At 60.5% G+C, this 115,343-nt stretch carries 83 protein-coding genes and 1 riboswitch (2 of these 84 cut by a window edge); of the genes, 61 read left to right on the top strand and 22 right to left on the bottom strand.

Annotated elements, in window-relative coordinates:
* Positions 1-1,582: the beginning of a matrixin family metalloprotease gene (locus HZB60_07875; GenBank protein ID MBI5059680.1), read on the bottom strand. The gene continues 1,664 nt to the left of window position 1, outside the view; 1,582 of the gene's 3,246 nt are visible here — the first part of the coding sequence; its start codon is at positions 1,580-1,582; its stop codon lies off the left edge, out of view.
* A 314-nt stretch (positions 1,583-1,896) separates the two neighbouring features.
* On the opposite strand from HZB60_07875, the gene HZB60_07870 reads away from it, so the two are divergent.
* The 13 genes from HZB60_07870 to HZB60_07810 all read left to right on the top strand — a co-directional run bounded on the left by HZB60_07870 (position 1,897) and on the right by HZB60_07810 (position 25,138).
* The gene (locus HZB60_07870; protein MBI5059679.1) at positions 1,897-4,035 is read left to right on the top strand and encodes a choice-of-anchor D domain-containing protein; all 2,139 of its coding nucleotides are present in this window, start codon (positions 1,897-1,899) and stop codon (positions 4,033-4,035) included.
* Between the two features lie 259 nt (positions 4,036-4,294).
* Positions 4,295-4,660, top strand: coding sequence for a hypothetical protein (locus HZB60_07865; GenBank protein ID MBI5059678.1), 366 nt, complete (start codon positions 4,295-4,297; stop codon positions 4,658-4,660).
* Between the two features lie 178 nt (positions 4,661-4,838).
* Positions 4,839-5,333 carry a DinB family protein gene (locus tag HZB60_07860; GenBank protein ID MBI5059677.1) on the top strand — a complete coding sequence of 165 codons (495 nt, stop codon included), beginning with the start codon at positions 4,839-4,841 and terminating at the stop codon, positions 5,331-5,333.
* Positions 5,334-5,388: 55 nt separating this feature from the next.
* Positions 5,389-7,578: a glutamine synthetase III gene (locus HZB60_07855; GenBank protein ID MBI5059676.1), complete on the top strand. Its 2,190-nt coding sequence runs from the start codon at positions 5,389-5,391 to the stop codon at positions 7,576-7,578.
* A 320-nt stretch (positions 7,579-7,898) separates the two neighbouring features.
* Entirely contained in the window at positions 7,899-8,801 is a 903-nt protein-coding gene (locus HZB60_07850; protein MBI5059675.1) for a class I SAM-dependent methyltransferase, read from the top strand.
* Positions 8,802-9,118: 317 nt separating this feature from the next.
* Positions 9,119-11,146, top strand: a complete 2,028-nt coding sequence (locus HZB60_07845; GenBank protein ID MBI5059674.1) for a T9SS type A sorting domain-containing protein — start codon at positions 9,119-9,121, stop codon at positions 11,144-11,146.
* A 244-nt stretch (positions 11,147-11,390) separates the two neighbouring features.
* A complete protein-coding gene (locus HZB60_07840; GenBank protein ID MBI5059673.1) occupies positions 11,391-14,402 on the top strand; it encodes a TonB-dependent receptor in 3,012 nt (1,003 codons plus the stop codon).
* A gap of 17 nt (positions 14,403-14,419) precedes the next feature.
* Positions 14,420-16,780 carry a hypothetical protein gene (locus HZB60_07835; protein ID MBI5059672.1) on the top strand — a complete coding sequence of 787 codons (2,361 nt, stop codon included), beginning with the start codon at positions 14,420-14,422 and terminating at the stop codon, positions 16,778-16,780.
* A 53-nt stretch (positions 16,781-16,833) separates the two neighbouring features.
* Positions 16,834-17,772 carry a hypothetical protein gene (locus HZB60_07830; protein MBI5059671.1) on the top strand — a complete coding sequence of 313 codons (939 nt, stop codon included), beginning with the start codon at positions 16,834-16,836 and terminating at the stop codon, positions 17,770-17,772.
* The gene (locus HZB60_07825) at positions 17,769-18,830 is read left to right on the top strand and encodes a PorV/PorQ family protein (GenBank protein ID MBI5059670.1); all 1,062 of its coding nucleotides are present in this window, start codon (positions 17,769-17,771) and stop codon (positions 18,828-18,830) included. The genes HZB60_07830 and HZB60_07825 overlap by 4 nt, the downstream gene beginning before the upstream one ends.
* A gap of 8 nt (positions 18,831-18,838) precedes the next feature.
* Positions 18,839-20,794 (top strand): hypothetical protein, encoded by a 1,956-nt coding sequence (locus HZB60_07820; GenBank protein ID MBI5059669.1) that lies wholly within the window; start codon positions 18,839-18,841, stop codon positions 20,792-20,794.
* Between the two features lie 402 nt (positions 20,795-21,196).
* Positions 21,197-22,519, top strand: coding sequence for an acetyl-CoA hydrolase/transferase family protein (locus HZB60_07815; protein MBI5059668.1), 1,323 nt, complete (start codon positions 21,197-21,199; stop codon positions 22,517-22,519).
* A gap of 213 nt (positions 22,520-22,732) precedes the next feature.
* The gene (locus HZB60_07810) at positions 22,733-25,138 is read left to right on the top strand and encodes a response regulator (GenBank protein MBI5059667.1); all 2,406 of its coding nucleotides are present in this window, start codon (positions 22,733-22,735) and stop codon (positions 25,136-25,138) included.
* A gap of 92 nt (positions 25,139-25,230) precedes the next feature.
* On the opposite strand, the gene HZB60_07805 is transcribed toward HZB60_07810, so the two are convergent.
* The 3 genes from HZB60_07805 to HZB60_07795 form a co-directional block, all read right to left on the bottom strand.
* Positions 25,231-25,638, bottom strand: coding sequence for a winged helix-turn-helix transcriptional regulator (locus HZB60_07805; GenBank protein MBI5059666.1), 408 nt, complete (start codon positions 25,636-25,638; stop codon positions 25,231-25,233).
* 819 nt (positions 25,639-26,457) lie between these two features.
* Positions 26,458-27,909, bottom strand: a complete 1,452-nt coding sequence (locus HZB60_07800; GenBank protein MBI5059665.1) for an NADP-dependent isocitrate dehydrogenase — start codon at positions 27,907-27,909, stop codon at positions 26,458-26,460.
* 13 nt (positions 27,910-27,922) lie between these two features.
* Complete coding sequence (locus HZB60_07795; protein ID MBI5059664.1) at positions 27,923-29,563, bottom strand: T9SS type A sorting domain-containing protein; 1,641 nt, start codon at positions 29,561-29,563, stop codon at positions 27,923-27,925.
* 211 nt (positions 29,564-29,774) lie between these two features.
* Between HZB60_07795 and HZB60_07790 the strand changes: the two genes are divergently transcribed.
* Positions 29,775-31,118, top strand: a complete 1,344-nt coding sequence (locus HZB60_07790) for a 6-phosphofructokinase (protein ID MBI5059663.1) — start codon at positions 29,775-29,777, stop codon at positions 31,116-31,118.
* 64 nt (positions 31,119-31,182) lie between these two features.
* Here the strand turns inward: HZB60_07790 and HZB60_07785 are convergent, their stop codons facing one another.
* The 4 genes from HZB60_07785 to HZB60_07770 all read right to left on the bottom strand — a co-directional run bounded on the left by HZB60_07785 (position 31,183) and on the right by HZB60_07770 (position 39,169).
* Entirely contained in the window at positions 31,183-34,695 is a 3,513-nt protein-coding gene (locus HZB60_07785; GenBank protein MBI5059662.1) for an alpha-amylase, read from the bottom strand.
* A gap of 54 nt (positions 34,696-34,749) precedes the next feature.
* A complete protein-coding gene (locus HZB60_07780; protein ID MBI5059661.1) occupies positions 34,750-35,010 on the bottom strand; it encodes a hypothetical protein in 261 nt (86 codons plus the stop codon).
* A 267-nt stretch (positions 35,011-35,277) separates the two neighbouring features.
* Positions 35,278-36,708: a sodium:solute symporter family protein gene (locus tag HZB60_07775; GenBank protein ID MBI5059660.1), complete on the bottom strand. Its 1,431-nt coding sequence runs from the start codon at positions 36,706-36,708 to the stop codon at positions 35,278-35,280.
* A gap of 7 nt (positions 36,709-36,715) precedes the next feature.
* On the bottom strand, positions 36,716-39,169 hold the full coding sequence (locus HZB60_07770; GenBank protein ID MBI5059659.1) for a TonB-dependent receptor: 2,454 nt from the start codon (positions 39,167-39,169) through the stop codon (positions 36,716-36,718).
* An 85-nt stretch (positions 39,170-39,254) separates the two neighbouring features.
* Positions 39,255-39,349: riboswitch (TPP riboswitch) on the bottom strand.
* Positions 39,350-39,727: 378 nt separating this feature from the next.
* Here HZB60_07770 and HZB60_07765 point away from each other — a divergent pair.
* The 10 genes from HZB60_07765 to sufD all read left to right on the top strand — a co-directional run bounded on the left by HZB60_07765 (position 39,728) and on the right by sufD (position 47,943).
* Positions 39,728-40,219 carry an Rrf2 family transcriptional regulator gene (locus HZB60_07765; GenBank protein ID MBI5059658.1) on the top strand — a complete coding sequence of 164 codons (492 nt, stop codon included), beginning with the start codon at positions 39,728-39,730 and terminating at the stop codon, positions 40,217-40,219.
* Between the two features lie 37 nt (positions 40,220-40,256).
* Complete coding sequence (gene sufC, locus HZB60_07760) at positions 40,257-41,003, top strand: Fe-S cluster assembly ATPase SufC (GenBank protein ID MBI5059657.1); 747 nt, start codon at positions 40,257-40,259, stop codon at positions 41,001-41,003.
* A 56-nt stretch (positions 41,004-41,059) separates the two neighbouring features.
* Positions 41,060-41,245 carry a sulfurtransferase TusA family protein gene (locus HZB60_07755; GenBank protein MBI5059656.1) on the top strand — a complete coding sequence of 62 codons (186 nt, stop codon included), beginning with the start codon at positions 41,060-41,062 and terminating at the stop codon, positions 41,243-41,245.
* A complete protein-coding gene (locus HZB60_07750) occupies positions 41,242-41,748 on the top strand; it encodes a DsrE/DsrF/DrsH-like family protein (protein ID MBI5059655.1) in 507 nt (168 codons plus the stop codon). The genes HZB60_07755 and HZB60_07750 overlap by 4 nt, the downstream gene beginning before the upstream one ends.
* A 228-nt stretch (positions 41,749-41,976) precedes the next feature.
* Complete coding sequence (locus HZB60_07745; protein ID MBI5059654.1) at positions 41,977-42,717, top strand: MBL fold metallo-hydrolase; 741 nt, start codon at positions 41,977-41,979, stop codon at positions 42,715-42,717.
* Positions 42,718-42,760: 43 nt separating this feature from the next.
* Complete coding sequence (locus HZB60_07740) at positions 42,761-43,219, top strand: group 1 truncated hemoglobin (GenBank protein MBI5059653.1); 459 nt, start codon at positions 42,761-42,763, stop codon at positions 43,217-43,219.
* A gap of 136 nt (positions 43,220-43,355) precedes the next feature.
* The gene (locus HZB60_07735) at positions 43,356-44,303 is read left to right on the top strand and encodes a glycosyltransferase family 2 protein (GenBank protein MBI5059652.1); all 948 of its coding nucleotides are present in this window, start codon (positions 43,356-43,358) and stop codon (positions 44,301-44,303) included.
* Complete coding sequence (locus HZB60_07730; protein ID MBI5059651.1) at positions 44,300-45,343, top strand: glycosyltransferase; 1,044 nt, start codon at positions 44,300-44,302, stop codon at positions 45,341-45,343. Before HZB60_07735 ends, HZB60_07730 begins: the two co-directional genes overlap by 4 nt.
* 1 nt (position 45,344) lies before the next feature.
* Entirely contained in the window at positions 45,345-46,754 is a 1,410-nt protein-coding gene (sufB, locus tag HZB60_07725) for a Fe-S cluster assembly protein SufB (protein ID MBI5059650.1), read from the top strand.
* Positions 46,747-47,943: a Fe-S cluster assembly protein SufD gene (gene sufD, locus HZB60_07720; GenBank protein MBI5059649.1), complete on the top strand. Its 1,197-nt coding sequence runs from the start codon at positions 46,747-46,749 to the stop codon at positions 47,941-47,943. The genes sufB and sufD overlap by 8 nt, the downstream gene beginning before the upstream one ends.
* A gap of 60 nt (positions 47,944-48,003) precedes the next feature.
* Here sufD and HZB60_07715 read toward each other — a convergent pair whose 3' ends face one another.
* A complete protein-coding gene (locus HZB60_07715) occupies positions 48,004-48,573 on the bottom strand; it encodes a hypothetical protein (GenBank protein MBI5059648.1) in 570 nt (189 codons plus the stop codon).
* Positions 48,574-48,766: 193 nt separating this feature from the next.
* Here HZB60_07715 and HZB60_07710 point away from each other — a divergent pair, with 193 nt between their 5' ends.
* From HZB60_07710 to HZB60_07685, 6 genes are all read left to right on the top strand, one after another.
* Positions 48,767-49,090: a non-heme iron oxygenase ferredoxin subunit gene (locus HZB60_07710; GenBank protein ID MBI5059647.1), complete on the top strand. Its 324-nt coding sequence runs from the start codon at positions 48,767-48,769 to the stop codon at positions 49,088-49,090.
* A gap of 46 nt (positions 49,091-49,136) precedes the next feature.
* Complete coding sequence (locus HZB60_07705) at positions 49,137-50,360, top strand: cysteine desulfurase (protein MBI5059646.1); 1,224 nt, start codon at positions 49,137-49,139, stop codon at positions 50,358-50,360.
* On the top strand, positions 50,353-50,778 hold the full coding sequence (locus HZB60_07700; GenBank protein ID MBI5059645.1) for an SUF system NifU family Fe-S cluster assembly protein: 426 nt from the start codon (positions 50,353-50,355) through the stop codon (positions 50,776-50,778). The genes HZB60_07705 and HZB60_07700 overlap by 8 nt, the downstream gene beginning before the upstream one ends.
* 234 nt (positions 50,779-51,012) lie before the next feature.
* Positions 51,013-52,515, top strand: coding sequence for a prephenate dehydrogenase/arogenate dehydrogenase family protein (locus tag HZB60_07695; protein MBI5059644.1), 1,503 nt, complete (start codon positions 51,013-51,015; stop codon positions 52,513-52,515).
* Positions 52,516-52,731: 216 nt separating this feature from the next.
* Positions 52,732-53,823: a prephenate dehydrogenase gene (locus tag HZB60_07690; GenBank protein ID MBI5059643.1), complete on the top strand. Its 1,092-nt coding sequence runs from the start codon at positions 52,732-52,734 to the stop codon at positions 53,821-53,823.
* A 45-nt stretch (positions 53,824-53,868) separates the two neighbouring features.
* The gene (locus tag HZB60_07685) at positions 53,869-55,044 is read left to right on the top strand and encodes a prephenate dehydrogenase/arogenate dehydrogenase family protein (GenBank protein MBI5059642.1); all 1,176 of its coding nucleotides are present in this window, start codon (positions 53,869-53,871) and stop codon (positions 55,042-55,044) included.
* Between the two features lie 72 nt (positions 55,045-55,116).
* Here HZB60_07685 and flgB read toward each other — a convergent pair whose 3' ends face one another.
* From flgB to HZB60_07670, 3 genes are all read right to left on the bottom strand, one after another.
* Positions 55,117-55,554 carry a flagellar basal body rod protein FlgB gene (flgB, locus tag HZB60_07680; protein MBI5059641.1) on the bottom strand — a complete coding sequence of 146 codons (438 nt, stop codon included), beginning with the start codon at positions 55,552-55,554 and terminating at the stop codon, positions 55,117-55,119.
* Positions 55,555-55,762: 208 nt separating this feature from the next.
* Complete coding sequence (locus tag HZB60_07675; protein MBI5059640.1) at positions 55,763-58,879, bottom strand: lamin tail domain-containing protein; 3,117 nt, start codon at positions 58,877-58,879, stop codon at positions 55,763-55,765.
* Between the two features lie 453 nt (positions 58,880-59,332).
* Positions 59,333-61,723 (bottom strand): PAS domain-containing protein, encoded by a 2,391-nt coding sequence (locus HZB60_07670; protein ID MBI5059639.1) that lies wholly within the window; start codon positions 61,721-61,723, stop codon positions 59,333-59,335.
* Between the two features lie 254 nt (positions 61,724-61,977).
* On the opposite strand from HZB60_07670, the gene HZB60_07665 reads away from it, so the two are divergent.
* The 6 genes from HZB60_07665 to HZB60_07640 all read left to right on the top strand — a co-directional run bounded on the left by HZB60_07665 (position 61,978) and on the right by HZB60_07640 (position 69,393).
* Positions 61,978-64,083 (top strand): T9SS type A sorting domain-containing protein, encoded by a 2,106-nt coding sequence (locus HZB60_07665; GenBank protein MBI5059638.1) that lies wholly within the window; start codon positions 61,978-61,980, stop codon positions 64,081-64,083.
* Between the two features lie 79 nt (positions 64,084-64,162).
* Positions 64,163-66,127: a VCBS repeat-containing protein gene (locus tag HZB60_07660; GenBank protein ID MBI5059637.1), complete on the top strand. Its 1,965-nt coding sequence runs from the start codon at positions 64,163-64,165 to the stop codon at positions 66,125-66,127.
* 72 nt (positions 66,128-66,199) lie between these two features.
* Positions 66,200-67,084 (top strand): pyridoxal 5'-phosphate synthase lyase subunit PdxS, encoded by an 885-nt coding sequence (pdxS, locus tag HZB60_07655; protein MBI5059636.1) that lies wholly within the window; start codon positions 66,200-66,202, stop codon positions 67,082-67,084.
* Positions 67,085-67,105: 21 nt separating this feature from the next.
* Positions 67,106-67,681 (top strand): pyridoxal 5'-phosphate synthase glutaminase subunit PdxT, encoded by a 576-nt coding sequence (gene pdxT / locus HZB60_07650; GenBank protein MBI5059635.1) that lies wholly within the window; start codon positions 67,106-67,108, stop codon positions 67,679-67,681.
* Positions 67,678-68,340 carry an MtnX-like HAD-IB family phosphatase gene (locus HZB60_07645; GenBank protein ID MBI5059634.1) on the top strand — a complete coding sequence of 221 codons (663 nt, stop codon included), beginning with the start codon at positions 67,678-67,680 and terminating at the stop codon, positions 68,338-68,340. The genes pdxT and HZB60_07645 overlap by 4 nt, the downstream gene beginning before the upstream one ends.
* Before the next feature lie 3 nt (positions 68,341-68,343).
* The gene (locus HZB60_07640; protein MBI5059633.1) at positions 68,344-69,393 is read left to right on the top strand and encodes a hypothetical protein; all 1,050 of its coding nucleotides are present in this window, start codon (positions 68,344-68,346) and stop codon (positions 69,391-69,393) included.
* A gap of 50 nt (positions 69,394-69,443) precedes the next feature.
* Here HZB60_07640 and HZB60_07635 read toward each other — a convergent pair whose 3' ends face one another.
* The 9 genes from HZB60_07635 to HZB60_07595 form a co-directional block, all read right to left on the bottom strand.
* Positions 69,444-70,058 carry a YihA family ribosome biogenesis GTP-binding protein gene (locus tag HZB60_07635; GenBank protein MBI5059632.1) on the bottom strand — a complete coding sequence of 205 codons (615 nt, stop codon included), beginning with the start codon at positions 70,056-70,058 and terminating at the stop codon, positions 69,444-69,446.
* Positions 70,059-70,135: 77 nt separating this feature from the next.
* Entirely contained in the window at positions 70,136-72,532 is a 2,397-nt protein-coding gene (lon, locus tag HZB60_07630; GenBank protein MBI5059631.1) for an endopeptidase La, read from the bottom strand.
* A 195-nt stretch (positions 72,533-72,727) separates the two neighbouring features.
* On the bottom strand, positions 72,728-74,218 hold the full coding sequence (rpoN, locus tag HZB60_07625; protein ID MBI5059630.1) for an RNA polymerase factor sigma-54: 1,491 nt from the start codon (positions 74,216-74,218) through the stop codon (positions 72,728-72,730).
* A gap of 325 nt (positions 74,219-74,543) precedes the next feature.
* A complete protein-coding gene (gene lptB, locus HZB60_07620) occupies positions 74,544-75,332 on the bottom strand; it encodes an LPS export ABC transporter ATP-binding protein (protein MBI5059629.1) in 789 nt (262 codons plus the stop codon).
* Complete coding sequence (locus tag HZB60_07615; protein MBI5059628.1) at positions 75,332-77,842, bottom strand: hypothetical protein; 2,511 nt, start codon at positions 77,840-77,842, stop codon at positions 75,332-75,334. The genes lptB and HZB60_07615 overlap by 1 nt, the downstream gene beginning before the upstream one ends.
* A 76-nt stretch (positions 77,843-77,918) precedes the next feature.
* Positions 77,919-79,073, bottom strand: a complete 1,155-nt coding sequence (locus HZB60_07610) for a hypothetical protein (protein MBI5059627.1) — start codon at positions 79,071-79,073, stop codon at positions 77,919-77,921.
* A 5-nt stretch (positions 79,074-79,078) separates the two neighbouring features.
* A complete protein-coding gene (gene lptC / locus HZB60_07605) occupies positions 79,079-79,669 on the bottom strand; it encodes an LPS export ABC transporter periplasmic protein LptC (GenBank protein ID MBI5059626.1) in 591 nt (196 codons plus the stop codon).
* Positions 79,666-80,670 carry a KpsF/GutQ family sugar-phosphate isomerase gene (locus HZB60_07600; GenBank protein ID MBI5059625.1) on the bottom strand — a complete coding sequence of 335 codons (1,005 nt, stop codon included), beginning with the start codon at positions 80,668-80,670 and terminating at the stop codon, positions 79,666-79,668. Before HZB60_07600 ends, lptC begins: the two co-directional genes overlap by 4 nt.
* Entirely contained in the window at positions 80,657-81,235 is a 579-nt protein-coding gene (locus tag HZB60_07595) for an HAD hydrolase family protein (protein ID MBI5059624.1), read from the bottom strand. The genes HZB60_07600 and HZB60_07595 overlap by 14 nt, the downstream gene beginning before the upstream one ends.
* A 298-nt stretch (positions 81,236-81,533) precedes the next feature.
* On the opposite strand from HZB60_07595, the gene HZB60_07590 reads away from it, so the two are divergent.
* The 4 genes from HZB60_07590 to nadB all read left to right on the top strand — a co-directional run bounded on the left by HZB60_07590 (position 81,534) and on the right by nadB (position 90,372).
* On the top strand, positions 81,534-82,661 hold the full coding sequence (locus HZB60_07590; GenBank protein MBI5059623.1) for an aminotransferase class I/II-fold pyridoxal phosphate-dependent enzyme: 1,128 nt from the start codon (positions 81,534-81,536) through the stop codon (positions 82,659-82,661).
* A gap of 6 nt (positions 82,662-82,667) precedes the next feature.
* Positions 82,668-85,472: a S8 family peptidase gene (locus HZB60_07585; GenBank protein MBI5059622.1), complete on the top strand. Its 2,805-nt coding sequence runs from the start codon at positions 82,668-82,670 to the stop codon at positions 85,470-85,472.
* A gap of 38 nt (positions 85,473-85,510) precedes the next feature.
* Complete coding sequence (locus tag HZB60_07580) at positions 85,511-88,633, top strand: T9SS type A sorting domain-containing protein (GenBank protein ID MBI5059621.1); 3,123 nt, start codon at positions 85,511-85,513, stop codon at positions 88,631-88,633.
* Positions 88,634-88,734: 101 nt separating this feature from the next.
* Positions 88,735-90,372, top strand: coding sequence for an L-aspartate oxidase (gene nadB, locus HZB60_07575; GenBank protein ID MBI5059620.1), 1,638 nt, complete (start codon positions 88,735-88,737; stop codon positions 90,370-90,372).
* Here the strand turns inward: nadB and HZB60_07570 are convergent.
* Complete coding sequence (locus tag HZB60_07570; GenBank protein ID MBI5059619.1) at positions 90,275-90,712, bottom strand: hypothetical protein; 438 nt, start codon at positions 90,710-90,712, stop codon at positions 90,275-90,277. The two genes, nadB and HZB60_07570, sit on opposite strands and share 98 nt — an antisense overlap.
* A 301-nt stretch (positions 90,713-91,013) precedes the next feature.
* Between HZB60_07570 and HZB60_07565 the strand changes: the two genes are divergently transcribed.
* The 21 genes from HZB60_07565 to dprA all read left to right on the top strand — a co-directional run.
* Complete coding sequence (locus HZB60_07565; protein MBI5059618.1) at positions 91,014-91,520, top strand: RNA polymerase sigma factor; 507 nt, start codon at positions 91,014-91,016, stop codon at positions 91,518-91,520.
* Entirely contained in the window at positions 91,517-92,011 is a 495-nt protein-coding gene (locus HZB60_07560) for a hypothetical protein (protein ID MBI5059617.1), read from the top strand. Before HZB60_07565 ends, HZB60_07560 begins: the two co-directional genes overlap by 4 nt.
* Before the next feature lie 163 nt (positions 92,012-92,174).
* The gene (locus HZB60_07555) at positions 92,175-92,453 is read left to right on the top strand and encodes a hypothetical protein (GenBank protein MBI5059616.1); all 279 of its coding nucleotides are present in this window, start codon (positions 92,175-92,177) and stop codon (positions 92,451-92,453) included.
* Between the two features lie 90 nt (positions 92,454-92,543).
* The gene (locus tag HZB60_07550) at positions 92,544-92,966 is read left to right on the top strand and encodes a prepilin-type N-terminal cleavage/methylation domain-containing protein (GenBank protein ID MBI5059615.1); all 423 of its coding nucleotides are present in this window, start codon (positions 92,544-92,546) and stop codon (positions 92,964-92,966) included.
* A gap of 221 nt (positions 92,967-93,187) precedes the next feature.
* Positions 93,188-94,270 carry a type IV pilus twitching motility protein PilT gene (locus HZB60_07545; GenBank protein ID MBI5059614.1) on the top strand — a complete coding sequence of 361 codons (1,083 nt, stop codon included), beginning with the start codon at positions 93,188-93,190 and terminating at the stop codon, positions 94,268-94,270.
* 109 nt (positions 94,271-94,379) lie between these two features.
* Entirely contained in the window at positions 94,380-94,865 is a 486-nt protein-coding gene (locus HZB60_07540) for a hypothetical protein (GenBank protein MBI5059613.1), read from the top strand.
* Between the two features lie 11 nt (positions 94,866-94,876).
* Complete coding sequence (locus HZB60_07535; GenBank protein MBI5059612.1) at positions 94,877-95,647, top strand: hypothetical protein; 771 nt, start codon at positions 94,877-94,879, stop codon at positions 95,645-95,647.
* Between the two features lie 305 nt (positions 95,648-95,952).
* Entirely contained in the window at positions 95,953-97,455 is a 1,503-nt protein-coding gene (locus HZB60_07530) for a hypothetical protein (GenBank protein ID MBI5059611.1), read from the top strand.
* 342 nt (positions 97,456-97,797) lie between these two features.
* Entirely contained in the window at positions 97,798-98,874 is a 1,077-nt protein-coding gene (gene pilM, locus HZB60_07525; protein ID MBI5059610.1) for a pilus assembly protein PilM, read from the top strand.
* A gap of 20 nt (positions 98,875-98,894) precedes the next feature.
* Entirely contained in the window at positions 98,895-99,521 is a 627-nt protein-coding gene (locus tag HZB60_07520; GenBank protein MBI5059609.1) for a PilN domain-containing protein, read from the top strand.
* Between the two features lie 11 nt (positions 99,522-99,532).
* Positions 99,533-100,087: a type 4a pilus biogenesis protein PilO gene (gene pilO / locus HZB60_07515; protein ID MBI5059608.1), complete on the top strand. Its 555-nt coding sequence runs from the start codon at positions 99,533-99,535 to the stop codon at positions 100,085-100,087.
* A gap of 18 nt (positions 100,088-100,105) precedes the next feature.
* Positions 100,106-100,654 carry a hypothetical protein gene (locus tag HZB60_07510; protein ID MBI5059607.1) on the top strand — a complete coding sequence of 183 codons (549 nt, stop codon included), beginning with the start codon at positions 100,106-100,108 and terminating at the stop codon, positions 100,652-100,654.
* Between the two features lie 220 nt (positions 100,655-100,874).
* Positions 100,875-102,242 (top strand): hypothetical protein, encoded by a 1,368-nt coding sequence (locus tag HZB60_07505; protein ID MBI5059606.1) that lies wholly within the window; start codon positions 100,875-100,877, stop codon positions 102,240-102,242.
* A gap of 16 nt (positions 102,243-102,258) precedes the next feature.
* Positions 102,259-103,926 (top strand): SLBB domain-containing protein, encoded by a 1,668-nt coding sequence (locus HZB60_07500; GenBank protein ID MBI5059605.1) that lies wholly within the window; start codon positions 102,259-102,261, stop codon positions 103,924-103,926.
* A gap of 109 nt (positions 103,927-104,035) precedes the next feature.
* Positions 104,036-106,747, top strand: coding sequence for a hypothetical protein (locus tag HZB60_07495; protein MBI5059604.1), 2,712 nt, complete (start codon positions 104,036-104,038; stop codon positions 106,745-106,747).
* Between the two features lie 310 nt (positions 106,748-107,057).
* Positions 107,058-108,761 carry a Flp pilus assembly complex ATPase component TadA gene (tadA, locus tag HZB60_07490; GenBank protein MBI5059603.1) on the top strand — a complete coding sequence of 568 codons (1,704 nt, stop codon included), beginning with the start codon at positions 107,058-107,060 and terminating at the stop codon, positions 108,759-108,761.
* 11 nt (positions 108,762-108,772) lie between these two features.
* The gene (locus HZB60_07485; GenBank protein ID MBI5059602.1) at positions 108,773-110,026 is read left to right on the top strand and encodes a type II secretion system F family protein; all 1,254 of its coding nucleotides are present in this window, start codon (positions 108,773-108,775) and stop codon (positions 110,024-110,026) included.
* Positions 110,027-110,033: 7 nt separating this feature from the next.
* Positions 110,034-110,834 carry a prepilin peptidase gene (locus HZB60_07480; GenBank protein ID MBI5059601.1) on the top strand — a complete coding sequence of 267 codons (801 nt, stop codon included), beginning with the start codon at positions 110,034-110,036 and terminating at the stop codon, positions 110,832-110,834.
* A 237-nt stretch (positions 110,835-111,071) separates the two neighbouring features.
* Entirely contained in the window at positions 111,072-113,123 is a 2,052-nt protein-coding gene (locus tag HZB60_07475; GenBank protein ID MBI5059600.1) for a T9SS type A sorting domain-containing protein, read from the top strand.
* Positions 113,124-113,199: 76 nt separating this feature from the next.
* Positions 113,200-114,513, top strand: coding sequence for a GTPase ObgE (obgE, locus tag HZB60_07470; protein ID MBI5059599.1), 1,314 nt, complete (start codon positions 113,200-113,202; stop codon positions 114,511-114,513).
* A gap of 4 nt (positions 114,514-114,517) precedes the next feature.
* On the top strand, positions 114,518-115,343 hold the 5' portion of the coding sequence (gene dprA, locus HZB60_07465; protein MBI5059598.1) for a DNA-protecting protein DprA. 284 nt of this gene lie beyond the right edge of the window; only the first 826 of its 1,110 coding nucleotides appear in the window; the start codon lies at positions 114,518-114,520; the stop codon falls past the right edge of the window.

Below are 115,343 nucleotides of genomic sequence, written 5' to 3'. Positions count from 1 at the left end.
CACTCACAATGCGAATTCGATTGGTGCTGCCGGTCGCTCCGCTCACGCTCCAGTTTTCGCTGCCGTCATTTGCGGTGCTGGCAATCAGCGTCTCCCACGTCACGGAAGGATAGGTTCGATTGATGTCGATCCGCACATTCCCGCTCACACCGTTGGAGGTCCAACTGATCGCCTGCGTGGTCCCCGTGTACCAGATTTCCCCGCCGTTCGGTGATCCGACCGTGATCGTATTGGCGGCGGCGCTGATCAGCAGACTAAGCTGATACATCTGCACGGTCGTGGCCCCGGCCTGCGGGAGGACGCGCACATAGTAGGTCCCCGCGGCCGTGAGGTTGTAGGTCGAGATCACTTCATCTACACCCGCCGGCTGCGAATTTGCCGTCGCTAACACGGTCGAGCCATTGGTCCCGACCAGCGTCATGCTCAGGTCCTGGTCGTCAGTGGTGGTAATCGACGTGTTTGTCCCGCAGTCCGCGTCTTGCGGACCTTCGAGATAGGTTAGGCCTACCGGATGCAGGGTCAGGGCCACGGCCTTCCCGGCGACGACCGTGAACTTGTACCAGTCATTGTCCGTGGCATTGTCGCAGGAAACGTCATTCACAGTTGTCGTGCCGTTGCCGAGCGTGCCCAGATTATTGGCGAGCGTCGAAGTGTCGTTGCCCTCGCGTGCATCACCGTAGTGTCGCTGGGCTCCGCGCACATCGTCGTGCTGTCCCCCGTCGAAATTGGTATTCAGATACGGTTCCATCAGCTTCGTGCTATTGGTCGGACAGACGTGCGAGAGCCCGAACCCATGCCCATGCTCGTGCGCGATGGTATTGCGCAGGAACACATAGTTCGAAGTGGATGAATTCCACGATTCCGCGCTGTCCAGAACCATGTCGCCGCCATTTGGGAAGTAGTTGTACGCGAGGATGCTGCTGGCGCCGTCGATATACTTGGACCCGATGCGAACATCGCCGCGCACTCCGAGCGAACCGCCGCTGCCGAACATCGACGCGCCGTCATCCACCGTTTCGACGTAATTGATCCCGGCCAGGTCCGACCAGCGCGCGAACACGGCCCGGAACTTCGGTTTCCAGATGCTCGTGTCCCCGAACAGCGCGTTAAATCGCCGGAAGAGAACGCTTGACGCGGAGGGTTCACCGACTCCGCTGGGAATGGTCGTTCCGTCGGGGACGAAGCTGAAGGTCAGCGTGATCGAGTCGCCCTGCGAACCGGTCCCGCCGTTGATGACCGTACTCGACCAGCGCGTATTCAGTTGAAAATCCAGCGGACTGAAGGGTCCGTAGAGTAACTGGCTGATCGTGTTGACAATCTCCGGGTCAGTACCCGGCGCGAAGCAGCAAATGAGCGGCGGCCGCTCGTGGGCAGGAATGGTGGACAACCGCATCGCCATCTGCTGATATTGCTCCGGCAGATGGGAGATATCCGGACCCGGTAATTCAAGGTAGGGTACGCCAAATTGTCGAAGTGAGGAGGGTGCGAGCGAAGCGGTACCACATTCCTCATGGGATTGCGCTTGTGCGGACAGTCCTCCCACCAGCAGAAAGACGCTCAGCCAAACTAACCTTTTAATCATAATCATCGTCGAAGCTCCGCGAATCGTGACAAATACGTGCGGGGATATCGGACCTGGAATTGCGGGAAATAGCGAGCCCATCGGTTCCGCCACGCACTGAAGGAAGCTAACATAATTGGAAATGCGAAACAAGCGGCCAACTCAAGAAGTGCAAATTTCGCGGCTCGCGGCCGAGGATAATTGAAGGGACTGACCCGGCGGACCGGGCGACGCTTGAAATCGTACGGATTTTGCAGTATAATATAGGATTGATACGTCCAGCGGGTGCCGTGGCGTAAGTCACTGAGTTACAATATTTAGGGGTTTCCCTGGCCATGAAAACTGTCGCACTGCTCACCGGCGGCTTCCTGCTTTGCCTCGCAATTCTGATCTGTGGTGGTTCGGTCGGTTCCGTCGCGGAACGTCCGATTGTCTCCATATATCAACCGGATCCGTGCCGTCCGCCGCTTGCCGTCTGTTTCGCTCCGGGCACGCCGGCCGACTATATGGCGGAATGGCAGCATCGGATATGGGAGCGGACCTCGGCGGACTTCAACATCGGCGAACGCTGGAGCCAGACGGCCACCGACGGCGGGACCGGCGCGCAGGGCGAGCCGGTACACTTGACCTACAGCTTCGTGCCTGACGGAGTGAGCGCGGATGGTCAGCCCAACGTCCTCTTCGAGCGCATGAACGAGCTCTTTGATTCCGAGGCGGAATGGCAAGGCATCTTCGCCGGCATCTTTGGCGGGTGGGCGAACGTCTCGGGCCTGACCTATAATCAGGACGTGGACGACGGCGCGGCGTTTCGCGGCCAGTCCGCGGGCATCGTCGGCGTTCGTGGAGATGTCCGGATCGTGGCGGTTCCGCAGGACGGCGCCAGTGGCGTGCTCGCCTACAATTACTTTCCCGATCGCGGCGACATGGTGCTCGATTCCTATGAGAACTGGGGGTCGCTCTCGCAGAATCACATCTTCCTCCGCAATATTGTGGCTCACGAGCATGGCCACGGCTGGGGTCTCTCGCACGTCTGCCCGGCGAACGGCACCAAGTTGCTCGAGCCTTACTATTCGTCGTCGTTCGACGGACCGCAGCATGATGATATCCGTGCTGCGCAGCGCAACTACGGGGATCGCTACGAGAATAACGACAGCCCGGCCACGGCGACTCCGCTGGGGACTTTGAATGAAGATCGCACGGTCACACCCGTCGGTCTGAACAATAACAGTGATGAGGACTACTACACGTTTTCCGTTCCGGCGGGGCGCGGGGTGACGATCACGCTGCAACCCGTCGGCTCCGAGTACCTCGACGGCACCCAGAACGGTGATGGCTCGTGCAACGCCGGTTCGCTGATTAACACGGTTGACGACCAGAATCTCAACTTGTTCCTGCGCAATGAGTCCGGCACGCAATTGCTGGTGTTCGCGGATACTCATGCGGCGGGCGAAGCCGAGGCGATCGTCCGCTATGCGGTCCCCCCGCAGGGCGGCAGCTATATGGTGCAGGTCGCGTCCGGCGGCGGCAGCACGGTTCAGCTCTATGATTTGATCTTTGACATCTATCATGCCGCGGATCCGTACCTGACCACCTGTCCGCTGGATTTCGACTCCACACTGCTCGGAGTTCCGGTCACACGCACGACCGTCCTCGCGAACCCGGCCAACACGGCACTTTCGGTCTCCGCGTTGACGACGACCGGGCCGTTCACGGTGTCGCCGAACACGCCGCAGACGATTCCCGCGCAAGGTCAACTCGAATTGACAATGACCTATCTTGCGCAGCAGTTGAACGAGCAGACCGGGACGCTGACGATCGCGCACGGCGGTCCCGGTGCTGAATTGACATGCAGCATGGTCGGCTTCTCGACGGAATCGACGTTGCACTTCCAGAACGGCACGAGCTTCAATTTTGGGGACGTCGGCGTGGGTGACATCGACAGTCTCGCGGTCGTGTTGCGCGCGCAGGGCAACGTTCAACTTCAGATCAATAGCATTCAGATTGACTCACCGTTCTCGATGGGCTTCGCGGGTCCGGTGGTGCTAAATCCGACGCAATCACTGATTCTGCGTCCCCGTCTGACTCCGGCGCAACTGGGGCCGGTCAGTGGCAACATGGTGATCTTCCATTCCGCGCCATCCTCGCCGGATACGGTCTATCTGTCGGGCAATGGCGTCGTGTCGGCCGCGGATGATCCGCGCGGACTGGCCGCGACCTATCGTCTTGAGCAGAATTACCCGAATCCGTTCAATCCGTCCACGACCATCGCCTATGACCTGGCTCGTTCCGGAGTGGTTGCGCTGCGAGTGTTCGATGTGAACGGTCGCGTCGTGGCCGATCTGGTGCATGAAACCCAGTCCGCCGGCCGTCACGCCGTGGAGTTCGACGGCACGCGCTTCGCGTCGGGCCTTTACCTCTACCGATTGGAATCGTCCGGATTCAGCGGCAGCGGCAAGATGCTGCTGCTCAAGTAGTCGTGACCCTTTGATATCATCAGGCAATCGCGGGGCGGGCTCATCACCCGCCCGTGTTGTTGCCATCGGGTCTCCCCCCACGATGTGGGGGGACCAAGGGGGGGGCGCGTCTTCGCGCACCTGCCTCGCCGAGCAGGGATTCCTTCCCTGCCGGAATGGTGCTCAGCCGCTCCTGCCGGTGGCACATCACTTGTAAACTTTCGCCGGGCCGGGTCTCCCGACCCTGCCGGAATCGGACCAGCCCGAAAGGCCGCGCAACGTGGACGGTAGAATCAAAGTGACCTCCAAGATCTGCAAGACCCTTGACGTAGGGCTGCGGCGTGCTCTATTTGGCGGCAACATGATGGCGTGGCTGGATGAGGCCGCGTCGATTTTCGCGCATCAGCACACCGGCGAGGAGCTGCTGGTGACGCTGAAATTCGGTGAACTCGAGTTTCACCAGCCGGTGTGGGAAGGGCAGATCGTGGACTTCTATGTGTCCGACGTGAAGGTCGGCAAGACCAGCATTCGCTTTGCGATCGAAGGCTTCACGGCCGGCGAGCGTCTCGTGGTCCACACCAGCGTCGTCTTCGTCGCCGTGGACAAAGACTACAAACCCAAAGTGATCGCGAGGTTCAATCCGTAGCTTTCTTCCGCCGAGCAGGGACTGTGTCCCTGCCGGAATCTCACTTGGCCAATCGTCCTGGCGGCACAGGTCTCCGGTGCCCCGCTTTCGCATTCACCCCGAGCAGGGTCTGCGCACACTGCCGGAGTCTTGGCGTAGCGCAGCAAGTCTTGGTCTTAGTTATTCAGTCAATGGTTCTATGGACTCATCGATCCGCACCATCCTCTGGCAGCAATTCGGCGCGGCCATCGACATGCTTGAAAATGCGATCCGCGCCTGTCCCGCGGAGCTTTGGGGCAGGCGGTCGCTGGTCCCTGAATATTGGTACACGGCGTACCATACGCTGTTCTGGCTCGATTATTATCTTTCGGAGTCGCCCGCGACCTTCGCACCGCCGCCGCCGTTCAATCTCGACGAGATGGACCCCGCCGGGCTGCTTCCCGATCGCGTCTATACTCAGGCCGAGCTATTGAACTACCTCGCTTACGGCCGTGGGAAATGCCGTGCCCGGATCGCATCGCTCACGGAGGAGACCGTCCAGCATCGGTTTCGCGCGGGCCGGAAGGATTTCAATGTCGTCGAAATCCTGCTCTACAACATGCGCCACGTCCAGCACCACGCGGGGCAATTGAACCTGCTGCTGCGGCAAAATATCGACGATGCTCCGCGCTGGGTCAGCCAAGCCGGCGCTTAATCACGTTCGGGATCACGTTTTTGCATTGCCAAATTCAAAGTTTCGGAAAGCCCCTATGACCACAGTCCCTAAACGTCGCGACGCACTGCCGAGCCTCGAGAGTTCCCCGGTTGCCAACGGAACGGCCTACGTGTCGTCTCCGCTCGAGATTTACGGGCAGAACGTATTCTCACTCACGACCATGCGTCAGATGCTGCCGAAGCAGGTATATCAGCACATGCTCGAGATTATCGAGAAGGGGGTGCCGCTGGATCCCGCGACGGCGGACGTTGTGGCCGCGGCGATGAAAGACTGGGCGCTCAGCCGCGGCGCCACGCATTACAGCCACTGGTTCCATCCGCTAACCGGACTCACGGCCGAGAAGCACTCGGCGTTTCTGCAGCCCACTCGGGACGGCAGTGTGATCACGGAGTTCACGGGCGAGAACTTGTTACAGGGCGAGCCTGATGCGTCGTCGTTTCCGTCCGGCGGTTTGCGCGCGACCTTTGAGGCGCGCGGCTATACCGGGTGGGACCCGACGAGCAATGCGTTTCTGATGGAAGGCACGCTGGGCAAGACGCTGTGCATTCCGAGCGTCTTTCTCGGATTCGGCGGTCATGCGCTCGACAAGAAGGCTCCGTTGTTGCGATCGATCGACGCGATCAGTCGCGCCGCGCTGCGCGTGTTGCGGCTGTTCGGAAACCGCACGGCCTCCCGTGTCATCACGACTCTGGGCTGCGAGCAGGAGTACTTCCTGATCGATCGCCGTTACTTCTTGCAGCGCCCCGATCTGATCACGGCCGGTCGCACGCTGTTCGGGGCCCGGCCGGCCAAAGGTCAGGAGATGGAGGACCACTATTTTGGAGCGATCAAACAGCGCGTGCTGGCGTACATGGAAGATCTTGAGCGCGAGCTTTACAAGCTGGGGATTCCGGTCACGACCCGGCACAACGAAGTGGCGCCGTCGCAGTTTGAACTGGCGCCGGTCTTCGAGCGCGCCAACGTGGCTACGGATCACAACATGCTGGTGATGTCGGAGATGAAGCGCGTCGCGCACAAGCACGGATTTGAATGCTTGCTTCACGAAAAGCCGTTTGCCGGCATCAACGGCAGCGGCAAGCACAACAACTGGTCGATGGCCGACGATCTGGGCGTGAATTTGCTGGACCCGGGCCGTACGCCGCAGGAGAACGCGCAATTCCTTGTCTTCCTCACGGCGGTCATTCGCGCGGTGCATTCCCACGCCGATCTGTTGCGCGCTTCGGTGGCGACCCCGGCCAACGATCACCGGCTGGGCGCCAACGAAGCGCCGCCCGCGATCATGTCGATCTATCTCGGCGACGTGCTCACCGAGGTAGTCGAGTCGCTCATCCATGGGGAGCCGATGAGCCGGCGCGAGCAGCAGTTCCTCGATATCGGCGTTTCCACGCTGCCGCCGCTGCCGATGCATGACTCCGACCGCAATCGTACGTCGCCCTTTGCCTATACCGGTTCCAAATTCGAGTTCCGCGCGGTGGGTTCGGGTCAAAATGTCGCGCGGCCGAACATGGTGCTGAATACGATTGTGGCGGAATCGCTGGACGCGATTGCCGGGCAGTTGGAGCAGGCGCTCGGCCAGGGCAAGCCGTTGAATGAGGCCGTCCGCGCGGTGGTCCGCGCGGAGCTCACGGCACACGCCGCCGTCGTCTTCAACGGTGATAACTACTCGGCGGAGTGGCACGCGGAGGCGGAACGACGGGGTCTGCCGAATTTGAAATCTTGTATCGAAGCGATCCCCGTCTTTGTAGCGCCGCGGACCCTTGAGCTGTTCGGGAAGGTGAAAGTGCTTTCCGAGGACGAGCTGCGCAGTCGCTGCCGCATCATGTTGGAAAACTATGTCAAGACGATCAGTATCGAGGCAGCGCTGACGGCCGACCTGGGTCGGACTTCCATCTTGCCGGCCGCCCTGGAGTACCAGCAGCGCATGGCCGCTTCCGTGCAGGCCATGGAGCATGTCGTGGCGACCCCCGCCAAGCCCCAGCATCATGCCCTCAAGACTCTGACGGCGGCCATTGACCGGCTGCTCATCGCGCTGGAGAACCAAGAGGACGCTCGGAAGTCCGCCGAATCGAACCATGGCGACGAGCTTGCGCACGCCGCCGCATACCGCAACCAGGTATTGCCCGCCATGGCTGAAACCCGTGCCGCCGGGGACGCCCTCGAGTTGCTGGTCGATGATCGCCTCTGGCCGCTCCCGAAGTACCGTGAATTGTTGTTCTCTGCGTAATTAGCGACCCCAACGCTTGACTTTTGACCACCCGGTCCTTCGCGAGGACCGGGTGGTCTCGTTTTCGGGCCGATCGTGGCACAGCATCTGCATTAACTCCGGGTTCCTCTGCTTGAGCAACCGGCACGGCTGGCAAGTGGCCCATTCCGCAGCGCTTCCCGGCGAAAATTGCATTGTAGGATAACTTAGGACTTGACAAAGAGATAAACTTGCTATATCTTACGAATAGTGCGCATAAATAGCACAGTATTTGTCATATTCGACGACCCGTTCGACCATGGCGCGCAAGGGAGGACCCGGGGAATTCACTCTGAAACACGATGGCCAAGCTCGAGAACGCACGTTTCATCATCAAGAAACCATTTCGTTTGTTTCAGTTCCTTGGTTTTCATGTAACTCCCAATCATTTCTATGAGCCAATTCCCGACACGCGCGAGCTCTCCGAGGAGCTTTGGACCAGCCCATCAGAACTGCCGGGAATTAACCTGAATGAAATTGAGCAACTCCGGCTTCTCGACGCCTTCAAAGCGAGTTATAAAGGAGAGTACGACGCCCTTCCTCGCGACCGGACGTCGGACCCCGCTCAATACTATGTGAACAATGGCGCCTTTGCCAGCATCGACGGCGAGGCCCTGTATTGCTTCGTGCGGCGCTTCCAGCCGCGGCGGATCATTGAAATCGGCTCGGGCAATTCAACCCTGCTGGCTGCTCAGGCGGTTCGCCGGAACGGGGAGCTGACCGCCGGGTACCGCTGCGACTACACGGTCGTTGATCCGTTCCCCAACAAGGCGATTCACGCCGGATTGCCGGGACTGACGCGCATACTTGCCGATCCGGTTCAGCGCGTGCCGCTGGCGAAGTTTTCCGAACTCGCGCGCGACGACATATTGTTCATTGACTCCAGCCATGTGCTCAAGATCGGCAGCGACGTGCAGTTTGAGTTTCTCGAGCTGCTGCCGCGACTGCAACCGGGCGTGATCGTGCACGTGCATGACATCTTCCTCCCCGCGGAGTACCCGCGTTACTGGGTGATAGACGAATTTCGCTTCTGGACGGAACAGTACTTGTTGCAGGCGTTCCTGTCGTTTAATGATGCCTTTGAGATTCTGTTTGCGGCGAGCTACCTGCATATGAAACATCCGGCGGAGCTGGCCGCCGCATTTGCATCCTATTCCCGCGAACGGGTCTGGCCGGGCAGTTTCTGGATGCGCAAGGTCCGCTGATTTTCGCGGGACCGCGATACCGGGAGCGGATTCGTAATTCGCCGGGCCGTCACTCGGCTTCGGGTTTGTTGCCCAAACCAAAATCCGCCGAGCGGGGTGCCCTCACCCCGCCGGAATCGGAGTGAGTCACTCCCCGCTCATCATTGCATTCATAAACTTCTTCTCAGATTCCGGGCACCCGGGGACGGGTGCCTGGGCGATGTCTTTTGGGCAACAAGCCCGCTTCTGACGTACCGAAAAGCTTGATGATCGAGTAATACCGCAACTCCGAACGCAAATATCGCTCGCAGGAAAACAATCAAACCGGGAGGTGGATCATGTTGAACACTGCGAATCTTCGCTTGCTGGTTGCATTCACGTGTCTGGCGGCCTCAATCGCCATCGCCGCACCGTCTCGACTGAGTGATGACCAGATGGCTGCGCGGAACCGAATCGCGCGGCATGGAACTCTCGATGAGAACGAGAATCAGCTACGCTACTCCAAGACCACGGACTTTGGCGCGACGTGGACCTTGGCTCAGGCCGGCGACCTGAGCACCTTCGCCCCGACCGAGAGCTCGTTTCCGGACTTCGGCGCGGTGGTGATGGCCAATGGCGAGCTTTGTTATGTCATCACGTTGGCGACGGCGGCGACGCCGGGCGTCTACTCGCTCAGTGGTCCGGCCTTCACGCCGGTGCTGGTGATGGCGGAAGGCAGCAATAGTTTTGACCGTGGCTACAGCTCGACACCGGGTCATACCGATGTCAGTCGCGCCGCCAACGGAACCCTCGTTTGCGTGATCTGGGGGACGAATTCCAGCGGCGAGAGTTCGCTCTGGGCGTCGAAGTCCGCCGACAATGGCGCAACGTGGGCGACGCCGTGGGTCTTGGCCGCGGGAGCGGCCTTGGGAGTGGATGACGCGGCGGAAGACGGCCTGTTCAAGATGCCGGATCGCTGCGACAACACCTGGGCGTGGGCGCAGTATCAGAATACCGGCGCCGAGGGCTACGACCAATATGTCGTGCGGTTCAACCATTCGACGATGGCGGCCGGCACGGTGATTTCGCTCCCCGAGTACTCCGGTCACCCGTACAGCTACATGTTCGGCGGCTGCAAGCCGATTGCCTATGATGCCGCGGCGAACTACCTCTACCTCTGTTTCCGTAATCCGGACGCGAACGGCGTCTCGGTTTACCTATCGAACGATTACGGCGCCACGTTCACATCGACGGCGAACCTGATCCTGAGCACGACCCGCTATCCGTCGATGAGCGTGAATCCGGCCGCGCAGTACCCATGGGTGGTGCTGGGCGAAACGGTCGGTTCGTTGCAACCGGGCACCCCGCAATGTCTGTTCCGGGCGTACGATGAAGGTAACTACAATGGCGGCGCGTGGACGGGTCTGACTCAGTCGTTCTGCACGACGCTGCGCGACACGAACACGACGTACTACTATGCGCTGTACATTCCGCACCTGTGGTGGTGGGATGCGAATCGCGGTGTCATGACGTCAAATACCGCGACGAACTTCCTCTCGGGTGAGGTTATCGAGACGGTGCGCACCACCGACGGCGGCGCGACGTGGGTTGACTTCGGCACTCGGGTGCACTACGAGACGGATCAGATCAATGCCGGGACGATGCTGGTCTCGGAACTCTGCGGCGGTGAGAACGGCGTGGCCTACGTCGCCCTGAGCGGCGCTCCCGGCGTGACGGATATCACTCCTCCGACGGTGACCGATATGCAGCTCTTGACGCCGGCGACGACCCTCGGGCCGTACGTGGTGAAGGCCTTGTATCAGGACGGGAACGGCATCGATACGGTGACCGGACCGTGGGTGAACTGGCGTCCCACCGTGGGCGGCTCGGATTCCTATGTGACGGAGGACAGCGTTCAGTACACCGTCCCCGGTACCCTGAGCGGCTGGTATTTCTTCACCATCCCGGACACGGCGACGGGCGGCATTCAGCAGGGCGACAGCATCTTCTTCTACTGCGACGGGTACGACGTGGGCGGCAACTACTCCAATACCGAGACCCAGATCATCATCGCGGGTGTCGAATGGTTGGCCGTGGAAGAGCCGATGGCGACGCAGCCGACGGAGTTTGCGCTGCACGGGAACTTCCCGAATCCGTTCAATCCCGAGACCCGGATCATGTTTGATCTGCCGGCGAATGCGCGGATTGATCTTGTCGTTTACAACACCCTCGGTCAGGTCGTGCGCGTGCTCGCGAATGACAAGGCGTTAGGCGCGGGTACGCATCGCGTGACGTTCAACGCGAATGATTTGCCCAGCGGCATCTACCTCTACCGCTTGAGCGCGAACGGCGTCTCCGCCACGCGCAAGATGGTGCTCGTGAAATAACGGGCCGCGATCCTTCAGCCCCGGGACGCCGACTTGGCGTCCCGGGGCTTTCCCTTCTATACGGGACGATCGCGCCCGGGAGTGCGAAATCGTCCCCACCAAATCCCCCCTTGACATGTGACTATGGCCCGGGATCAACGTCGCTTCGACGCCCGGCGTGCTCACCGTGGAACCCCGAGATGATCATTTTGCAATACACTTTGGATGCGAACAGCGGATTCGACAAGGAATCCGGAGGTGAACCATGAAGCGGTTGACATGTTTGCTCCTGTTGATCGTGCTGGTGCCGGCGGCCGTTTGGGCAGCCGGTGTCGGCAAGATTTCCGGCACTGTAACGGATGCCGGATCGGGCGACCCGATCCCCGGTGCGGCCGTGATGGTGGTGGGATCGACGATGGGAGCGTCGTCCAGCGTTGACGGAGAGTTCTTCATCCTCAACGTTCCGGTCGGCACATTCGATTTAAAGATCACGTCCCTCGGGTATGAGACCCTCAACATCCAGGGCGTGGAAGTGGTCGCGGATGGGACTTACGAGCTCACGGCCACCTTGACGCAGTCGGTGATTCAGGGTAAGGAAGTGACGATCGTGGCGGCGCCCGACGTGCTCAAACGCGATCACGCGGCGACGATCAAGTCACTGGGCTCGACGGAGATCACCGAGCTGCCGGTCACGACCTATCGTGACGCGCTGGCCACCACTGCCGGTGCGGTCGGCAAGAATGAGAACATCCACGTCCGCGGCGGCCGTCGCGACGAGATTCTCTACTTGATCGATGGCTTGCCGGCCAAGGACCAGCAATTCCAGCAGCGGGCGATGGACGTTCCGACCGCGGCGATCGGCGAAGTGCAGGTCCTCACCGCCGGTTTCAACGCCGAGTACGGTGAAGCTCAGAGCGCGGTGGTCAATCTCATCGTGAAAGAGGGCGATCCGCAGTATCACGGTCGGATCGAGCACGTGAACGACTTCGCCGGCGGCGAGCATTATCAGGACTACGACTACTCCGAAGGGTCCGTCTCCGGTCCCGAACCGCTCACGCAGAAGCTGCTGCCGCGGCTCGGCGTCACGATTCCGGGCGAGGCTTTTCTGTTTGGTTCCGGCACGGTCTGGGGGCGAAACACCAACCTGCGCGGGACGTGGATCGACAGTGATCGCTACTACCGTCATCAGGTCACCGATCTGCTCGGCATGGACGTGCGCAAGAATCAATCGTACGTCAACTCGGTGCTCAAGCTCACCTATGTTCCGCAGCCCAAGTACAAGTTCACGTTCGGCTGGAATCAGGCGCAGCGTTGGGAGAATCCGTACTGGTACCGGCTCAGCCGTAGCTTCCCGGACGATTTCAGTCTGGACGAGCAGTCCCTGGGCATGCACGCGCTGTCCGGCATCCAGCCATACGCGAGTGACGCGGAGAGCTTTGCGAATCTCTTCGACATCGACGACGACGCCGACGGTCGTGTGGATGAAGAGGCGCTGAACTGGCAGGACGATGATGGCGACGGGCTGGTGGACGAAGACCTGCAGTACTACTCGTATAACGCGAACGATCACACGCGCGCGGATCAAACGCAGGATCAGCAGTACTACGCCACGTTCAACCACAATTTGAGTTCCAAGACGTACTACACGCTCCGGCTGGGCGGCTATCGCACGGATCGCACGCTGGCCGGCGGCAACAAGGGACCGAATGAGTACGGCGAACGGCCCGAAGCGTGGGTAGATCTGCCGGACGCCGAGGGCAACGGCAACGGTCGCTATGACATTGGCGAGCCGTTTACCGATCGCGACGGCGACGGCCTGTATGACTCCGGCAATCCGGGCAATCAGTATCCCGATGTCTATGGCTTCCACATCGCCGGTGACGGCTTGGGCGGCAACTATCAGCAGCTGGTTCCCGATTGGGCGAGCTTTGAATCCACGACACTGACGTGGAAGTCGGATCTGACAAGTCAGGTGAATAACCGGCATCTGATGAAAGCCGGTCTCGAATACAGCTATCGCAATGTGGCGTCCGAAGATCGTCCTTACCCGACGATTGCGAACGACGGGGCGGGGATCTACACGGACGTCTATCGCTACTACCCGAATTCCGCGGCCTTCTATGCGCAGGACAAGATGGAATATCGCGATGTCATCGCGACCGCCGGACTGCGGATGGACTACTTCAAGATCTCGGGCAAGACGCTGGACGATCGCCGCTTTGACGAAGGTGAGCAGAACTACTACTACTATGACAAGCCCATCGAGGGCGGCAGTGCCTACTGGTCACCGCGGCTCGGCATTGCCTACAGCGTCACGGATCGCGACGTCTTTCATTTCAACTACGGCTACTTCTATCAGCGGGGCCGCGACGACTACTACTTCACCGGTGTGAACCAGTTGCAGACCGGCGGCACGCCGATCCTCGGCAACCCCGGATTGAAGCCGCAGAAGACGATTGCCTATGAGTTGGGCGTACGTCACCAGTTTGCGACGGACTTCCTGCTGGACATCGGCTCCTATTACAAGGACATTGACAACCTGATCCAATCCGGTTCCGTCAACCGCCAGCGCCAGGAAGACGGCCAGCCGGTCTTTCAGGGCGTGAACTTCTCGCAGTACTACAACATCGACTATGGCTCGGTGCGCGGCTTCGAGTTCAACGTCTCGAAAAGCTATTCCGCGAACTTGTCGGGTCGCATGACCTACACGCTCGCCTGGGCGAACGCCAAGAATTCCTACGACATCGGCTCCGACGAAGCGCGCGATCCGAATTACGTGCGGCCGAAGAAGGAGAATCCGGTGGCCTGGGACCGTCGCCATCAGATGGTCGCGAATGTCGGACTCCATTACCCGCTCAAAGGCGCGCCGTTCTCCGCGGACTGGCTGCGTACGGGTTGGCAGATCAACGTCTTGAGTCAAGCGCTGTCCGGGCTGCCGTACACGCCGACCGGTCTGACCGGGGAGGAGATTCCCGATCAGCAGTTTACCGAGCACACGCCGTGGGTTTACACGACGGACCTGAATATCGCGCGCGCGTTTCGTTACGGCGGCCTGAATTGGAGCTTGCTGCTGGAAGTGCGAAATGTGTTCAACGCGCTGAACGTGGTCGGCTGGGACGCCAACACCTTCACAATTGACACGTACCTCGACGGCAAGCCGGGATATGTGAACGACTCCAATTCTCCGAACTACGGCTACTCGCCGCGGAGTGGCGCCAATCCCGATGCGTGGGACGAGCGTCGTCTCGTTCGCGCCGGCCTGGCGGTGGAGTTCTAATGCGGAGCGAACCTTCCATGAATAGAGTCTTAACCCGGTGGGTTGCGCTGCTGGTTGGAGCGGTGCTGCTGTTTGGCGCCGCTCTTGCCATCGCTCGTTCGGTCGTACCGCGCGACAATCGGCACCGGGCCCTCGACGATGCGGACCCGGAGTCCACGCGTGATCTTATCATGCACGACATCGGCAACGTCCGCATGACCCTCTCGAACTACGGCGAAGCGGGCAATCCGGACGTCACTCCGGGCTTTCGCGGCTTTGAATTTCCGCTGAACTCCGGCAGCGACTTCTTGTTTTCGGCCGGGGTTTGGGTCGGCGCGGTGGTGGACGGTCAGCAGCGTGTGACCACGGCGACCGACGGCGACAACGGGACCGGCGAATTCTGGCCGGTGCATTTGGGCACGGTGCCCTTCAATCGCACGGTCGGCGCGGTCACCGATTTCGATTGGCACATCCTGTCCAAGAATTTCTCGACGTTTGGCGATCAGTCCTACCAGTATGGTGCGAAGGATATCGACGACGACGGCGACTGGGCGGGCAATCCGGCCAACGATTACGACGGCGATGGCCGCCCGTCGAAGAACTACGACAAGGGCGCCGGTCTGATCGGCTATGACGATGACGGAGATGGTCTGATCGACGAAGACAGCGTCGCCCATGAGGGCAACACGTGGGAAGACGTGGATGTCGATAACGACGACAACACGAGTGATACCGGTCCTTCCGGCGACATCAATCACGACGGCAACTGCAAGTATGATCCCGAGCCGTTCATCGATGAAGATCCGGCGGGCAACATGGCGCTGGATTACATCGACAATGACTCGGATGGCTTGGTGGACTATGCCGACAGCGATTTCGACGGCGATGCCAACGTCGCGTCCGATGATGACGACGGCGACGGCGAGTTCGACGAAGACGGCGTAGCGCGCGGCGTGCAGGAATACTACTGCGTGTTCCAGGACAGCATCAGTCAGACTTATGTCTCCAGTCCCAGCGGCGAGCACATCCCGTTGCAGATTCAGATGCTGCAACGCACGTATGCGTTCCCCGAGGCCTACGCCGCCGGCTTCATCCTGCTTGACTACCGGATTCGCAATATCGGCCAACGGCCTTTGCGCAATTGCTACATCGCCATGTTTTCCGATCCGGACATTCTCGCGCCGGGCGAATCCGGTGACGCCGGTTCGACTGACGACGGCAATTTCTACGATCCCGAACGCTTGATGATGATTCAGTACGACGACACGGCGGATGCCGATGGCAACGGTCCCGGGATCTTCGCGATCCGGGTCGTCAAGACCCCGGTCGCGCTGGAGCAGCTCCGCGTGACGTTTGCCAATTTCGAACGCGTTGCCGGCGGCGATCCGGAGTTCGACGCGGACAAGTATGCGATGATGTCGTCGGGCGATCAATTTCCGCCGACCGAGCAGCTCGGCGACTGGCGCATGATGATTTCCTTCGGCGACGCGCTCAGCGACGGTTTCGAGATTCCGCCCGGCGAGGAGCTGCCGATCACGGTCGCCTTTATCGCGGGTGGCAGCATCGCCGAAGGCCAACGCAATGCCGAGTGGGCGCTGGCGATGTATCTGAACGACTTTCAGGGGCCGTCCGCGCCGGATGTTCCGGACTTCAACCTCGACGTGTACAACGATTTCGTGCGGATTCGCTGGGCGGCGAACTCGGAAGCATCCGTGGACGCCATCACCGGGCTTTCCGATTTCGAAGGCTATACCATCGAGCGTTCGACGGATCAGGAGCACTGGCAGACGATTGCGGGCTACGACCGGATCGACACGCTCGAATTCCCGTTCGAGTGGCAGAACTTCAATCTTGGCATGCCCGGGCTTTGCGGTGACCAGTTTCCCGGCGAGTACTGCTATGAAGATCGGGACTTGATCCCCGGCCAGACCTACTACTACGTGGTTCGCGCCTTCGATCAGGGCGTGCAAGGCGCCGGCATCCTTTATAGCGGTGTTTCCGGCAATGCCAAGACCGCCGCGCTGTTCTTGACCGACACGGCGCCGGCGAATCTGGACCATGTGTTTGTCTATCCGAATCCGTACAAGGGCAGTCACGCCGGCGAAGCGGGCGGTCGAATCAATCCGCAGACGGGCTTGATTTATTATCCTCGCCTGCTCTACTTCAAGGGACTTCCGGCGACGACGGCGGCGGGCGATTGCCGCATTCGCATCTTCTCTCTGGGCGGCGATCATCTGGCGACGATCGAACACACGAATGGGACTGACGGTGACGTGTGGGATCTGAACACCGGCAGCCGTCAGGAGATCGTCAGCGGTCTCTACTACTACACGGTTGAGTACAAGAAGCCCGGTGGCGGCACCGAGCAGAAAATCGACAAGTTTGTGGTGCTGAAATGAACGAGACGCGAACACTATTTCCCATCCGCGGCCCGGAGCGGCGTGCCACAAGCGTGGAGGTCGCATCCCGGCTGACGCTGTTGATACTGGGGTTGTTCCTAATCGTCGTTGGCTGTGCGGACCCGCGCAATCCTCCGACGGAGGCCCGCGACCCCGGCTACACGGAGACGATCGTGCTCTGGCAGGATGCCGTCTCGTCAGGCAACAGAATCTCGGCGACCTTCAATGTGGCGAGCACACTGGCGCCAATCAACCAACCGGGCGTCGATCACCCCGCTCGCTTGACAATTGCCGCCTACATTGCTCCCGACGCGGACATCATCCGCTTCGAGAGCCTCGTCAATGACTCATTTCCGGCGGCCTCCCGGGTCATCACATCGTATCAAACGGTGCTCGATGCGCTGCAGTCCGCGACGGACTCCCTGAATCGCATAGACACCGCGTTCACGGCGCATTGCGATCCGTGTGCGGCCTGTCCCTGCGTGACCAATTGCGATTACGATACCTGCGGGATGGCCGATCGCCGCGTCGAAATCGCGGAGCTTCGCGTAATCTACGGCGACTCCCTCGCTGACGCGGAAGCATACCGTGGCCGGCTCGGCGCGGAAGCCGACCAGATCTTCGTGGTGGTGGACGATCGTTATCGATTGGCGCTCTGGATGGATAGTTCGGACTGGGGGCCAACGTACCCCGAAGCGGTATTCAGCGGTGCGGACCTCTTATCCGGACAAGAAGTCTTCCTTGCCCGCACTGACACGACGACGAACATGAAGGGTCGCGGATTTGAGCTGAACATGGACAGTTTCGAGGCGGCCGATCCCAGTCCGGAGAACTACGGCTACAGCCTCGAGGTGAACTGGACAACCTGTTTCATTCCTCCGACCCGTCCTTGTTTGAAACCCGGCTCACACACTATGTATGCGCAGTTGACCGGGGTGAATACGCGCATCACGGGCACGATCGTGCTCGTCTATGAGGGAGAACGGCCATGACCAAAACCATGCTCAGCTTGGTGACGCGGCTGCTGTGGGTGCTGGCGCTGTCGGCCGCGCTGCCGGCGCAGGCGACGGACAAGGTCGGTACGACCTCGATGCAGGTGCTTAAGCTGCCGTACGGGGTCCGCGGCATCGGCATGGGCAACGCCGGCGTTGCCCTGGTCCGCGATGCGGAAGCCGTGTGGTGGAATCCCGGCGCGCTGACCCGGATCTGCGGCCCGCAAGTCCTGCTTTCGCAGATTAACATGCCGGCCGGAGTGCAGCTCAACTCGCTGGTCTTCGCCGGCTGCATCGACGACTACAGCAAGTTCTCGGTGCATGCCATTAACTTGTTCACCGACGACATACCCGTGCGCACGTACGAGCGGCCGGAAGGCACGGGGGAGAACTTCAATGCGTACGACTTCGCCCTTGGGGCGACCTACGCGCGCCTCTTGACGGACCGTTTCAGTCTGGGCGGCAACGTCCGCTATCTGGCGAGCGGCCTCGAGGAGGAAACGTACAGTGGATTCAGCATCGATTTGGGAACCCTCTACCGGACATCGTTGCGGTCGCTCGATTTGGCGATGTCGATTCAGAATCTGGGTCCGAACGTGAAGTACTCCGGGTCGTTCGACGACTACCGGAATCAGAATCGCAACGGCGGGAATCTGGTGGATACGAAGTATGACGACGCCAGTCTTCCCACGACCTTCCGGTTGGGCGTCGGGTTCGACGCGTTTCAGATGATGAAGATCACAGCTCCGAAGGACCAGAGCTTCGACGTCGCCGTCGAGATGAATCACCCCAATGACAACCGTGAACGCCTGAATCTGGGCGGCGAATACGGCTTCGTACAGAAGTTTTTCGTCCGCGTGGGCGGCAAGTTCGGTTACGACGAGGAGAGCTGGTCGGCGGGTTTCGGCCTGCACGTTCCGGTGATGTCCTATCGCCTCAAGTTCGATTATGCCTATTCGCACTGGGGTCAGCTGTCCGACGCGGCCGAGGGCTTCGCCGATCAGGCACATCGCATGTCGATCGGCTTTGACTGGTGCAATTCAGACGAGGAGAAGTGAGGTCAACCATGAAAACTTCAATTGCCTCAAGGCTCATACTCGTCTTCGTATCGATCACGACGTTGCTAATCCTGTTTGGCGCCGGTTGCACGGTGCAGGACAAAGGCGCTCCGTACGAAAACGAGACGCCGCGGGCCTGGATCACGGTGGCGCCCAACGACAGCGCAGTCGCCAATCACTACCTTTCGCTGCGCTGGGCCGGGAATGACGGCGACGGAACGGTCGCCGCCTTCCGCCTGTTCGTGGACAACGTTCAGATTTCTTATACGGCGGCGACCGACACGACCATGGCGTTTGCCTCGCCGACGGATAGCGGCAGCGCCCCGCACACGTTCGGGGTGATCGCGGTGGACGATGAGGGTCGCGAGTCAGCGCGGGCCGAACGTTTCTTCTACACGGTCAACTATGCCCCGTCCCTCGATTTCGATGCGGACGGAAGCGTAGCGGACGGCTCCACAGTCAGTCCCGGCTTCCGCATTACGCTGGCGGCGTCGGACCCGAATCCCTCGCTCTTCTTCTACAGTGTGAGTCTGGATGGCGAGAATTGGACTCCCTGGGTTTCGGACTCCCAGTTCCTCTTCGGTAATCCCCGTCTGCACTCCAGCGAGTCCGATTCGACCGTGGCCGAAATCGACGACGACGGCGACGGCAGCGTGGATGAAGAGAAAGAGAACGGTGTGGACGACGACAATGATGGCCGGGTTGATGAGGACACCCGCGGTCTGTATCCCGATGGTTCGTACGTGGTTTCCACGGTGGGGCGCGAAAGCGGACCGCTGACCATTTGGGCGCGGGTCAAGGATGCCGGCGATGCTTCGAGTCCCATTATTTCGCGATCGGTAACGCTTGACGCAACGCTGCGTCCGGCCATGGATTCTACAGTAACGGGTGTGTACGGGACCAGCAACCTCTACCCCGACGGTTCCCAGTATTTCCAGCGTCAAACCGATATCGAGACGAGCATTGCTTTCTCCGCGTCGTTTGCGGAAGACGGCACGGGAATGGTCAACTCCTACCGTTACCAATACCTGGGCGACAGCCTCTGTCTCGACAGCATCGGTCAGCCCGTGCCATGTTGGAGCGACTGGATTCAGACCGGAGTGCTTCACTTCGTCGGTCTGCCGGCGGGGGACCATGGCTTCAGGTTCATTGCTCGTGATCTCGCCGGTAATACGACTCCGGATACGATGACGTTTGCGATACATCTGGTCGAGCCGCATCTCCGGCGCAAGGTCGTGATCGTTGACGAATCCTTCAATACGAACATTACGCCGGAGGATTCCGTCAATGCGTTTTATCGATCGCTCTTCGCGGCGTATGAGACGGTCGAAATCGACTATCTCGGGCGCGGCAGTTTTCTGTCTCCGTTCGATCTGAGCGATGCCGGGCTGCTCGTTTATCACGCTGAAGACCGCAGCGACCTGCATCTCACGGAGAACACGCGGATCATGCGGGACTACCTCAGTCGCGGCGGCCGGATGGTCCTCTCCGGGTGGGACCTGCTGCGTCCGTTGGCGCCCGGTGCGCAGGACACAGTACTCGGCTTCGCCGGGGGATCGTTTGGTCACGACTTCTTGAAACTGAACTCGGCGGAATGTACGCCGTTCGGTCAGGGCAGCGTACCTACACCGCGTTTTGCGCGGGGTTGGGTCGGTGCGACAGGGTATCCGAACTGCCCGATTGATACGCTGTACATTCACAACCTGCCCCGGACTCGCGGTGTCGAGCAGACCTGGGTGTTTCGTCCTCAGGGCCAGTGTCGGATCATTGGAAATCTCGTCGTCCGCGACCCGTCCGACCCGATTCAAGCGTACTATGCGGATCGCCCTGTCGCCTACATCTACGATCAGAGCTTCCGCATTGCGGTGTTCGGATTCCCGCTCTATTTTGTCGACCGGTCATCCGCGCACGCCTTGATGGATGATCTGGCCGAAGAGCTATTGCAGGGGCTGTCGAATCCATAGGGAATTCGGTCGAAACGACGAACAATCAGGCCCGGCGGTGATTCGCCGGGCCTGTTTGTCAGTTCGAACAGCCATGCGGGCGGTGGTCTCGCCGCTGGCCGCAGTTTTGCGGCGCTAATGCCTCAGAACCAAGTTGGCCTGATTCCCGTATAAAGAGTAGAGCGATGGCGGAGAAAGCTCAGCGATCGCGAGTCATCGACAAGGGGAGTTACCCGGATGTTCAGTATTCGGAGGGGAAGAGGAATATTTGAAAACACTTGACATAGACAGGAGGCGGAGCTATCTTAGCGACGTCCGTGCGAAGTTAAGGGGTAAGCTGAACTCTGGAAGCGAGCCAGCAATCTCCCCACGGCCCCGGCGACAACTGCTGCCGGGGCGATTTTTCCCGCTTCCTTGTGAAAAATGGAGCTACAGGTGATGGTGGATTCGGGGATGAAGGCGCAATACCCGCCTGAGAAATTGGCGGAGGCGGTAGATGCACTGCGCATCGTCAAATCGGGAATGACGGTCCTGATCGGATCGGGCTGTGCGGCGCCGCAGCTGTTGATCGACGCGCTGGTCGCGCGTGCGCCGGAGTTGTATGACGTGGAGATCATCCATCTGATGACATTCTCTCAGGCGCCGTACGCGGCGCCGGATATGGAAGGGCACTTTCGGCACAATTCGTTTTTTACGGGAGCGAACGTGCGGAAGGCGGTCAACGAGGGCCGCGCGGATTTTACGCCGGTCTTTCTGCACGAAATACCGCGACTGTTTGAGACGGGACAGAAGAAGATCGATGTGGTACTGATGACGTTGACGCCGCCGGATCGTCATGGCTACAGCAGTCTGGGCGTGGATTGCGCCGTCACCCTGCCGGCGGCTCGCGCGGCGAAGTACGGCGTGGCGGTCACCAACACGTACATGCCGCGTGTGCATGGTGAGAACTTCATGCACATCGGCCGTTTCAATCATGTGATTGAGTGCAACATGCCGTTGCCCGAGCTGCCGCGCATGCGCAAGACGGAGACGACCGATCGCATCGGCGCCTACGCGGCGTCATTGATTCCGGACGCGGCCTGTTTGCAGCTCGGCATCGGCGGGATTCCGGACGCGGTCTTGCACTATCTGAATGACAAGCACGATCTCGGCATGCACACCGAGATGTTTTCCGACGGTGCGGTGGAACTCGTGCGCCGCGGCAATATCAACTGTCGCAAGAAGAACTTTCACCCCGACAAGATGATCGCGTCGTTCGTGCTGGGCACGGCGGAGTTGTTCGATTTCGTGAATTCGAATCCGATGGTGGAATTCCATCCGCTGGACTGGGTAAATGACCCGTTCTTGATCGCCCGCAATGACAACATGATCGCGGTGAATTCGGCGATTCAGGTCGATTTGACCGGCCAGATTTGCTCGGATTCCATCGGTCACGACATCTTCAGCGGCATCGGCGGTCAGGTGGACTTTATTCGCGGGGCCTCGCGCTCGAAGGGCGGCAAGCCGATCATCGCGCTGCCCTCGACGGCCAAGGACGACACGATTTCGCGGATTGTTTTCGAACTGGACCCGGGCGCCGGCGTGGTGACCAGTCGCGGGGATGCTCATTATGTCGTGACGGAATACGGCATCGCCTATCTCCACGGCAAGTCGATTCGCGAACGCGCCGAGGCGCTGATTCGTGTCGCGCATCCGAAGTTCCGCGACGAACTTCGCCATCAGGCCAAAGCGATCCACCTCTTGTAGTCATCCGCGACGTGGTTGCGGCTGCGCCTCGCGCTTCCTGCCTCGTTCCCTCCCTACGCGGACCTTCGGGTCCGCGTTTGCTTTTGTCAACACCGTGCCGGACTCCGCGATTCTTGCCGCCTGCGGGGAACGGAATTTGCGCAGTTCGCAGTATTCGGCCCTGCGGACCAACGCAGCCGATCCGGGTCCACTTTTCGCCCTGGTGCGCCAATCATGGATACGACCGCACTCCTCGAGCTTGTCACCCGTAATCACCTTGACTTCATCGCACTCGTGGCGGTGGTCGTCGCGGCGGGCGGGTATTTCCTGACCCGGATCCAGCGAGCATATGGATCGGCGGCCATCTCGGAGCTTTGCGCCCTCGTAATCGGCGTTTTGCTGGTCACGGCCTACTATGGCGCGCAATATTCCGAATACCGGCAGCGCGAGTCGATTCGGGCGATGGTCTCAGGAATGGCGCCGACTTACGCTCGGGAGTTGGCGCGCGGCGGTCTTACCACGCTCTCCACCCAGACGCCCGACACTGACGAAACCTATCTCCGCCTGATTAAAATGCAGCGGGAATGGCTCGCGTCCAACCCGGCGATCAGCGATATCTTTACGCTCTTCAGGACGGAACGTGATTCCGTCACACTGCTCGTTGACTCGGAAACCGATTATGACGGGAACGGCAGGTTTGAAGGCGGCCGCGAAGCGCGAACGGGCATCGGAGAGTATTACGCGGCCGATAAGTACATCACTTCTGCATTTCTCGGGAATGAGGTATTCAACGATCGGCCTTACGCGGACCGCTGGGGATGCTGGATCAGTGCCTTCGTTCCGGTGCCGAGTCGAGACGGTGTGATCCGCCACGTGGTCGGAGTTGACTTTCCCGCGGCAATCTGGGTGACGAGTGTGGCGCGGGAGCGGCTGATCGCCCTGCTGCTGCACCTGCTGATCATCGTGATCGTGATGATCGCCACGGGATTGGTTCAGTCGGCGAAAGCGGAGACGGTACATCGCGAGCTGATGGCTCGCGAGCTGCGAATCGCGAAGGAAGCGGCCGAAGCCGCCAGTCGCGTCAAGAGTTCATTTCTCGCGAACATGTCGCATGAGATTCGCACGCCGCTGAATGGCGTGGTCGGCTTGAGCGAACTGCTGCAGGACACCGCGCTCGACCGGCAGCAGCGGGAGATCGCGATCGGCATCCACCGCAGTGCCGAGGGACTCCTGACGATCATCAACGACGTGTTGGATATCTCCAAGATCGAGGCGGGAAAGCTGGAGTTCGAGTGTGTTCCGTTTCCGGTCGCCGAGACGGTGCATTCCGCGGCCGAAATTCTCGCGGTCCGGGCGTATCAGCAGGGGCTCGAATTGATTGTGGATGTGAGCCCTGAGGTCCCCGCAGTTGTACGCGGCGATCCTACGCGATTGCGCCAGGTGCTCGTGAACCTGGTCGGCAATGCGGTGAAGTTCACGAACGCGGGGGAAGTCCGGCTGGAGTGCCGCCTGCTGGCGCAGGACAAGGGCACGGCGCGGGTGGAGTTTGCGGTGGAAGACACCGGGATTGGTATCCCTTCCGCGCAGCTCGCCCTGCTGTTCCAGCCGTTTACCCAACTTGACGCTTCGACGACGCGCAAGTACGGCGGCACGGGGCTGGGGCTGTCCATTTGTCAGCACATCGTGTCCGCGTTGCACGGGGAGATTTCGGTGCGGAGTCAAGTCGGCATGGGCACGCGATTCGCGTTCACACTGCCGCTGGAGACCGAACGGTCCGGCACGGCTACGCAGAGCGAACGCGAATCGACCGCGACGCCGGTGGGAAAGCGGCTGCTCATCATGGTGGACAATGCCAGTCTGCGCACCGTGCTTGCCCGGCAGGTAACGCACATCGGGATCGAGGCGTTGACCGCAGTGTCGCTGGACTCCGCGCAGTCGATTTGCGCGAGTTCAGCTTGTGACGCGATCTTGATCGACCGTACATTTGGCGGGCAGGATGCGTTCACTCTCATCAAGCGCCTGTTCGGGACCATCAAGAGCCCGCGACCGCCGATTATCCTCCTGACCACGATCGACTGCGCGCCGGACCCCCGACGGAATGACGTTTCCGGCGTCAGTTGTACTCTGCCGAAGCCCGTCAGTGCGAGCGGGTTGCGCCGGGCGCTGGAGCGTGCGTTTGATTCGTCGCCCGGGCAATCGGACGCCGACGGCAGGCTGGCTGACGCCCTTCGCCGCGACGCTCCTGCCGTCAGCGAGTCGTTGCGCGTCTTGTTGGTTGAAGACAATCCGGTGAATCAGCTCGTAGGGACGAAGCTGCTGCATCGGCTGGGGTTCGAAGCGGAGGTAGCGGGTTCGGGACTTGAAGCGATCGACGCTCTGGCTGAACGTCACTTTGATCTGATATTGATGGACTGCCAGATGCCTGAGCTTGACGGTTATGAATCCTCGCGCCGGATTCGGTCGGATCCGCGGTGCGCGCGGGCATCGGCGGTGCCGATCATCGCGTTGACGGCAAATGCGCTGGCGGGTGACCGGGAGCGCTGCCTCGCCGCGGGGATGAACGACTACCTGACGAAGCCCTTGAATCCTCGCTTGCTATCCGAGGCGATCACGCGCTGGATTCCCCTGCCGCGGCCCTGATCACCGGACGGATCACGATTTGGACGAGGCCCGGAATTCCGGGCCTCGCTCACTTGTCCAGCTGTGATCTGCCGTCAACCGACCGCTGCGGCTCATGGGTCGCACCGTTCGTCGGAGGGGGGAATCAGCACTGCTTCGGGATCCTCCTCCGTCCGCAGGCCGGAGAATCCACGGGGTGCATCTTCGACGAGCCAGGCCAGGGCAACACGCTGAGCGTCCCAGACTCTGCACTGTTGCTCCATCCATTCGGTTGTTTCGCGGAGCACCTGCAGATCAAGGCTGATGTGGTGTATCCGGCCGTCTTTCCTCCGTTTGACTAACTTGGCTTCTTCGAGAACCTTAATGTGTTTTGAGATCGCCGGGAGTGAGCTATTGAAGGGTTTTGCCAGTTCGGTAACCGTTATGTCGCCGTGCGACAGGCGCATGAGGATGGCCCGGCGGGTGGGATCGGAAAGCGCGTGGAAGGTCGAGTCAATTTGCGGTGGCGAAAAGTTAACCATATGGTTTAATATAATTCAGAGAATTGCGAATGTCAATTCGAATCTTGAAGAGAGATGAAAGCAGGGGCCGATAGAGGTGAAAGGCGGGCAAATTATTTGACCAAACGAAATGTTGTTAATCACTAAAAAACTAATAGTTTACAGGCTTTGGAGTTGTGCCAAAAACGGGGGATATTCGTCGGTCATGGGAGCCGGAAGCAGAGTGGAGGACCGCCTTGAGAAATAGCTGCCGGCGGGTTGAGGCCGTTGGATCTCGCCGGATACTTACTGGCCATAGCGACACTAATATACGAAATTATCTTCATGAAGGCAAGAGAAATGTTTATTAAATACGTAAATGATTGCCTGTATGGGTAATTACGGGACAGAGGAGAACCCGGGCGCCGACGCACGAATGCCCGGGGTCGGCGCGGGAGTGATGCGGGAGTGCACTCTAAGTCTTCGATTCCGGCCGCGCGAGGGCGCACGGCTCGGCGGTGGGGAGATCCGACCCCATCTAACTTCCCCAGAAACTGGGGAAGGACCCGAGACGGATTCCGCCGCGGGGAAGGAATCCCCGCTCGGCGAATACAGCCCGCTCCATGTGACTCTCCGATTCCGGCCGTGCGAGGACGCACGGCTCGGCGGTGGGGAGATCCGACCCCATCTGACTTCCCCAGAAACTGGGGAAGGACCCGAGGCCGATTCCGGCGGGGAAGGAATCCCCGCTCGGCGGAGGGCTTGGTTGAGCGGGATTCCGGCGGGGAAGGAATCCCCGCTCGGCGAAAGGGTCTGGAGACCGTGCTCGGGGTGTCAGTCCGATTCCGGCAGCAGCGGCGGCTACTGCCCCTGGGCCATGGTGAAGCCGGGGGCACCGTCGAAATTGATCAGGTGCTCGGTTTTGGCGAAGTCGAGCTTGTGCTCGATGGCGCGATCCATGAGCGTCAGAATATCCCGATGCGAGAGCTTGAGGGAATCGCTCTTGCGCAAGAAGCGGAGGCGGTACAGGTCAGTGCAGAACGTCTCGGGCTGACCATCCGGCCAGACCTTCACGCCGCGATTGGTGATTAACTGCAAGGCGAGCTGATCGGTTTCAGCTTTTTTGCTCAGCGCAGCGAGTTCGTCCGGCGTGCCGGTCGGCCAGACGACGAACAGATCGACGCCGACCGTTTCCTTCACGGAGGAGTGAGCGAGCCGGACTTCTTTCACGTGTGGTGACATGCCGTGGGAACGGTAGCGTACAGTCTTGAGTTGCTGTGGCGTCTGTCCGAGCCTGCGCATCACGGCCTCCGTAAATTCTCTTGTGCCGACTTTCTGCTTGCTCACCCCCGGATGGAAAATGTCCGGTGTATGCACGCCGTCCTCGATCGTGACGAGCCAGGCGTTATGCACGAGTTCGGCGACATCGCCCTGTCCGATATGCACAAGCATCATCACCGCACCGAGCAGCAAGCCGGACGGATTGGCCAGATCCATGGCGGCGATATCCGGCGCGGAGCCGTGAATGGCTTCGAACATGGCGCCGTGCTCGCCGATATTCGACGAGCCGCAGAGGCCGACGGACCCGATCAGCTGCGCGGCGACGTCGGAGAGAATATCGCCGTAGAGGTTCGGCATGACGATGACATCGAAGCGGTCCGGCGTGTCGGCCAGTCGCGCGGCGCCGATATCGACGATCATGTGGCTATGCTCGATGTCGGGATACTCGGCGGCGACCTCATCGAAGACCTTGTGGAACAGGCCGTCGGTGAGCTTCATGATGTTATCCTTGGTGAAGCAGCTCACACGCTGGCGGTTATTGTGCCGCGCGAACTCGAAGGCGTAGCGCACGATCTTTTCGGTTCCGGGGCGGGAGATCAGCTTCAGCGCATAGGTCTCCTGATCGCTGTAGCGGTACTCGACGCCGGCGTACAAGTCTTCCTCGTTCTCGCGGACGATGACGACATCCATATGCGGATGCTTGGTCTCGACAAACGGGTGGAAAGACGCGCAGGGGCGGACGTTGGCGTAGAGACCGAGCGACTTACGCACGGTGACATTCAAGCTCTTGAAGCCGCCGCCCTGTGGCGTGGTGATCGGGGCCTTGAGGAAAACTTTAGTTCGGCGCAGCGAGTCCCACGCTGCGGGTTCGATCCCGGCGGACACGCCGCGCTGGTACACGGCTTCGCCGATTTCGATCGGCTCGATGTTCAATCGGGCATGCGCGGCCTCGAGGATGCGCAGCGTGGCATCCATGATTTCCGGGCCGATGCCGTCGCCGTGTGCGACCGTAATGGGAGTGGATTCAAGCAAGAACAGAAAGCTCCTATTTCAACAAGACCGCTTTTTGCGTGGCACGCCCGACCGTTTCGCCGGACAGTTCGATCAAGTACAGGCCGGAGGCCGCATTGGCGGCATTCCAGGAGATGGAGTGATAGCCGGCACTCAGCCGGGTCTCGGTCAGGCGCGCGGTTTCGCGGCCGGTGAGGTCCACGACGCGCAGGGTAATGCGATCGGCGACGGGGAGATCAAACGCGATGTTGGCGATCGCGTTGAACGGATTGGGATAGACCGGATGCAGGGCGAAATTGTGGGGCGTGGCCACCGCGCGCTGCTCCCCGGTGTCCATCCAGTCGGTGCAGGTCGAATTGCGTGCGCGCGCGGCGTTGGCAAGCAGGTCGGTCATGTCGTAGAGCGACGGATCCACGCTAAGATTAGACGCTTGCGGGCGTGCGGAATCGTGGAAATTCAAACCGCCCACGAGTGCACACCAGATCTCGGTCGCTTGACCGGGATAGAGGTAGGTGTGGTCACCCTGATGATCGCCCAGCGGACCAAAGGAGAAGACGCCACGCGTTCCGTATTGGTCAAGGTCATGTTGGAAGTCCTGATCGCAGGTGGCCCACTGATGCGTCCCTTGCGGCGGCGGTGCTGACTGATTGACGACGTGATACTGGTTGTAGTCCTGTTCGCCGTTCTTCATCAAGAAGTACTTGTGCTCGTCACCCATGGGCGTACCGAGCGTGCGGCACCAGAAGCCTTCGCCGAGGGGATCGTCGCAGTGTTCGGACCAAAATGGACCCCAGTCGAGCGAGAAATCGCCATTGGGCCGCCACCAATTGAAAGAGGTACGTTCGATCCCCTCGGGTTGACGCAAGTAAAGGAAGCCGATGGAGTTTGGCACGGTGAAGTCATTGCCGGAACTGTCGCTGCGTCGGCGGCCATCATTGTCGTGGAAATAGGCAACGCCATTGGTTTCATCGAAACCTGCCAGATCATCGCCCCAGCTTTCTCCCACGGGGTCATTGCGAAGTCCGGCATAGGTCATGAAATAGTGCCCGAGGTAGACGTCCTTCAGGACATTCGAGCCGATGTTCTCCAGTTGGTAACGAATCCAGTAGATGGACGCGCAGGGGTCCCAGACCATGGAATAAGTTGTGCGCGTGATCTTCAGACCGAGCGGACGATGGGGGCCATCAACAGGATCATCCGTCAACCAGAACGGATCGGTGAGCGTGTCTGACATCGTCACTTCGATTTCGTGATCGGCAATGGCATCCGGAGACCAGATGTTGTTCCCGCACCAGTCGTCCCGCCAGAGGTCAGACCGCTCCACAGTCGAGGTTCCCGCTACCGGCCAGAACTCGACTACCTCCGGGTTCAGCCAGCCGTCCCGCGCGACCGAGACCCGCGGCGTCTCTTCGTTCCCTTCGACAATCAGCGCGCCGATCCAGAGCGCGAATTCGTCAAGATACTCCTGTCCCGACCAGCGCGGGAATTCGCAGTTGACATCGGGTAGGTCGGGATTGCAGGAATCATGGCCGCCGCCGATCAATCCGGTGTTGTCTTGACCGAGCCACATGTAGGGCCAGCGGTCCACTCGGGACTCCAGTTGCATCGGTTCGGCGGTCGCAACGACACTGATAACGACAAGGAGACCGAGCGCAGAATAGAGGACGCGAATCATGGGAGCCTCCGGCTGTTGGACTGTGCAAGACGGCAGTATTACGATCCACCAATCGGCAATTTAGCGCGAATCCAGTCGAAAGTCAAGCCACGGGAACCCCCGTCCGGTGATCACGGTTCTTGCAATGAATGCAGAGAAGTGGTATCTTAGCGCTTGCGAATAGCAAGTTCGTGTAAAAACAGGTAACAAGCAGGCGGGAAGACGAAATATGATGAGGGAATCTGGCACTACTCGGCGCAAGACACTGGCGATCCTGGTAGGCGGTGGACCGGCGCCGGGGATCAACGGGGTGATTCGTGCGGTCACGATTGAGGCTTTGAATTCGGGGATCCGCGTCGTGGGCTGCTTCGATGGCTTTCATTGGCTGATGCAGGGGGATGCGACGCGGGTGACGGAATTGCCTATGGAAATGGTCAGCCGCATTCATTTTCTGGGGGGATCGATCCTGCGGACGAGCCGGGACAATCCGACCAAGGATCCGAAGCAGCTGGAGAACGTGCTGCATTCGCTGACCCAGCTCGACGTGGATTACCTGGTGACGATCGGCGGCGATGACACCGCGTACACGGCGCACAAGATCAGCGAACTGTCACGGGATCAGTTTCAGGTAGCGCACGTGCCGAAGACCATCGATAACGATCTTCCGCTGGCCGGTGATTTGCCGACCTTTGGATTTGAGACCGCGCGGCACGTCGGCGCCGAACTCGTGCGCAACTTGATGGAGGACGCGCAGACGACGAATCGCTGGTACATTGTGGTGACCATGGGCCGCAAGGCGGGGCATCTGGCGCTGGGGATCGGTAAGGCGGCGGGGGCGACGATGATCGTGATCGGTGAGGAATTCCGTAATCGGCAGATCACGTTCGCGAATATCTGCGACGTCATCGAAGCCTCGACGATCAAGCGGCTGGCGATGGGGCGGGATTACGGCGTGGCCGTGGTGGCCGAGGGCTTGCTGGATCTGATCGACAAGGATGATTTGACGCGGGTGGCCGAATTGGACTACGACGCGCACGGGAACCTGCGGTTTTCGGAAATCGACCTGGGACGCTTGTTGAAGAACGAAATCGTACGCCGGTTCAAGGAGCGCAACTCCCCGCTGACTGTCGTGTCGAAAGACGTGGGATATGAGTTGCGCTGCGCGCCGCCGATTCCGTTCGACCGCGAGTACACACAAGACCTGGGCTATGCGGCGGTGAAGTACTTGCTGGACGGCGGGACGGGCGCGATTGTGTCGATCCTCCGGGGTCAGATTATTCCGGTGTATTTCAAGGAGCTGGTTGACGAGCGGACCGGCCGGCTGCGGATTCGGACGGTGGACGTGGATTCGGACAGCTACAAGGTGGCGTTGAAGTACATGGTGCGGTTGAACGCCTCGGATTTTGCGGATGTGAAGAAGACCTCGCGGCTGGCGGTGCATGGCAAGATGTCGCGCGAGGAATTTGAAGCCCGGTTTCGCTACCTGTTGCTCGATCCACCGGTGACGCCGGCCGACCACATGGCGGGAGTGCTGAGCGCGGCGCCGCGGCCGGCCGGTCAGCCGAACGCGATGTAGGCTTCGCGGGACGAGCCCGCATCAGCCAAAATGAACGGGGCGACCGCTGAGGCCGCCCCGTTTCTCATGCAGACTCGAAGCCGACCGGGTCGCGTTTGAGGCGGGGGCGCGCGGATCCGGCATAGGCGAGCAATTGGAGCAGGCGGCCCAGTTGGAATTCGGCAAGCACGGCGAGGTCGCTCAGTTCGTCGCGGCGCGTATCGATTTCCAGCATCGCGGCGTGGAAGTGCGAGGGCGACAGCGAGGGGACGCCGGACGCGTCGAGCAGAGCATGCAGCCGGGTAATTTGGATCAACTCAAGGAATCGCGTTTCGTCGAACCAGAGGATGCCATTGTATTCGTTGACCCGCAGGTAGTGACGCGTGACGTCATCCCGCAGCAGGGCGGCGAAACCGTGAAAGCGGCGGCCCTGGCGCGCGGGATCGAGTACGCTGCTATGGATGGCGAGGATCGCCGCCAGTTCCGCGGCGTCAACGGCGCGGGTCGCATCGAGGTTCAGACGCAGGAAGCGGGCGATCAGGGCATCGACGAGCAGCCACTCGTCGATGGGTGATTCCCCCTGCGGGTGACGATGACTGGAACTGGCCACGATCAGGGCGCGGACGCAGACCGCGCCGAACAGGATTTCATATGCCGTGGGCACGGACCGCTCCGAATCCGGGCCGGTCTTACGCTTGGCGAGCCAGCGGTGCAGCTGGTTGAACTCCTGCAGGATCTCGCCGTGGAGTGCATCCTGATCGGAATCGCGGCCGGTGCGGGTGACGCCGCGGGAGACGAGTTCACGAATGGCGGGGCTGAGCGACGGTTCGGGATCGAACGCGGCGGTCATCGATTCAGCGACAGTCTGATAATGCGCGGGAGTCATCAGTTCGTCAAAGGCGGCGAGCAGCGGAGCGAGATAGAGACGCGCGAATTCGCGGCGGATGCTGGCGACGCCCTGTCCGCCGAGGCGGCGGGATAGTTGCGCGTAGCGTCCTTCGTAGTCGTCTCGCACTTCCTGGAAGTCCATCAAGACCCGGCACTCGTAGGCCTGCAACTCGGCGTAGAAGCCGTCGTGAACAAGTTCCCGTGAGGAGTAGAGATATTCGAGGCCGCGTACCCGATCACGGAGAATGTAGAAGACGTTGGCGTCATCGGGCAAGTCGAGGCCGTCGCGGAGGGTAATCAGTCTTCCGGCTTCAGGGGGGCTGCCGGGCGGCCGATGCCGGGCGGTACTGAGCAGGACCCGTCCGGCCGTATCGGCGAATTTATTATGATAGATGACGAGGGCGCGCCGTTCGCCGCTGCGGTTGGAATAGGCGAACACGTTTTCGTCCACGTGCCCGTCGGGGCCGCGGAAGTCGTAGAGCGCGAAGTTATCGGCGTCGGAGAACAGGTCGCGTTCGCGCAACAGCGGGAAGATCTCGCGCTCATGGCGACGGATGAGCTCGGCATCCGGCTGTTCGTGCACATAGGCGCGGCGATACTCGTGGCCGTATTTTTCGGTGAAGCCTTCGATCTGACCATGGCCGAACATGGGCAACCCGGGCAGCGTGGCCATCATGGTCGCGACGCCGAAGTATTTGTCGCCCTTGCCGAACTGCTGAACCGCCGTGTCCTCGTCCGGGTTATTCATGAAGTTGACGTAGCGCTGGAGAATGCGCGGATCGAATTCGACCGTGTTGCGGATCACGCTGCGGTAGTTCGCGTTTTCCTCGTGCTTCAGCATGTTCATGAACGCGCTGTTATAGACGCGATGCATGCCGAGCGTACGGACGAAGAAGCCCTCGGTGAGCCAGAAGGCTTCGGCGATGAGCAGCGTATGCGGGGCTTCGGCGGCTACGCGGTCCACGACCTCGCGCCAGAATTCAGTCGGCATCAGACCGTCGAATTGTTCCCGCGTCATGCCGTGTTCGGCGCGGGAGGGGATGGAGCCGCCCGCGCCGGGTTCGGGAAACCACAGTCGCTGATAGTGTTTTTTGGTGAGCGTCATCGCGGCATCGAGGCGCATGATCGGGAACTCACGGGCGATCTCGACGATCATGCGCACGACGGCTTCGCGGGCTTCGGGATTCAGGAAATTGAGCTGGGCGGTATCATTCCACGGGAAGCTTGTGCCGTCGTTGCCATGATAGAGATAGCGGGCGCGCCGATCGCGCTTGTCAACGAGTTGGAACACGACGGCGGCATCGGACTGATTCCAATAACCGTCTTCGATGTGAATCTCGAACGCGGGATGCTCGATCAGATCGGGACCGGTGAAGCGGTACGCGGGGTAGGGCGGGTAGTCGAGCTGCAGGAAGCGGTCGGGGTGCTCGGTGACCCAGCGCGAATCGATGCCCATGTGGTTCGGGACGATATCGCTGGCGAGACGAATTCCGTGGCGATTCGCGAGCTCGCGCAGCGCGGCGAGTGCGGCCTGACCGCCGAGGTCCTCACTGATGACGTAGTCGTAAAGCGAGTAGGCGGACGCGACGGCTTCGGGATTTCCGCGCATGTGTTTGATCCTGCGGGAGGCCGGGCTGCGTTCCCAGAGTCCGATTAGCCAGAGGCCGTTGAAGCCCCAGCGGGCAAGCAGCTCGAATTCGGTCTCGGGAATCTGGTCGAGGTGGGTGATCGCGCGGCTGTATTTTTTGGAGAGCTGGTCCAGCCAGACATAGATACTCTTGGCGAGCACGACCGCGCGCGGCATCCAGTCGGTGTCGGGGCTGAACCGTTCGGGTTCGGCGTCGAGCGCGCTGAGTGAACGACGTTGCGCACCGAACATGACTTTGTCCGGGCCGCCGCCGAACTGGGTGAAGAAATCGGGCACGGGGCTATCGCCTTTGCCGGGTCGGATGTCGGAGGCGCCGCGCTTCGTGTCTTCACGAATCAGGTCTTGCGCGCTGAGCAGGCCCAACCGCAGCTCCGGCGGCAGGTAGTCGATCCAGCTCGCACGGATGAATTCCAGTTGTCCGTACAGTGAATCGGGCGAGGCCGTGGCGGGCGCCTCGATCAGCTCGAAGAGGGAGAGGCCGCCGATGCCGGTTTCCGGCTGAGCCTTGAGGAATTCGCGCAAGTCGGAGATGCCGGACAAGTAGCGATCTTGCGCGGGAATTTCGCGGTCGTCGAACAGTCCGCGCAGCGGACTGCAGGCCGGATTCCGGTTGTCCGCGAAGACGAGTAGCATCTGGATCAGGATGGCTTCGCGCGGTGCGCGCGCGCGGTCAGGATCGAGCGGCAGTCGCAGAAAGTCGCGAATCGGTAATTCGCCGGACCGGACTTTGAGGGGCACGAAGCAACTCGCGAATTCGGTCAGTAGGACATCGACCTGCTCGGCGCTCTTGCCGACGGACAGGGCCTCCAGCGCATCCGCGAAGAGACTCGGCTGACGGGTCAGGCGGTAGCGATCAATGAGAGCGCAAAAGATTTGGTCAAGCAGCGCGAGTGCGTACAGCTCTCCGGGTCGCACGCCTTCGTGCGGGGCGGCCTGATGCCTGCGCCACGCGAGTTCGTGCACCGCGCGCACATCGACGCGCAAGCCGTCGGTGGCCGGTGCATAGAGATCCGCGTTGAAATCATGGCGCGCGCGTGAGGCAGCGGTCAGATGGAATTCCACGGGACAGGAAGCGAGAGCGGTGTGTTCGACCATGAGCGTGGGGCGGGTGAGCCGTTAGAGTTGGCGCAACTGAGCGACGATCCGGTGCGCGTCGGCGAGGGCGCGGCTGGCGAGCGTAAGCTGTCGGCGACAGTGCAACATGAGCGGCGCGGAATCGTCGGACAGTCCGGCGCGGTCCAGCGTTCGGCGCAATACCGAGAGTCGATCGGATAGTTCGTGCAGCAGGTTCAGGGCTGCGAGCGGATTGAACTGGCGGCTCCGCGAACCGCGCGCGGTTCGCGGCTGGCTCGCGGCCTGGCGTGGCAGGGACTCCATAGATACCTCCCGTTGGTGGTCATGCCCTCCGCGCTCTCCAAAGCGCGGAGTCGGGGGACTGCCCGGCAGTCCCCCGCAATGCGGTCACATGATAACCATAATTAGGCGGGTTGTCAAGCGGGAAGCAGCGCGGGGTATCTGCGAGTCTTTCGACACAGCTGGAGTCGGTTGCATGGCGGCATCTCGATCCGAGCACACGCGTCGCGGGCGACAGGCGGGTGCGTAACTCACAACGCAGGTCAGCAGCGGTGGAGAGGCGCCGGTGGGTCAAGGTAAGTGTTCTGCCGCATCGTCGGTGGCGTCAGCAGCCGGATTAGCCGAGTGGCGAGTCGCGCGGAGCAACCCCGCCAGATAGAACAGGAGCGAACAGAACAGTCCGGCGTAGATGGGTTCGATGTCGAATGGATACGCATCGCCGATAAGTTCGGGCCAGAGCCGCCAGACCAAGGCGATCACGCCAGAGACGAGCATGGCCGGCAGCACAAGCGGAGTCGAAAAGCGGGCACGATCGGTCCACGCGGCGAGCGTTGGGATCAGCAGGATGGGCGCACTGATCGACCCGAGCGCATGCCAGAGCGCGATGACCGATTCCGACGCGAGCGCGAGCGTGAACGCGCAGACCGTCGCGACGATGAGACCGAAGCGGACCAGGGCGGGCACACGGCCGGGATCGCGCGTGGCGCCGGATTTCCAGATCAGATCGCGACCGAAGGCTGCCGCGGCGATGAACGTGTAGCTGTCAACGGTGGACATCACGACCGCAAGCAGCGACGCGATGAACAGCCCCAGCACCCCCGCGGGCAGGACCTTGTGCGCCAGTTCCGGGAAGGCAAATGCCGGATCGGTGAGTTCCGGCAGTAATGCGCGAGCATAGAGACCTGTCGTCGTGGTCATGAAATCAAAGAGCATCCAGAAGCCCACGGCCGTGAGGATGGCGGGTAACACGATGCGTTCGCTCTTGGCGGCATAGACGCGTTCATAGAAGAGCGGTTCGATCAGCGTCGTCGAGGCGATGATGTACCACACGAATACCGCGAAGAAACCCTGGCCGCCGAGCGGAGTGAACAGCGCGGTCGGCACATGTTCCCGGAGGAAGCTTACGCCGCCGAACTGCGTGACGAGCACCGCGACCATCACGGCAAAGCCGCCGTACATGAAGAGGAATTGCCAAACGTCGGTGCGGACAATGCTGCGCAGGCCGCCACCGTAGATGTAAATGGTTGACACCACGGTCGCGGCGACCAGCGCGACCGGGTAGGGCCAGCCGAACATCCAGGCGAAGAGTTTGCCGACCATGAGCAAATAGGCGGCGGGCATGGTCGTCAGAAAGATCACGAGCGCGGCGAGGCGGGCCGGACGTTGGCCGTAGGCGGTTTCGAGGCGATCCGGGATCGATACGAGCCGGGCCACTCTGGCGCGTCGCGCGAGCAGCGTGGCGAAGAGCAGCGCGTGGAGGTAATAGGGCAGGCCGAAGACGAACCAATTCGACAGTCCGAACTTGAAGGAGTACTCGCTGATGCCGAGAATTCCGCCGTACCACGAAGCGACGAGTGACATGACGAAGGCGGGGGCCGTGAGCGCGCGGCCCATGAGCATGAACTCGTCGGCGTCGCGTCGTCGTTTGACGAGCAACCCAATCAGCGGGAGCGCCACGAGAAAGAGCAGCGGGACGGCGAGATCAATGCCGTGCAGTCTCATCGCGGAATCAGAGGTCAATGCCGAGCGTAGCGTAGAGCGCTCGCGGCGCGCCAACGATGTAGCGCGGCGAGCCGTCATTCCAATCCGCGTAGCCGAAGCTTTCGTACTCGGTGTCGAGCAGGTTGTTCACGCGCAGGCTGGCGTCGATTCCGCGCAGGCCGGCCACGGTCGTGACGACGCGATAACCGAGGTCGAGATTCAGCAGGCTGTAGGCGGGGACGGTCGTGGCGTCCGTCTGCGTGTTGTCGATGTACTGCTTGGCGACGGTTCGCCAACCGATGGCGGCTCGCGCGCCGTGGAACCGGTACTCGGCCCGCAGGTTCGCGAGGTAAGCGGGGTCGGCGGGCAGTCGGTTGCCGTTGCGCGACGCCATGGTGTAGGTGTTCCAATCGAACTCGCGGTAGCTCTGGTAACGATGATCGGTGAGCGCGAGATTGCCGGACAAGGTCAATGCGCGGAGCGGCGAGACGGCGGCGATCAACTCGATACCTTGGTGCAGCGTACGCTCGGCGTTGCCGGAAACCGGGACGCCGTTGTCATCGAGTTGTCCGGAGTAGGGGATAATCTCATCGCGCAGCCGCATCCAGTACAGGTTGGCGCCGACCCGCGCCTGATACCACTGCGCATGAACGCCGGTCTCGAGATTCATGAGCTTTTCCGGACGCAAGGCGGGTCCGACATACAGCTGCTCGACGCCGTTCGATCGAAACCGTTGCGGAGCGGAGTACGGGATGGAATAGAAATCCTGTGGATCGTAGATGTCGTTGAAGGCCGGTTCGCGCTGCGCCCGGGAGAGACTGCCGTAGAGACTGATGGCGGGGCGATTCGCCTTGCTGTTGGGTTCGACGAGGAGGTAGTTGAGTCCGGCGCGCGGAGAGAGCGCGGAGAATTTTCGATCGACCGTGGCATTCCAGAGCCGATCCTGATCCATCAGGTAGCGCTGACCCTGCCATTGCAGATCGAGCATGGCGCGCAGTCGATCCGTCAGCCGGTAGAGTTCATGCGCGTACGCCGAAAAGGCGCGTTTGCGAACGCGATAGTCGTAGTAGTGGTAATTGGGACTGTCGTGTCCGTAGAAATCGCTGGACCAGAGCACGGTTCCGTCATGCCGGGCCTGGTGCAGGCGAGCTTCCGCGCCGAGCATGATTTGACCGTGTGCGTGGTCGATGGTAGCGCGCGGGATAAAGCCCCAGTCCGTTTCGCCGACGTTTCGCCGTCGGAGCAGGTTCAGCGTGGATTGATCGCGTTCGTCGAAGAAATATTGCTCCGCGTCGGCGTCCTGCTTCCACTGATCGTAGTAGCCGTCGCCGCGGAAGAGATAGAGCGTCGAGTTCAGCGTGACGCGGTCGGACGCTTTCCACTCGTCGTGCAGCTCGTAGTGCGGTTGGAAGAAGTTGTCGAGATCGAACGCCGGAAGCGGATTCGCGCGGCGGTCGGAATGCAGCAGCGAATCGGGAATCCCCTCGTAAGCCAGATGCGTTTGCTCCGGTCCACCATAGAAGACCACGCGCGACGTATGCTGTGTGGTGAATCGGGCGGCGCAGAGGTAGTAGCTCCACATTTTGGACCACGCGCCGTTGCGATAGCCATCGGACTCCATGCGCGTGAGTCGGCCGGCGAATCCGTAGCGATCGTTGACGCGGCCGGACGTGTACTGCATCATCGCGCGGCGGGTATTCCAGGTTCCGTAACTGGATTCTGCGCGCAGGCCGGGGCGATCTTCGATGCCGGGCGTGCGGGTGACGAGGTTAATCGTACCGCCGAACGCCGCGGGTCCATAGAGCGAGCTGCCGACGCCGCGCTGGACTTGCACATCCTGCAGGTCTTCGGCGAAGTCGGGCAGATCGATCCAGAAGACTTCATGCGAACCGGCGTCGTTCAACGGAATGCCGTTCAGTTGGACGGCGACGCGATTTTGGGAGAAGCCGCGCATCCGCAAGTAGGAGTAGCCCGTGCCGTTTGCGCCGTCGGAGTAGGCGTTGAGGTTCGGTAGCTCGCTCAGGAGCAGCGGCAGGTCCTGTGCATAGTTCTGCTGTTCGATTTCCGCGCGGCTGAGATTGGAATAGGTCACGGGGTAATCGGCGGACGCGCGCGTTGACAGCACGGTGACTTCGCCGAGCAGATAGCGGGGCGCTTCGCCCGCGGGTTCCACGTCCGCGGCGGAATGCAGTTCGATATTGCGATGCAGGCTCTGCCCGGCGTCGATGATTTCGAGTTCCCAGCGATACGCGCTGAAGTCCGCCGCCGTGGCTTCGACGACAAACCGACCGGGTTGCAGGCCGCGGAGCGCGTATTCGCCGCGCGCATTTGTTGACTCCGACTGTCCGGATTTAAGTACCGTTACGGTCGCACCGGATAGTGGCTCACCGGTCCGGAAGTTGGAGATGATGCCACTCAGCTCAGCGGCCAACAGGGGACTGCTCGCGAGCAGTGCGAGCAGGCAGAAATGAAAGCGGGACATGAAAAAAGCCTCCCTGGGGAAAGATAAGTTCCGCAACGCGAGCGGCTGCGGTCACTTCCCGGAGGCCAACGGGTGTAGCTGGTGAAATGACGCGCTGACCGTTTCCTCCGCCGGCATTATCCGGATCAGGTTCGAGGGTTTATCTCAGGCCGAGTTTTTCGACCACCCCTACGGTTGCGAGAGTCAAAATATAGGGGATTCCGTGGCGGATGTCAAGCGCTGCCTGCGAGTCTATTCCCTCACCGACGCGGGATGGTCGGTCCGGGGAACGCATTGGGGCCTCAGCGAGTACCCAAGAACAGGAGAGCGAACGGGACAGAGGGGCGGTGGATTTGGCGAATTCTCTGCCAAGCTACTAACTGGATTGAAGTTAGACGAAGTTGCTGAAAGAGAGGTGAATTTGCGTACCTCATGCCTCGCGGTATGACCTGAAATATTTTAAACAGCCTAATAATAGACTATTACCTGACAGAACTGGGGCAAGTAGTTATTGACTCTGCGCCCATTTTTTTGTAAATTAATAGGACAATACGAGTCTAATTTAAAAGGATCACAGCCATGTTGGTATCCATGCAAGCGGATTACGCGCTGCGGGTGCTCGTGGACGTTGCCATGAACCAGGCCCAGGGACAACCGGTAGTCACGCGCGAGATCGCGGAGCGGCAGCACATACCGAGAGTCTTTCTGACGAAGATCGTTGCGCAGTTGGCGAGTCAGGGGATGTTGCACACCCAGCGCGGCAAAGGCGGCGGTGTGACCTTGAATGTCGCACCGGAACTGATCAACATTTTGGCGGTGATTGAAGCGTTCGAGGGTCACTTGATGTTCAATCAGTGCGTGGCGGATCCGACCTATTGCCTGCTCTCGCATTCTTGCACGGTACGCGTGTTGTGGGAAGAGGCGGAGCAGCATTTGACGCGGTTTTTTGGCGGGTTGACGTTGGGGGACATTCTGGAGCGGATTCGCGCGGCGAACGCGGCCCGTGTGGCTCCGGTAGCGTTGCAGCTTGATGTGAAGGAACGGCAGGCGGCACCGGCTCGCGTGCGCTGAGCGGTTTGAACGATGGCGGTATCCACTTGGAGCGAATTTGAATCAGCTTGAGGTTCGCAACCTTCACGTGAACGTGGAGGGGCGGGAAATACTGAGAGGCCTGGACCTGACGGTGCCGGTGGGCGAGGTCCATGCGATCATGGGACCGAACGGCAGCGGCAAGTCCACGTTGGCGTCGGCCATCATGGGCCACCCGAAATACGAGGTGTCGGCCGGTGAAGTGCTCTGGCGTGGCGAGAACGTTCTGGAACTGGAACCGGACGAGCGCGCCCGGCGCGGGCTTTTTTTGGCGTTTCAGTATCCGCAGGAGATCTACGGCGTATCGACCATGAATTTCCTGCGGATGGCGATGAGTTCGCGATTTGGCAAGGTGCCGAGCGCGGCGGAGTTCAAAGCGGAGTTGAATCGCTGGCTGGAGATTCTTGATATTACTCCGGATTTCGCGAAGCGTTTTCTGAACGAGGGGTTTTCCGGCGGAGAGAAGAAGCGCAACGAAATTCTGCAGATGGGAATGTTGAAGCCGGAGTTGGCGGTATTTGATGAGACCGATTCGGGCCTGGATATTGACGCACTGAAGATCGTGGCGCGGGGGGTAAACTCGATGCGCGGGCCGACCTTCGGCGCGCTGGTGATTACCCATTATCAACGGTTGCTGAGCTATATCGTACCGGACTACGTCCACATTCTGGTTGATGGCCGGATCGTGAAGACGGGCGACCGAGCGCTGGCGCTACAACTTGAAGACCAGGGTTACGACTGGATCAAGGAGGAGGCGGCGGTTTGAGCGCGCCTGCTCACCCTATCGCGGAGCAAGTTGACGCCCGGGGCTTGGTTTGTCCGATGCCGACGTTACGGTTGGCGCAGGCGATCAAGCGAATTCAGGTGGGCGAAATCGTCGAGTTGTTGAGCGACGACCCCGGCTCGGAGTCGAACATGGCGGCCTGGACGAAGAACACCGGTCATGAATTATTGTCCGGTGGCGCAGAATCGAAAGTCTGGCGGTTCCAGATTCGACGGTTGAAATGAGCAGATCAGATCCGACCAAGCCGCGGCGCATCGCGTTGATTGCATCGAAGGGTACGCTGGACATGGCGTACCCTCCGCTCATTCTTGCCAACGTCGCGGCGAGCATGGGCTGGGAGGCCGGGATCTTCTTCACGTTTTACGGGCTTGATTTGATTCACAAGACGCGGCAGCAGCACCTCGGTGTCGCGCCGCTCGCGAATCCGGCCATGCCGTCGCCGTTTCCGGGCAGTTCGATCAAGATTCCGAACATCGTTGGCGTGTTGCCGGGGATGACGGCGATGGCGACGATGATGATGAAGGACTGGATGGACAAGGCGAATCTGGCACCGCTCGATGAGATGTTCGCGATTGCGCGCGAATCGGGCGTGCGGCTGTTCGCCTGCAACACGACGATGCGCGTGATGCGGATCAAGGCAGAGGATTTGATGGACGGTGTGGAATTCGCGGGTTCGCCGTCGTTTCTGGATTACGCGGCGGAAGCGGATATTCAGTTGTTTATTTGAGGGGAAGATTAGAATTGGGGCACATGAAGACATGTGCCGCCAAGAAGTCATTTGAAGGAAGATCAGAATGGGGCACATGAAGACATGTGCCGCCAAGAAGTCATTTGAAGGAAGATCAGAATGGGGCACATGAAGACATGTGCCGCCAAGAAGTCATTGGAAGGAAGATCAGAATTGGGGCACATGAAGACATGTGCCGCCAAGAAGTCAAATGCCGATCCCTGAATCATGCACTTTCGTCAGTTCCTGCATAGTGAAAAAGGTTGTATCTCCTATGCGATGGGGTGTCCGTCGCAGGGGGTGTGCGCGATTATTGATCCGCAGGGCGATCCGCGGTTCTATGTTGATCATTGCGAAGAGAACGCGATGGTCGTGAAGCAGGTGCTGGAAACGCACGCGCATGCGGATCACTTTTCGTGTGCGCGGCGGCTGGCGGAGCTCACGGCATCCCCGTTGTATTTGGGAGCAAACGCGGAAGTGCATTATCCGTTCGAACCGTTGGCGGATCGCCAGGAATTCATGTTCGGTCGTTGGCGGGGTGAGATTTTGCACACGCCGGGTCACACGCCGGAGCATATCTCGATTTTGATTGAAGATTGGTTCTTGTTGACGGGGGATTTGCTGTTCGTGGGAGATGTGGGCCGCATCGATCTTTCGTTGGCTGCGCTGTCGCGGAAGCAGCTTGAAATGCGGGCGCGCATCATGTACGGCAGCCTGCAGAAGCTGATGACGTTACCCGAGTGGACGGAAGTGTATCCGGGGCACTATCGGGGTTCGGTCTGCGGGCGCGGACTCGATGACAAGACGGTTTCAACTCTGGGACGCGAGCGGCGGCTGACGCCGGCGTTGGGGATGAGCGAAGCGGAGTTCATTGAGTTTCAACTGACGAACCTGCCTCCGCTGCCGGAGGATTTTCACCGGATCAAGCAGCACAATCTTGGAGCGGCGCTTGCCGCTCAGACGATATGATGGTCGCCCCCCATAGATCAACGAAACACGAAGGGAGCAAGCTATGAAGAGTCTGCAGAGTCTTCTGACCGGAATGATGGCTGTCATGCTGGTATCGACGGCTGCTCGCGCGGCGGAACCTGCCGCGCCGTCGCTCTATGACCGCCTCGGTGGTGTGTACAATATCGCCTCGGTGGTGGACGTATTCATCGAGAAACTGCTGGTGAATGATGTCTTGAACGCGAATCCGGCGATAAAAGAGGCGCGCGATCGCGTGCCAAAGGCTGGACTCAAGTTTCAGGTTACGGCACTGGTGTGTCAGGTGACAGGCGGTCCGCAGGTTTACACCGGCCGCTCGATGAAGGAGTCCCACGCGCATTTGAATATTGCAAACAAGGAATGGGACGCGATGGTCGTGGACTTTGTGAAGACCCTCGACGAATTCAAGGTCCCGAAGCCGGAGCAGGGCGAACTGTTGGCGATCGTGGGCACGACCAAGGCCGACATTGTGACGGTAAAGTAGTGTTCATGGGAGTCCTTCGACGAGGTGGAGTTTCCACAGGCGTACCTGCCTCCGCTGCCGGAGGATTTTGAGCGCGTCAAGCGCCATAATCTGGGTCACATTGCGGCGGCGCACGCATAGCTCAAGGCGAGGGTGAATGATCTCGGTGATCATTCCCAATTTCAACGGTCTCGAATACCTCGGGCCGTGTCTGACCTCCGTGCTCAGTCAGGAATGCAGGGATCCGCTCGAAGTTCTGCTCGTCGATAACGGTTCGACGGACGGCAGCGTCGCTTACGTGAGCGCGCAGTTTCCGACGGTACACTGCGAAGTGTTAGCGACCAATACCGGGTTTACCGGTGCGATCAATCACGGCGTCGCGGTCGCTCGCGGCGAGCTGTTGTTGCTTCTGAATAATGACACGGTGCTGGAGCCGGGCTCGTTGCCATCGTTGGTGGACGCTTTGCTGCAGGCCGGCCAGCGGGTGGCCGCGGTCCAGCCGCTGTTGGTGAACGCGGCGGACCCCCGATGCGTGGACAGCGCGGGTATCGTATTGCATCGGCACTTCACGGCGGCCGACGGACTGCACGGGGAGTCGGCGGACTTGGCGCCGAGCGCATCCACGGTAGTATTTGGCGTCTGTCTTGCCTGCGCGCTCTTTCGACGCGAGGCATTTGACGAAGTGGGCGGTCTCGATCCGAACTTCTTTGCCGAGTGGGATGACGTCGATTTGGCATTGCGCTGCCGGTGGTTCGATTGGAGCTTTCGGCTCGTGCCACAGGCGCGTGTGCGGCATCATCGTTCACCCACACAGGCACGCCTGCCGCGCGCGCGGTTCATTCGCTATCGCCGGAACCGGTTGCTGACCTGCGCGAACGGCCTGCCGGGCTGGATGTCCGTGCGGGAGATTCTCTACCGTTTACAGAAAGACGTGTTCGGCATCCCGCATCATATCCGGGCGCGTCAATGCGGAGCGGTGCTGGCGAGCTGGATTGCGTTCCTGCGGTGGTTGCCGGAGGCATGGCGGCGTCGGCGAGCGCTGCGGCGAACGGCCCGCGTGACCGCTTCGCAGATGCGCGCGATGCTGGCGGAGCTGACAGTATGACGCTGCGCGTGCTGATGATTCCCGGAGGAGGACTGGACAACGGCAGCGCGCGGACGCGGATGTACGCGTATCTTCCGGCGCTGGCAGCCGCGGGCGTGGCCGTGTTCGTTGACAGTTACACGTTTCACAAGTACGAACGCGGAACGGAACGTCCGCGCGGTCGCTCGCGACTCTGGCTGGAGTTGCTTCCGCTCCGCGCGCTGTTCACCGTATTCCGCGCGGATGCCATCTGGCATCAGAAGTTCAGCGGTGGGCGAATCAAGTTGGGACTCGCCCGAGCGCTGCGGAAGCGCATCGTATATGATCTGGACGACGCGATCTATCTGGCGTCGCCGTTTGATCTGCCGAACGCGGTCTGGCGCAGCGCGGAACGTGAGCGCGTCAATCGCTCGCTTCGCCGCGCATCCGCGGTCGTGGCCAGCGGCGCGGCCATTCGCCGCTACGCGACCGGACTAAACGCCTACGTGCACGTCATTCCGACGATTGTCGAGACCGTAGCGGCAGCGCCGTCGGTGCCGCGGCATCCCGCAGTGGTCGGGTGGGTGGGGGCACCGGAAAACCAGCGGTTCTTACGGCCGCTTGAGGACTCCATTCTGCGGCTGCAAGCAGAGCTCCCCGAGCTTGAGGTGTGGATCATGACGTCAGGTCTGATGAACCCGCCGCCGCGCTACCGGCACAGGTTCATTCCGTGGAGTCGGTCAGCGGAGGCGGAATTCGTGCCGCAATTCACGCTGGGACTTGCGCCACTCGATGATACGGAATGGTGTCGCGCCAAGATGAACTACAAGGCGCTGGTGTACATGAGCCGTGGCGTGCCCGCGGTGGCGAGTCCGATCGGTTTCCCCGTGCAGGATTTTGCGGATCGCGACTCGATCCGCTACGCGTCCGCACCGGAGGAATGGTATGAGGCGATGAAGCAACTTCTAAGCGACGGCACTGCGCGCGATCGCTTAGCCGACCGCGCGTTACTGATCTTGCGAGACCGATACACGGCGGACAGCCGGGCAAGCGAATTGCTGGCTGTGTTGCAGGGAGGATAGGATGGAAAAGGACAAGAAGTTCGAGCTCGATCTGGACAACTACGACCGCTACGGTTTTCACGACGAAGATAAGTCGACGGTGAAGCTGCCCAAAGGGTTGTCGCGCAAGGTGGTCGAAGAGATCTCCGAGATGAAGAGCGAACCGGACTGGATGCGCAAACTGCGTCTGAAGGGCCTCGACTATTTCGTGCGGAAGGCGTCTCCGAACTGGGGGCCGGACTTATCGGGGATCAACTACGACGATATTCACTACTACGTGCGGTCAAACGAACGCGTCGAATCCAACTGGGACGCGGTACCGGAAGAGATTCGGGACACTTACGACAAGCTGGGGATTCCCGAGGCCGAGAAGAAATTTCTGGCCGGTGTCGGTGCGCAGTATGATTCGGAAGTCGTGTACCACTCTCTGCAGAAAGAGTGGTCGAAACTGGGAGTCATCTTTCTTGACACCGATTCCGGCTTGCGCGAGTATCCCGATCTGTTTCAGGAGTATTTCAACAAGTTGATTCCGGCGGGCGATAATAAGCTCGCGGCGCTGAATACGGCGGTCTGGTCGGGCGGCAGTTTCATCTATGTGCCGAAGGGCGTGCATGTGACGATTCCGCTGCAGGCCTACTTCCGGATCAACGCGAAGAATGTCGGGCAGTTTGAGCGCACGCTGATCATCGCGGACGAAGGCTCGAACGTGCACTACGTGGAGGGCTGCACGGCGCCGGTGTATTCTTCGGATTCGCTGCACAGCGCGGTGGTGGAGATCTACGCGAAGAAGCACTCGCGGGTGCGGTACACCACGATTCAGAACTGGTCGAAGAACGTGTACAATCTCGTGACGAAGCGTACGCTGGCGGAAGAAGATGCGACGATGGAGTGGGTTGATTGCAATCTCGGTTCGAAGGTGACAATGAAGTATCCGTCGGTTTACATGATGGGGCGGCATGCGCGCGCGGACATTCTGTCGGTGGCCTACGCGGGGCCGGGGATGCATACGGAGGCGGGCGCGAAGGTGATTCATCACGCGCCGGAGACGACCTCGGTCATCGTGTCGAAATCGATTTCGCGCGGCGGCGGGCGGACGTCTTATCGCGGCCTCGTGGAGGTGAGCAAAGGCGCGGAGAACTCGAAGTCGAACGTGAGCTGCGATGCATTATTGCTTGACGATCACAGCCGCAGCGACACGTATCCGTACATGAATATTCAGGAGGACAAGGTCGAGCTGGGTCACGAGGCAACGGTCTCGAAGATCGGCGACGAGCAGATCTTCTATCTGATGAGTCGCGGCATTTCGGAGGCCGACGCGATGACGTTAATTGTGCGCGGATTTATCGAGCCGGTGGTCAAGGAGTTGCCGATGGAGTACGCGCTCGAGATGAACCGGCTGATCCAATTGCAGATGGAGGGTTCCGTTGGCTGAGACGACGTCGCATCCCCGCAGCAGCGCGTTTATAGAGTCGATCCCGCACCCGCTGTGGACCCCTGAGCAGCGGTTGCATGCCTTGGAGCAGGCCCGCTCGGCAGCGATCCCGTCACGGCTCGAAGAGGATTGGCGAAAGACCGATCCCGACCAGTTCCCGTGGCCGCGGACCGAACAGGTCGAGGCGGCGACCTCCCTTCACGAAACGACGACGCATCTGCCCGCCGCGTTGGCGTCGCCGCTTGCGTCAGCAGGCGCGGAATCTATGCGGCAACTGCTGACGATTCCCGGTGACGACTACGACGCCAAATTCCTGTACTATCACAAAGCCTTCTGCCGTGCTCCCGTGATCATCAGGGTTCCGCGGGCTTGGTCGGGCGAGACGATTGAACTCCAGCAGCGCAGCTCCGGCCCGGGGCTATCGACGTTCACGACCTTGGTCGTTGTGGAGCGTGACGCTGAGGCAACGATTGTTGATCGCTGGCTGCCGGCGTCGGACGATGCGGTAACGGTGGGGCGGACCGAGATCATGGTGGAAGCGGGCGCGCGTCTTAACTATGTGCAGGAGGATTGGTGCGGCGCCCGCGCTGCGCTCTACCGCCGCGCGCGAGTTCAGGTGGCGCAGGATTCCGCTGTGACCTGGTACTCCTTCACGCAGGGCGCGGCCTGGCATGTGGCGCGGATGGAACTAATGTTGTTGGGGCCGAACTCGTCGGGGCGGATTCAGGGGCTGTTCGCGGGCAGCGGCGATGCGCGAGCGGATCATCGCACTCATCAGTATCATGGCGCGCCGCGGTGCAAGTCGGACCTGACGTTCAAGACGCTGCTGTCAGGACGCTCGCATTCGGTTTATCAGGGACTGATCTCCGTACCGCAGCAGTCGCAGAAGACCGACGCGTACCAACAGTGCCGCAACCTGCTACTCGAACCGGGAACGCACGCGGACGCCATTCCGAAGCTCGAGATCATTGCGGACGATGTGCGCTGTACGCATGGCGCGTCGATGGGGTCCTTGAACCGGGACCAGCTGTTCTACCTGCAAAGTCGCGGGCTGTCGCGGGGTCAGGCCCTGCGCGTGATCGCGACCGGATTTGCCGAAGAGGTCATTCAGAAGGTCCCGGTTGGAACGGTTCAAGAGCGCTGGCGCGACGCCGTGATGGCTTCCATCGGCGAGGCGGTGCGACTCTAAACAGCCGCGGGACCGTGAGGTCCCGCGTGAGTACGATCTCCGTTTTCGCGGCGGCCGCGCTCAGTTTGCGGAGCGTTTTTGGCCGAGAATGTAGCGGGAGAAATGCAGCGTCTTAGCCACCCAATGCGTTTCCACGACGGCGGTCGTGATTTGCTTGAATTCACCGGAAGCCGGATTGTACCAATAGAAACAGATGTCCGCGGCACTGCTGCCGGGGGGGATGTGCACGCACGAGGTGTCACACCAGTAGATCACCGAGTCGTTCCACGTAATGCCTTCGGGCAGGAAGTCGGTTTGCGAATAGGTGGTGTCCGCGACGGTGAGCGAACAGTGAAGCGAGTCGCCCGGTGTCGCGCCAACCGGGACGGAATATCCGGCCATGAGCAGGATTTCGAGATTGGTTTCCTGAGCGGGATAGCACCAGCCTTCGACCGTCGCACCACTGGCGTGAACACGTTCCAGTCCGACGGAATTCCAGCGGACAAATTGCTTGCCTGATTCCGGCCCGGCGAGAAGTTGATCATCACTGGGAACCGCTGGCGGGATGGTGGTAGTTGCTTCGTCGTCGGAACAGCCGGTGGCGAGCGCCAGGGCGGTCATGAGCAGGATCAGGATTCTGGACTTTGTCATCGATTACCTCGCGAGAACTTTGGTGACCCCTGTTGGTGGATAGATAGAATCTGACGTCTTTTATCCGATTTGCAATAAGTAGGCCGGAAGCGGGTCAGTAGCAATTCGGCGTCGGTCGCACAAGAACTTCACGGCGTAGAGGAGCCACTTGGATACTGCGAAGGTTGGTCGGTCGGACGGGGAGTGGGTGCGGATTTGTTCGAAAGCTGAATTCAAGCGGGACGGCGGCAAGTCGTTCAACGTTGGACCGCTGCAGTTGGTCGTTTTTCGGAGCGACGGCCAGTGGTTTGCGACCAGCAGTCACTGCACGCACGAGGATGAATCGCTGGCTGACGGTTGGTTGGAGGGGTGCCACGTGGAGTGCCCGCGGCACGGGGCGATGTTTGATTTGGCAACGGGCGAGGCGCTGTCGCTGCCGGCGACGGAGCCACTGCAAACGTTTGCGGTGGAGGTGCGGGGAGACGAAGTTCTGGTCTTGATTCCCGCGGCGGCACCGGCGGACGGCGGGACGAAATGAACAAGCGTTGTGTGCAGAGCACACACGTCAGGGGCGGGATCGCACTATGAAGACGGTTGCCGAGATTCGCCGGGACTTTCCGATACTGAATGTGAAGGTCAACGGCCGGCCATTGGTATATTTGGACAGCGCGGCGAGTTCGCAGAAGCCGATGGCGGTGCTGGACTCGCATTGTCGATTTTGCGAATCGCGATATTCGAATGTTCACCGCGGCGTGCATACACTGGGTGAGCGCGCAACGGCGGATTATGAAGCGGCGCGTGGGACCGTGCGGGATTTCATTAAGGCGCCGGACTCGCGGGGCGTGATCTTCACGCGCGGGACGACGGAGTCGATCAATCTGGTGGCGCACTCCTTTGGTCGGCGTTTCATCAAGCATGGGCAGGCGATTCTGCTGACGCCGCTCGAACATCACGCGAATTTGGTCCCGTGGCAAATCGTGGCGAAGGCCGTGGGTGCGGAATTGCGCTTTTGGCCGCTGCGCGAAGACGGGACGCTGGACATGGATGCGGGCCGGAAGTTGCTGGACGGTTCGGTCGCGCTCGTGGCACTGACGCATGTATCGAATGTCCTGGGTACGATCAACCCGGTTCGCGAGATTACGGAGCTTGCTCACCGCGTGGGGGCGCGGGTGCTGGTCGACGGCGCGCAAGCGGTACCACATATGCCGGTGGACATTACGGAGATTGACGCGGATTTTTACGCCTTTTCCGGGCACAAGATGCTGGGTCCGACCGGGATCGGAGTCCTGTGGGGCAAGCCGGAGATTCTGGAGGACATGGATCCGTTCCTGACGGGCGGGGAGATGATTCGCGAGGTGTTTCTCGATCACTCGACGTGGAATGAATTGCCTTACAAGTTTGAGGCGGGAACTCCGCCGATTGTGGAGGCCGTAGGTCTGGCGGAGGCGATTCGCTATCTCGACGTGATCGGGATGGATTGGATTCACGCGCACGATTATCATCTGTCCACCTATGCTTACGACGCGTTGACCGCGACACCGGGGGTAACGGTGTACGGCCCGGCACTGGAGCGGTCGTCCATGGTGACGTTTAATATTGACGGTGTGCATGCGCACGACGCGGCGGGCCTGTTGGATCGCGAGGGGATTGCGATTCGCGCCGGTCACCATTGCGCTCAGCCGCTGATGCGTTGGTTGGGCGTGGTCGCGACAGCGCGCGCCAGTTTTTATCTGTACAACACCGAGGCAGAGATTGATCTGTTAGTGGACGCGGTTCGCAAAGTAAGACAGGTGCTTTCCGTTGCCTGATCTTTACAGCGACATTCTGCTGGATCACTATCGGCTGCCGCGGTATCGGGGGCGGTTGACGGATCCGACAGTCAGCGCGGAAGGCCTGAATCCGCTTTGCGGTGACGAATTGGTGTTGGACCTGCGGTTCGACGGCGACCGGCTGGTTGAGATTTCCTTTGACGGCAAGGGTTGCGCGATCTCGACGGCGTCGGCGTCGATGCTGACGGAGGCCGTGCAAGGCAAGACGATGGCGGAGCTGGAGGTTTGGATTGCGGCGGTTCGCGATTTTTTGCGCGATGGGGAGCCACCGACGACGGTTGACCTTGGCGATATCGAAGCTCTCGCCGGCGTGTCGAAGCTTCCTGTGCGAGTGAAGTGCGCGAGTTTGCCGTGGACGACGCTCGAGACATGCCTGGCGGACTATCGAGCGAAGTAGATAGATCGACTGGAATCGACGGGGGCTGGCGAAGCTGATTGGACGACTGGAAACAGTCGTCTTTTTTCGTCCCGCGTCTGACGAGCGAAGCAACGGCCGTCGTGAACTCGGCCCACGACGACTCAATGTTTCGTGGTGGCGCTGCCGATGTCGTGGTCCGGTCGCATAGCAACGGGTATTGCATTTGCAATAGTCGGATCGTCTGTGTTCAATAAAATCTGTAAGGAGTAGTCAATGCTAAGGTTTACGCGAGTTTGCGTAATTGGACCCGATCACTGGGCGGGAACCCTCGCCCTGGCCATCCGGCAATATTCACCGGGGGTCGAGGTCATCTGTGTGGCGGGCGCGGAGGTCGGCCAGCAGTGGGTGAGCAGCGGCGTCGCGGACTCCTGCGTAGATAGCTTTCTGGAGGGAATCCACGGTTCCGACATTCTGTTGCTGGGAACGGGGGAGAACGGCTCTCCGTGGAATTTACGGGAGGTCATCATTTCGTGTGATCCGCGTGCGGTGATCTGCGGCCATGGGCGAACCATGACAGAAGTGTCGCGGGTAGTTAGAGAACTCGACCGGACGGATTTCCACTATGTGAGCGTAGCCCTGGGCGGCTCGTTGGATTGGGGCGAAGCGCTCGACGGGGCCTCGGCCGATTTCTTCAACGGCCAACGGGTGTCGCTATCGCCGCTCACGATTGAGGACCTAAATGTCTTTAGCCTGTTATCGGACATGTTTCGGCACTGCGGCGCCACGGTGATCGCGACGAGTCCGCAGCTTCATGACCGGCAGATGGCGGAATTCGTGCAGCTTCCGCAATTGGTGCGGATTCCTTTCATGCGCTACCTCACGAACAAGCTGGATGCGACGGGCACCGACACGGTGGCCGAGAGCTACCAGCTCTTTGGCGACTTCGCGGCGATGGGACGGTCGGCTTCGGAGATTTGGTCGTCCAACTTGTTTCACAACAAGTCCAACGTCTTGGCGGCACTCGAGGGCTGCCAACAGCAGCTGGCGGCTCTGATCGGTGAGCTGACGCAGGACAAGATGCACGAGATTGCCTCGAGCACTCACCGTCAGGCAAATGAACTGAAGAGTTTGACCAACCCGGCGGGAGCGCGACTGGCAGCGCTGCCACCGGCCGCGATGGAGGCTTCGCCGGAAGCGTTGGTTGAGATGCTCGAGAGCGCGATCAAGGTCGTCAAGCGGATGCCGGTTCGCCAAGGGGTCAGTGTCCAATCGTTGTATGAGCTGATTGAAAACACGCGGCGCACCGTCGAGGATATCCTGCGGGCGCAGGCCGTGGAGCCGGAACGCACCGGGCGCGGTGAGATCTCGACGTTGGCCGCTGCACACGAATCTCAGGATTCAGCACCGTCCGTTTCGGCGCCGGAGACCTCCGCGGAACAACGACCCGACGCGCACCACGGCTGGGTTTCAGACGACTATGGCTCGCTGAGCGCTGGTTTCGGCGATTCGGCGGTGGGAACCGGCAGTTCGGATCTCGCCCCGGCGAGCGTCGAGGCTGAGCAGGATCTTTCGCCGACGTTTTCAATTTCCTGCGGGCACGACGTCCACACGTTGCAGACGGCGGCTCAGCTCCTGACGCAGAATCGGATCGAAATTGAGCGGATTGATCGCGAGGAAACGCCAAGTGGGCTGACGCTTTGGGTTACCCTGACCAAGCGGGAACAGGTCATCCGGGCCAAGGAACTCCTGCGGGGTGCGGACGTACCGGTCGGCTGAGGCGGGGGGATAGTGCGGGCAGTTTGACGGTAAGGCGGGCAGTTGTCCGCCTTGTCTTTTGGGTCTGGCGAGGATCAGTGAGTCTGATGGGGTCGATTCCCTTGCGCTCCTCCTTATGATTTGTTATATTTACGATACGGTGGGATGGGTGGCGCGGGAATTGCGCATCTTGGGTCGGATAATTTCGGCTTGAGAACAACCGTGGAGTAGGCAGGTATGGCACTATGTAATCGCATGTGCTTCATAGGCCTGGACGGCATGGTCGGCAGTTTCGCCTTGGGCATGAAGCGGACCGGGTACCAGGGCGGCATCGTCGGGGTGGCCGACAATGCGACAGTCCAGCAGGCCTGGAAACTTCGCGTGGTGACCGACGGAACCCCGGAGCTTGCCCGGGCCGTAAAGGGCGCGGGTCTGGTCATCTTGTCACGGGAAGCCGCGACCCTGGGCATTTCACTGTGCGATGTTTTGGCCTGCGTCGAGCCGGGGACGATCATCTCGGAGATGACTCGGGTCAAGGGTGACGTGAACCGGGTCTTCGCCGAATCGAAACGTACAGACGTCAGCTACGTCGGTTTTCGGTTGGCCGGGGATGCGGACGTGCAGATCGAGTTGGAGAAATCGAGTCAGTATTACTTTGAGCATAAGACCGTCATCCTGACGCCGCGCGGGAAGCCGGATCTGGATGCGTTTTCGCAGTTGCAGGAGGCGATGAAGCGGCTGGGAGCGAACGTGGTGGCGATGAGTCCGCAAGCGCACGACCGAATGCTGGCGGACATCAATCAGGCGCCGCGGTTGGCCATGATGGCCGCGGTCGAATATGTGTTGGATCCGGCGCGAGGCATGCCGGTCAGTTCCGCGAGCATGGGGGCGTGGCTGGCGGAGCAGATGGGCGAGCTGCAACAGATGCAGTTTTCCGGATGGGCGCATGATGTGGCGGATAATCGCGAACCGGTTTTGCAGGCGCTGGATCAACTGTTGAAGCAGTTGGCAACGTTGCGTGAAGCTGTCGCCACGGGGAGTCTCGAGCAGCACTTGGAGCAGTTGGCGGGGGCCAGCGGCAAACTGGTCAATCCGGAAGTGGCGCAGGAGGCGTCACGGGAGATCGTGCTGGCGGCTGGCGGAGACACAAAGGTGTTGGAAAAGGCGGCGCAGATTTTGGCGGAGTGCAGAATCACCGTCGCCAGTCTGGACAAGATGCACGATGCGGCGGCGGGGACGTTCTGTTTGACCTTGAATTCACCGGCGGACAGATCGCGAGCGGCGACGGCGCTCGGCAACGCCGGGCTTAAGATCACGGAAATTCGGTAAGGTGTGGGCGCAGACTGAGGATCGCGAGCGTTGACCGATCACGAGATGAAAAGCGGAATCGGCGAACCCGAAGCAGTGGAACATGTGGAGTTAGACGGGCTAACTCTGCCCGATCCGCTGGCGCTAATTAGCCGCGAGTTTGATCGGATTGTGATCGTTGGGGTCGGGTTGATCGGGGGCTCGATCGGATTGCGCATGAAGGCGATGGAGCACGGCGGGAGTGTGATCGGCTGCGATCGACAGGAGGTTTTGGATGAAGCGCTCGCCCGCGGTGCCATCGATCGGGGAGTGGTCGAGCTTTCCGAGGCGATCGGCAATGCGGATCTGATTGTCCTGTGCGTACCCGTGGAAACATCGGCACGGTTGCTGCCGGACATATTGACCCGAGCGAAGGCCGGGGCGATTGTGACGGACACCTGTCCGACGAAATCCGAATTACTGCGCGTTGCCGAGCTGACGCCGTCGTCCGCGCACTATATTGGCGGACACCCGCTGGCGGGGAAGGACCGCACCGGGATCGCGAATGCCGATGCGAACTTGTTCGAGAACGCTTACTGGTTGGTGACATCGCGTCCTGACCTTCCGGCGGAATCGCGCGAGACGCTGTTTTGGTGGATTCGCATGCTGGGCGCGTACCCGCTGCCGCTGGAACCGGATCGTCACGATCAGATTGTCGCGCTGACTACGCACGTGCCGCTGATGGTCGCGCTGGCAATGTCGCATTGGCTGGCGATGCGATCGTCAACGGAGCCGCTGTTGTCGAAGCTCGCCACGGGGTCGTTTCAGTCCTCGACGGCCTTGGCCGCGCTGCCGCCGGAAATGTGGGAGGGGGCGCTCCGTTCCAATCAATCCGCGCTGCTGGCGGGTTTGGCGGAGCTTCGCCGGACGCTGGAGGAATTTGAGGCGGCGATCGCGGCGGGTCGCGTGCACGATCTGTGGATGAGCGCGGCCGAGTTCCAGCGCAAGCTGTTACGGGAGCGGCCGGGCGACTGGGACGCGAATTGCGAGATCTCGGTGACGGTTTCGGACCGTCCGGGTGCCATAGCCAGGATTGCCAGTCTGCTGGCTACGCATCGTATCAACATTCGCGACATTGGAGTATTATTCGTTCGCGAGGGTCGTGGCGGATCGCTGCACGTCACGGTGGAATCGCGTCTCGATGCGCGGCGCGCCGTTGAGATCTTGAAAGAAGACGGTTTCGCGGCGCGGCTTAGACCTTAGCGGCAATAGCAGGGGATCGAAAATGCAAACGGGACAGCGCTGCTGTCCCGTTTGTCTTGATCTGCCTTGCGATTACGGTTGGCCTTTGATCGCGGCCTTGATGCCGGCATATCGGCGTTTCAGAAGTTCCAGCGACGTGAGATAGCGGAGCTGGGTTTCGGCCATCTCGGCCATTTCGAGATCGATATTTACGCCGTTGATGCCCGGGCTGTTCGGATCGAGCGGTTCCGTGCGCGTCGTTGCGGCAAGGGCCTCAAGCTCGACGCGCGCGCCGTTTCCGTTCATGTGGCGCGGATTGGTCTGTGCCATGCCGTCGATGTCGTCGTCCAGCACCTGCTTGAGCTGCTGTTCGAAGTCCACGGCCAGCCGCCGGTACCCGGGCGTCTCAGCATTGGCGATATTCTGCGCGTGTGTGCGTTGCCGCAGGGCGTTCGCATCCAGCGTCTTCTTAAGGACGGCGTTGCCGGGGGCCTGATTGAGGAGGAAATTCTCGATCAGATTGTCGGCCATGGTAGTTCCTCGGGCGGGGTTATCCTATTTCGGCGGTGGACGAGCTGGTCCGGGATTATGTCATAGCTACTTGAAGCAAACCTCGCGCCACGCGTAAGTCCGGTAACTGCTGCTGCATAGCGCCTGCCCGGGGCAGATTTTGCCCCGGAACCAGTGCGGCCCGGGCAATGCCCGGGCCGCGCTTCGAATGAATGCCGGGCAGGCCGGTTTAGTTGTCAGCCGTCACATGATAGAAGCGAATCGGCGCCAGTGCGCTCGGATCGGTATAGAAGCAATCCGGCGGCGTTGGTGCAACGACCGTCGCGACGAGGGTGTATGTGGCGGGGAAAACAGCGCTGCCGTTCGTGGATGCATAGACCTTGTACGTATTGCATGCTGCACCGAGGCCGGGGGTCCAGCGCAAGGTAACCGTCGTGGCCAGGCTGTCGTCACGATTGACGGTGAATTGCGTAGGATCCGGGCACTGCGCGGCTTCGAAAGCGCTGCCTCCGGCGAAGACGATCTGATAGCCGCCGCACAGGCACGGCGTCGTCAGATCATGTTGTCCGAGCGCACCTCGCAAGTTCACAGCGCCGGCAGGAATCGTCGTTCCGAGGATAGACACATCGCAACTATCGACGTAGTAGAGGACCGTGTCCGTTCCGACCACGGCCGGGAACGTTGTGTCACCGGGTGCGAACGTACCGCCTGCATTCAGGAAGGTCGCGCCGAGCACGGAAATAATACGGGATTCGTACAGTTCGGGTCCGCAGTCATCGACGACGGTTGCGACTGCCGAGGCCGCGACCACTACCGGTGCCGGGACCGCAGCCGAACCAAGATAGGTGATCACCGGCGCGACGGCGGTATAGGTAGAGAATTCTGTGACGCCGCGGAACTGTGTGATGTAACTCCACACTTCAATGGTGTCGCCGACCATGGGGGGACGGGGATTCCCGACCATATTGGTCGTAACCGCGGTGCCGAAGATCTGGACCGCGCAGCCGCCGCTCTCGACGAACGCCTCTGTGCCGCACGAATCGACCCAAGTAACGACGCCATGCGTGACGACGCGGGTATTCAGCCGCGTGGCGACGCCGCAGGTGTCTTGCTCGCGGACCTGGCAGAGTGTGAGCGTATCCGGCGGGAGCACCGGAGCACATGCCGTAGCGGTTCCGGGCGTGCCGAGGTCGCCATTGTTGGCGCCCGGCCAGGCCTGATAACCGGCGCACCACATGGTGTCAACGGCGCCGCTGTAATTCAAATCGATCAATTGGGCGCTCACGCCGGCGCCCCAATGGAATGCGGTCGTGTATGTGACCGTGGCGACATTGGTCCCCGCCGGGTTGCGCAAGAAGATGGTTTCGCCGGTATTGCTCAGGCTCAGGCCCCAACCGGACGTGGCGAAACGATAGTCGAAATTCTCCGGCACACCGCCGTTCGTTGCGCTGTCGCCGTTTGAGCAGAACACAAAATACTGGCCGGGGTTGATCGTGCCGGCTTCAATGGTATCGCTGCCGGAATTATCGGCGATGATCCACCCGGTCAGATCCACGGTGGTCGCCCCGGCATTATAGATCTCGAACCATTCGCCGAGGCTGTCGCCTGTGCTCGCGAACGCCGGATTCGGCATGAACTCGGTGAACTTGAGGTTCTCCGGCGGAGCGGAGACGGTGAACGACACTTGCGAGTTGGGCAGGATCGCATTCAGCGCAACGTCCGCTACGTTATTGACGGTCAAGGTGTACGTATTGGGAGCCAACGCGGTGCCGTAGAGCAGGCGGACCGTTGTGGGGGTGGTCTGCAGCGTTGCCGTGCTGGGCGAGCCCACGCCGAGGTCCACGGAGTAGTTTGTCACGGTTTCCGCCGAGACTTCGTTCAGGGCTTCGTTGAAGACGACTTCGATCAGCGTCGTGCTGAGCGCGGTCGCGGACACGAGCGTGGGCCGTGTGGTGTCGCCGAGGCAGGGAGAATTGACGGCGCCCGGCGTGCAGAGCTGATATCGTCCGGTTCCGAAGACATTGGTGGATTCATGCCAATCGGCGGCGAGGCCGGACCACGGCGCGTTCACATCGCACTTCTCAATCGAGTGACCGCCGTTGTTCAGGGCGAGGTCAGGGTAGTTGACCGTCAGCGAGCCATCCACGAGTTGCGCGAAGTCCGCGGTATAAAGTGCGAGGTTATCGCCGGAATTGCCCAGCCCGAGTGATCCGGAGTCAACGCAGACAATCGCGCTCGGGATTTCCGGCATCGCGACTTTGGAAAGCACGAGATAGCCATCCGCCGGAATCGAAGTCCCGGCCGGAATCACGACATTGCCTTCCGCGGTGGGCGGGACGGCGCTGTAGTCGGTCAGACGCCACAGCGATAAATCGATGGCCGACGCGGTGGTGTTATGAATCTCCACCCATTCGACATCGGGGTTGGTCCCGCTGGCCGTATCATCGTACATCACTTCCGTGATCACAACAGCGCCCTGCGCGACGGTAACATTCACCGTGAAATTAGCGATCTGATTCGTGGAGACATTTCCGGCCACGTCAGCAACGTTATTGCAGGTGATCGAGTAGGTGTTGTTGGCCATCGCGTTGAACGTCAGATGCACCAGCGCGAGATTCGCTCCGTCGCGGGTCGCGGTCAGCGGATTGCCGACGCCATTGTTGACGACGTAGTTGGCCACGGTCTGCGCTGACACCAGCCCGACCGACTCATTCCAGAGCAGATCGACGGTGGTAGCAGTCGTGGCCGCGGCGCTCAGGAGCGTCGGTGGCGTGGTATCGCTGGCCCCGCAGGCGGAATTCGGTGCGCCGGGCGTGCAGAGGCGGTAGCGGCCGGTCGTGGCGAACACATTGGTGGACTGATGCCAGTTTGACCCGACATCGTAGCTGATGGCGAAGGAGCAACGCTCCGTTGAGTTTCCGCCCGTCAGCGATGAGTCCGGGATAATGACGCTCAACGATCCATCAATGAGCGTGCCGCTCCCCGTATAGAGGGCGAGGTTGTCACCGGAATTACCGAGTGCCCATGAACCGAAATTCTGCGTGCAGACGATTTCGCCCGTGAACTCGGGAATTGCGGCCTTGCACAGGACCAGGTATTGTCCGGCAGCGATAGTGGTGCCGGCCGGGACCAGGATTGAACCTTCGGTCGCCGGGGGATAAGCAGGGGCGTCCTGCAGCGTCCAGCCGGAGATGTCGATGGGGTTAGCCGTAGTGTTGTAGATTTCCGCCCATTCGACATCTGTTGAGGCCGTATCATCGTACATCGATTCCGAAATCAGCACATCACCGGGATTCTGGGCAAGGCCCAGGCCGGCGACTAACAGGGTAGCCAGCAGTGCGAGCAAGGAAGAACATCGGGAGCCAAGCGAAAACATAGGGATCTCCTGTGGTCTATATTGTACAGCCGGGAATTGGCAGCAAGGTCGGATTCACGGACTCGGGTCAAGGTCGTTGAGCCACCCGCGATAGTCTGATAAAATAGCCTCCGGAAACTGCTTCCGCAAGTGCAGCACGCGCCCGGAACCGTTAAGAAACGGTTGGGTACCAATGACTGAACGGTGAGGTATTCGAGAGGAGTTAGTACAACTACTTGCCTCGGCAAAGGATAGATGGGATCCGGCGCGGGTCAAGGAGACCAAGCCGGGAGGCCGGGTCTGGAATAATGAAGCGGCCGCATCCGGCGTCCGTTCGCGCTTTCGTGTAGTTATTCACAAAGCGCTACAATTTGAAAAAAGACAAGGCCGCCTTGCCGTGGCGGCCTTGTTGTACAAACAGTACTCGGTAATTCCACAACCGCGTCAGGCGTGCGCCGTGGCTTCGACTCCTAATTCGTGAAGCGCGCGCTCCACATCATCGAGATCAAACGGCTTTTGCAGGAAGAAGTTCTCGCCGGAGTTGGGCAACTCATGCGTCTCGCCGTCAGTGATCGCCAGGCAGGGGACGCTGCCGCAGCGGGCGCGGAGGTTCGCGAGCCAATCCTCGACATCGTCGAAGTCGGTCACGTCCAGCGTGATCAGGCCCGGCACGTACTGATGCGCGATCACCCAGACCGTGGCATCATCGAGCGTGGTGAAAGCCTCGACGTCATGGCCGGCGCGTTCGAGCAGTTTGCGGGCGACATCGCGCACGACGGGGTTGGAAACGATGAGCAGCCCCGGGCCGGCGGTATTCGGCGGCGTGTCTTCGTCTTGGGCGAGCCGATCCACTGCCGCGAGCAGTTCACGGGTTTCCTGTTCCTGTTCCGAGACGGGCTGGTAGGTGGCGATCGGATCGAGCACGGCCAGCATCGTTGGTTCGCCTTCGATCTTGACCAGTTCGCAGGCGAACTTGCAGCGGATGGTGCGGCCGTCGGGAGTCGCGGCGAAGAACTCGCTTTCCGGCTCGGAGGACGGGATCCACGGAAATGCGGAGAGGGATTCGAGTGTGCGCCCGAGCAGTCCCGGCGCCGGCATGCTGAACAGGTCGCAGGCGGCCACGTTGCACTGCTGTATGTTGTGATCGTGCACATTGAGGAAGAGCACGGCGGCGGGCGTCATGTTGCACAGCGTGTTGAAGTTTTCGTGCGCCTGTGCGAGCGCGATTTCGAGCTGTTTTTCGGCGGCGGCGGGACTGCCGTAGAGGACGACGGTGCCATTGTGCGGGCAGGCGTGAAACTCGAACGTGCCGCTCCCGAACAGGGTTTCGAACCGCGAGGTGTTTTCGCGCCTTAGTATCCGCTCGACTTCGATGCGGTCCAGCGCGGGGAAGATGTCCGTGAGCATCGGCGAGTTTTCAAGGGTCGGACAGATGGCCAGGGCGGCGTCGTTGTAATTCTGTAACAAGCCATCGCGCGACACCACGATGATCGCATTCGGACACAATGGATCGGCGACCGGAACGGCATCCTCGTCCGCCACGGACTCAATGGCGAGTGTCGGTGCGGTTTCGACATCATGCACGAATTGCAAGAGCAGCGGGCCATGCCGATCTTGATCGACGTAGAGCCGGGTCGCACGAATGCGACCGGAAAAGACGACCTTTTCGGTGGTGGCAAGCCGCACCGGACCGTCGGCGTCAATGGCCCCTGCGGCGAGCTGTTGGAAGAAAGCCGCGGCGGGAATCGCCAGGTCTCCGTGTTCCATGTTGAGCGCCGGATCCGGCTTTCCCCGCTGAATTCTGAGCATTTCCTGCGCGGCATGATTCGAGCGCGAGAATCGGCCATCGACTTCCACGATGCACAACGGATCCACGATGGCCTGGAAGAGTTGCCGGAAGGCAGTGGCATCCGAGCTTGGGATCGCCGGCTCTCCCGGTTCGGGGAGCGGCGGAGCCAATTCCGCGGTCAGGGGATTGGGGGCGTACGGCCAGACCGCGACGACGATCATCACCAGCAGACCCGCCGCGATCCACCAGATCGACGCGTGTGACGCCGTGCCGGGCGGAGTCAGGGATGCGAGGAGCAATACGGGCTTCATCCCGGGGAGTTGCAGTTTGACGAATCCCCATTGATCGTCGTTCGTCCCCGGCAGGGCCCCTTTCTGCTGACCGATAATGAGTGGCCAGGTTGCCGGACTGACGCAGGCGGCCTGCGACCCGCCGGACGAGGAGAACAGGGTTTGATCGGGGCCGGACATGAGTGTCCAGGCATGCGGGGCCGTGTCTCCGACTCGCAGCACAGTCGTGGGGTCGAACAGAGTGATCCAGCGCGAGGCGATCGCGGCGCTATCCTGCTGGTAACGATATTGGATCGCGACAAAACCGGGAGTACTTGCGTTGCCACCGAAGATCGTGATCTCCGGATTGCCCGATTCCTCGAACAACTTCAACGACATTGCCAATCCGCTCGTGTCGCCTTCAAAACTATGGAGCTGCGCCGCATTTACGATCAGGCAGAGCGCCCGCGGGGGGCCGTAGGAGGCGTTCCAGTCGGTGAGAAATGCACGGTATTTCTCGGCGGCTCGCCATGTCACCCATTCGCCGGGCCGTTCGGAGATTCGCAGCAGCTCTTGCCGGAGCACCTGCTCCCGAACCGCGGATCGGCAGGTTTCCAGGCCGGCCGACCACGACAGCGCGGTGGTCTGGAGCTTGGAAAACTCGGTCGAGTTCGCGATGCGCGTGACATTTTGGATATTGCCCATCAAGAGTAGCGTACCGGCCAGAATGGCCAGTGCACCGACGGTGACGAAGACGGGCTTCCAGATGGATCGCATTTGCACCTCTTGGGTCATATGGTTCACTTGCAGAGGCGAGTTTGCAAATCCGGTGCCCGTCCAAATCGGGGTCGGTTTGGCTTGACAAAATGCACAGAAATCGGTAATTTAGATAGCTTGTGGGTTCCCGGCGACAGCCCCAATCGCCCCCGAATTGGCTAATCGCGAACTGGGTTGCAACCTGCAATTCGGAGCCGTATTTCGTCGCCGTTCTTGAAGGGATGATGATCCGAGGGGCTTGGGAGGGCCGCAGGATGAAAATATTGCAGGCGCTGCCGGTGGCGGCGCTGCTCCTGATATCGGGCGTGGTCGGCTGGGCCATCGCCCCGGACGTGACATTCAGCAGGGTTTACGAAACGCGGGGCTATTTCAGTCAGATTAGCTTAGCAGACACGACCTCGCAGACGGGCGCTTTTCTCGGTGGAAACGCATTAGAGGGTCAATTCCAGTTCTGGGTGCAGCGGGTCGATAGCGCGGGGGACACGGTTTGGAATTCCCAACTGGGCACGACTGACCAGTTGCTGGGGATGACGCTGTCGTCGAGCGCAGACGAGATCGTGCTCGTGGGGTCCACCTACGAGAGCGGATCGATGGATTTCCGCCACGTGCGGCTGGCCCTCGACGGCGGGACCGAGGTGAATGTTGACGACGGGTCGCCGGGCTTCAGTGAGCAGCTCACGGCGGTCAGTGCTCATCCGGGAGCTTCGACTGCCGGAGAATATGCTTTGGGCGAGATTCGCCCGGGCGAGGATGTCGCGGATGTGGTCGTGCGATCGCTTGCGGCAACCGGAGCGATCATCGGTGACCGCGTTTACGCAGAGGGGCGGTACGGATCCGCGCTGCTTGGTTATCGGAACGGTCAGAACGAACTCCGGCTGTTGATCTGCGGAACCGCGGACAGTCTGGTCGGGCGTTCGCGTGATTTCTGGCTGGTCCGCACGGATTCGTTGTTTACGGATTCGACGGAGGTCCACCGGCGGTTCGGCGGCGCACAGCATGAAGCTTGCCTGGACGCCGCGAGGCTATCTTCACAGTTGACGATTCTGGTCGGCACCAGCCGTTCGTTTGGCGATTCGGTGAACGGCGATATCTGGCTGGTCGCGACGAACGACAACGGCGACAGTTTGTGGTCGCGGCTCTGGCGGACACCGGGCGTCGATGTGGCCTACGGTGTGGCGGCGACTCAGGATTTTGATAGCGGATTCGTGATTGCCGGCTATACCCGCAGCACCCCCAGCTCGCCGCAGCGCGGAATTTTGGCCAAATACAATCTGCGCGGTGACAGTCTTTGGACCCTGTATGTGGACGGCGCGGCCGGTGCGGTATTGTTTGACGTGGCGCAGGACCGCGGCTATCACTATCGGGCGGTCGGCGCGCAGATTCAGGAGCAGGCGCAGCACGGCCTCTATGTGGTGACCGACGCCGATCCGCACTCACCAGGGCAGCATCCGCCGAATCGATTTTCGCTGTTGTATCCGTTGAGTTCGGACACGGTGACGAACGACACAGTGTATTTTGATTGGGAAGACGCGACGGAACCGGATGGCGAGGGGATCCGGTACGCGCTGCTCATCGATTCCGATTCGCTGTTTCAGGCGCCGGTGCAGGTGTATGGACCGTTGAATGTATCCCGCTTTACGTGGCCCGCGGACTCCGATGAGGCGGTGATCTACTGGCGCGTGGTGGCGCAGGACGATCATAATTTGACGCGGATTTGCGAACAGCGGTATCAAGCGTTTCTACGTCTGATCCCGGACTCGACGGAGCCCTTTGACCTCGCGGCGCCGGACAGTGGTTTGGCATTGCCGCAGTCCTCGGCGGAGTTCAGTTGGACGCCGGCGCGCGACCCCGACTCGAATGACGGGGTGAGTTACACCGTGCATTTTCAGACCGGGGACACGACGGTATCTTTTCCGGCGTTGGCGGACACGTTCATGATTGTGAGCTTCGCGAACAATCCGATCTTTCCGGACGTTTCGCCGGTTACGTGGTGGGTGACTGCATCGAGCCTGTATCCCCCGATGACGCTGGATTCGCGTCAACGCTGGAACTTCATCACGTGGTCCGCGGGTGCTGACGGAGGGGTGGAATTGCCGCTGGAGTTCGGCCTGGCAAAAGTCTATCCGAATCCGTTCAATACGGTCGTGAATCTGGAATTTGCGCTCGAGCATCCGGCGCAGGCGAGCCTGAATATCTTTGATTTGCAGGGCCGACTGGTGGAAACCGTCGTGCGCGGGTTCATGACGGCAGGTCAATACCGGATGCGGTGGGACGGCACGGCGCACGGCTCTGGGACATACTTCGCGCGACTGAGTGCTGACGCGCGCGTGGCAACCGTGAAACTGACATTGTTGAAATAGATATGAGCTGACGGTGTGGGCTGTCGTGTAGAGAAGACCGGCAGCGGATTCTGACACTTACCACGAAGCGAGATTGCCTGTGCGGAGACCGGCAACTATCGCCCTCACGCTGGCGTGCGGGTTGATGATCACACTGATGGGCTACGGCGAAGCGCTGCGAGCGCAGGATTTCGTGCGCACGACAATTTCATCGGATGTCCTCGAGTTGTATTCGGCCGGCACCGGTGATTTTGATGGCGACGGCGACCTTGACATTGCCGCCTGTGGATTCTCCGGAACCATCTTCTGGCTGGAGACGTTGCCGGACCGGACGCGGCAGGCGCGGCAGCTGAATATCGGCGGCGGGACGTTTCGCCATCTTGCGGTGGCGGACTTTAATCAGGACGGACGAGATGACATTGCGCTGGCCGCCTACGGCCTGAATACGACTTACATTCTGACAGCAACGGGCCTCGGCGGTGCGAATGCGTTCACGGTCCGGCAAGTCGGAGACGGTCAGCAGGGCCAATTCGACGTTTGTGTGGACGATATCAGCGGCGACGGGGTTCCCGACCTGGTGGTCGCGGCCTATTTGTCTAATGTAATCCAGATGTTCGTGTCCGTCGGGGACTCGCTCGTGCTGGTCGATGCCGTGAACATCACCGGCAGTCATCCGCTGGACGTTGCCACGGCGGACATTGACCACGACGGCGACCGCGACGTTGTCGTGGGGACGGATTGGCGGGGCGTGTACTGGGTTGAGCAGGTGAACCTTACGACCTGGGAATCGCACACATTGGGGACCTTGGGTTCGACGACGTGGGTCACCGGCGGCGATGTGAACGCGGATGGCTTCGACGACGTGATCGTCAGCGATTACGATGGCGGTCGCATCGTCTTGTGGATCGGCGGGAGCGGCGGGATGACCGAGCAGGCGCTCTCGACGTCCATCTCGTATCCGCGTGGGACGGCGCTGGCTGATTTTGACATGAATGGCACGCTGGACATCGTCGGGGTCGCGGCGGATGGCGCGGTGTACTGGTGGCGCAACAACGGTAATCTCAGCTTCAGCTATCAGACGTTGACGGCGAATTACCGCAATATGGGTATATCGATCGGCGATGTGGACCAGGACGGTGATGCGGATTTCCTCGTCTGCGAGAATCAGCAGTCGCAGATGCAATTCTACGAGAACCGGATGGGAACACCGGCGCAGGTGATGGGGACGGTGCGGGCGTTGGGCGGCGGGCAATTTCTGGATCGCATTCCGGTCAGAATCCTCGAGACGGGAGTGACGGCGTTTACGAGTCAGACGGGCGAGTATTCGTTGCTGACCGCGCCCGGTACTTACACGCTGATGACGCAGCATCCGTGCTGGACGGATACGATGGTGGGCGGTGTTGTCGCCAACGCGGACTCGGCGGCGGTCTTGAACTTCCTGCTCCGGCGGCCGCTGATCGACGTGCAAGTCAGCTCCCTGAATGTGATTGTGCATAATCGCACGACCGCAACCGCACAGATTCCGGTGCTGAACAACGGAGATGGTCCGCTGCATGTCTCTGCAACCGCGCAGGGCAATCTGGTCCCGGACCCCTGGTTGTCGGTGAGTCCGGCGGACCTGACCGTGCTGCCGGGCGAGCTGCAAGACTTCGAGGTCACGATTTCGCCCGACACGAGTGATAGCGCGATCTGGGATTACATCGGTCAGATTTTGCTGGCGTCGAACACTTGTCCCGACAGCGACATTGTGATTACGGTGACCGCATTTGTGCTGGACGCGGAGACCCGCGGCGTCGTACCGCGCGAGTTTGGCATCACGAGCATTTATCCGAATCCGTTCAATCCGACGGCCGTGGTCGAATTCATGTTACCGCGGACCGGAGCGGCAACGGTCAGACTGTATGACGTGGCCGGTCGGCTGGTGCGGGCCCTTGCTGACGACGTGCAGACTGCCGGCCTTCACCGGATCGCCGTTGATGGTTCGGATTTGACGGCCGGAGTCTATTTCGTACATTTGCGCGCGGACGGACAGAACTCCACACGCAAGGTTGTGTTATTGAAGTAACCGTCGGCGGGCCGGCAGCAGTTGCCGCCACCGGTTGGTTTTCTGGATTTCGATCTTGAGGAGAATTTCACCATGACAAAGACAGGAACATTCACGACGAAAGTTGGTCTCGCCGAAATGCTCAAGGGCGGCGTGATCATGGACGTGACCGACGCGACGCAGGCCCGGATTGCCGAAGATGCGGGCGCGACTGCCGTCATGGCGCTGGAGCGCGTGCCCGCTGATATTCGGCGCGATGGCGGTGTGGCGCGCATGTCCGATGTCTCCAAGATTCGTGAGATTCAGACCGCCGTATCGATTCCGGTGATGGCAAAGTGCCGGATCGGCCACTTTGTAGAAGCGCAGATTCTGGAGTCCATTGAGGTGGATTTCATCGACGAGAGCGAAGTGTTGACACCGGCGGACGAGAACTACCATATCGACAAGCACAAGTTCAAGGTTCCGTTTGTGTGCGGCTGCCGCGATTTGGGCGAAGCGCTGCGCAGGATCGCCGAGGGCGCGGCGATGATTCGCACCAAGGGCGAGGCCGGTACCGGAAACATCGTCGAGGCGGTGCGGCACATGCGCAGTGTGATGACGGCCTGCCGGCGCGTGACGCTGATGGGGGACGAGGAACTGGTCGCCTATGGGAAGGAAATCGGCGCTCCCTATGAGCTGTTGACTCAAGTGCGTTCGCTGGGCAAACTTCCCGTACCGAATTTTGCTGCGGGGGGGATCGCGACGCCCGCCGACGCCGCATTGATGATGCAACTTGGCGCGGAGGCGGTGTTTGTCGGCTCGGGTATCTTCAAGAGCGATGATCCGATTGCGCGGGGGCAGGCGATCGTGATTGCGACGACGCATTTCCGCGATCCGAAGAAGCTGGCGGAGGTTTCCACGGGGTTGATGAATGCCATGCCGGGGCTCGACGTGCGCACGATGCGCGCGGAGGACATGCTCGCCACGCGCGGCTGGTGATCCGACCGGGAGCGACATCGCGTGGGCTCTGAGCAGACGGTCGGCTTGTTGGCGCTGCAGGGCGACTTCGCGAAACACCGCGAGCGGTTCGAACACCTCGGAGTTCGCGTACGCGAAATCCGGACGGAAACCGAGCTTGCCGGAGTGGCGGGATTGGTTATTCCCGGCGGCGAGAGCACGACGCTGACGAGGCTCATGACGGTACCGCTGCGCTCGGCGCTCGACGAGTTTGCGAAGTCGCATGCCGTGTGGGGAACGTGCGCGGGGATGATCATGCTCTCCCGGGGTGTGGCCGACCCGCGTGTGGCGGCGTTTGAATGGATGGACTTCGAAGTTGACCGCAACGGGTTCGGCCGACAACTGCACTCCTTCGAGGCCGACTTGCGCGTTGACCCGGAGCTTGGATCCGGGACGCTGCACGGGGTGTTCATTCGCGCTCCCCGCATCCGCACGTACGGGCCGGATTGCCGGCCGCTGGTGTGGTATGAAGCGGAACCGGTGTGCATCCGACAGGGGCGCATTCTGGCCACCTCCTTTCATCCCGAACTGACCGCGGACGATCGCTTGCACCGCTATTTTCTGTCGCTGATCGCATGAACGACTGGGTGGTTTGCTGCGATTTTGACGGCACGATCAGTATTCCCGACGCGGTGGAGTATCTGCTCGCGGAATACGCCGATCCTTATTGGAAAGAACTCGACGATCGTGTCTGGCGCGGCGACCTGACCGAGCGCGCGGCGATGATGGAGCAGGTTTCGCTGATCCGGGCGTCCTGGACCACGGCCCGCGAGTCACTGTTGCGCGGAGTGATGATCAGGGACGGCTTCGCCGAGTTCGTGAACCGTTGCCGCGCGCACGATCTGCCAATCGTGATTCTGTCATCGGGCTTGCGCATTCTAATCGAGGCTTTGCTCGAAAAAGCCGGCGTGCATGATGTAGAAATTCGCGCGCACGAAGTCGAGCCGCTTGCCACGGGTTGGCGGATGCAGCCGTATCCGGGTCCGCGAATGAAAGAGTGTTGCAGTCATTGCAAGTGCGTGGACGTACTTGGCTTCAAGGGGCGCGGCAAGTCCGTCATTTACATTGGCGACGGTTATACTGATCTCTGCCCGTCGGCGCATGCCGACCTGCTGTTTGCTACCGGCACGCTCGCGCGCGAGTGCGAACGACTGGGTCGTCCCTTTCACCCGTTTGAGACTTTTCACGCCGTCGAGCAGGCGCTCGCGGCGCATCCTGCCTTTCACCTGCCTCCTTAGCGTATGAACCCCTCATTGTATCGCCGGCTGGCGCTCGTTTTGACGACGCTGCCGCTGTTGCTCTTGACGTCGTGTGACGAGCCTAACACTCCCGACATCCCCGTGCGACCCTACGCGCAAGCGGCGGTATTTGTGACGCGCGGCGTCGCGCAGGACGTCGCGGCCAAGGGGGATTATGTCGCGATTGCGGACGACCTGTACGGAACGGTCGTGCTGAATGTGGCTGATCTGAACGCGATTGACTCGGTGTTTCATTACGATAATCGGAACGGGCTGCTGGCGGGCGAGAAGACGGCCATCGTCGCCCTCGACTTGCTCCACCATTATGTAATGAGCGGCGTCGATGCCGGAGAGATCGCCAGCCATTCCGATATTCACGATTTCCTATCGGGGGAGCGCAAGAGCGGAATCAATTTCGTCGTTCCGCTGCGCGATCTCGAGTTTGACTCGGTTGACGACACCCTCAAGTTCTGGGCATCGGACCAAGCGGGCAATGACGGTTTCATTGCGACCAAACTCTGCCGCGAGAACGACCAATCGAATTGGTCATTTTCGTGCGACCTCGTGTTTGCTCCGTACCTTCCGCCGCGGCGGGAGATTCGCGGATTTGGTCGCAACGCGAGCGTCGAGTTTGCCATTGGCATCGGCGAAGAGGGAATCCACCTTCACCGCGGCAACGTGAGCGAGTCGATCTCGACCCTCGAGGTTCCCGGCATTGCCTATGATTGTGCCTGGTACGGAGACTATATCATTGTGGCCGCGCAATATGGCATCGTGGTGGTCGATGCGACGACGCGCACGGCTCCGGTCGTGGCGGCCACGCTGGTGGTCCCCAGCGCGGACCGCTTGCAGGAAATCGTCGTGCAGGGCCACTATGCCTGTGTGCTGGACGTGAACGACGGGATCTACGTGTACGACATTTCCACTCCGTCGGCGCCGGAGTTTGTGCAACTTCTGGACGTGATCGATCCGAGCGCGCTGGACGCGGACCCGGCCGGGAACCGGTTATACGTGACTGACCGCGGGCAGGGATTGGTCGTATTCACCAAATAGAAAACCTCGCGTTTCCGCGAGGCACCGGGGAAGAAGCGCGACGGAAGAGACTACGGTCGCGCTTTTTGCTCTTCAATCACGTTGCGCACCTCAGCCCAGAGGAGATCACGCCCCATGTGATTGATGGCGGAATAGGGGATGATTCGGCGCGCTCCGCGCGGCATCAACTGTTCGCCGATCCGGCGGACCGTGCGCGCAAGTTCAGCAGCGTTCAGCTTGTCGGCTTTGGTCAGAATCGCCAGAAATGGCCGCTTGTAGATGGCGAGACCGTCCACCATCTGCTCGTCGAGCGGCGTCACCCCGCGCCGGACATCGATCAGCAGTACGGACAGGATCAAGCGGGGCGCGTCCCGGAAATAAGCTTCAAGATACTCTCCCCAGTCGTCTTTCAGGCTCTGTGAGACCTTCGCGTATCCGTAGCCGGGCAGGTCCACGAAGTAGCACCAGCCGCGACCGATCAGAAAGTAGTTTAACAGGCGAGTTTTGCCGGGCGCCTTTGAGGTCATCGCGATCTGCTTGCGATTCAAGAGCGAGTTGATCAGCGACGATTTGCCGACGTTGCTGCGACCGGCAAACGCGATTTCGGGCAACGGACGTTTTGGCGCCAGCTCCACGCGCGGGCAGGAGAGCACGAATTCGGCTTCGGGAATCTTGAAGGCGGCCATGATAAGCTGAGTTAAGACGGGCACTTCTGAAGTGCCCGTTTGATTGTTGCGCAGTGAGCGACGGCGGGGCGTCGAACTTAGTTTGGTCGAGTGCTCGGGGAAGAGCGGGCGCGCGGCTGGGAGCGGCGCACGCCGCGCTTCGGTGACTGCTTGAAAATATCGTTCCACACCTCTTCGACTTGATCGACGAACTGAATCTCGAACCCTTCTTTGAGTTCCGCGTCCAGATCGGCCCAATCCACACGATTGCCGGAGGGAATGAACAGTTTGCGAATTTGCGCTCGTCGCGCGGCCATGGTTTTTTCGGGCAAGCCGCCGATCGGCAGGACCGTGCCGCGCAGGGTGATCTCCCCGGTCATGGCAATGTCGGCCGGCACCGGCTTATTGATGATGGCAGAGAGCACAGCGGTCGCGAGCGTAATTCCTGCGGACGGACCGTCCTTTGGTGTTGCGCCTTCCGGAATATGGACGTGGACATCGTTCTTAGCCAGGAAATCGACGGGCACCCCCCACGCGCCGCCGTAGGCTCGCAAGTAGGTCATGGCCGCCTGCGCGGATTCACGCATGACTTCGCCGAGTCGGCCGGTCAACTGAATGTTGCCCTTGCCTTTCATGATCGAGGCCTGAATATTCAACACGTCGCCGCCCACGGACGTCCAAGCCAGCCCGACCACGCTTCCGATGCGATGAATCTGGTCAACCAAATTCTCCTTGAACGGCGGCACCCCGAGATAGCTTTCGATGGTGAGCGGAGTCAGCCGCGCGCGCGCGCGTCCTTTCTGTGAGTTCTCGCGCGCCACTTTTCGGCAGACGCGGGCCAGCATTCGTTCGAGTTCGCGGACGCCGGATTCACGGGTATAGTGATCGATGATCCCGCTCATGGCCGCCGCGGTAACGTCGAGCTCCTTGCTCTCCAGGCCGTGATCTTGCATTTGCTTGGGCAGCAGGAAGTGCGAGGCGATCTGCTGCTTTTCGTGTCGCAAGTAACCGTGGATCTCGATGACTTCCATGCGATCTTGCAGCGGCAGTGGAATGTCGTGACGGATATTGGCGGTCGTGATGAACAGGATTTGCGACAGGTCGAAATCGACTTCGAGGTAGTGATCGGAAAACGCCGAGTTTTGCTCCGGGTCGAGGACTTCCAGCAGCGCTGCCGCCGGATCACCGCGAAAATCGGACGCCATCTTGTCGATTTCATCGAGCAGGAAGACGGGGTTCATCGATCCCGCGCGTTTCATGGATTGGATGATTCGGCCGGGCATGGACCCGATGTAAGTACGGCGGTGGCCGCGGATTTCGGCTTCGTCGCGCACGCCGCCGAGCGAGAGGCGCACGAATTTGCGGCCCATGGCCCGCGCCACGGAGCGGGCGAGCGAAGTCTTGCCGACGCCGGGCGGACCGACGAGGCAGAGGATCGGTCCCTTGATCTTGTCCACGCGTTTGAGCACGGCGAGATGCTCGAGAATCCGCTCCTTCGGCTTTTTCAGCCCGAAGTGGTCTTCATCGAGGATGGTCTCCGCGGCGCCGATGTCGAGGTTATCCTTGGTGCGAATTCCCCAGGGCAGCGCGCACAGCCAATCGAGATAGTTCTTGATGACCGACGCTTCGGGCGACATCATCGGCATGCCCTTCAGCTTCTCGATTTCTTCTTCGGCGCGGTCGCGCACCAGCTTCGGCATCTTGGCCTTGCGCATCCGCTTGCGATAGGCGATCACGTCCGCGAAGTCTTCGTCACCCTCTTCGCCGAGTTCCTTTTTGATCACCCGCATCTGTTCCTGCAGGTAGTACACCCGCTGCGAGCGGCTGATCTTCTCGCGCACCTGACCTTCGATCGACTTCTCGATTTTCAGAATTTCGATTTCATGTTCGAGCACGCGATTGATGATCGCGAACTGTTCGAGCAAATTCGCTTCGTCGAGCACCTCCTGCTTTTGCGCGACGGGCAGCGGCAGGTGCGCCATCATGAAATCGGAGACCCGCTCAGGTTCGGTAACCGACGTGAGTGAGATCAGCACTTCCTCGGGCAACTGCCGGTTCAGACTCACGTAATCGCGGAACCGGCGCTGCGCGACTTTCATGTTTGCGCGTGTTTCGACCGAATCGACGTTTTGCAACTGCAGGCGGTGAACTTTGGCGACGAGGGATTGCTGTTCGGTGGTAATGTCCGATGCGGAAGCGCGATAGAGCCCTTCGATCAACACCTTGACCAGTCCGTTGGGGAGCTTGAGGGTCTGTAGAATGTTGGCGACGACCCCCACGCGGAAGAGATCGTCGGGGGTCAGTTCTTCCTGATTCGGATCGCGCTGCGACAGCAGCAGCAGCCTGCGTTCGAGGAGCATGGCCCGTTCGACGGCGGCGAGCGTACCCGGCCGGCCGATCAGCAACGGAAAGATCATCGACGGGAAGACGACGACATCACGCAGCGGCAGAACGGGGAAGGACTCGATCTCGGGTGTCAGAAGATTATCGCTCATGGGGGCCAGTTTACGGCTATTTAGTTAGAGTTAGCTCCGGATCCGTGCCGTTGGACAGGTGACCCGCGCGTAGTTTCCCGGTGCTCGACGGGCTCCCAATATACACAATTCCGCTCAAATCCGCCAAGTCCGGGCCTCCCGGCAACAAACAGGGCCGGCGGAAGGCCGGCCCCGGAGCGGAAACTGCGTCGGGAATCAGATCTCTCGCCGCAAGCGCTTGACCGGGATGGCCAATTGCTCGCGGTATTTCTGGACGGTGCGGCGCGCGATGGGGTAGCCCTCCTTGGCCAGCATCTCGGCGATGGTCTGGTCGGAGAGCGGATCTGATTTGCCTTCCTGTTCGATGATGTCGAGCAGGCGGGCCTTAATGACTTTCGTGGAAATCTCCTCGCCGTCGGTGGTTTCCATGCGTTCGGAGAAGAAGTACTTCAGCTCGAAGACGCCCCACTCGGTCTGCACGTACTTTCCGGACGTCACGCGAGAGATCGTGGAAATGTCCATCCCGATTTCCTCGGCAATATCCTGCAGGATCATCGGTTTGAGATGTTCCTTGCCGTGGCGGAAGAAGCCCTCTTGCCGCTTGACAATGGCGCGCATGGTGCGCAGAATCGTGGTTTGCCGTTGATGAATCGCGTTAATGAACCAGCGGGCGCTCTCGAGTTTGCGGGTGACGAACTCCTTGACTTTCTTGTCGGTATTTCCCGACAGGAACATCTCCTTGTAGGCCGTGTTGATGTGGAAGCTGGGGATATTTCCGTCGTTCAGGAAGACGATGAATTCGTCGTCATCTCCGCCGGCGCGAGTCACGACCAGGTCCGGGACAACGTAGTTCTGTTTCTCATCGAAATAGCCTTCGCCCGGCTTGGGGTTGAGTTTGCGGATCTCGGCGAAGGCCTGCTTAACCTGGTCGAGCGCAACATTCATCTTTTTGGCGATCACTTCGTAGCGCTTATTGAGCAAGTCATCGTAGGCCTCGGTCAGGATTTGAATTGGCAATCGCGCTTTGTCCTGATGGTCCCACTGGCGAAGTTGAATCAACAGGCATTCCTGCGGGTGTCGCGCCCCGATTCCGGGCGGGTCGAGTTGCTGGACCAAGGCCAGCACCTTCTCCGCCAGCGGCACCGGCACATTGAGTTCGCGCGCGATTTCTTCGACCGGGTATTTCAGATAGCCGTCGTTGTTGATCGAGCCGATGATGTACTGCCCGACCTTTAATTCATCCGGGGTAAGCCGCTGTAATCGCAACTGCTCCTCAAGGTGTTCGGACAGCGTGGGCACGAAAGCCTGCGGGGTCTCCACCATGTCATCGGGCATGTGCTTTCCGGCCCGGAATAGACCTTGATCGGCGTCATCGCTGAGGAAGTTCTCCCAGTCAACGTCCGACTCCTTGGTCGCCTCCTGCGCGGATTCTATCTCGGCCGCTTTTTCGGTCGTCCCATTTTCCGAGTGGTCAGTCTCGTAGGTTGCCGCCGCGGTATCCGATTCCAGCTCGACTTGCTGCTTGTCCACAATGGCCTCGTCCTCGGCGATCTCTTCGAGAAACGGGTTTTCCACCAGCTCTTGCCGGACTCGAAGTTCGAGCTCGAGCAAGGGCAATTGGATCAGCTCGCTGCGGAGGATCTGTTGCGGTTGGAGGTACTGCTCAAGTCGCTGGTGCTGACGAAATTCTTGCCGGAGTTGGGTCATGGTTCATTACCTGGAGGCCGGACGACAGAGAGGGTTGACTACGGGTGGGTGTGATCAGGAACGTGCACAGCGAGTTGACGTGAGACCAGCCTGATCACCCACCTCTGACATGCAACCCCTATGCCAATCACTGCGCACATATGTTTCGGGTTCCCGTCATCGATTTCAAGAAATCATTAATAATTGTATTTATACGAGTTAGAGAAAACGAATTTGATCGGGAGTCCGACCTGCTCACGGATTTGCCTCGGGGACTTCGCTGGTTGATAGAGGCACTAATTGCTATGACATACCTCATGACACGGTCAGACCTGCCGCACGGCCGCTACCGACCCAGTTTGAAGGTGTCGCCGAGGTAGATTCGGCGCGCCTCTTCATCACTGGCCAGAAACTCGGCTGAGCCCTCTTTCAATAGCCGGCCGCTGTAGAGGAGATAGGAGCGGTCGGTGATGGCCAGGGTCTCGTGGACATTGTGGTCCGTGATCAGCACACCCAAGCCGCGGCCCTTCAGCCCTTTTACGATCTGCTGGATATCGTTGACGGCAATGGGGTCGATTCCGGCGAACGGCTCGTCAAGCAACATGAACTTCGGACGCGTGACCAACGACCTTGCGATTTCGACGCGGCGACGTTCGCCGCCGGAGAGCTGATACCCCTTGTTCTTCGCCACCTGCGTGAGCGTGAACTCTTCGAGCAATTGCTGCATTCGCTCCTGGCGTTCGCGGCGACGAATGGGGAGCAGCTCCAGAATGGCCATCAGGTTCTGCTCGACCGTGAGCTTGCGAAAGACTGACGGCTCTTGCGCGAGGTAGCCGATGCCCAGCCGCGCCCGCCGGTACATCGGCATGCGCGTAATGACGGTGTCGCCCAGCAGAATCTCTCCGCCGTTCGGCTGGATCATGCCGGTCATCATGTAGAACGTGGTCGTCTTGCCGGCCCCGTTCGGACCCAGCAAGCCGACAATTTCGCCGGTTGATACGTGCACGGTGACCGAGTCCACCACCGTGCGGCGGCCGTAGCGCTTCAAGAGATCGCGGCCGCGCAACACGGCGGCTTCGCGCAGCGCCTCGGGACGACTCCGCTCGATGCGAACATCGCTATCGTGTTCCGCCATCACGCCGCGGCCACCAGTCGGCGCCGCCGTTCATACAGGAAACAGCCGGCGACCAGTCCCCACACGAGGAAATGCGCGACGGTGGCGATCAACACGCCGCGCCGCTCGTACGTCCCCACGTACCGGTACTCGATTTCATGAGTTCCCGGTTGCAAGAACAGCCCGCGCACGTAGCCGTTCACGAGATAGATCCGGGCGGGTTTGCCGTTATCCAGCGCTTCCCAACCCGGTTCATAGTAGGCATCCGAGAATACCATGAAGGACGGGCCGGCGACTTCGGCGCGCAGCTTCACCCGGTGCGGAATGTACTCAGAGACCTCGGCCCGCCGCTGCACGCCGACCGCGATCGCGCCCGGCAGCGATTCATTAATAGTTGCCATGCTGTTCCATGCAAAGTCGCCGCGCGTCAGTCGTTGCAGCACCTGCTTGCGGTCGCTGATCGTTTCCACGGAGTCCACGAAATAGGCGCGTTCGAGCGCGTGGGAATTGCGATAGAGGATCCACTTTGCCTGTTGGTCCACAGCGACCTGCTCATAACCGAGTTCGGGCGGTAGTTGCCCCTCCGCGACGAAGTACTTGCAGTTCATCGCGGAGTAGCACTCGAAGTTGACCGGAACTTGCGGATCGCTGCCCTTGGTGAAGACGTAGTCTTGATAGTCCTGATAACTGCGCATCTTGGCGCCATGATAGCCGCCGAGCGACGCGACCTCCCATGCCGCCCACCGGTTGTCCTGTGCGATTCGACCGAGCGGCATCACCCGAAACACGCTCTTGTCCAACTTCAGCGCTTCGACCACCTTGTTGGGTTTCAGGCCGGCCAGTGCGTCTCCGGCCGGCTGCGGCTCGAAGAACTGATGGGAGAACCGCCAGAGGTCAATCAGCGTAATCAGAATCATCCCGATGAGGAACAGGTTCGGCTTCAGCTTGCGCGACAGGAGTGCCCAGCACGCGGCAAACGCGGCGGTCAACCAGAACAAGGAGAACAACAGGTCTTTCTTCAGCATGTCAAACCGAATCTGCCGGAGCTGCTCGAGTTGCTGCGGGTTGTATTGGCGCTCTTCACCGGCTTTTGCGAACGATCCGAACAGTCCGGAGAAGACTCCGCCGGCCACGACAAACAGCAGCAGCAGCGCCAAACAGACGACCCCGCCAATCAGGAATCGTTTCTTCCACTTTGGGTCTTCTCCGAGACCCAGTACGAACCGCAACCCGTAACCCGCCCACACGATGCCCGCCAGTACGGCCAACAGCAGGATCAGCGACGGTGTTCGGAACTTGTTGAAGAAGGGGAAGTGGTCGAAGAACAGGCCGTAGAAGGTCTCGAAGTGCTTGCCGAACGAGAGCAGCAAAGCAAACCCGGAAACCGCTAACAATCCCCAGAACAGGCGGTCCTTCTTCCCGAAAAAGGCCAGCACGGCGAACAGCAGCGGCACAACGCCGAAGTAGAAACTCGACGACGTGAACGGCATGTCGCCCCAGTAGTACGGGGATTTCAGACCGAACCACGACGGCACGACGAACGTGAGCAGCTCCTGTGGATGAAACGACCACATCGTCGCGTCCGCCATCGAATAGCCGGGCTGCGCGGTCTCGGCAAACGCCGGCGCCATGCCGCGAATCGAATAGCCGACGAACTTCAGGAGCGGGACATACCAAAGTGCCCCGACGGCGAAGCCCAGCAGCAGCGCGACGCCGATGAACGCGGCGGGCTTGAAGGCCAGCGCCAACGGACGCTCTTTCAGCTCAAAGATCAGCCAGACCAGATAGACGAGCCCTACCGCGGCAAAGCTGTAGAACAGGATCTGCGTGTGCCCCCCCACGGCGATTTGCCAGCCGAAGGCCGCCGCCAGCAAAGCCAGATCCAAGAGTCGCCGCTTGCTCATGACGTTCCACGTCAAGAGCAGAATCAGCGGCAGATAGATGAAGGTCATCATCTTTCCGCCGTGCGCAGCCGTCGCCAGCGAAATCAGATACGGATTCCAGGCCATGAGCAGTGAACTGAACAGCGAAATCAAGGCATCGAAGTTCAGACTGCGCATGAGCAGATAGGTGAACAGCCCGGCATAGAGGAACAGCGCGAGTAGCCAGCGCGCGCTGGAATGTTCATCGCCGAAGCCGCCCCAAAACAGCACTCGCGTGGTCACGACGTCCATCCAGTAGCGCGGCGAAAGATAGCGATTGGCCAGCGCGTACGGCATGCCCATGTGCTCGTAGTTCGAATAGCCGCCGGCGGCCAACGACGGAAAGCCCCCGAACACGTATGGGCACCAGAGCGGATACTCCCGCGCCTGCGCCTCCTGCACGGCGAATTCGTTCATCGAGGCGGCGGACTCGCTGTCATCTCCGCGCGAGAAGAGTTTGCCGTTGATTGCCATTTCCGGGAACATGATGAAGACCGCGAGGAAGATCGCGGCGCAGGCAATGGCGTCGCGCAGCCACGGCCGCATTGCGGAAGCAGGCGGCTCGGTCGCGGTGTGGGCAGGTTTGGTACGAGACTTCGGACTCGCCAATTGCTGATCTCCTGATAGAGCTCCGCTTCATCGCCGTTACGGAGCCGGAACCTAAGTGGTGAAATGAGGGCGCAGACTATCTGCGTGGCAGACCCGGCGCGCGGCGCGGCGGCGGCGGTGTACTCTGCGGTCGGGCGGCCGTAGTGTCGGCGGCGGCAGCGGCCATTAGTCGTTGCGGAGTGTAATTGCCTTCGGTGCCGCCCTCGACGCGGATCCGGGAGATCTTGTGCTCGTCGAAGAAGACGCGGAGCCGGTCGCCGGAGGTGATATTCAGTCCGCGCGGCTGGCTGTCTTCGCGCACGAAGTAGGTCGCGATGGCATTGCCTTCAATCAGCGCCCGCGAGATCCGCGAGCTGTCAACCCAGAGCGTCATCCGCTGGCCTTCCATCCGGTGCCGCGGCTCGCTGAATCCGCTGTCCGCGGGGCTGGTAGCGAGGGCGTTGCCGATCACCTCGACGCGATCCAGTACTTCGCCCTCGAAGTGCAATTTCAAGGTATCGCCGTTAATCACGTCCTGCGCCCGCGTTGCGACGGGTGAACCGGTGAGCACGGCGACCTTCTGCTGCGTGGAATAGACGAGGTCGGAACCGCTGGCGATCAGGCTGTCGCGTTCGATCGTGACCTTGCCGACGCATCGCGCTTGATCCAGCGCATCGTCGTAGATAACGGTATCGCCGTGGATTTCGGTCGTGACTCTCAGGGAGGAGTCTCGTTCGACCAGGACCGGGTTGCCTGCAACCCAGCCGTAATTGCGCTCGTGATCCAGGTAGCCGACCGCTCCGCTCAGCAGAATCCGCCGGTTCTCCTCGCGGAGTCTTACATCATCGTAGAGCCAGGCCTGCTTGAAGCGCTGGCGATACTTTGCCTTGCGGGCTGTCGCCGACAGCGTATCTTGCTGGTAGATGCGCACATTGCTCGTGGCCAGAACTTCCTGCGTGAAGTCGTTGTAAATGACTTCATCGGCGAGTAGCAGCCGGGTCGGATCGCGGAACTCGACGTTATTCGTGAAGATGACCAGACCCGAGTCCGGATAGTACAGCGCGTTCTGGCAGGTAACGGTCAGGCTGTCGCGAGTCATCATCACGTCGCCGCGCAACTCCTGCCAGCGCGTGCCGTTCGTTTCAAACGATTGCAATGAGTTGGCGCGCTCCAGCACGATCGGTGTGCTCTCTTGCGGCCATCCGCGCACGGCGCACACGACGAAGATCAGCGATAAGAGTCGGCGCAGCATCGACGTCACTCGTTCGCCGCGGTGTCCGGCGGCGCGCCCGCCGCGCTGTCGCGCTGAGCGCGCTGCTCCAGCTCACGGAAAGTTACGCCTGTGGGCTGCTCGATCTGCCAGTTTCGCAGGTGTTCGTCCGAGACAAAATGGCTGCCGAAGAGCGTGTCGGTCGGCGTGGAGAGCTTGACTGGAGCGTCAGAGATGATTCGTCGCGTCTTATTCTCCCAGCGCAGGAATTGCGTCTCCAGAATCTCGCCGCTATCGGACTTCGCGACCACGTGTCCCATGGCGACCATATCATGCTTGGTGTCGTCCGCGCGGGCTGAATCGGAGACGAGCGAAGTCGTGTGTTGACCGGCCTGGTTGAAGAAATCGATGTGTACTCTCTGGTCCAACAGCACGGTGGACTGCTTTTGGAATTTGCGGATTCGCCCGGCGCGCAGGATCGCGGAGGTTCGCTCGCTCTGATAGAAGCGGATCGTGGCGTTGTACAATTCCTGCTCCGGCAATTCACCCGCCGCTTTGTCGGCGTCCGGCCCGCCGATCTTAGTGCAGCCGCTGCACAGGGCAAGTGCTAACAGCGCGAGCAACGCGGGAAACGTCACCGGCCGATTCCCGATTTCAGCAGATCGTGCAGGTGGACGATGCCGACCACGTGGCCGTCGAGGGCGACGACCGGCAACACCAGGATATTGTATGCCTCCATGAGGTTCACTGCCCGGGCAACCAGGGTTTGCGGAGCGATGGTCTTGGGTCTGAGGGTAGCAACCTGCAGTGCTCGCGTAGTCTCCAGCTCCACTCCACGCTCGAAGGCCCGGCGCAGATCGCCGTCCGTGAAGATCCCGGCCAGTTCCCCCGCGGTCGAGAGGATGCAGGTGGCGCCGAGGCGCTTGCGCGTCATTTCGACGATGCACTCGCGCAGGGAGGCGTCGGCCGGACTGATCGGAATATTCTCGCCGGTGTGCATCACATCTTCGACGCGCATGCTCAGTCTTCGTCCCAGCGCGCCGCCCGGATGCAGAAACGCGAAATCCTGCGGCTTGAAATCCTTTTCAGTCATCAACGCCACCGCCAACGCGTCCCCCATCGCCAGCGTCGCCGTCGTGGAGGCTGTCGGAGCAAGGTCCAGCGGACAGCCCTCTTCGATCACGCTCAGATCGAGCACGACGTCGCATTTCTCGCCCAGCGGACTTCGCACTTCGCCGAGCAAACCGATGACGGGAACGTTCAGCAGCTTGAAATACGGCATCAGGTTCAACAAGTCGTCCGTCGATCCGCTCTTTGAGATGACAACCACCGCATCGTTCCGGGTGACCATTCCGAGGTCGCCGTGCGCGGCTTCGGAGGGATGCAGATACGACGACGGCGTTCCGGTACTGGCAAAAGTCGCGGAGATCTTTCTGCCGATGTGACCGGATTTCCCGATCCCCGTCACCACCACACGCCCCCGGGTAGCCGAGAGCAGTGCGACCGCCTTTTCAAATTCCGGGTCAATTCGTTCCGATAGCGCCCGCACTGACTCCGCCTCGATCCGAATCAGACGCGTGGCGACGGCCAGGCTCTCGGGTTTGATCCGTACCGGGACGGTGTGATCAATAATTGCCATTGAAGATGTCCTCTATGGACTGCTCCCACTTGCCCGCCGCCATCAACCACAGATCGATGAACTCCCGAATCGCGCCGTTGCCGCCGGGATGTCGAAGTACGACGTCAACGCGCGCCGCGACTTCGAAGTGTGCATCTGCCGGACAAGCGGACACCCCGACTCGCTTCATTAAGGGGAGGTCAATCAGATCGTCCCCGATAAAGGCGATTTCGTCGTCGCCGAGACCGCGCCGCTGTGCGATTTCTTCATAGACGGCAACCTTCTTCAGGTGTCCGAGGTGAATTTCATCCATCTTGAGGTCGCGGCAACGCCGGTCGGTTCCGGATGAGCGACGTCCGGAGATAACGCCAACGGCGAGGCCGTAGTTCTTGATCCAGACGATGGCGAAGCCATCCCGCGTAGAGTAGGTCTTCGCCTCGATTTCGGAGTCCGAGAGCGATAGGCGTCCGTCGGTGAGGACGCCATCCACATCTAATAGCAGAAATCGAATTCTGGATAGTCGGGCGCGCAGCTCGGGGGTCAGTAGGTCAAAAGGGGGCAAGGCGGTTGAGGTTCGCAGTTCCACCCGGGCGGAAACCATGCCCCGGGGTACAATTTTTGCTTGTATTCACTTAAGATACTGTTTTGCCTCGGGATTGTCAAGCCACTCCACCAGGTTGAGTGGTTCCCTCGGCAGCGGCCCCGAATCGAGTCGAGCCTCGCACGAGAATCTGCAAAGTTCAGGCTATTTAAGCATTTCGGTCGTTCCCGCCGTCTTGACTTTCTAACGGTTAGAACGTACTTTGGATACGGTATATTAATGACGGCAGTTTGGCCTCGTTCTACGGCAGTTTGATTGCGTCCTCGATCCCTCCTCGACACCCTTGCCATCACTACACTTCGAAACCGATAGCTCCACCGCCGAGTTCATCAATTGGCGGCCTTCTGCGCTGATGGAGTTCGCCAAGTTCGGCTACTCAGGCGCGGTTTACAATTTGGCGCGGAGCGGTATTACCCAGTTCACCAGCCTCGACAGCGTGCCGGGCGGACCGTTCCGGCCCGCACTCACGGGCCCGAACTTCGCCGGCCATGAGCGCCTCAAGGAAGTCATCGCCGAATGGTATGGGGCGCGGCCCGAAAACGTGCTGCTGGCCCAGGGGGCCAGCCAGTGCGATTTTCTCATCGCCGGGGCGGCCCTTTCCGGCGGCGGCGAGGCCATCTTTGAGACACCGACGTACGAACCTCCGCGCAACGGGGTGGAGGTTTGGAGTGAACGGGTAGTGGACCTTCCGCGCCGAATGGAGCACGGCTGCTTGCCCGACGCGGCGGAGCTCAAGTCACTCCTGACCGACCGCACGCGATTGGTCTGCCTCACCAACTTGCATAATCCGACGAATGTTTGCATGTCCGGCGATCTGGTGCGCGGACTTGTCGAAACGGCGTCAACGGTCGGAGCGACGGTGATGGTGGACGAAGTCTTTCTGCCCTGGATCACACGCGATCATCGGGAACATGGTTTTGCGTCGGGAGCGGTCTCGATCAACGGACTAGACAAATGCTGGGGTCTCGACGGGCTGCGGGTGGGTTGGGCCGTGGGACCGGCGGACCTGATCCGGCGCGCCTACCGGCTCAACAATCTGTTGGGCGTAAACCAGCCGTACATGACCGAGGATTTGGCCTGGCGCATCATGAGTTCGCCTGCTGCTATCGACTTCCTCATTCGGAACGCGGCCAAGCATGCCGAGGGCCGATCCCTATTCGACGAATTCGTTCGCCAGACACCTCGCGCGCACTGCGTGATTCCGGCCGCGGGCATTACGGCGCTGGTCATACTTCCTGCCGGCACGGATGACATTGAATTTACGCGCGGCTTGTTGACTGACGATGAGACGATCGTGTTTCCCGGATCATTGTTCAATGCTCCCGGTTCGGTGAGAGTTAGTTTTGGCGGGCCACAGCCCGAGATGCGCGAAGGGTTGGCCCGGCTCAGCCGTCGCATTCATGCACTATAAGATCTGATGGGAACTCCGATTCCTCTGCTCTTCGCACTGCTGTTCACAATCGTCGCCTCCGGCCTTTGCGGTGTCCCCGATCTGGGATCGCCCGCGCTGGATGTCATGGTGAAGTGGCGACAGCTGCCGGCCACGCTTGACGCGGCATCCTTGCTGCCGGAGCTGGATGCGCGAATCGAGGCGATCCACCCGGCGCTGCCGGTCAGCGCGCGTGAGGCTCCCGACCTGGCGCGGATCTGCGTTGTTCGTGCGCGGCAAGCCGCCGATGTTGCAGTTCTGCTCGCGATGCTGAGCCAGGATGTGCGCGTCGAATATGCGGAACGACGGCCGATCAGGTATGTTGACGGCGACGCCCGTGAACACGGGGGGCGGTCGCCGCTCGACGGCGTTCCCGACGATCCGTTCTACACTCAGCAGTGGGGTTTGCAAAAGATTGAGATGGAATCGGCGTGGAATCTAACCCGCGGCGATCCGACGGTGGCGATTGCGGTGGTGGATCTCGGAGTTGACTTCACACATCCCGAGCTTGCCGGTCAGAGTTGGAGCAATTCGGCGGAGCAGGCGGGCTGGCCGGGAGTGGACGACGATCTAAACGGCTACATCGACGATCTGTTCGGTTATGATTTCGTGGACGGCGATGGCGATCCGACTCCCAGTCCGCGCGTCCGGGATGAGTCGCACGGCACTCACGTCGCGGGCGTGATTGGCGCGCTGCGCAACAACGGGCGCGGCATCGCGGGGATTGCTCCCGATTGCAAAATCATGGGCATCCGTGCGGGTTCTAACAACTCGATTCCGTACGGATTCGAAGGCGTTTACTATGCTTGGCGCGCGGGAGCGCGGGTCATCAATTGCTCATGGGGCGGAGGCTCGGAGTCTGCTTACGAACGGGACGTGCTCAACCATGTGTTACAGCGCGGAGCCGTCGTCGTGGCGGCGGCCGGGAACAACATCAACGCGCGGACGAGTCCACATTATCCGGCCGCCTCGGAAGGCGTCTTGAGTGTTTCCGCGACGCGGCTTGATGATCGCGCCGCTGACTTCACCCAGTACGGGCCTTGGATCAAGCTCAGCGCTCCGGGTGTGGCCATTCTCTCGACGATGATCGACACCGTGGGCAACCCGGCCTATGACACCTGGCAGGGCACCAGCATGGCGGCGCCGTTTGTCAGCGCGGTCTGTGGCTTGGTCGTGTCGCGCTATCCCGGACTCACGGGCCTTCAGGTGGCGCAGCGCGTGGCGTCATCGGCCGATCCGATCGACGCGTTGAACTCGTTGGAGGCGGGTGGTCTCGGTTTAGGGCGATTGAATGCCTACCGCGCATTGGCGGATTCCGTCAGCGGAGTCCGAATCGCGTACACCGACTATCTCGAAATCGATGGCGACGGCGACGGGCATGTGGAACCGGGAGAATCCGCCGAGCTGGTTATCGGCGTGTGGGATGAGCTCGGGCCGCTGAGCGGCGTGCATGCCTTGGTCTTGACGCGCGAGGACAGCGTGGGCATCAACAACCCGCTGACGTTCTACCCCGACATGATCGCCGGACACACATTTGCGAACAGCCCGCCGGTTCGCATCACACTGCCGCCCGAATCGCGCTTCGACCGGGTCATTCCCATCAGCGTGGACTTTCTCGCGGCGGACAATCGCCTCATCGGCCGCGCCACGACCGACGTGATCCTCGATTCGACATTTGTGGTGCTGAGCTCGAACCACCTCCAGCTCGGATTTGCGGAGCACGGATCGCTGGGCTATCATGACTATACGAATCGTCGATACCTGGGGCCGGGTCTGCGACTTTCGGAACGTCCGACCGGCGCGTTGTATCACGGTTCGTTTGTCCTGGCCGCGGACGGACAGGTAATCGACAATTTCTTCGGTGATGCGGAGTTTGCCCGGTTCGATTGGACCGCGATGCCCGATAGCTTCGCGCGCGTAATCGCTTCTCCCCGCGCCGATCGGGAAGTCCGGACGACGTTCGAAGATCGCGGAGCCGCGCTGCCGCTGTTCGCGCGGGTGCAGGCCTCCGGTCTGGCTTTCGCCGGCGACGACCAAGCCGATTACCTGAGTCTCGAATACGTCGTTACCAACCGTTCCGTGAATCGCTGGGACTCTGCGTTCGTCGGACTCATGATGGATTGGGACCTGGGGCCGTCATCGCGCAATCGCGCGCAATTCGACACCCCGTCGGGCATCGCGGTGGTTTCCGCCACCGCACCGGGGCAGCCGTTGATCGGGCTGGCGGGTCTGAACACACCGCTCACGGTCTATTCCGTGCTCAATAACCGCGAGCAGTTGACCCCTGCTGCTGGTTGGGATGATAATCGCAAGTGGCAGATTTTGCAGTCCGGAATCGGTGCCTCGCCGGGCACGGAGTTCGATTTGAGTCTGGTCACGGCAGTGGGACCGTTTGAGCTGGAGCCGGGGGCGAGTCGCACAGTGGTATTTGCGGTCGCGACGGCGGGCGACATGGCCGGGTTGCAAGCTCGGGTGGACTCAGCCCGCGCACATTATGGACTGCCCCCGGCGCCGGACGTCCGGCAGCCGATCGCGGTCGAAACGCCGCGGCTGTACCCGAATCCGCTTCCCGCCTACGGCCAACTGCGCTTGCAATTGCCGCTCGGGCAAACCGCGTCCGTAGTCTTCTACAACTTGCTGGGGCAGGAGCTGTTGCGGTATTCCAACATCGTCGGCGGTCCCACTGCGATCCGGCTCGACCGTTCGCCGTTTGCTCCTGCCTCCGGCCTGGTCCTTTATCGAATCGAGACGGCATCCGTTCGCGTCGCAGGAAAGCTGCTCATTCTCCGCTGATCGCGGCATATCCCTTGCAGCGGCGAATCACGATATTTATGCAGACACTCCTCAATCCATACCATCGACGTTACCGCCTCGGGTGGTTCGTGCTCGCCGTGGCGCTGGACTGCCTGCTCGCCCTGGCACAGCCGATTCCTGAGGTCATCGGTATCGGTCTCTCGGGTTCACCGACTGCCCGCGATACGGTGGTGGAAGACTCCGACAGCCTTTACCTGATCATTTCTCACACTCCTTCCACATACTGGACGGTGAGCGAAATCGGCCTCGCCGCGGCCACGCGGAATCAGGTGCTGTTGCACGGTTACACGGGACCGGCCTGCACGGGGGCCCGCATCATGGTGCTGCCGGTGAACGTGGACCGGATTACCTATGTGTTCATGCCGGATTCGGTTCCACCTCGCTTAAGTGTGCGGGCGTCGCTCAAACCGCTGGTCGATGGTCGAGTGCTGTCCTTCCAGGCCGAATTGGCGGTGATGTCGAATGATACCGCGCACGTCGATACGTTCTCGGCTCATCGCGTTTCGTATGTCACGGTCCCGGGCGCAATCGAGACTCAGGATTCGGTGGATGAGCTGCATTCCGGATTCATCACGTTTCGGGATTCTCGCACGGTTCCCCCGGAGCTGCTGGAGCCGGTCGATCGCTCTTCGATCAGCCGCTTTTTTGACGTGGTGTACAGTCAGCCGGAGTGGGCGGACACCTTTCGGCTCTACCTCGTGATCGAGAACGTCGATCCGGACGCGCACGAGCAGCACATCCTGACGCTGGAAGATTTCAGCGATGGCGCGAACAAGCGCGTGCAACTGGATGCGTTTCATCTCGGCGATTCGCCGGACGTCCATTCGCTTTCGGGCGGCGATTCGCTGACCCCCGACGCGAGGTTCCGGTTCCTGATCGCCTATTCCGATGTCAACAACAACCCGGAAGCGGCGGACAGTGCCATCACGATTCAGGCGGACTTCCTGACCCTGCCGCCGAATCTTATCGAGCCGCGGCAGGGATCCGAGAGCGGAGACTCCACCGTGCTCGTTATCTACCAGTTGCCCGAAGCCGCGGATTCCGTGTGGCTGAGTTTCGTCATGGACACCCTGTCCGTGCGCGTTGACACGCTCGAGCACCACCTGCTGCTGAATCGCGAGAACTACTTCGCCGGTTTACATACGCTGTTGTTGGATGGCCGGTCGATCGGGACCGGCTCGGATCACATCGAGTACAATCCGAACGGCTTCGATGACCGGCTGATATCGCAAGTGGTGTACAACGTCAGCTTGAGCTACGGCGATCTCGCGGGCAATGAGAACTCCGGCGACACGGAGCAAGGCTACATCTGGCCGCAGGACGCGACGACGCTCACGCCGACGATCGAAGCCCCGATCACGGGGCAGCGGTTTAATCAAACTGTGTGGATTCAAGTGCAAATCCCCGAGGCTCCGCTGCCGGGGAGCGTCGTGCTGTCGTTTATCGCGATCGGCGGCACGGACCCGGGCTCCCCGCGGACGGTCCATCTCGGTGAACTGGCGAGCCGGGGACGCACGGGGTTCTTTCTCAACGCGGCGGACCTCCTGTCTTCGGATCTGGTCACGTCTGTGGAGGGGGCAGGAACGCCGGGCGAGAATAACCAGCTCTATGACGGCTCGCGATACACATTGCGGGTCGGCTACCAGGATCTGGGCGGAAACGCCATGGCTTATTCGTTCGTACGCGTTCCGGTTTACGACAATAGTACCTCGCCGGTGATCATCAATTCGCCAGCCGAGGGCGATACTATTTCCTACGCTGGACTGCTCGTCAACTGGGATCAAGATGAAGTGGCGTCTCCGGGCACGCTCCGCATTTCGCTTACGCAGACGGGCGGACCCGAATTTGACACGGGCTCTCCTCACACGGTGTTTCTCTCTGACGTATCGGCCGAAAACGACAAGATCGTTGTCTTAGTGCCATTGCAACTTTCGTTTGGCGTCGGGATCGATTCGGTCCAAGGCGGAGAGTCGCTGGTGCAGCGCGGTGTGTACATGCTCACCATCGAGTACCGTGACGCGCTGGCGAATCCGCCGCAGGCGATGTCGGTCACGGATCTCCGCTTGCCGAGCGGATCAAGCGTGCTGGTGCGCGGCGGCTCGTTGGGCGTGGAGCCGGTAGTCCCCGGCGAAGTGGATCGACTCGCGTTCTATCTCGGCCTTACGGCACAGGAAGGTCAGAGCGCGCTGCGCGCGGTGAGTTTTTCGGTGGGCGGTGACATGGACCCGGCTGACTTGCAGCCGGCCGGCACGCGTCTGTGGTGGAGTCAGGATTCGGTCTTCAGTCCCGGCGCTGATCAGCAGATCGCGGTGCTGGGTCCGTGGTTCGGCGGGGCCTTCGAATTCTCCGGATTTTCCGTTCCCCTGAGCGGATCGGAGACCTTTCTTTTTACCTCGATTTCGTTTGCCGCGGCGGCGAACGCCTATCATCGCGTGCGGCTCTCTGTCGCGTCGCCGCAGCAGATCGACTGCGGCGGTGATCCGGTGATTTCGACGACCTGGCCGATTGGAATGCGCGACATCGCCTTACCGGTGACATTCACGGGCTTCACCACCGAACAGGACACCGCCTTCGGCGCGCTGCGCGTGATTTGGACCGTGGCATCGGAGCTGAACAACGAAGGCTTCAATCTCTATCGTCGCCTGGACGGCGATACCACCTACATTCCGACGGCGTCGTTTACGGACTATTCGCAACTGGTCGGACGCGGAACGGCGGCGACCGCGTGGCGGTACGTGTTCACGGAGCGCGGGCTCACACCCGGTGTCCGCTATTTCTATCGGGTCGATGCCGTTTCCGTCGGCGGCGAGGTCAGTCGTTACTCCGTCGAGGCGGAAGGCGTGCCCCGGGTTCCGCCCGCCAATTTCAGCCTGTTGAACGCATTTCCGAATCCGTTCAATCGCGACGTGACGATCAAGTATGTGATCCCGCGCACGGCGGCCGTCGAACTCATTGTCTATGATCTCACCGGCCGCACCGTGCGCACTCTCGTACGGGCCTTGCAGCCGGCATCGGAGTATGCCGCGAGCTGGGATAGCCGCGACGACCACGGCATGCCGCTGCCCTCCGGGGTCTATTTCTATCGTCTGCGCGCCGGATCGATCTTCGACGAGACGCGCAAGCTGCTGTTGCTTCGTTGACCGGGAGTCCCCAGCTGTATCCGGAGTGGACGTCTCCGGTCGCTTCGCTTCTCTGATTTGCCGCGAACACCAACGGGCCCGAATCCTCCTCTTCGCATTTCATGAAGGACACTCTCCAGGCGGACGTTTTGATCGTGGGTTCGGGCATCGCCGGACTCAGTTTGGCGCTGAAGCTTTCGCAAGTCGCGGACGTGATCCTGGTCACGAAGAAGCAGAGCGCCGAGTCCGCCACGAATTGGGCGCAGGGCGGGATCGCCGCGGTCACGGCACAAGACGACGACATTCAACTGCACGTCGAGGACACCTTGCGCGCGGGCGCGGGGTTGTGTCACGAGGACGCGGTGCGCCTCGTGGTGGAAACGGCGCCCACGCGGATTCGGGAGTTGATGGAGCTGGGCGTTCGGTTCTCGCGTCATGAGGGCGAGTTGTCATTGGGGCGCGAAGGCGGGCACAGTCGGTCGCGCATCTTGCATCATCGGGACCGCACCGGGATGGAGATTGAATCGGTGTTGCTGCGTCGTGCTCGAAAATCCGGCCGGTTGCGCGTCCTTGAGCATCATCTGATGATCGATCTCCTGATCGACCCGCATCCGCGCGCCGGCGAATTGGCGCGCACGCCGCGCTGCTATGGCGCCTATGTGCTCGAGACGCGGAAGAACTTCGTAAAGACGATCACGGCCCGGGCGGTGGTGCTGGCGACCGGCGGTTCGGGCACGGTGTATGAGCACACCACCAATCCGACCATCGCGACCGGCGACGGCGTGGTGGCGGCCTGGCGGGCCGGAGCGCGGGTCGGAAATCTCGAATTCATGCAATTTCATCCGACCACGCTCTATCAACCGGGTTCGGATGACAAGCCTCGCGAGCTGATTACGGAAGCGTTGCGCGGACATGGAGCGCTCCTGAAAAACCTCGACGGCGAGCGCTTCATGCTCAAGTACGACGAACGCGGCGAGTTGGCGCCGCGTGATATCGTGGCCCGGGCGATTGACGCGGAAATGAAAAAACGCGGCGAGCGCTATGTGCTGCTCGACGCGTCTCATCTCGATGCGCCCGGATTGCGGCGCGAGTTCCCGCATATTGATACGATTTGCCGCGGTCACAATATCGACTTCACGGCCGATCCGATTCCGGTGGTGCCGGCCGCCCACTATCAGTGCGGCGGGGTCGTCACGGATCTGCGGGCGCGCACCTCAATTCCCGGCCTATTCGCGATCGGGGAAGTGGCCATGACCGGCGTCCACGGTGCGAACCGCCTCGCGTCAAATTCCCTGTTGGAAGCGGTCGTCTTTGCGGATCAGGCGGCGGCCAGTTGCGGCGAATGGCTGCGCGAGTGTCCGCCCGCGCCGGAAGCCCAATCGTGGTCGGAGGAAGGCACAGTGAACTCGGAAGAGTGGATTCTCGTGCAGCACGACCGCAACGAAATCCGCAAACTGATGTGGGATTACGTGGGTATCGTGCGCTCGACGTTGCGCCTGCAACGGGCGCGGCGCCGACTCGACCTGCTGGTTGACGAAGTGACGGACTTCTACCGCCGGACGAGGATCAGCGCCCCTTTAGTGGAATTGCGCAATTTGGCGATCATGGCCGATCTGATCGTCTCTTGCGCTCAAAGCCGCTCGGAGAGCCGCGGACTGCACTTTATGAGCGACCGGCCGAACTCCGCGGCTCAGTCTCCGCCGCAAGATACGGTGAAATCACTCTATCCCGCTCTGCTTTCGCTCGTTTCAGATCAATAAGGTCTCCGGCGATCAGCGCGAGGCCGATCAGGAGCGGAATCGATCCGACTCCAAACAGCTCATTCGCATCATTCTCGGTCGCGACGATTCCCAGCGTCATCAATCCGAGGCCGATGGAACACCAGACCAAACCGGACCTGAAGTAGCGGCGTTTCTTCGCGAACGCATCGTCCATCGGGACGGGCAGCCCCTTTTCCAGTGCGATCATGCGCTCGTCGTGCAGCATTTTCGCTCGCATGCGGCGGGTCCGGTTGTCGGCCAGCACGAACACGATGACCACGAGAAAGCTGCCGAGAATCCCGATGATCGGAATCATGATGGCCAGTTCTTCAGTACTCATAGCGACTCCTTGAGTTGTCGTGGGGCGGCATGGAGCATATAACTCTTGATCCTGCATTGGTTTACGTTAACACAGGTTGAGCATGCGATTGCCCGCCACCCAACCTGTAGAGTACGAATGGGCGAGTAATGTTGCGGTATGCGGTTGAACGAGCCTTCATTGTACATGCTGAAACATTCCTGCAGGCGAACGGTCTAATCTTACGAGACGATTAGCGGAGAACCCAGGCCACGCAATGCGGAGTGACGAAGCGGAGCTACTGCAGCGCCTCCGCACGGGCAGTGACCAGGCCTTTGCCGAGTTGGTGAACCAGTACAAAGGGCTGGTTCTGAATCTTGCTGCCCGGATGACGGGTCGGCAGGACGCAGCGGACGACTTGGCCCAGGAGGTCTTCTTGCGAGTCTGGCGAGGACTTGGTTCCTTCCGGGGCGAGTGCAAGCTCTCAACATGGATTTATAGGATTACGCTGAACTTATGCATCGCTGAGAGCAAATCGGCGCGGGCTCGGTCGCAGTTCATCCAAGTGGATGATCCGGGTCATGAAGCGAGTTTGATGATCCCTTCCGGGGACAATCCGTTCGCCGAGGAGGTGATCCTGAAAGAACGCCTTGGCCCGCTGATTGCGCGGATGCCTGAACAATACCGGACCGCGATCTCGCTTTATTACTTGAAGGAATTTTCGTATCTTGAGATCGCCGAGGTGATGGACGTGCCGATTGGGACCGTAAAGAGCTATCTTTTCAGAGGCAAAGCTTGGCTGCGCGACCGGCTGCTGGGGCGGCAGATCCGCGAGGTGGATGAACTATGACGACTGAGCAAGCTTACGATAAACTGGCTGAGTACGTTGACGGCGGCCTGACGGTTGCCGAGCGACGTGAAGTCGAAGGATTTGCCGCCATCGACGAGGATTTCGCCGAGGCGATTATTCTCTGTCGGACGGTGAATCGTGCGCTGGAGACTCAGCAGGAGCTCACCCCACGAGTTGATTTCACGCTGAATGTGTTAAAGAAGTGTGGAATCGTGGAGGACCTTGTAGAAACTCCTCGTCGCCGGATGTTGAATTTGCTCGAGATGTGGGCGCCTGGTCTGGCTCTTGCGGCAGCATTGGTTCTGGGTGCCAACGCGCTCTGGGAGACGGTTGTCTCGGTGTGTTCCACGCTCGGCGGAGTGATTGGCGGCGTGACCGGCTGGACGGTATTTTCGAACCATCCGATGGCCGTTCTCGGCCTCGTCGCTCCGGTGATGGTGGTGGTAGTGGTGGCAACGATGGTTTCAGATCGCTGGCGATATTCCCGGTAGGGTGCTCGCTCGGGGCGGGATCTCGGTGAATCGGTTCAGGGTTACCTGTGGGGGTGATCCGATTCCGGCGCATCGTGCGCGATCCGGTTCCGAAAGGGCATAAGCCGGACGCGGCTACTGGAACTGGGTTGCAGGAGGCTGGACTCCGTTGGGAGGCAGCCGAATGCGCGGTCGGTTCGGTGACCAGGTGTACAGCATTGGCCGCGCCCTCTTGGGTGTGGCTTTTTCTTTTTGCAGACTTGGCCTCTCGTCAGGTACGCAAACAATGCAGGTCTTGCAGATTTTGCAGTTGACGGAAATTTGTCAGCTCATGTTTTTCATGGGATTAGGTGCCCTTGAAATGCGATCGTGGAGGATTCTGAACAATGTCAGGGTCGTGGCCGTACTGTGGAGTGTGCAAATCGAGGCGGGTTTTGGACTTGATAAAGTTGAGTTACGGTAGTACCTTCTCGTCCACTAATAATACAGTAAACCACGTTCCCGTGGGGGGTACCGTACCTTGTGCGGGGAGGAAAACTCAAAAGGAGTGAGCATGCTGAGCAGATTTCATCGTCGGCGGAGTGATAAGGGATTCACCCTTATCGAAATCCTCATCGTGGTCGTGATCGTAGCGATTCTCGCTGCGATTTCGGTTCCGATCTACGTTGAGTACGTGAGAAGCGCGCGCGCATCGGATGCCAAGACGACCATCAATGCGGTCTGGCAGGCTGCCCAGGTCTTCTATCAGGACAAAGGCGACTGGCCGTCCACGATCGAGGAGTTGCAGCAGGAGAAGTACCTTGAAATTGCGCAGTCCACGGCTTTGCAGTGGACGTTTGCGTTGGTCGGGGCCCCGCCGGTGACGATCACGGCGACGTCCACCGAGCAGATGCGCGGTGGGTCGGGACATCAGGTGATTTACAATGTCCAGGACGGCACGTGGCTCGGCTACGGTCTGCCGGAAGAGAACCAGTAGGTTTTGGCCGGAGAAGATGATGTGGTCGCCGGGGCGTTCGTGCGCTTCCCGCCCCGGTGACCGCCCTCTTGCTGGAAGCGAAATCGACAGCGGGAGATGATCGGGGGTCGGACGTCAGACAGGAATCGGGAAGAATAGCGGGTCGCACTGTGGACCCGGGAACGGATAGCGCGGTTGTCGTCGGCGGTCCGCCGGCGGCAGGACAGCAGAAAGAAGGCATCGTGGCCGAAGTTGCAACAGCAAGACGCTTAGACATATACGACCTGCTTCGCTTCGCGGTAGATCAGGGTGCGTCGGACTTGCACCTCTCCGGCGGGTCGATTCCGATGATCCGTGTTCACGGTCGCATGCGCAAGTTGAATCTGCCGCGGTTGGACAATGAGACGATGCTCTCGATTGTTCGCACGGTCCTGACGCGCGATCAGCTCGAGCGGTTCGAGGAGATGAAGGAAATCGACTTCTCGGCGAAGTTGGAGAGTATCGCTCGGTTTCGTGTCAACGTTTTTCAGCAGATCAATGGTTTGGGTGCCGTGTTTCGGACGATTCCGACCGATATCCGCACCTTTGAGGAGTTGGGGCTGCCCGAGGTCATGCGCGACCTCGCCGATCGCGACCGGGGCTTGGTCTTGCTGACGGGTCCGACGGGTTCGGGCAAGACGACGACGCTGGCGACGATGATCGACTGGATCAACGAGTACAAAGAGCTTCACATCATTACGATTGAAGACCCGGTCGAGTTCTTCCACGATTCCAAGAACTGCATGATCAACCAGCGCGAACTCGGGGCGAACACGCACTCGTTCGCCAACGCGTTGCGTGCGGCGTTGCGTGAAGACCCCGATGTCATTCTGGTCGGAGAAATGCGCGATCTGGAGACCATTTCGCTGGCGTTGACGGCGGCGGAAACGGGTCACTTGGTGTTTGCGACCTTGCATACGTCGAGCGCGGCGAAGACGATCGACCGCGTGATTGACATTTTCCCGGCGGCCCAGAAGACACAGGTTCGCTCGATGCTGGCGGAGTCGCTGGAGGCCGTCGTGGCCCAGAAGCTGCTGCCCAAGAAGGGCGGTGAGGGTCGAGTCGTGGCGGCGGAAATCATGGTGGCGACGACGGCGGTTCGCAACCTGATTCGTGAGGACAAGATTTATCAGATTCCGTCGGTCATCCAGGCCGGCGGCAAGTCCGGTATGCAGAGTCTGGATCAGGATTTGACCCGGTTGATGCATAAGGGGCTGATTACCCGCGAGACGGCGGCGCATGTGGCGGAGAATCCGAAGCTGTTCGAAGTCAATCTTCAAGAGTAATCTGCAGGTACTTTGGCGTCCCGCACCGCGGGGCGGCAAGGCGCAAACAGACAGTCCTTCGACTCGTCCGTGTCGACCGGGCGAATCACCAACAGTGGGGAGGAAATCGATGAAGATGAAGCTGAAATGGCAGCGCGGAGAGGCCGACATCGTCAGCGTCGCGGTGGGGTTGGTCATCTTGTCCATCATCGTGGCGGGCACGTCGTCCGCGATGATCTACGGTCGCGACGTGCTCATTCGCCAGGAGAATGAGAAGGCCGTCGCGTACCTGTTGCGCGGATTCGTGGATGAGTGGCAGTCGCGGATCCAGATGGAAGAAGATGAGCGCAGCGCGACCAACATGGGCCGCACGGTCAACGAGCGGACTTCGGTCCTGACGACGGCGGTCGCCGGCGGAAACACACCGCCGTTGGTGGTGGACTTGATTCGGGAGCCGGTTCGGGCTGTGGACGTTCTCGAGACAGGCCAGGACATTGACTGGTACACGTTGAAATGCCACGCCCGCTGGAGCGAGCACGACATGCCGGGTGGCGAGGACGACCGGTTCCAGGCGCGCGAGCTGACATTCGTTACATACATTGTGATCCGGTCATGAAGGGGGCCAACATGACAACAACACAAACACAAGACTCAGGGATGCCGGCGGTGCGCAGCCGGCGGCGGCGGGATGCCGGGTTCACGTTCGTCTCCACGGCGATTACGACGATCATGGCCGGCGTGGTATTGCTGGGTGGCTGGGTGGCGTATCGCAGTTTTACGATGCAGATCAAGGTCGCCAATGCGGACCGCCAGATGGATCAATATGCGCAGTCAACGTTTCTGGAGCTGACCAACCTTATGGGGTGGGGCTGGGATGCGGTTCAGATTCAGGGCGGCTCGCGTAATCCGATTTGGAAGGTGCGTTTCTACGATCGCGGCTCGCCCGGCACTGACTTCGCGAGGAATTGGCGTTACGGCGGTCGTCTGCAAGACAGCTTGATGACGATCACCTATCGTGCCAGTCGAGGCATTCTGCTGGGCGGTCGTGAGCCGCTATGGTATGGATCGGGGCGAAGCGAGCAGTTCGTATTCACGGGGCAGCGACCCCGCCACGACGAAATTGCGACCATGGGGCGTTATGATCGGATTACGGTTGAAGGCTTCACCATGGATTACGTGCGGCCCAGTCACGATCTGAACCTGCGCAAGCTTGGCTCCGTGGACATCTCCATGACTTTGCAGTACCGGTATCGCCCGCCGGGGCGGGGGGACGGCTTGTTCGGGCTGTTCGAGCAGGAGTACGTTCGGGAACGGACATACCAGACAAGCGTTTTCATGCGCAACTGGGACACGAGCGTGAATCCGCAGGCCGACGAGGTCCTTGGCCGTAATCCTTAGAGCATCATTCGGCGGTGCCGCGGCGAGCCTCAACTGCCGCGGCACCGACCCTGTTCTTTCATAGAAACTGGCGTTGGGATATCAGCGGGCCGAGGGATCTCCGGCAGCCCGGCGACGTCCGAAACAGCAGAGTGGGACCGCTTCGCAGACCAGCGACCGCAGACATCGTTTGTCTTCTTAACATGTGAGAGGACGACCGAGGACTTCGGAGTCGTCGCCGACTGTACCGGAGCCTGTCACTCTAAGTTGCTTGTTTTGGGCCGATGGGAAAGGGTGGGGATTTTTCAAACCCAAAGAGGGATTCTATGGATCACGAACAGCGTGCATATCGCCTCCGCATTCAGCAGGGCGGCTACGTGATGATGGCAGTGGTGGTGCTGGGTATGGTCCTGCTCGGAACGGGACTGGCGTTCATGCGCTGGTCCACGGACGAGTCGAACCAGTCCACGCACGCGGCCGCAGCCATGCAGGCCTACTATCTGGCGCAGATGGGGGTCATTGAGAAGGGCTTTACGTGGCTGCGTACGCAGCAGGCCGCGTTGCTGCCGAACTCGGATGTCGTCCTGCAGGGGCAGCAGGTCGAAGGTTTCGGCCGTTATGAGAATGTGGTCGTGCACCCGTTGACCACCACGACCGATCCGGGTGATTTCTGGTCGCAGGACAAGGCATTTCGGATCTCGTCGATCGGCGTGGCGACCGTGCCGTTCTTTCAGAACGGGGAGGCGGAGCCGAAGGATGTCCGCCGGCGCGCCGTGCTGTTCGTGAAGATCCGCAATTTTGCGGACTACATGTACTTGACCGATGAAGAGGTGACGAGCTTCGGCGACCGCATCAAGTTCTGGCATGGCGACACGCTGAATGGACGTGTGCACTCGAACAGCATGATAGCGATCATGCAGGATCCACAGTTCTTTGATATCGTATCGACGACGGAAGACGATTTTTGGCGCGGTACCGGCTACAATCCGTACTTCGCGATTCCGCCGTTTTTCAATGCACCCGGAGTCCTGATCCCCGATCAGGCCGAACGGCTTCGTCAATGCGCGGCAAACAATGGCTACTTCTACGGTACCGGGTTTGAGCAGACCATCCGCGCCGTGTTTATGGGTTCGTCCATTCGCATGTACCAGTGGCCGACCGGCACGCCGTTTGACTCCACGAACCGCTGGCTGGTGCCGATCCCGGGAAGCACGGACATCGGAATCTTCTGTGATTGCCCATTGGAGGTGTATGGCACGCTCGACGGGAGGGTGACGATTGGCACCTCGTTCACGATGCGTCTGCTGGATGACATCAAGTACGTCGGGACGACGAATCAGGGCATCATCCCGAACGGCTGTGACGATTACTTGGGGCTGGTCAGCGAACAGGACATCAAGATCGCCAACACCCCCGCGAACGGTCGCGAGAATTCCGCCGGCTTGGGCAATGCCCAGACGAATCCCGCACTGACGGACATCGTGATCACGGCGGCGATCGTGGCTTTGGGCGAGAGTTTCACGTTTGAGAACCAGAACGACGTCGATAGCGGCTATGTCTGCACCTGCGCACCGGACGACCGCGGCCAGATCTTTGTTTACGGCTCGGTCACGCAAATGCGCCGTGGCTATGTCCACCGCTCCACGCGTCAGAGTACCGGCTATCTGAAGCAGTATCGCTACGATCGCCGGTTGCTTTCCAAGCGGCCGCCGTGCTTTTTCGATGCGGTTGACAATTCCGGTCACGCGTTGTTTGACATCGTGCAGTGGGGTCAGGGTGTGGACGATCAGGTGGACATCAATCAGCGCAACTACACCCGGTTCAACTGACCGGGGCAGCGGCTTCAGGTGGTGCGAGTGCGGCGAGTCGGGCGGGGCTCGAAGCCAAGTGTAACGAACAGACGGCGGAGGCCATGCTTCAGGAGTGGCATGGCGGATTCCGGTCTTAGATGATTTCCGGATTCTATCCTTGTTCATTCCTGTGTCCGATCTTCACGTTATCTTCCCGGAACCGAGCGTCGCGCGGCGCGCGTTGTCGCGCCGCGCGACCCCCCTGCTTCATCCTCTCTCAATACAGTCTCACCTCTTGGAGCGATCCTGCCGCGTCCGGCTGTTGACGTTCGCGATTCGGCGGAATACGATCCTGAATTTCCCGGTGTGTAAGGAGCACGTGTGTTTGGTTTGAACTCGAACCTGCGAGTGGGCCTCGATATCGGCTCGCACGCGATCAAATTGGTGCTGACCGAGAAGGGCAGTCACGGCCGTTCCAAGCTGGTGAAGGCGCTTACCCGGAATATTTACACGGGTCAGGAGAAGTATGACCCGGATGGTCCCAAGAAGACCGCGGTCGTTCCGCTGATTCTGGAGATGTTCCAGGAGGCCGGCGTTCGTCCGAAGCGCGTGCATCATCTGGGCAGCTCGATTGGCGGTCTCAATCAGGCGGCCAAGGAGATCAAGACGCTGCAAATGCCGGAAGAGGAGATGGCCTCGGGCATTCTTCAGGAGGCCCGCAAGCATCTTCCGCTGGATGGCAGTGAGACCGTGGTGGACTACCAGATCATCGGCGAGGATACGAAAGACGCGGACAAGGTGCGCGTGTTGATCGCCGCGACCACCAAGCGCGTATTCGATGCTCATCTGGACATCCTGCATGAGCTGGAGCTCAAGCCCGGCGTCGTGGACCTCGAACCGCTCGCCTCGCTCAATTCCTATCTCTCGACCAGTGAGTTGCCCGACGACGGCGTGGTGGTGTTTCTCAATATTGGCGCCCGGCGCACGAACCTCGTGATCATCGGCCGCAAGGATCCGTTTTTCAGCCGCGATCTGCCGGTCGGCGGCTGGGCCTTCAGCGACGAGATTATGAAGAAGTTGAACGTGAAGTTTACGGAGGCCGAGGAGATCAAGCGCACGCAGGGCATCGGGGCCAAGGGCGTAAAAGTCGTGGGCGGCGAGAGCGCGGGCGACGGCCTGTCGCTGGCGGATAAGCCGGCGATCGACAAGCTCAGTGATGAAGTGAACCGGTCGCTCCGCTATTACGTGAAGGAGACCGGCCAGAGCTTTTTCACCCGGATGGAGCTGGTCGGCGGCGTCGCCGAGAGTCTCGAGCTCTGCGATTATCTGGCGGAGAAGTTCAGCATCGAAGTTCGGCCGTTCGATCCCTTTGCCCACGTTGAAGGATCGAGCGAGGTTCGCAGTCGATATCAATTTGCCGCGGCGGTGGGGCTGGCGGCTCGCGCGCAAGCGATTTGAAGCCGTAACCCGCGAGATCCATGGTCAAACAGTTTACTATTAACCTGAACAAGGGTGAGGGTGAGGTCATCCTCAAGCAGCGCAAGCAGGAACGGCGTTCCTATCTGGTGTTGGGCTTGCTCACCCTGGTGTTCGTTGTGCTCGGCGGGATGACCTGGGCGCAGACGGCGGCGATGCGCGACGTCGTGCAGTCGCGGCAGCAGAAGTTGGAGCGCATTCGATTCGAACTTGACAGCTTGAAGCGTGAGGGCACCAAGGTTTCCAAAGACGATGTGTCCTCACTCGCCAAGCTGGAGAATGATCGCTTCCTCTGGGCTCGGCGGCTGGAGAAGCTGGCCGAGATCTTGCCGGCGGGCATGGCCGTTACCGGCTTGGACTACCAAAACAAGGTGTTCAGGATTCAGGCGGTCGCGCAGGTTGACTCCAACATCAAGGAGTTCGAAGTCATATCGAAGTTCATCGAGCTGCTCAAGGGGACGCCCGAGTTTCGCCACGGCCTCCACGAAATTCGCTTCGATCAATCACTGCGCAAGGTCGTCGAAGATCAGGATGCCTTGATCTTCTCGATTGAGTGCCTGACCGCGGATCCCGACGCCAAGAAGAAGGCGGCGGTCAATCGCGACACCAAGACCGGAATCAACTTCTAACCGCGCCCCCCATGAGAAAAGTACTGATTGGGCTGATATTGCTGGCGGTGGCGGGTCTGGGGTTCTATTACTACCAGAAGCTGACCTACGCGCCGCTGCCGGCCAAGGTTCGCGAGCTGGATCGTCAGATTCAGCAGGAAAATGAGAAGCTGATCGCCGCGCAGATCATCGCCAACGAGTTGAAGCAGGTGACGCGGCTGATCGAGGGCAATTTGGCGCAGTCGGCGCGGGATTCGCTGGCGGAGGACGCGTCGCTGCCGTTCATGAATCAAGTCACGGACATTCTGCGTCAGTACGACATCAATCTGGTGACGATTGAGCCGGGCCGCCGCAAGAATTTCGCGGATTATATCCAGACGCCGTATTCGCTGGAAGTCATGACGAGCTACAAGTCGCTGGTGAATTTCCTCAACGATATCGAGCGCTCGAACCGGCTGGTCACGGTGGACAATCTGGATTTGACCAGCACGGTGAAGAAGGTCCAGGCGCTGGCCAAGAACGGCGAGTTGGAGAAGCGCCCGATGAAGATCACGATGTCGACGTTGACGTTGATCAAACACAAGTAACGAGGACCGATTCCAGATATGGGACAGCGCGTAAACGTACTTTGGGGCATCATCCTCACGCTCTTGTGCGCGGCGATGATCTGGATCGGCTACAGCAACTACCGGATGTCGAAGCAGGTGGAATCGCTGAAGCAGCAGAAGATCACGCTGGGCACCGACGCTCAGTTGAAGGAGACGGTCAGCACTCTGGAGCGGAATCTCAACGAGCGCATGGCGTATCAGACGCAGGTCGAGAACAATCCGTTTGACCTGACGAAGGCGATTCAATCGCGGAAGTTTCTGGCCAGTTTGGGGATGACGGAGACGCTGGAGCAGCAGGGCCGGATGCGGCTGTCGTGCACGGTGATGGGCGAGACTCCGTCGGCGATCATCAAGTTCATGGGCCGCAGCCACGTGGTTCATGAGGGCGATGATTTTAACGGCTTCCACATCTCCAAGATCACATCGCGGCAGGCGATTCTCGTTCGCGGCGGAGCGTCGTTGGTGCTCGTGAATGAATCGGCGCCTGAGAGCGAACTTTCCGAAGGTCAGACCACGACCTCGGTGTCGGCGCCGCAGAATTATTAGGTGAACGGACTCGCTTCGCCGCGGGCGAAGCAGTGGTGATGCGCGGGCGGCGCAGTGCCGCGGGCGGGGGAAACGCCGCGGACTGTGATCCCCAGTTTCGAGAAAATCAATTCATCAACGTCGGAGAGGTAACAGCCCGTTGAGATTCTGCAAGCTTTTCCCCAAGCACCTCACGAGGTCGACCGTTTCGGCCGCGAGCGTGACCTCGGTGCTCTCCTTCATGGTTGCTTTGTTCGTGTTGTCAGCGGTGCTGCGGCCGGAGCTTGCGCGGGCCGCGGCGGATGAAGGGTTGAACCGGCTCGTGACCATCGACGCCGACGATGCCTTCTTACCTTCGGTCCTGTCCATCCTGGCGGACAAGAGCGGCTTCAATATTGTCACCGGCCCGGGCGTCAACAAGGAAGAGAAGATTTCCGTCCATCTGCGGGACGTTCCGATCGAGCAAGCCATGAACCTTGTGGTTCGCGCGGCCGGGTTGTCCTACGAGATTGTCGGACAGTCATTCCTCGTAGCGCCGTCCAAGCAGCTCAAGGAACAAGTCGGTCTGACGTCGTATGTGGTTGACCTGAAGTACACCTCCGCGCCGGACATCGCAAGAATGCTCGCGAATTTCACGGCGGATATTTCGGTCGATACAACCGGAAATAAGCTGCTCGTCATCACCAGTCCGAAAGTCATATCGGATATTCAGAAGGTGGTGGAACAGGTGGACCGTCCCGCGCTGCAGATCGTGCTGGAGTGTCGGATGGTCGAGGTCGCGGTGGATGACGAAGAGATGCTCGGTATCGATTGGAATCGGCTGTCCAACATCTCGACGGTGATTTCGGAAAGCCCGGTTGATGCCTTCGGTAACATGGTGGACCAGGACGGCAATCCTGCCCTGACCGGTCTCGAACCGTCCACGAAAGGCAAAGTGCCGTCGTTCCTGCCGTACTTCCCGCTGGAATCCCGTCGCCTGGGTTACTGGACGAAGCAGACGACGGCCTTTGAAGTGGGGCTGGACCTGCTGCAGAAACGCGGTCGCGCCGAAGTTCTCGCCAATTCTGCAATCGCGACCTTGAACAACAAGGAAGCCAGTCTGCAGGTCGTGGACGAGATTCCGTACATCGCCCGCAGCGGCGGTGTCGGTGGTCAGGTGCAGATTGAGCGGGTCGTGGTCGGTGTCCTGCTGAAAGTACGCCCGAAGATCAATTCGGACGGTTACATCACGACCGACATCACGCCGGAACTGTCGTCGATCTTTCAGTTTGTAGAGTCTCAGGACACGCAGGTGCCGTGGATTAAGCGTCGTACCTCAAAGACGACCTTGCGAATCAAAGACGGCGAGACGGTGATTATCGCGGGTCTGCTCGGTGCGGAGTCCTCGAAGAACAAGCATCGGGTTCCGTTCCTGGGCGACATCCCGTTCATCGGCGGGTTGTTCCGTCACACGGCGGAGACCACGCGCAAGACGGATTTGATCATTCAGGTCACCCCGCACATTCTGGGCACGGGATACGAGCTTCAGCTCCCGCCGCGCGTGAAGGAAGTACAGGACAAGTTCATACCCGCCGATGGCGCCGAGGGGCAGCAGCCTGAAGAGAAGTAGTATTCTTCGTGCACCTTTGAGTGCCACCGGCGCGCGGACGGGCCTGATCGTCGTCGCGCTGGTGTGCCTGACTTGTACGTTGCTGGGGCAAATACCCTCGGGCGGTTCTTCGATGAGTCCGGGTGGCTCACCTAACGATCTACAGTCGCTCTTGTCGAGGTCAGCCGGCCTGCCTGCGAAGTCCGGTGAGGTGTTCTTTGAAGGCGCGGTCAATCCCGACGAGTATGTGGTCGGTCCCGGCGATCAGTTCATGCTGTATTTCTGGAAGCCGACTTACAGCGAAGTTTCGGCCACCGTCAACGCCGAGGGCGAACTGGCCGTGCCGCTGGTTGGGATGGTTCGGGTTGCCGATCGCACGTTGAACCGCGCGAAAGCGGAGATTGATGAAGCGGTCGCCCGATCCATGCGGATTGCCGCGGTGTCCTCGTCGCTGGTTACTCCCCGCCGGTTTCGCGTACATGTGACGGGCGCAGTCAACTTTCCGGGAACCTACGTCGTGCGGGCGACGGACCGGATCGCCGATGCGATTGACGCAGCGGGCGGGTTCGCCCGAACGGTCTCCTTCTCGAAGGACGGGATCGACTCGGCCAATATTGGCTCCCTGCGCCAGATTGCCGTGGTGAATCGTGACGGTTCCCTCTCGGGCACGGCCGATCTTGCCCTCTTCTTCCGGTCCGGAGTCACGTCTGCCAATCCGTTGCTGCGTGACGGTCAGTCGATCAACGTTCCGGAGAAGACCGACGGCGGTCCGTCAATCACCGTCACGGGTAGCGTTCGCAGCGGCGGGTCTTTTGAGTGGAAACAGAGCGACGATCTGGGCACCGCCATTAAACTTGCGGGCGGCCTTAGTGAAACCGCGGATGGCCGATCTATACAGGTGATTGGACGGTCCGGTGGACCGAAGTCGCTGGATATCGTCACGACACCGGGCCTGTTGACGACAAAGCTTGCTCCCGGCGATCACGTACTGGTGGTGGGAGCGCCGGATACCAGTCGGATCGGTTCCGTACTAATTTCCGGCGAAGTCGCGCATCCCGGCGGTTATGCCGTGACGAGCGGCGAGACCACTCTGCGGGACATCTTGGCTTCGGCGGGTGGGTTGCTGCCCACGGCGGCGGCGCAGTCCGCGCGGTTGATTCGCGATCCGAAGCAGGACCCGCTGCTGCCCGAGCGGGACCGCATTCTTGCCGAGTTGTTTCGGTCTTCGCAGGTAATCAGTCTTGAAAACGATCCCGGTCTGGCGGCTGAGTTTGCGCGTTGGGACTATTCGACCGTCGTGCTCGACCTCAGTCATGCGGAATCGCTGAATAATGAAGCCGGCGATATCGTGCTGCACAGCGGCGACCGGCTCGAGATTCCGCGGACTCCGCTCGGTGTACGAGTGGTCGGAGCGGTCAACGAAGCCGGCGAAGTCGCCTGGCAAGCGGACGAGGACATCCGCTATTACATCGACGCGGCCGGCGGCAAGAACAAGGGGGGTTGGGTGCATCGGGCCATGATCATCAAGGCCCGCAACGGTTCGCAGATCCGCTACCAGTCGTCGCTGCCGATCGATCCGGGTGATCTGATTTACGTTCCGCCGAAGCCGGCCTATGCGTCGGCGTGGAATTCGTTCAAGGATTTTATCGCGACCGCGGCGCAAGTGGCGACGGTGGTCCTGGTCGTTCAACAGACAACCAAGTAATACGCTCTCCGGTGGTGGCCCGGATCAATCGGGGGATTCCAAGCAGCTTTGGAAGCTTCCGATCGGTTCATTCACATTCAACCGTTTGGAGGGGCGTATGGAGACTCAGATGAAGAAGAAACTCGGCACAGCTTTCGTCTTGATGTGCGTGATGGCGGTGCTGCTGCTCGCCGTGGGCTGTTCCGACAAGAGCACGTCTGGCACAGGGGGTAACACCGACGGTGGCGTCGGATCGCTGCAGATCGTGCTCGGGGACGACACGTTGCAGTACCTGCCCGGCGATTCGGCTTCGACCACGGTCAGCATCGTGGTTCGCGATCGTTCCGGCGTGGTGATGCAGGGGGTCCGGGTGGCGATCTCGCTCACCAATGCGAGCCTCGGCTTTATCGAGTATGTGGACACGCAGCTGCGTGACACGTCGAACGGCCTCGGTCGTGTGGAATGCGTCTATCGCTCCTACGCGCAGCAGGGCGACAATGTGATCAACGTCAATGCCTCCGGCGTGGTCGCTTCGGTGCCGATTTCAGTCCGAGAGGCTCGCGACGTGGTCGGCTCGATCAACCTTGATATCACGCCGGATCGCGTCAACACCAGTCCTTCCGGCGAGGATTCGGTGCAATGCTTGATTACCTTGCGTGACGTGAATCACCAGGGGATCGCGAATGTCAACGTGCAGATGAGCACGGATCTGGGCCGCTTCACGCCTCCGCCGGCCACCGATGAATCCGGTCGCACGGTCACGTGGTGGTACCCGGATGGGGAGTCCGGCGAGGGCTGGATCTACGTGCGGGCGGGGGGCAAGTCCGACTCGTCACAGGTGCATGTCGAGCTGACCCTCGTGACCGGAGTACTGAGTGTCTCCACGAACATCAGCCGCATCAACGCCGATGGCTGCGTGACGAATGCGACGATCACCGCCACACTGGAAGACGCATATGGCGTAGCCGTTCCGAACGATACAATCTACTTCGGCACGCCCGGCGGCGTGGGCAGCATCAGTTCATTCGGCATCACCGATAGCAGCGGCGTGGTTCAGCGCATTCTCTGCGGCGGCGGGATCCCGAACAGCATCGATCCCAACGATTCCGCGCTGGTCATCGCGCGCTACCCGAAGTGGGGTCTGGCGGACACCGTGCATGTGCGCATTGATCCCGCGGCAAATGTCGGCAATGTGATCCTGTCCGCGTCCCGCTATTCAGGAACCGCCGGACAGGACTCGATTGCGCTTCAGCTCCTTGCCGCCTACGACAACGGCAATCGCATCAACGGATTGTTCGCGTATCTCTACAAAGAGTGCGGTACGTTTGCGGTGGACAGCGTCGAGATTCGGAACGGTGCGTTCATCTCTCCCGTGTACTGGACCGTTTGCACGAATGTGACCCCGCCGTCTGATCCGGCTGAAATGTATGCGATGGTGCGCGGAGTAGAATCCAACCACCTCCAGTTCATCATCGATCCGGGTCCGGCGCGCATGGTCTCCATCGTCGCAGAACTGCCGGTGGTTCCCGTTAACGGAACCGTGGGCTTCATCGCTCAGGTGCAGGATTCGCTCGCCAATAACGTCCGCGATGGCGAAGCGGTGACTTTCACGACAACGTCAACGTCTGGGACCTTGACGCCGCAATCGCCGATCTCAACGGATATCAACGGTCAGGCGCGTGTGACGCTGAATACCGGTGTCACTGCCGGTTCCGTGACCGTGAAAGTGGAGTTGGGTGCCGTTGCCGTCGATTCGACGGTGATCTTCGTGACCTCAGGCAGCGCCAATACCATTCTGCTTGAAGTCACACCGCCCAGCGTCGAAGTCGCCGGGACCGGCGGCCAGTCATCGACCACGTTGACGGCGCGCGTTCGCGACGCCAATAACAACGCGGCCCCGGATGGCATCCGGGTCGGCTTCCGCATCATCGGCGGCGAGTTGCTCGGCGGAATCAATATTAACAACCACGGCTTCAGCGACTCATCGACGACGGCGAATGGCATCGCGGTGGCTACGCTGAATGCGGGCACGATTCCCGGACCGTTCAGTGTTCAGGCGTGTTGCGTGGCAGAGGACGGGCAGACGATTTGTGCCTCGGCCTCAAACGGTTCGGTGGTGGCCGGTCCGCCCGCCAGTATCGACATCGGTGTGGACGAAGTCGGCGATGACGCCGGCGCGGCCTGGGATCTCGAGGTGAATGCGCTGGTTCTCGATCAGTACAACAACGCCGTGCGCTGCAGTGTCGCGGTCTTCTTCGAGGTCGATCCGGACACGGCGCAGATCTTGTCGGCGAACGTCATTGTCTGCAACGCGGACAAGAACGGTGACCATCGTCCCGGTGTTGCATACACGATCTTGCGCTACAACTCGCAGGCGACGTTCGAGACCATCTCAATCACAGCCCGTACCGCCGCTCCGGGTGCCGTCTCGGCCACCGAGCTGTTCACGCTGCCGATGCAGGAACCACTGTTGGACTTGATCTGCACGCCGAACGCGTGGCATTACGGACAGCGCACTGACCCGTCGCAGATTCAGTGTGTGGCAATGGTCCAGGACGGGAATAGTGTGCCGATCAACGGCGCAACGGTCGTGTTCACGACCCAGCGCGGCGCATTCTTCCCGACGGCCACGGGTGGCTCGGAGATCATAAACGGTCGGCGCAATACGGGTCCGGTGGCCAATCCGCTGTTCCTGAACGGCCAGGCCTTCGTCTGGCTGCGGGCGTTTGAACAATACGTGTTTGCTTCGCCGCTGGAGACGGAGCGCACGGTTGAAGTTCGCGCCGAGGTTGAAGGTTACGGTGAAGCGGTGGACGCCGTAATCGTCAACTTCCAACGCTGATCTTTGGGCTTTCACGTTGATCTGAAGAATGTGGGGGCCGGAATCGCGACCGAGTGGTTCCGGCCTCCCTTCTTTGCCTGAACCTCGCTTAGAATAGCCGTTGCATCAGGCAACGTGGCTTCAGCCCGTTGTTCCGGGCTCTCTGTCAAGGGGCTAAAGCCGCTTTGCCTCGCCGAAGAAGGCACCCACACTGTTTCACGATAGGCTCCTGTCAATCGCCGAGGCAGGTCTCCCGACCTGCCCGGAATCGGCTCCGGCTTTGGATTTTCGATTTTGGATTTTGGATTTTCTTTAAGACATCTTCTCCCTCATGCGTGAAAAAATCGGCGAAATTCTGATTCGCCATGGCCACATCAACAATCAGCAGTTGCAGGACGGCTTGGCGCGTCAGAAGGACTCGCGCAAGCGGATCGGCGAGACCTTGGTCGCGCTCGGTCACGCATCTGAGGAAATCGTTTACAAGTGTCTGGCGGAGCAATGGCGGATTCCGTTTGTCTCCGCGGAAAAGATTCAGTCGTCCGACAAGGACGCGGTGGCCGTCGTGCCCGAGGCGTTTGCCCGCCAGCATGTGCTGATCCCGATCGAACACACGGAATCCGTGCTCGTAGTCGCCATGGCCGATCCGGATGACATCGAGGCCGAAGACCGGCTGAAGATGCTCACCAAGAAGGACCTGGAGATCCGCATCGCGGCGCCCGGCGCGATCTTCGCGACGATTGAGAACGCGTACGTCAAGCAGCGCAAGGCCGACGAGGTTTCCGAGGCCCTTGGCGATTTGCAGTTCTTCGCGCAGTCGGACGAGGACGAAGAGGGCCTGGTGGACATGACGCGCACGATGGGCATCGAAGACGCCCCGGTCGTGAAACTTGTCAACCTGATGATCGCCGATGCCATCAAGGAGCGCGCCACCGATATTCACATCGAGGCGTTCGAAGAGGGCATCGTCGTGCGCTTCCGGATCGACGGCGTGCTGGCGGAGGTCATGCGGCCGCCGAAGGCCTCCCATCCCGGGATCGTTTCGCGGATCAAGATTTTGTCCAAGCTGAATATCGCGGAGAAGCGTCTGCCGCAGGACGGTCGGTTCACCGTGAAGACGGCCGTGAAGGAAATCGACATGCGTGTGTCGATCCTGCCCACGGTCGGCGGCGAGAAGATCGTGTTGCGGTTGCTCGACAAGAGCAGCTTCGCTTACAGTCTCGCGACGCTTGGCTTCGATGAGGAACTGCTGGTAATTTTCCGTCGCTGGATTCGCCAGCCGTACGGCATGATCATCATCTCCGGACCGACCGGCGCCGGCAAGACGACGACGCTGTTCGCCGCCTTGCAGGAGATCAAGAGCGAAGAGGACAACATCACGACGGTGGAGGATCCGGTCGAGTATCATATTCCCGGCGTGAATCAGGTGCAGACGAAGGCCATGATCGGTTTGACTTTCGCCAACTCGCTGCGCTCGATTCTGCGTCAGGACCCGGACAAGCTGTTGATCGGCGAGATTCGCGACGAGGAAACCGCCGACATCGCGGTGAAGTTCGCGCTCACGGGCCACCTCGTGTTCTCGACGGTTCACGCGAACGACGCGCCCTCGACGATTACGCGTCTCCTGGATATCGGTGTGCCGCCGTTCCTCTGCGGATCGTGCCTGAATCTCGTGATGGCGCAGCGTCTGGTCCGCAAGATCTGCTCGCACTGTAAGGAAGAGTGGCAGCCCGACGACAACGAGCTGGCGCTGATCATGCTCGATCGCAAAATGGCGGAGGGCAAGAAGTTCTACCGTGGCCGCGGTTGCGCGCACTGCCGCAACACGGGCTATCACGGGCGGACGGGCATCTTCGAGATGCTGGAGATGAAGCAGAATGTCCGGCGGCTGGTGTTTGACAACTCGAACCAGGAAGATATTCGCACGCTGGCGATGTCCAACGGGATGTACACGCTACGCGAGGCGGCGTTGCGCAAGATCTTCCGCGGCGAGACGACGATTCACGAGATGCTGCGCGTGACGGTTCAGGATTACTAACAGGATCGACCATGCCGACTTACAGCTACGTCATTAAGGACGCGAATGGGAATCGCGTGGAGGACAACCTTCGCGCCACCAGCTACGAGGCCGCGGTAGATTCGCTGCGCAAGAAGGGCGCGTCGCAGATTGTTTCCGTGCGTGAGATTCGCGGGGGGCTGGCCGTTGACGAAATGACCGTCGGCGAACAGGTCGGTCTGGCGATTTATCGCTTCCGTACGCGAATTCCGTTGCGCACATTGGTGTTCTTTACACGGCAGCTTTCCACGATGTTCTCCGCCGGTCTGACGATTGAGAAGTCGATCACAAACCTGCTGACTGAAGAGCGGAATTACCGTTTCAAGAAGGTGCTGGTGCAAGTCTCGACGGACCTGAAGAAGGGCTTCGCGCTCTCCGAGGCGCTGGCGAAGCACCCTGGCGTGTATTCCAACCTGTATGTCGCTCTGGTGCATGCCGGCGAGGTGTCCGGTAATCTGCATGTGATTCTGCAACAGCTGTCGGATTACCTCGAAAACGTGTCGGATACGCGCCGCAAGGTCGTGTCCGCCATGAGCTATCCGGTGTTTTCCGTGGTCTTTCTGAGCGGCGTCATTACCTTCCTGATGATCGTGGTCGTGCCGATGTTCAAGGATGTTTACGATAAGTTCGGCGCGAAACTGCCGCTGGCGACGCGCACGCTCATGAATATCTCGAACATTGTCACGCACAACTTCTTCTTTGTGTTCATGGTCGTGCTGGCGTGCCTGGCGGGCTTGTGGGTCCTGACCAAGACCAAGCAGGGCGGTTTGGCGTGGGATACCTTCAAGCTTCGCTTTCCGATCTTCGGCGGTCTGCTGATGAGTGCAATCATGGACAAGTTCGCGCGCACGTTCGGGATTCTGATCGGATCGGGCGTCCCGGTGCTCGAAGCGCTGGCGCATGCCGTGCGCGTGGTGGACAATCGCGTGATTGCAAACGGCCTGCGGCAGGCAAGTGGCTTGATCAAGGACGGTTTCGCGATTTCGGTGGCGCTCAAGAAATCCGGCGTCATTCCGCCGATCGTCGTGCAGTTGATTCAGACGGGCGAAGAAACCGGCGAAATCAACCGGCTGTTGGAAAAAGTCGCGGAGTTCTATACGAAGCAGGTGGATGCGACGATCGGCCGCCTCACCTCCCTGATTGAACCGCTGCTGATTATCCTGATCGGTGGCGTGATCGGCATCATTTTGATCGCGATCTACCTGCCGGTCTTTATGCTCGGTCGCGCGGTCCAGTCGGGAGCGTAGGAGTTCCATGGTCGGTACGCCTTGGGGACCGCTGCCGGTTGGGCTGGTGTACGGCCTCACCGGGTTCCTCGGCCTCTGTTTGGGCAGCTTCGCCAACGTACTGATTTATCGTCTTCCCCGGGAGGAGTCCTTAGTGACTCCTCCTTCTCGTTGTCCGGCCTGCAGCCGGAGGATAAAACCTTGGGAGAATATTCCCGTCCTGAGCTACCTCCTCTTGGGCGGGAGGTGTGCCGGGTGCAAGGTTCGGATTTCGATCCGGTATCCGCTGATTGAGCTGGCCAGTGGGATTCTTGCAGTGGGCGCTGTGCACAGATTTGGCTTCTCGTACGCAGGAGTTGCGCACGGACTACTCTTCATTGCACTGTTGAGTCTGGTGCTGATCGACCTCGAGCACTGGCTCCTCCCATTTGCGATCACGATTCCGATGGCGGTGATCGGACTGATCGGCGCCCTCTTCTTCGAGCTGCGGCCCATCCCGGACGCGCTGATCGGGATGCTGGTCGGTGGGGGTATCTTCTTGTTAATGTTGATCGGAGGGAAGTGGTTGTTCAAGAAGGACGCCATGGGCGGTGGTGACGTAGTGTTCGGGATCATGGCCGGATCGTTCCTCGGCTGGAAGCTCGTCTTGCTGATGGTGTTCTTCGCCTCGCTGCTTGGCACACTTGTAGCTTTACCTCTGCTCGTGACCGGCAAGGATCTGTCGGGCAAAATGATCCCGTTTGGCCCGTTCCTGGCCATCGCGCTGGTCGTCTGCCTCTTCTTCGGCGAGCCTGCCCTACAATGGTACACCCACCTGATCCTGCGCTAAGCGCCCGTGTATCAGCGACCTACGGTCCTGCCCGTGGCTGTTTCCGCCCCATCCTCACCACCGGTGGCCTTCCGACCTTAACGGATTTGTCTTGATTTACTCATTGACTTTATGACTTGACTTTTTAAGTTCCTTAGCTTACTTTATGTTATTAGACAGGAAACAGTCAATTCAACGTTATTCGGCTACAGTCTTTGCGGAGCGAATAGCGGCTCTGCAATCGTAAAAGGAGGCACAATGTCGCGGAGGTTAGTGGTTTTCGCAGTTCTGTCGGCCCTGCTGCTGGTTAGCGCAGCGCTGGCATCGAAGGTGAGCAGCAAGTTAGAGCGGGGTCCCGCTGCGAAAGTCGGTGACGGAATGGAAGTGGTCGCGCCGGAAAGCGCTCCGCAGAACACACCGTATGCAACCCGCTCGTCGCGGAGTCTCGATCTGGTCGGCGAATACTATGAGGCGGGTACGACCTGGTATGATTACCAGCACAACGGCACGGCCGGCCACATGATCGGTGTCGATCAGTTGGGTTACGTGCAGGTCGTGTGGATGAATGGATTGAACGCTCAGTTTAATCCGCGTCACGCGTATTGGAACATCTGGGATCCGGCGACGCTGGAATTCGGTTCGTCCTCCGGCAGCCAGGTGAATGCCTCAACCCGCGCCGGATATGTCGCGCAGGTGACCAATGCCGACGGCTGGAGCTTCCCAACGTTTCACGAAGTCACGACCGGCGACCCGTTCATGGGCACCGCCATCGACTTCCTCCCGGGCTCGGGAGCGTTCACAGTAACTCAGCCGACCCACACCACCAATGGCGGTGGCTGCGTCGGCGGGGCGCCTTGTCAGACCATTTGGCCCAAGATCGATCAGGGTCCGGATGGCAATCTGCATGTGGTGACGACCGAGGGCGGCGGCGGGGCCGGTGATCCGCAGTGGATCTTCTACTCGCGTGGCGTTCCTGAGTACGATGAATTCGATCAGGGAGTCCAGATCACGTGGCAGGACGTCTATAACGGCGAGCAGTATATGCCGATCGAGCAGGTGATGACCATTGCGCCGGATGTCGCGGCTTCCCCGTGGTCGAACCGTGTCGCGATCGCCTATCTGCATCCGCGCGATCCCGATTTCGCGACGCAGTGGAACAACGACCTGTATCTTCTCGTTTCCGAGGACGGCGGCGTTAACTGGAACGAGCCGATCAACGTGACGAACTTCCCCGAGCCGGACTTCGACTGCGCCAGCGGCGATTCGCTGGTCTGCAATCTGGACACGTTCCGTCTCTACACGGACTGCAACGTGATGTTCGATCACCTCGATAACATCCACGTCGCGTTCACGACCCGCGCTTATTTCGGCGTCGGTGGCTACGGCAATGCCGGTCCGTTCACGTGGATCGACGAGTCCGGTATCTGGCATTGGTCAGAGGAGTATGAAGAGTTCACTCCGATTGTGAACGCGTACTACTTCCAGACGATTCAGGGTGGAACCCTGATCGACGTTGGCGCCTGGCAATTGAACGCACAGCGTCCGTGCCTTGCGGAAGATACAATCACCCATTACTTCTACTGCTCGTACCAGTTGTATGACAGCAACTCCTACAGCGACCAGTTCTTCCCGATGGGCGATGCCTATGTCTCGGTGTCTTGCGACGGCGGACGGTTCTGGTCTGAAGCCACGAACGTTACGGAGACCGATGGCGGTCAGAGCACGCCTCCTCCGGGAAGCCTCTCCGAGCGCGACATCACGGTCGCCAAGTACGTAACGTACGCCGAAGGCCAGGGCTATTTGCACATGGAATACGTGCTGGATCACGATGCCGGCGGTATTCCGCAGGATGAAGGCGTCGCGACCCTCAACCCGGTTGTGTATCAGCGAATTCCGATCGCCGATATCGCGCTGCGTCCGCTCGTGAGTCCCTACTGGCCCGCGCTGCACGTGGACTCGACCGGTTTCCCGGGCGCGGTAGTGGAGCTGGATACGTCAGACTGCCCGGATGCCGTCGATCCGTCGGCTCCCACGCTTCGTCCCGAGTCGTTCAAGCTTTATCAGAACTACCCGAATCCGTTCAATCCGAACACCAAGATTCTGTTCGAGCTGGCTCGCGATGCCCATGTGTCTTTGAAGGTTTACAACGTGGCCGGACAGGTGGTCGCCACGCTTTATGACGATGCTCCCTTGTCGGCCGGTGTCCGCACCGCTGATTTCAGCGCGGACCAGCTGGCCAGCGGCGTGTACATGTACCGTCTTGATGTCGCCGGACAGTCGGTGACCAAGAAGATGGTCTTGATGAAGTAATCCACCTCGCAATCCTCGTGCAACTCCGATTGGATTCCTGAACGAAGTGCAGGGTCTCACGGAAGTCAGGATGTGAATGGCTCATTCCCAAGGGCCAGGTGTTGAGTTCGGCACCTGGCCCTTTTGGATTTTTGCATGGCGTCGCCGAGGCGTGCGTCCTCGCGCGGCCGGAATCGGGGAGTCACCGCCGAGCAGGGATTCCTTCGCCGAGCCGTGCGTCCTCGCGCGGCCGGAATCGGCGCGTCACCGCCGAGCAGGGATTCCTTCCCTGCCGGAATCTCGCCCAACCCGTCCCGCCGAGCAGGGTCTCCAGACCCTGCCGGAATCTGAGTTTTCAATTTTCAATCTTGGATTTTTCTTAGTGTTTATTGACCGCGCGAAAATCAGAGTCAAGGCCGGAGACGGCGGCAACGGCTGCGTGTCGTTCCGCCGCGAAGCCTATATCCCCTCTGGCGGGCCCGACGGCGGCAACGGCGGGCAGGGCGGTTCGGTCTTGATCGAGACCGATCCGCAGTTGCACACGCTGCTCGATTTCCATTACCGCACGAGCTTCAATGCCGATCGCGGTCAACACGGCCAAGGCTCGCGTTGTACGGGCAAGTCCGGCGAGGACCTCACGATCAAAGTCCCGGTCGGCACGCGCGTCTTTGACGGTGATGAGCTGTTGGTGGATCTGAAAAAGGTCGGTCAGCGCTTCTGTCTTGCGGAGGGCGGTCGCGGCGGTCGCGGCAACGCGGAGTTCAAGACGCCGACGAATCGCGCTCCACGTCGCTCAACCCCCGGTACGCACGGCGCCGAGAAGACGCTGTACCTCGAATTGAAGTTAATGGCGGATGTCGGTCTCGTCGGCCTGCCCAACGCGGGGAAGTCCACGTTGCTCTCCGTCTTGACGGCGGCGCGGCCGAAGATCGCGCCATATCCGTTCACGACTCTACATCCGAATCTGGGCATCGTGCGTCCCTCCGAATTCGAGACATTTGTGATCGCCGATATTCCCGGTCTGATCGAGGGTGCTTCGGACGGCCGCGGCCTCGGCTTTGAATTCTTGCGGCATATCGAGCGCACGCGCGTGCTGGTCTTTCTGGTTGACGCGATGAGCGAACATCCGAAAGCGGATTTGAAAGTTCTGAAGGCGGAGCTGAAGAAATGGAATCCCGACTTGGCCAAGCGTCCCTCCCTCGTGGTGCTCTCGCGCTGCGACTTGCTCGAAGGGGCGGCACCGCCGCCGGGACCGTGGAAACAGCGGATCTCGTCCGCGGACGGCGAAGGCCTCGAGACGCTGGTGGCCAAGCTTTGGAAGCTGCTGCAATCCGCTCCGGTTCCCGAGATCTTCCGCGCACCCGAGTTTGCGATAGAGGCCAGGCCGGCGCACGATGACGACGACGAGTGAATCCATGGCGAACCGCGACGAAGTCGTTGCCCTGCTGAATCTGCTGAGTGTGGAGGGCATTGGACCGACGACGGCGGTTCGTCTCGTGTCGAAGTTCGGTTCCGCGATTAGGGTGTTTTCGGTGACGGAGCACGATTTGCGTGACATCCCGCGCTTCAGCGAGACGCTGGTGGCTCGCTTGCACGCGGCTCGCCCGGACGCCAAGACCGGTGCGATTCAGTATGATCGCGCGCTCGAACTGGGGGCGCGGATCTGCACGTACTGGGACGAAGACTATCCGATCGCGTTGAAGCAAATCGAGAGCGATGCTCCGGCGGTCCTGTTTATTCGGGGTTCGTTTCCGGCCACGGCGAAACGCTTGGCGGTAGTAGGCACTCGCAGCGCGTCGGCCTATGGCAGCCGGGTGACCCGGGATCTCATACTCGGGATGCGGGGCAGCGGATTTCATATCGTCTCCGGGCTGGCCTCCGGAATCGACGGCTTTGCCCACGGCGCGGCGATCGAGGCCGGGCTGCCGACCGAGGCGGTGTTCGGCTGCGGCATCGACATTATTTACCCCTCCACTCATGTCGAGCTCTCCGAACAAGTGGTCGCGGCGGGCGGCGCGCTACTCTCCGAATATGCTCCCGGCAAGCAGCCCGAGCGCACGACGTTTCCGCAACGAAATCGCATCATCGCCGGTCTGAGTCTGGCGACGCTCGTCGTCGAAGCCGGCGACACGTCCGGCGCGCTCATCACCGCGAACCTCGCCGTGGACTACAATCGCGAGGTGATGGCGGTCCCGGGTGCGATCAACAATCCGAAATCCCGCGGCTGTCATCGTCTGATCA

The organism is candidate division KSB1 bacterium, from assembly GCA_016214895.1.
Taxonomy (GTDB): domain Bacteria; phylum Electryoneota; class RPQS01; order RPQS01; family RPQS01; genus JACRMR01.
Note: the sequence above shows the minus strand (reverse complement) of the source record. Positions and strands in the feature narration are given on the sequence as shown.

Bases quoted from the DNA above. Each gene is read 5' to 3' on its own strand.
- HZB60_07770 (MBI5059659.1), bottom strand. From the start codon at position 39,169: ATGTCCCGCTTTCATTTCTGCCTGCTCGCACTGCTCGCGAGCAGTCCC.
- HZB60_07735 (MBI5059652.1), top strand. From the start codon at position 43,356: ATGATCTCGGTGATCATTCCCAATTTCAACGGTCTCGAATACCTCGGG.
- HZB60_07815 (MBI5059668.1), top strand. From the start codon at position 21,197: ATGGAGCTACAGGTGATGGTGGATTCGGGGATGAAGGCGCAATACCCG.
- HZB60_07530 (MBI5059611.1), top strand. From the start codon at position 95,953: ATGGATCACGAACAGCGTGCATATCGCCTCCGCATTCAGCAGGGCGGC.
- HZB60_07745 (MBI5059654.1), top strand. From the start codon at position 41,977: ATGCACTTTCGTCAGTTCCTGCATAGTGAAAAAGGTTGTATCTCCTAT.
- HZB60_07795 (MBI5059664.1), bottom strand. From the start codon at position 29,563: ATGATTCGCGTCCTCTATTCTGCGCTCGGTCTCCTTGTCGTTATCAGT.
- lon (MBI5059631.1), bottom strand. From the start codon at position 72,532: ATGAGCGATAATCTTCTGACACCCGAGATCGAGTCCTTCCCCGTTCTG.
- HZB60_07695 (MBI5059644.1), top strand. From the start codon at position 51,013: ATGCTAAGGTTTACGCGAGTTTGCGTAATTGGACCCGATCACTGGGCG.
- HZB60_07790 (MBI5059663.1), top strand. From the start codon at position 29,775: ATGAGGGAATCTGGCACTACTCGGCGCAAGACACTGGCGATCCTGGTA.
- HZB60_07560 (MBI5059617.1), top strand. From the start codon at position 91,517: ATGACGACTGAGCAAGCTTACGATAAACTGGCTGAGTACGTTGACGGC.
- HZB60_07475 (MBI5059600.1), top strand. From the start codon at position 111,072: ATGTCGCGGAGGTTAGTGGTTTTCGCAGTTCTGTCGGCCCTGCTGCTG.
- HZB60_07850 (MBI5059675.1), top strand. From the start codon at position 7,899: ATGGCCAAGCTCGAGAACGCACGTTTCATCATCAAGAAACCATTTCGT.
- pdxS (MBI5059636.1), top strand. From the start codon at position 66,200: ATGACAAAGACAGGAACATTCACGACGAAAGTTGGTCTCGCCGAAATG.
- HZB60_07495 (MBI5059604.1), top strand. From the start codon at position 104,036: ATGAAGAAGAAACTCGGCACAGCTTTCGTCTTGATGTGCGTGATGGCG.
- pilO (MBI5059608.1), top strand. From the start codon at position 99,533: ATGAGAAAAGTACTGATTGGGCTGATATTGCTGGCGGTGGCGGGTCTG.
- tadA (MBI5059603.1), top strand. From the start codon at position 107,058: ATGCGTGAAAAAATCGGCGAAATTCTGATTCGCCATGGCCACATCAAC.
- HZB60_07635 (MBI5059632.1), bottom strand. From the start codon at position 70,058: ATGGCCGCCTTCAAGATTCCCGAAGCCGAATTCGTGCTCTCCTGCCCG.
- HZB60_07555 (MBI5059616.1), top strand. From the start codon at position 92,175: ATGCGCGGTCGGTTCGGTGACCAGGTGTACAGCATTGGCCGCGCCCTC.
- HZB60_07570 (MBI5059619.1), bottom strand. From the start codon at position 90,712: ATGAGTACTGAAGAACTGGCCATCATGATTCCGATCATCGGGATTCTC.
- HZB60_07730 (MBI5059651.1), top strand. From the start codon at position 44,300: ATGACGCTGCGCGTGCTGATGATTCCCGGAGGAGGACTGGACAACGGC.
- HZB60_07510 (MBI5059607.1), top strand. From the start codon at position 100,106: ATGGGACAGCGCGTAAACGTACTTTGGGGCATCATCCTCACGCTCTTG.
- HZB60_07835 (MBI5059672.1), top strand. From the start codon at position 14,420: ATGAATAGAGTCTTAACCCGGTGGGTTGCGCTGCTGGTTGGAGCGGTG.
- HZB60_07860 (MBI5059677.1), top strand. From the start codon at position 4,839: ATGGACTCATCGATCCGCACCATCCTCTGGCAGCAATTCGGCGCGGCC.
- HZB60_07685 (MBI5059642.1), top strand. From the start codon at position 53,869: ATGAAAAGCGGAATCGGCGAACCCGAAGCAGTGGAACATGTGGAGTTA.
- HZB60_07640 (MBI5059633.1), top strand. From the start codon at position 68,344: ATGAACCCCTCATTGTATCGCCGGCTGGCGCTCGTTTTGACGACGCTG.
- flgB (MBI5059641.1), bottom strand. From the start codon at position 55,554: ATGGCCGACAATCTGATCGAGAATTTCCTCCTCAATCAGGCCCCCGGC.
- HZB60_07805 (MBI5059666.1), bottom strand. From the start codon at position 25,638: ATGGTTAACTTTTCGCCACCGCAAATTGACTCGACCTTCCACGCGCTT.
- HZB60_07755 (MBI5059656.1), top strand. From the start codon at position 41,060: ATGCCGACGTTACGGTTGGCGCAGGCGATCAAGCGAATTCAGGTGGGC.
- HZB60_07705 (MBI5059646.1), top strand. From the start codon at position 49,137: ATGAAGACGGTTGCCGAGATTCGCCGGGACTTTCCGATACTGAATGTG.
- HZB60_07550 (MBI5059615.1), top strand. From the start codon at position 92,544: ATGCTGAGCAGATTTCATCGTCGGCGGAGTGATAAGGGATTCACCCTT.
- lptB (MBI5059629.1), bottom strand. From the start codon at position 75,332: ATGGCGGAACACGATAGCGATGTTCGCATCGAGCGGAGTCGTCCCGAG.
- HZB60_07645 (MBI5059634.1), top strand. From the start codon at position 67,678: ATGAACGACTGGGTGGTTTGCTGCGATTTTGACGGCACGATCAGTATT.
- nadB (MBI5059620.1), top strand. From the start codon at position 88,735: ATGAAGGACACTCTCCAGGCGGACGTTTTGATCGTGGGTTCGGGCATC.
- HZB60_07820 (MBI5059669.1), top strand. From the start codon at position 18,839: ATGAAAACTTCAATTGCCTCAAGGCTCATACTCGTCTTCGTATCGATC.
- HZB60_07665 (MBI5059638.1), top strand. From the start codon at position 61,978: ATGAAAATATTGCAGGCGCTGCCGGTGGCGGCGCTGCTCCTGATATCG.
- HZB60_07505 (MBI5059606.1), top strand. From the start codon at position 100,875: ATGGTTGCTTTGTTCGTGTTGTCAGCGGTGCTGCGGCCGGAGCTTGCG.
- HZB60_07780 (MBI5059661.1), bottom strand. From the start codon at position 35,010: ATGGAGTCCCTGCCACGCCAGGCCGCGAGCCAGCCGCGAACCGCGCGC.
- HZB60_07610 (MBI5059627.1), bottom strand. From the start codon at position 79,073: ATGCTGCGCCGACTCTTATCGCTGATCTTCGTCGTGTGCGCCGTGCGC.
- sufB (MBI5059650.1), top strand. From the start codon at position 45,345: ATGGAAAAGGACAAGAAGTTCGAGCTCGATCTGGACAACTACGACCGC.
- obgE (MBI5059599.1), top strand. From the start codon at position 113,200: ATGGCTCATTCCCAAGGGCCAGGTGTTGAGTTCGGCACCTGGCCCTTT.
- HZB60_07690 (MBI5059643.1), top strand. From the start codon at position 52,732: ATGGCACTATGTAATCGCATGTGCTTCATAGGCCTGGACGGCATGGTC.
- HZB60_07520 (MBI5059609.1), top strand. From the start codon at position 98,895: ATGGTCAAACAGTTTACTATTAACCTGAACAAGGGTGAGGGTGAGGTC.
- HZB60_07855 (MBI5059676.1), top strand. From the start codon at position 5,389: ATGACCACAGTCCCTAAACGTCGCGACGCACTGCCGAGCCTCGAGAGT.
- HZB60_07765 (MBI5059658.1), top strand. From the start codon at position 39,728: ATGTTGGTATCCATGCAAGCGGATTACGCGCTGCGGGTGCTCGTGGAC.
- HZB60_07845 (MBI5059674.1), top strand. From the start codon at position 9,119: ATGTTGAACACTGCGAATCTTCGCTTGCTGGTTGCATTCACGTGTCTG.
- HZB60_07840 (MBI5059673.1), top strand. From the start codon at position 11,391: ATGAAGCGGTTGACATGTTTGCTCCTGTTGATCGTGCTGGTGCCGGCG.
- rpoN (MBI5059630.1), bottom strand. From the start codon at position 74,218: ATGACCCAACTCCGGCAAGAATTTCGTCAGCACCAGCGACTTGAGCAG.
- HZB60_07775 (MBI5059660.1), bottom strand. From the start codon at position 36,708: ATGAGACTGCACGGCATTGATCTCGCCGTCCCGCTGCTCTTTCTCGTG.
- HZB60_07535 (MBI5059612.1), top strand. From the start codon at position 94,877: ATGACAACAACACAAACACAAGACTCAGGGATGCCGGCGGTGCGCAGC.
- HZB60_07485 (MBI5059602.1), top strand. From the start codon at position 108,773: ATGCCGACTTACAGCTACGTCATTAAGGACGCGAATGGGAATCGCGTG.
- HZB60_07585 (MBI5059622.1), top strand. From the start codon at position 82,668: ATGGGAACTCCGATTCCTCTGCTCTTCGCACTGCTGTTCACAATCGTC.
- HZB60_07580 (MBI5059621.1), top strand. From the start codon at position 85,511: ATGCAGACACTCCTCAATCCATACCATCGACGTTACCGCCTCGGGTGG.
- HZB60_07825 (MBI5059670.1), top strand. From the start codon at position 17,769: ATGACCAAAACCATGCTCAGCTTGGTGACGCGGCTGCTGTGGGTGCTG.
- HZB60_07740 (MBI5059653.1), top strand. From the start codon at position 42,761: ATGAAGAGTCTGCAGAGTCTTCTGACCGGAATGATGGCTGTCATGCTG.
- HZB60_07715 (MBI5059648.1), bottom strand. From the start codon at position 48,573: ATGACAAAGTCCAGAATCCTGATCCTGCTCATGACCGCCCTGGCGCTC.
- HZB60_07670 (MBI5059639.1), bottom strand. From the start codon at position 61,723: ATGCGATCCATCTGGAAGCCCGTCTTCGTCACCGTCGGTGCACTGGCC.
- HZB60_07600 (MBI5059625.1), bottom strand. From the start codon at position 80,670: ATGGCAATTATTGATCACACCGTCCCGGTACGGATCAAACCCGAGAGC.
- HZB60_07810 (MBI5059667.1), top strand. From the start codon at position 22,733: ATGGATACGACCGCACTCCTCGAGCTTGTCACCCGTAATCACCTTGAC.
- HZB60_07750 (MBI5059655.1), top strand. From the start codon at position 41,242: ATGAGCAGATCAGATCCGACCAAGCCGCGGCGCATCGCGTTGATTGCA.
- HZB60_07540 (MBI5059613.1), top strand. From the start codon at position 94,380: ATGAAGATGAAGCTGAAATGGCAGCGCGGAGAGGCCGACATCGTCAGC.
- HZB60_07480 (MBI5059601.1), top strand. From the start codon at position 110,034: ATGGTCGGTACGCCTTGGGGACCGCTGCCGGTTGGGCTGGTGTACGGC.
- HZB60_07870 (MBI5059679.1), top strand. From the start codon at position 1,897: ATGAAAACTGTCGCACTGCTCACCGGCGGCTTCCTGCTTTGCCTCGCA.